This is a genomic window from Aeromonas eucrenophila, from assembly GCF_000819865.1.
Classification (GTDB): Bacteria; Pseudomonadota; Gammaproteobacteria; order Enterobacterales; family Aeromonadaceae; genus Aeromonas; species Aeromonas eucrenophila.
The window spans coordinates 247,691-357,886 of sequence record NZ_CDDF01000014.1; the positions used below are offsets into that span (position 1 = coordinate 247,691).

The 110,196-nt window shown below is 60.8% G+C and carries 116 protein-coding genes, 7 tRNA genes and 3 pseudogenes (2 of these 126 only partly in view); 61 read left to right on the forward strand and 65 right to left on the reverse strand.

All coding sequences use genetic code 11. The features are described 5' to 3' along the window. Positions 1 to 112, reverse strand: the start of a protein-coding gene (locus tag BN1124_RS14610) for a LapD/MoxY N-terminal periplasmic domain-containing protein (protein ID WP_042643114.1). The gene continues 1,187 nt to the left of window position 1, outside the view; 112 of the gene's 1,299 nt are visible here — the first part of the coding sequence; its start codon is at positions 110 to 112; its stop codon lies beyond the left edge, outside the window. Between the two features lie 270 nt (positions 113 to 382). Here BN1124_RS14610 and mepM point away from each other — a divergent pair, with 270 nt between their 5' ends. Beyond that, on the forward strand, positions 383 to 1,720 hold the full coding sequence (mepM, locus tag BN1124_RS14615; protein WP_042643116.1) for a murein DD-endopeptidase MepM: 1,338 nt from the start codon (positions 383 to 385) through the stop codon (positions 1,718 to 1,720). Positions 1,721 to 1,784: 64 nt separating this feature from the next. Here mepM and BN1124_RS14620 read toward each other — a convergent pair whose 3' ends face one another. Next, positions 1,785 to 2,729 (reverse strand): D-2-hydroxyacid dehydrogenase, encoded by a 945-nt coding sequence (locus tag BN1124_RS14620; RefSeq protein WP_042643118.1) that lies wholly within the window; start codon positions 2,727 to 2,729, stop codon positions 1,785 to 1,787. A 160-nt stretch (positions 2,730 to 2,889) separates the two neighbouring features. On the opposite strand from BN1124_RS14620, the gene BN1124_RS14625 reads away from it, so the two are divergent. Continuing rightward, the gene (locus BN1124_RS14625) at positions 2,890 to 3,471 is read left to right on the forward strand and encodes a YjaG family protein (protein ID WP_042643119.1); all 582 of its coding nucleotides are present in this window, start codon (positions 2,890 to 2,892) and stop codon (positions 3,469 to 3,471) included. Positions 3,472 to 3,536: 65 nt separating this feature from the next. Here BN1124_RS14625 and BN1124_RS14630 read toward each other — a convergent pair whose 3' ends face one another. Continuing rightward, positions 3,537 to 4,016 (reverse strand): MarR family winged helix-turn-helix transcriptional regulator, encoded by a 480-nt coding sequence (locus tag BN1124_RS14630; protein ID WP_033131713.1) that lies wholly within the window; start codon positions 4,014 to 4,016, stop codon positions 3,537 to 3,539. Between the two features lie 162 nt (positions 4,017 to 4,178). Here BN1124_RS14630 and BN1124_RS14635 point away from each other — a divergent pair, with 162 nt between their 5' ends. Continuing rightward, positions 4,179 to 4,706 (forward strand): hypothetical protein, encoded by a 528-nt coding sequence (locus BN1124_RS14635; protein ID WP_042643122.1) that lies wholly within the window; start codon positions 4,179 to 4,181, stop codon positions 4,704 to 4,706. Positions 4,707 to 4,715: 9 nt separating this feature from the next. Continuing rightward, the gene (locus BN1124_RS14640) at positions 4,716 to 6,314 is read left to right on the forward strand and encodes a BCCT family transporter (protein ID WP_042643124.1); all 1,599 of its coding nucleotides are present in this window, start codon (positions 4,716 to 4,718) and stop codon (positions 6,312 to 6,314) included. Between the two features lie 74 nt (positions 6,315 to 6,388). On the opposite strand, the gene mutS is transcribed toward BN1124_RS14640, so the two are convergent. Further along, complete coding sequence (mutS, locus tag BN1124_RS14645; RefSeq protein WP_042643126.1) at positions 6,389 to 8,962, reverse strand: DNA mismatch repair protein MutS; 2,574 nt, start codon at positions 8,960 to 8,962, stop codon at positions 6,389 to 6,391. 300 nt (positions 8,963 to 9,262) lie between these two features. Beyond that, entirely contained in the window at positions 9,263 to 9,670 is a 408-nt protein-coding gene (locus BN1124_RS14650; RefSeq protein WP_042643128.1) for a Spy/CpxP family protein refolding chaperone, read from the reverse strand. Positions 9,671 to 9,921: 251 nt separating this feature from the next. Here BN1124_RS14650 and pncC point away from each other — a divergent pair, with 251 nt between their 5' ends. The 12 genes from pncC (at position 9,922) to BN1124_RS14710 (ending at position 17,490) form a co-directional block, all read left to right on the forward strand. Next, a complete protein-coding gene (pncC, locus tag BN1124_RS14655) occupies positions 9,922 to 10,413 on the forward strand; it encodes a nicotinamide-nucleotide amidase (protein ID WP_042643130.1) in 492 nt (163 codons plus the stop codon). Between the two features lie 80 nt (positions 10,414 to 10,493). Beyond that, positions 10,494 to 11,555, forward strand: a complete 1,062-nt coding sequence (recA, locus tag BN1124_RS14660) for a recombinase RecA (RefSeq protein ID WP_042643132.1) — start codon at positions 10,494 to 10,496, stop codon at positions 11,553 to 11,555. A 36-nt stretch (positions 11,556 to 11,591) separates the two neighbouring features. Next, positions 11,592 to 12,113 carry a regulatory protein RecX gene (locus BN1124_RS14665; protein ID WP_042643134.1) on the forward strand — a complete coding sequence of 174 codons (522 nt, stop codon included), beginning with the start codon at positions 11,592 to 11,594 and terminating at the stop codon, positions 12,111 to 12,113. A 328-nt stretch (positions 12,114 to 12,441) separates the two neighbouring features. Further along, positions 12,442 to 15,066: an alanine--tRNA ligase gene (gene alaS / locus BN1124_RS14670; RefSeq protein WP_042643137.1), complete on the forward strand. Its 2,625-nt coding sequence runs from the start codon at positions 12,442 to 12,444 to the stop codon at positions 15,064 to 15,066. 16 nt (positions 15,067 to 15,082) lie between these two features. Continuing rightward, complete coding sequence (locus BN1124_RS14675) at positions 15,083 to 16,330, forward strand: aspartate kinase (protein ID WP_042643139.1); 1,248 nt, start codon at positions 15,083 to 15,085, stop codon at positions 16,328 to 16,330. Between the two features lie 93 nt (positions 16,331 to 16,423). Then, positions 16,424 to 16,612, forward strand: a complete 189-nt coding sequence (gene csrA, locus BN1124_RS14680) for a carbon storage regulator CsrA (protein ID WP_042643141.1) — start codon at positions 16,424 to 16,426, stop codon at positions 16,610 to 16,612. Between the two features lie 213 nt (positions 16,613 to 16,825). After that, positions 16,826 to 16,918 (forward strand) — tRNA-Ser (locus tag BN1124_RS14685). 3 nt (positions 16,919 to 16,921) lie between these two features. After that, a tRNA-Arg gene (locus tag BN1124_RS14690) sits at positions 16,922 to 16,998 on the forward strand. A gap of 100 nt (positions 16,999 to 17,098) precedes the next feature. Continuing rightward, positions 17,099 to 17,175, forward strand: a tRNA-Arg gene (locus BN1124_RS14695). 26 nt (positions 17,176 to 17,201) lie between these two features. Beyond that, positions 17,202 to 17,278: transfer RNA gene (locus BN1124_RS14700), tRNA-Arg, on the forward strand. A gap of 29 nt (positions 17,279 to 17,307) precedes the next feature. After that, positions 17,308 to 17,384 (forward strand) — tRNA-Arg (locus tag BN1124_RS14705). A gap of 29 nt (positions 17,385 to 17,413) precedes the next feature. Further along, positions 17,414 to 17,490 (forward strand) — tRNA-Arg (locus BN1124_RS14710). Between the two features lie 560 nt (positions 17,491 to 18,050). Here BN1124_RS14710 and pbpG read toward each other — a convergent pair. The 6 genes from pbpG to pepA form a co-directional block, all read right to left on the reverse strand. Further along, a complete protein-coding gene (gene pbpG / locus BN1124_RS14715; protein WP_042643143.1) occupies positions 18,051 to 18,878 on the reverse strand; it encodes a D-alanyl-D-alanine endopeptidase in 828 nt (275 codons plus the stop codon). Between the two features lie 137 nt (positions 18,879 to 19,015). Next, positions 19,016 to 19,681, reverse strand: a complete 666-nt coding sequence (locus BN1124_RS14720) for a DedA family protein (protein ID WP_042643145.1) — start codon at positions 19,679 to 19,681, stop codon at positions 19,016 to 19,018. 18 nt (positions 19,682 to 19,699) lie between these two features. Continuing rightward, on the reverse strand, positions 19,700 to 20,992 hold the full coding sequence (locus BN1124_RS14725) for a hemolysin family protein (protein WP_042643147.1): 1,293 nt from the start codon (positions 20,990 to 20,992) through the stop codon (positions 19,700 to 19,702). Between the two features lie 251 nt (positions 20,993 to 21,243). Then, positions 21,244 to 24,096, reverse strand: coding sequence for a valine--tRNA ligase (locus BN1124_RS14730; protein ID WP_042643149.1), 2,853 nt, complete (start codon positions 24,094 to 24,096; stop codon positions 21,244 to 21,246). Positions 24,097 to 24,157: 61 nt separating this feature from the next. Continuing rightward, the gene (locus tag BN1124_RS14735) at positions 24,158 to 24,613 is read right to left on the reverse strand and encodes a DNA polymerase III subunit chi (RefSeq protein WP_042643151.1); all 456 of its coding nucleotides are present in this window, start codon (positions 24,611 to 24,613) and stop codon (positions 24,158 to 24,160) included. A 153-nt stretch (positions 24,614 to 24,766) separates the two neighbouring features. Next, positions 24,767 to 26,278: a leucyl aminopeptidase gene (pepA, locus tag BN1124_RS14740; RefSeq protein ID WP_033131697.1), complete on the reverse strand. Its 1,512-nt coding sequence runs from the start codon at positions 26,276 to 26,278 to the stop codon at positions 24,767 to 24,769. Positions 26,279 to 26,450: 172 nt separating this feature from the next. On the opposite strand from pepA, the gene lptF reads away from it, so the two are divergent. After that, positions 26,451 to 27,566, forward strand: coding sequence for an LPS export ABC transporter permease LptF (gene lptF / locus BN1124_RS14745; protein WP_042643153.1), 1,116 nt, complete (start codon positions 26,451 to 26,453; stop codon positions 27,564 to 27,566). Positions 27,567 to 27,781: 215 nt separating this feature from the next. Beyond that, on the forward strand, positions 27,782 to 28,852 hold the full coding sequence (gene lptG, locus BN1124_RS14750; RefSeq protein ID WP_042643371.1) for an LPS export ABC transporter permease LptG: 1,071 nt from the start codon (positions 27,782 to 27,784) through the stop codon (positions 28,850 to 28,852). A gap of 61 nt (positions 28,853 to 28,913) precedes the next feature. Here lptG and BN1124_RS14755 read toward each other — a convergent pair whose 3' ends face one another. Then, positions 28,914 to 29,435 carry an RDD family protein gene (locus BN1124_RS14755; protein ID WP_042643155.1) on the reverse strand — a complete coding sequence of 174 codons (522 nt, stop codon included), beginning with the start codon at positions 29,433 to 29,435 and terminating at the stop codon, positions 28,914 to 28,916. 143 nt (positions 29,436 to 29,578) lie between these two features. Here BN1124_RS14755 and BN1124_RS14760 point away from each other — a divergent pair. Further along, positions 29,579 to 29,663: transfer RNA gene (locus tag BN1124_RS14760), tRNA-Leu, on the forward strand. Positions 29,664 to 30,032: 369 nt separating this feature from the next. After that, positions 30,033 to 30,578 (forward strand): stationary phase growth adaptation protein, encoded by a 546-nt coding sequence (locus tag BN1124_RS14765; RefSeq protein ID WP_042643156.1) that lies wholly within the window; start codon positions 30,033 to 30,035, stop codon positions 30,576 to 30,578. An 838-nt stretch (positions 30,579 to 31,416) separates the two neighbouring features. Here the strand turns inward: BN1124_RS14765 and BN1124_RS14770 are convergent. The 24 genes from BN1124_RS14770 to BN1124_RS14880 all read right to left on the reverse strand — a co-directional run bounded on the left by BN1124_RS14770 (position 31,417) and on the right by BN1124_RS14880 (position 48,870). Beyond that, positions 31,417 to 33,030 (reverse strand): phage protein, encoded by a 1,614-nt coding sequence (locus BN1124_RS14770; protein WP_042643157.1) that lies wholly within the window; start codon positions 33,028 to 33,030, stop codon positions 31,417 to 31,419. Further along, positions 33,027 to 33,575, reverse strand: a complete 549-nt coding sequence (locus tag BN1124_RS14775) for a baseplate complex protein (protein WP_042643158.1) — start codon at positions 33,573 to 33,575, stop codon at positions 33,027 to 33,029. The genes BN1124_RS14770 and BN1124_RS14775 overlap by 4 nt, the downstream gene beginning before the upstream one ends. Next, positions 33,572 to 34,453 carry a hypothetical protein gene (locus BN1124_RS14780; protein WP_042643159.1) on the reverse strand — a complete coding sequence of 294 codons (882 nt, stop codon included), beginning with the start codon at positions 34,451 to 34,453 and terminating at the stop codon, positions 33,572 to 33,574. The genes BN1124_RS14775 and BN1124_RS14780 overlap by 4 nt, the downstream gene beginning before the upstream one ends. Next, the gene (locus BN1124_RS14785) at positions 34,450 to 34,872 is read right to left on the reverse strand and encodes a tail fiber assembly protein (protein WP_042643160.1); all 423 of its coding nucleotides are present in this window, start codon (positions 34,870 to 34,872) and stop codon (positions 34,450 to 34,452) included. Before BN1124_RS14785 ends, BN1124_RS14780 begins: the two co-directional genes overlap by 4 nt. A gap of 9 nt (positions 34,873 to 34,881) precedes the next feature. Next, entirely contained in the window at positions 34,882 to 36,711 is a 1,830-nt protein-coding gene (locus BN1124_RS14790; protein ID WP_042643161.1) for a phage tail-collar fiber domain-containing protein, read from the reverse strand. After that, on the reverse strand, positions 36,708 to 37,295 hold the full coding sequence (locus BN1124_RS14795) for a phage tail protein (RefSeq protein WP_042643162.1): 588 nt from the start codon (positions 37,293 to 37,295) through the stop codon (positions 36,708 to 36,710). Before BN1124_RS14795 ends, BN1124_RS14790 begins: the two co-directional genes overlap by 4 nt. Then, entirely contained in the window at positions 37,288 to 38,475 is a 1,188-nt protein-coding gene (locus BN1124_RS14800) for a baseplate J/gp47 family protein (protein ID WP_042643164.1), read from the reverse strand. Before BN1124_RS14800 ends, BN1124_RS14795 begins: the two co-directional genes overlap by 8 nt. Continuing rightward, entirely contained in the window at positions 38,472 to 38,795 is a 324-nt protein-coding gene (locus BN1124_RS14805) for a DUF2590 family protein (protein WP_042643166.1), read from the reverse strand. The genes BN1124_RS14800 and BN1124_RS14805 overlap by 4 nt, the downstream gene beginning before the upstream one ends. Continuing rightward, entirely contained in the window at positions 38,795 to 40,846 is a 2,052-nt protein-coding gene (locus BN1124_RS14810) for a phage tail tape measure protein (RefSeq protein WP_042643168.1), read from the reverse strand. The genes BN1124_RS14805 and BN1124_RS14810 overlap by 1 nt, the downstream gene beginning before the upstream one ends. A gap of 9 nt (positions 40,847 to 40,855) precedes the next feature. Next, positions 40,856 to 40,999, reverse strand: a complete 144-nt coding sequence (locus tag BN1124_RS21840) for a DUF6890 family protein (protein ID WP_242377649.1) — start codon at positions 40,997 to 40,999, stop codon at positions 40,856 to 40,858. A gap of 41 nt (positions 41,000 to 41,040) precedes the next feature. Then, positions 41,041 to 41,304, reverse strand: a complete 264-nt coding sequence (locus tag BN1124_RS14815) for a putative phage tail assembly chaperone (RefSeq protein ID WP_042643170.1) — start codon at positions 41,302 to 41,304, stop codon at positions 41,041 to 41,043. Continuing rightward, positions 41,301 to 41,495, reverse strand: a complete 195-nt coding sequence (gene lysC / locus BN1124_RS21845) for an Rz1-like lysis system protein LysC (RefSeq protein WP_456236306.1) — start codon at positions 41,493 to 41,495, stop codon at positions 41,301 to 41,303. Before lysC ends, BN1124_RS14815 begins: the two co-directional genes overlap by 4 nt. Continuing rightward, positions 41,428 to 41,862, reverse strand: a complete 435-nt coding sequence (locus BN1124_RS14825; protein WP_042643173.1) for a DUF2570 domain-containing protein — start codon at positions 41,860 to 41,862, stop codon at positions 41,428 to 41,430. Before BN1124_RS14825 ends, lysC begins: the two co-directional genes overlap by 68 nt. After that, positions 41,859 to 42,320 carry a glycoside hydrolase family 24 protein gene (locus tag BN1124_RS14830; RefSeq protein WP_042643174.1) on the reverse strand — a complete coding sequence of 154 codons (462 nt, stop codon included), beginning with the start codon at positions 42,318 to 42,320 and terminating at the stop codon, positions 41,859 to 41,861. The genes BN1124_RS14825 and BN1124_RS14830 overlap by 4 nt, the downstream gene beginning before the upstream one ends. Next, positions 42,310 to 42,633, reverse strand: coding sequence for a phage holin, lambda family (locus BN1124_RS14835; protein WP_042643372.1), 324 nt, complete (start codon positions 42,631 to 42,633; stop codon positions 42,310 to 42,312). Before BN1124_RS14835 ends, BN1124_RS14830 begins: the two co-directional genes overlap by 11 nt. A 23-nt stretch (positions 42,634 to 42,656) precedes the next feature. Beyond that, positions 42,657 to 42,866, reverse strand: coding sequence for a TraR/DksA family transcriptional regulator (locus tag BN1124_RS14840; protein ID WP_042643175.1), 210 nt, complete (start codon positions 42,864 to 42,866; stop codon positions 42,657 to 42,659). Between the two features lie 9 nt (positions 42,867 to 42,875). After that, positions 42,876 to 43,331, reverse strand: coding sequence for a phage protein (locus BN1124_RS14845; protein WP_042643176.1), 456 nt, complete (start codon positions 43,329 to 43,331; stop codon positions 42,876 to 42,878). A gap of 3 nt (positions 43,332 to 43,334) precedes the next feature. Continuing rightward, a complete protein-coding gene (locus BN1124_RS14850; RefSeq protein ID WP_042643178.1) occupies positions 43,335 to 44,459 on the reverse strand; it encodes a DUF2586 domain-containing protein in 1,125 nt (374 codons plus the stop codon). A 3-nt stretch (positions 44,460 to 44,462) separates the two neighbouring features. Then, complete coding sequence (locus BN1124_RS14855) at positions 44,463 to 45,149, reverse strand: phage virion morphogenesis protein (RefSeq protein ID WP_042643180.1); 687 nt, start codon at positions 45,147 to 45,149, stop codon at positions 44,463 to 44,465. Positions 45,150 to 45,151: 2 nt separating this feature from the next. Continuing rightward, positions 45,152 to 45,658, reverse strand: a complete 507-nt coding sequence (locus BN1124_RS14860) for a phage tail protein (protein WP_042643182.1) — start codon at positions 45,656 to 45,658, stop codon at positions 45,152 to 45,154. Further along, the gene (locus tag BN1124_RS14865; RefSeq protein WP_042643183.1) at positions 45,655 to 46,116 is read right to left on the reverse strand and encodes a head completion/stabilization protein; all 462 of its coding nucleotides are present in this window, start codon (positions 46,114 to 46,116) and stop codon (positions 45,655 to 45,657) included. Before BN1124_RS14865 ends, BN1124_RS14860 begins: the two co-directional genes overlap by 4 nt. Positions 46,117 to 46,230: 114 nt before the next feature. Beyond that, the gene (locus tag BN1124_RS14870; RefSeq protein WP_042643184.1) at positions 46,231 to 46,959 is read right to left on the reverse strand and encodes a phage terminase small subunit; all 729 of its coding nucleotides are present in this window, start codon (positions 46,957 to 46,959) and stop codon (positions 46,231 to 46,233) included. A gap of 3 nt (positions 46,960 to 46,962) precedes the next feature. Continuing rightward, positions 46,963 to 48,012, reverse strand: coding sequence for a phage major capsid protein, P2 family (locus BN1124_RS14875; protein ID WP_042643185.1), 1,050 nt, complete (start codon positions 48,010 to 48,012; stop codon positions 46,963 to 46,965). Positions 48,013 to 48,021: 9 nt separating this feature from the next. After that, positions 48,022 to 48,870 carry a GPO family capsid scaffolding protein gene (locus BN1124_RS14880; RefSeq protein ID WP_042643186.1) on the reverse strand — a complete coding sequence of 283 codons (849 nt, stop codon included), beginning with the start codon at positions 48,868 to 48,870 and terminating at the stop codon, positions 48,022 to 48,024. Positions 48,871 to 49,045: 175 nt separating this feature from the next. Here BN1124_RS14880 and BN1124_RS14885 point away from each other — a divergent pair, with 175 nt between their 5' ends. From BN1124_RS14885 to BN1124_RS20980, 3 genes are all read left to right on the forward strand, one after another. After that, entirely contained in the window at positions 49,046 to 50,860 is a 1,815-nt protein-coding gene (locus BN1124_RS14885) for a terminase large subunit domain-containing protein (RefSeq protein ID WP_042643188.1), read from the forward strand. Continuing rightward, entirely contained in the window at positions 50,857 to 51,873 is a 1,017-nt protein-coding gene (locus tag BN1124_RS14890; protein WP_042643190.1) for a phage portal protein, read from the forward strand. The genes BN1124_RS14885 and BN1124_RS14890 overlap by 4 nt, the downstream gene beginning before the upstream one ends. A gap of 65 nt (positions 51,874 to 51,938) precedes the next feature. Beyond that, positions 51,939 to 52,190, forward strand: a complete 252-nt coding sequence (locus BN1124_RS20980) for an Ogr/Delta-like zinc finger protein (protein WP_082041647.1) — start codon at positions 51,939 to 51,941, stop codon at positions 52,188 to 52,190. A gap of 52 nt (positions 52,191 to 52,242) precedes the next feature. Here the strand turns inward: BN1124_RS20980 and BN1124_RS20985 are convergent, their stop codons facing one another. Beyond that, entirely contained in the window at positions 52,243 to 53,064 is an 822-nt protein-coding gene (locus tag BN1124_RS20985) for a metal-binding protein (RefSeq protein WP_082041648.1), read from the reverse strand. 173 nt (positions 53,065 to 53,237) lie between these two features. Between BN1124_RS20985 and umuD the strand changes: the two genes are divergently transcribed. The 4 genes and pseudogenes from umuD (at position 53,238) to BN1124_RS14910 (ending at position 56,488) form a co-directional block, all read left to right on the forward strand. Further along, the gene (umuD, locus tag BN1124_RS14895; RefSeq protein ID WP_042643373.1) at positions 53,238 to 53,660 is read left to right on the forward strand and encodes a translesion error-prone DNA polymerase V autoproteolytic subunit; all 423 of its coding nucleotides are present in this window, start codon (positions 53,238 to 53,240) and stop codon (positions 53,658 to 53,660) included. Next, a pseudogene (umuC, locus tag BN1124_RS14900) lies at positions 53,657 to 54,938 on the forward strand (translesion error-prone DNA polymerase V subunit UmuC). Before umuD ends, umuC begins: the two are co-directional and overlap by 4 nt. A gap of 100 nt (positions 54,939 to 55,038) precedes the next feature. Continuing rightward, on the forward strand, positions 55,039 to 55,632 hold the full coding sequence (locus tag BN1124_RS14905) for a YiiX/YebB-like N1pC/P60 family cysteine hydrolase (RefSeq protein ID WP_042643192.1): 594 nt from the start codon (positions 55,039 to 55,041) through the stop codon (positions 55,630 to 55,632). 448 nt (positions 55,633 to 56,080) lie between these two features. Further along, positions 56,081 to 56,488, forward strand: a complete 408-nt coding sequence (locus BN1124_RS14910; RefSeq protein WP_082041649.1) for a GNAT family N-acetyltransferase — start codon at positions 56,081 to 56,083, stop codon at positions 56,486 to 56,488. A gap of 125 nt (positions 56,489 to 56,613) precedes the next feature. On the opposite strand, the pseudogene BN1124_RS14915 reads toward BN1124_RS14910, so the two are convergent. The 10 genes and pseudogenes from BN1124_RS14915 to BN1124_RS14955 form a co-directional block, all read right to left on the reverse strand. After that, positions 56,614 to 57,077: pseudogene (locus tag BN1124_RS14915) on the reverse strand (hypothetical protein). Positions 57,078 to 57,079: 2 nt separating this feature from the next. Then, positions 57,080 to 59,410: a replication endonuclease gene (locus BN1124_RS14920; protein WP_197066220.1), complete on the reverse strand. Its 2,331-nt coding sequence runs from the start codon at positions 59,408 to 59,410 to the stop codon at positions 57,080 to 57,082. Next, a complete protein-coding gene (locus tag BN1124_RS14925; protein WP_042643195.1) occupies positions 59,407 to 59,664 on the reverse strand; it encodes a hypothetical protein in 258 nt (85 codons plus the stop codon). The genes BN1124_RS14920 and BN1124_RS14925 overlap by 4 nt, the downstream gene beginning before the upstream one ends. Beyond that, positions 59,661 to 59,945, reverse strand: coding sequence for a hypothetical protein (locus BN1124_RS14930; RefSeq protein ID WP_042643197.1), 285 nt, complete (start codon positions 59,943 to 59,945; stop codon positions 59,661 to 59,663). The genes BN1124_RS14925 and BN1124_RS14930 overlap by 4 nt, the downstream gene beginning before the upstream one ends. After that, entirely contained in the window at positions 59,942 to 60,151 is a 210-nt protein-coding gene (locus BN1124_RS14935; RefSeq protein ID WP_042643199.1) for a hypothetical protein, read from the reverse strand. Before BN1124_RS14935 ends, BN1124_RS14930 begins: the two co-directional genes overlap by 4 nt. Further along, positions 60,148 to 60,321, reverse strand: coding sequence for a hypothetical protein (locus BN1124_RS14940; protein ID WP_231553651.1), 174 nt, complete (start codon positions 60,319 to 60,321; stop codon positions 60,148 to 60,150). The genes BN1124_RS14935 and BN1124_RS14940 overlap by 4 nt, the downstream gene beginning before the upstream one ends. A gap of 2 nt (positions 60,322 to 60,323) precedes the next feature. After that, the gene (locus tag BN1124_RS21590; RefSeq protein ID WP_197066225.1) at positions 60,324 to 60,491 is read right to left on the reverse strand and encodes a hypothetical protein; all 168 of its coding nucleotides are present in this window, start codon (positions 60,489 to 60,491) and stop codon (positions 60,324 to 60,326) included. A gap of 69 nt (positions 60,492 to 60,560) precedes the next feature. Beyond that, complete coding sequence (locus BN1124_RS14945; protein ID WP_042643203.1) at positions 60,561 to 61,019, reverse strand: hypothetical protein; 459 nt, start codon at positions 61,017 to 61,019, stop codon at positions 60,561 to 60,563. A gap of 10 nt (positions 61,020 to 61,029) precedes the next feature. Further along, positions 61,030 to 61,539, reverse strand: coding sequence for a phage regulatory CII family protein (locus BN1124_RS14950; RefSeq protein WP_042643205.1), 510 nt, complete (start codon positions 61,537 to 61,539; stop codon positions 61,030 to 61,032). A gap of 29 nt (positions 61,540 to 61,568) precedes the next feature. Continuing rightward, positions 61,569 to 61,784 carry a hypothetical protein gene (locus tag BN1124_RS14955; protein ID WP_042643207.1) on the reverse strand — a complete coding sequence of 72 codons (216 nt, stop codon included), beginning with the start codon at positions 61,782 to 61,784 and terminating at the stop codon, positions 61,569 to 61,571. Positions 61,785 to 61,931: 147 nt separating this feature from the next. Here BN1124_RS14955 and BN1124_RS14960 point away from each other — a divergent pair, with 147 nt between their 5' ends. Together BN1124_RS14960 and BN1124_RS14965 are read left to right on the forward strand one after the other, a co-directional pair. Next, the gene (locus BN1124_RS14960; protein ID WP_042643209.1) at positions 61,932 to 62,648 is read left to right on the forward strand and encodes a LexA family transcriptional regulator; all 717 of its coding nucleotides are present in this window, start codon (positions 61,932 to 61,934) and stop codon (positions 62,646 to 62,648) included. 14 nt (positions 62,649 to 62,662) lie between these two features. After that, entirely contained in the window at positions 62,663 to 63,724 is a 1,062-nt protein-coding gene (locus tag BN1124_RS14965; RefSeq protein ID WP_042643211.1) for a phage integrase, read from the forward strand. 205 nt (positions 63,725 to 63,929) lie between these two features. Here the strand turns inward: BN1124_RS14965 and BN1124_RS14970 are convergent, their stop codons facing one another. Beyond that, positions 63,930 to 64,298, reverse strand: coding sequence for a VOC family protein (locus BN1124_RS14970; protein WP_042643213.1), 369 nt, complete (start codon positions 64,296 to 64,298; stop codon positions 63,930 to 63,932). Positions 64,299 to 64,633: 335 nt separating this feature from the next. Between BN1124_RS14970 and BN1124_RS14975 the strand changes: the two genes are divergently transcribed. The 5 genes and pseudogenes from BN1124_RS14975 to BN1124_RS21595 all read left to right on the forward strand — a co-directional run bounded on the left by BN1124_RS14975 (position 64,634) and on the right by BN1124_RS21595 (position 69,781). Then, complete coding sequence (locus BN1124_RS14975) at positions 64,634 to 65,395, forward strand: COG4705 family protein (RefSeq protein WP_042643215.1); 762 nt, start codon at positions 64,634 to 64,636, stop codon at positions 65,393 to 65,395. 503 nt (positions 65,396 to 65,898) lie between these two features. Next, the gene (gene amt / locus BN1124_RS14980) at positions 65,899 to 67,326 is read left to right on the forward strand and encodes an ammonium transporter (protein ID WP_042643217.1); all 1,428 of its coding nucleotides are present in this window, start codon (positions 65,899 to 65,901) and stop codon (positions 67,324 to 67,326) included. 254 nt (positions 67,327 to 67,580) lie between these two features. Further along, positions 67,581 to 68,930 (forward strand): 23S rRNA (uracil(1939)-C(5))-methyltransferase RlmD, encoded by a 1,350-nt coding sequence (gene rlmD, locus BN1124_RS14985; RefSeq protein WP_042643219.1) that lies wholly within the window; start codon positions 67,581 to 67,583, stop codon positions 68,928 to 68,930. A 93-nt stretch (positions 68,931 to 69,023) separates the two neighbouring features. Next, positions 69,024 to 69,535: pseudogene (locus BN1124_RS14990) on the forward strand (N-acetyltransferase family protein). A gap of 72 nt (positions 69,536 to 69,607) precedes the next feature. Beyond that, complete coding sequence (locus BN1124_RS21595) at positions 69,608 to 69,781, forward strand: hypothetical protein (RefSeq protein ID WP_197066221.1); 174 nt, start codon at positions 69,608 to 69,610, stop codon at positions 69,779 to 69,781. Here the strand turns inward: BN1124_RS21595 and tppF are convergent. Continuing rightward, positions 69,750 to 70,364: a type IVa pilus pseudopilin TppF gene (tppF, locus tag BN1124_RS14995; RefSeq protein WP_042643221.1), complete on the reverse strand. Its 615-nt coding sequence runs from the start codon at positions 70,362 to 70,364 to the stop codon at positions 69,750 to 69,752. The genes BN1124_RS21595 and tppF overlap by 32 nt on opposite strands. 40 nt (positions 70,365 to 70,404) lie before the next feature. Between tppF and BN1124_RS15000 the strand changes: the two genes are divergently transcribed. From BN1124_RS15000 to deoD, 7 genes are all read left to right on the forward strand, one after another. After that, complete coding sequence (locus BN1124_RS15000; protein WP_042643223.1) at positions 70,405 to 71,193, forward strand: TatD family hydrolase; 789 nt, start codon at positions 70,405 to 70,407, stop codon at positions 71,191 to 71,193. 213 nt (positions 71,194 to 71,406) lie between these two features. After that, a complete protein-coding gene (locus BN1124_RS15005) occupies positions 71,407 to 72,681 on the forward strand; it encodes a NupC/NupG family nucleoside CNT transporter (RefSeq protein WP_042643225.1) in 1,275 nt (424 codons plus the stop codon). A gap of 123 nt (positions 72,682 to 72,804) precedes the next feature. Then, positions 72,805 to 72,975, forward strand: coding sequence for a XapX domain-containing protein (locus BN1124_RS15010; RefSeq protein ID WP_033129527.1), 171 nt, complete (start codon positions 72,805 to 72,807; stop codon positions 72,973 to 72,975). 392 nt (positions 72,976 to 73,367) lie between these two features. Beyond that, the gene (gene deoC / locus BN1124_RS15015; protein ID WP_042643228.1) at positions 73,368 to 74,141 is read left to right on the forward strand and encodes a deoxyribose-phosphate aldolase; all 774 of its coding nucleotides are present in this window, start codon (positions 73,368 to 73,370) and stop codon (positions 74,139 to 74,141) included. Positions 74,142 to 74,214: 73 nt separating this feature from the next. Then, positions 74,215 to 75,546, forward strand: coding sequence for a thymidine phosphorylase (gene deoA / locus BN1124_RS15020; protein ID WP_042643230.1), 1,332 nt, complete (start codon positions 74,215 to 74,217; stop codon positions 75,544 to 75,546). Between the two features lie 14 nt (positions 75,547 to 75,560). Further along, positions 75,561 to 76,769 carry a phosphopentomutase gene (locus BN1124_RS15025; protein ID WP_042643232.1) on the forward strand — a complete coding sequence of 403 codons (1,209 nt, stop codon included), beginning with the start codon at positions 75,561 to 75,563 and terminating at the stop codon, positions 76,767 to 76,769. 145 nt (positions 76,770 to 76,914) lie between these two features. Next, positions 76,915 to 77,628, forward strand: coding sequence for a purine-nucleoside phosphorylase (gene deoD / locus BN1124_RS15030; RefSeq protein ID WP_033129531.1), 714 nt, complete (start codon positions 76,915 to 76,917; stop codon positions 77,626 to 77,628). A 245-nt stretch (positions 77,629 to 77,873) separates the two neighbouring features. Here deoD and BN1124_RS15035 read toward each other — a convergent pair whose 3' ends face one another. From BN1124_RS15035 to BN1124_RS15045, 3 genes are all read right to left on the reverse strand, one after another. Next, positions 77,874 to 78,815, reverse strand: a complete 942-nt coding sequence (locus BN1124_RS15035; RefSeq protein WP_048822963.1) for a DUF2950 domain-containing protein — start codon at positions 78,813 to 78,815, stop codon at positions 77,874 to 77,876. Beyond that, a complete protein-coding gene (locus BN1124_RS20510) occupies positions 78,815 to 80,506 on the reverse strand; it encodes a DUF3300 domain-containing protein (protein WP_048822964.1) in 1,692 nt (563 codons plus the stop codon). Before BN1124_RS20510 ends, BN1124_RS15035 begins: the two co-directional genes overlap by 1 nt. Before the next feature lie 505 nt (positions 80,507 to 81,011). Next, entirely contained in the window at positions 81,012 to 81,650 is a 639-nt protein-coding gene (locus tag BN1124_RS15045; protein ID WP_042643234.1) for an AhpA/YtjB family protein, read from the reverse strand. A 202-nt stretch (positions 81,651 to 81,852) separates the two neighbouring features. On the opposite strand from BN1124_RS15045, the gene serB reads away from it, so the two are divergent. Together serB and BN1124_RS15055 are read left to right on the forward strand one after the other, a co-directional pair. Next, positions 81,853 to 82,863, forward strand: a complete 1,011-nt coding sequence (gene serB, locus BN1124_RS15050) for a phosphoserine phosphatase SerB (protein WP_042643236.1) — start codon at positions 81,853 to 81,855, stop codon at positions 82,861 to 82,863. Positions 82,864 to 82,891: 28 nt separating this feature from the next. Then, positions 82,892 to 83,797, forward strand: coding sequence for an alpha/beta fold hydrolase (locus BN1124_RS15055; protein ID WP_042643238.1), 906 nt, complete (start codon positions 82,892 to 82,894; stop codon positions 83,795 to 83,797). Between the two features lie 120 nt (positions 83,798 to 83,917). On the opposite strand, the gene BN1124_RS15060 is transcribed toward BN1124_RS15055, so the two are convergent. Next, a complete protein-coding gene (locus tag BN1124_RS15060; RefSeq protein ID WP_042643240.1) occupies positions 83,918 to 86,287 on the reverse strand; it encodes a PilZ domain-containing protein in 2,370 nt (789 codons plus the stop codon). Between the two features lie 100 nt (positions 86,288 to 86,387). Between BN1124_RS15060 and radA the strand changes: the two genes are divergently transcribed. Further along, positions 86,388 to 87,752: a DNA repair protein RadA gene (radA, locus tag BN1124_RS15065; RefSeq protein WP_042643241.1), complete on the forward strand. Its 1,365-nt coding sequence runs from the start codon at positions 86,388 to 86,390 to the stop codon at positions 87,750 to 87,752. A 62-nt stretch (positions 87,753 to 87,814) separates the two neighbouring features. Here radA and BN1124_RS15070 read toward each other — a convergent pair whose 3' ends face one another. Continuing rightward, positions 87,815 to 88,201, reverse strand: coding sequence for a PilZ domain-containing protein (locus BN1124_RS15070; protein WP_033129536.1), 387 nt, complete (start codon positions 88,199 to 88,201; stop codon positions 87,815 to 87,817). A 102-nt stretch (positions 88,202 to 88,303) separates the two neighbouring features. Beyond that, entirely contained in the window at positions 88,304 to 88,786 is a 483-nt protein-coding gene (locus tag BN1124_RS15075) for an Rsd/AlgQ family anti-sigma factor (RefSeq protein ID WP_042643242.1), read from the reverse strand. Between the two features lie 341 nt (positions 88,787 to 89,127). On the opposite strand from BN1124_RS15075, the gene hupA reads away from it, so the two are divergent. Together hupA and BN1124_RS15085 are read left to right on the forward strand one after the other, a co-directional pair. Beyond that, on the forward strand, positions 89,128 to 89,400 hold the full coding sequence (hupA, locus tag BN1124_RS15080; protein ID WP_005305063.1) for a nucleoid-associated protein HU-alpha: 273 nt from the start codon (positions 89,128 to 89,130) through the stop codon (positions 89,398 to 89,400). A gap of 113 nt (positions 89,401 to 89,513) precedes the next feature. Beyond that, positions 89,514 to 89,939, forward strand: coding sequence for a hypothetical protein (locus tag BN1124_RS15085; RefSeq protein ID WP_033129542.1), 426 nt, complete (start codon positions 89,514 to 89,516; stop codon positions 89,937 to 89,939). Positions 89,940 to 90,020: 81 nt separating this feature from the next. Here the strand turns inward: BN1124_RS15085 and BN1124_RS21375 are convergent, their stop codons facing one another. Both BN1124_RS21375 and dusA read right to left on the reverse strand, forming a co-directional pair. Beyond that, positions 90,021 to 90,170, reverse strand: a complete 150-nt coding sequence (locus BN1124_RS21375) for a hypothetical protein (RefSeq protein WP_156128390.1) — start codon at positions 90,168 to 90,170, stop codon at positions 90,021 to 90,023. A 2-nt stretch (positions 90,171 to 90,172) separates the two neighbouring features. Then, positions 90,173 to 91,159 carry a tRNA dihydrouridine(20/20a) synthase DusA gene (gene dusA / locus BN1124_RS15090; protein ID WP_042643246.1) on the reverse strand — a complete coding sequence of 329 codons (987 nt, stop codon included), beginning with the start codon at positions 91,157 to 91,159 and terminating at the stop codon, positions 90,173 to 90,175. Between the two features lie 136 nt (positions 91,160 to 91,295). Here dusA and zur point away from each other — a divergent pair, with 136 nt between their 5' ends. Genes zur through BN1124_RS15105 form a run of 3 tightly spaced genes read left to right on the forward strand, consistent with a single transcriptional unit; the run spans position 91,296 to position 92,438 of the window. Beyond that, entirely contained in the window at positions 91,296 to 91,754 is a 459-nt protein-coding gene (zur, locus tag BN1124_RS15095) for a zinc uptake transcriptional repressor Zur (RefSeq protein WP_042643377.1), read from the forward strand. Next, positions 91,744 to 92,205, forward strand: coding sequence for a chemotaxis protein CheX (locus tag BN1124_RS15100; RefSeq protein WP_033129238.1), 462 nt, complete (start codon positions 91,744 to 91,746; stop codon positions 92,203 to 92,205). The genes zur and BN1124_RS15100 overlap by 11 nt, the downstream gene beginning before the upstream one ends. 5 nt (positions 92,206 to 92,210) lie before the next feature. Next, positions 92,211 to 92,438, forward strand: coding sequence for a hypothetical protein (locus tag BN1124_RS15105; protein ID WP_042643248.1), 228 nt, complete (start codon positions 92,211 to 92,213; stop codon positions 92,436 to 92,438). A gap of 75 nt (positions 92,439 to 92,513) precedes the next feature. On the opposite strand, the gene brnQ is transcribed toward BN1124_RS15105, so the two are convergent. Both brnQ and BN1124_RS15115 read right to left on the reverse strand, forming a co-directional pair. Beyond that, on the reverse strand, positions 92,514 to 93,776 hold the full coding sequence (gene brnQ / locus BN1124_RS15110) for a branched-chain amino acid transport system II carrier protein (RefSeq protein WP_042643378.1): 1,263 nt from the start codon (positions 93,774 to 93,776) through the stop codon (positions 92,514 to 92,516). 235 nt (positions 93,777 to 94,011) lie between these two features. Continuing rightward, positions 94,012 to 94,722 (reverse strand): tRNA1(Val) (adenine(37)-N6)-methyltransferase, encoded by a 711-nt coding sequence (locus tag BN1124_RS15115; protein WP_042643250.1) that lies wholly within the window; start codon positions 94,720 to 94,722, stop codon positions 94,012 to 94,014. A 129-nt stretch (positions 94,723 to 94,851) separates the two neighbouring features. On the opposite strand from BN1124_RS15115, the gene srmB reads away from it, so the two are divergent. Next, a complete protein-coding gene (srmB, locus tag BN1124_RS15120; RefSeq protein WP_042643252.1) occupies positions 94,852 to 96,075 on the forward strand; it encodes an ATP-dependent RNA helicase SrmB in 1,224 nt (407 codons plus the stop codon). A gap of 183 nt (positions 96,076 to 96,258) precedes the next feature. On the opposite strand, the gene yaaA is transcribed toward srmB, so the two are convergent. The 3 genes from yaaA to tapT are packed head-to-tail and all read right to left on the reverse strand — an operon-like array spanning position 96,259 to position 99,235. Then, entirely contained in the window at positions 96,259 to 97,032 is a 774-nt protein-coding gene (gene yaaA, locus BN1124_RS15125; protein WP_042643254.1) for a peroxide stress protein YaaA, read from the reverse strand. A gap of 31 nt (positions 97,033 to 97,063) precedes the next feature. Beyond that, positions 97,064 to 98,173 carry a PilT/PilU family type 4a pilus ATPase gene (locus BN1124_RS15130; protein ID WP_042643256.1) on the reverse strand — a complete coding sequence of 370 codons (1,110 nt, stop codon included), beginning with the start codon at positions 98,171 to 98,173 and terminating at the stop codon, positions 97,064 to 97,066. A gap of 27 nt (positions 98,174 to 98,200) precedes the next feature. After that, complete coding sequence (gene tapT / locus BN1124_RS15135; protein WP_033129232.1) at positions 98,201 to 99,235, reverse strand: type IVa pilus ATPase TapT; 1,035 nt, start codon at positions 99,233 to 99,235, stop codon at positions 98,201 to 98,203. Between the two features lie 39 nt (positions 99,236 to 99,274). Here tapT and BN1124_RS15140 point away from each other — a divergent pair, with 39 nt between their 5' ends. From BN1124_RS15140 to BN1124_RS15160, 5 genes are all read left to right on the forward strand, one after another. After that, positions 99,275 to 99,976 (forward strand): YggS family pyridoxal phosphate-dependent enzyme, encoded by a 702-nt coding sequence (locus tag BN1124_RS15140; protein ID WP_042643258.1) that lies wholly within the window; start codon positions 99,275 to 99,277, stop codon positions 99,974 to 99,976. Positions 99,977 to 100,132: 156 nt separating this feature from the next. Then, complete coding sequence (gene proC, locus BN1124_RS15145; RefSeq protein WP_042643260.1) at positions 100,133 to 100,957, forward strand: pyrroline-5-carboxylate reductase; 825 nt, start codon at positions 100,133 to 100,135, stop codon at positions 100,955 to 100,957. 24 nt (positions 100,958 to 100,981) lie between these two features. Next, positions 100,982 to 101,533, forward strand: a complete 552-nt coding sequence (locus BN1124_RS15150; RefSeq protein WP_042643262.1) for a YggT family protein — start codon at positions 100,982 to 100,984, stop codon at positions 101,531 to 101,533. After that, a complete protein-coding gene (gene yggU, locus BN1124_RS15155) occupies positions 101,533 to 101,841 on the forward strand; it encodes a DUF167 family protein YggU (RefSeq protein WP_042643264.1) in 309 nt (102 codons plus the stop codon). The genes BN1124_RS15150 and yggU overlap by 1 nt, the downstream gene beginning before the upstream one ends. 4 nt (positions 101,842 to 101,845) lie before the next feature. Then, on the forward strand, positions 101,846 to 102,265 hold the full coding sequence (locus BN1124_RS15160; protein WP_042643266.1) for a DUF4426 domain-containing protein: 420 nt from the start codon (positions 101,846 to 101,848) through the stop codon (positions 102,263 to 102,265). A gap of 85 nt (positions 102,266 to 102,350) precedes the next feature. On the opposite strand, the gene BN1124_RS15165 is transcribed toward BN1124_RS15160, so the two are convergent. The 3 genes from BN1124_RS15165 to BN1124_RS15175 form a co-directional block, all read right to left on the reverse strand. After that, entirely contained in the window at positions 102,351 to 103,181 is an 831-nt protein-coding gene (locus BN1124_RS15165) for a CPBP family intramembrane glutamic endopeptidase (protein WP_042643268.1), read from the reverse strand. A 227-nt stretch (positions 103,182 to 103,408) separates the two neighbouring features. Then, positions 103,409 to 103,702, reverse strand: coding sequence for a hypothetical protein (locus BN1124_RS15170; RefSeq protein WP_042643270.1), 294 nt, complete (start codon positions 103,700 to 103,702; stop codon positions 103,409 to 103,411). Positions 103,703 to 103,756: 54 nt separating this feature from the next. Then, positions 103,757 to 104,131: a YacL family protein gene (locus tag BN1124_RS15175; protein WP_033129224.1), complete on the reverse strand. Its 375-nt coding sequence runs from the start codon at positions 104,129 to 104,131 to the stop codon at positions 103,757 to 103,759. A 177-nt stretch (positions 104,132 to 104,308) separates the two neighbouring features. Between BN1124_RS15175 and BN1124_RS15180 the strand changes: the two genes are divergently transcribed. The 6 genes from BN1124_RS15180 to BN1124_RS15205 form a co-directional block, all read left to right on the forward strand. Beyond that, positions 104,309 to 105,424 (forward strand): sugar diacid recognition domain-containing protein, encoded by a 1,116-nt coding sequence (locus BN1124_RS15180; RefSeq protein ID WP_042643272.1) that lies wholly within the window; start codon positions 104,309 to 104,311, stop codon positions 105,422 to 105,424. Positions 105,425 to 105,543: 119 nt separating this feature from the next. Continuing rightward, positions 105,544 to 106,806 (forward strand): GntP family permease, encoded by a 1,263-nt coding sequence (locus BN1124_RS15185; protein WP_042643274.1) that lies wholly within the window; start codon positions 105,544 to 105,546, stop codon positions 106,804 to 106,806. 9 nt (positions 106,807 to 106,815) lie between these two features. Further along, positions 106,816 to 107,949 (forward strand): glycerate kinase, encoded by a 1,134-nt coding sequence (locus BN1124_RS15190; protein WP_042643276.1) that lies wholly within the window; start codon positions 106,816 to 106,818, stop codon positions 107,947 to 107,949. A gap of 201 nt (positions 107,950 to 108,150) precedes the next feature. Next, positions 108,151 to 108,714, forward strand: a complete 564-nt coding sequence (locus tag BN1124_RS15195) for an NnrU family protein (protein ID WP_042643278.1) — start codon at positions 108,151 to 108,153, stop codon at positions 108,712 to 108,714. Between the two features lie 59 nt (positions 108,715 to 108,773). Beyond that, the gene (locus BN1124_RS15200; RefSeq protein ID WP_042643280.1) at positions 108,774 to 109,310 is read left to right on the forward strand and encodes a glutathione peroxidase; all 537 of its coding nucleotides are present in this window, start codon (positions 108,774 to 108,776) and stop codon (positions 109,308 to 109,310) included. Positions 109,311 to 109,386: 76 nt separating this feature from the next. Further along, positions 109,387 to 110,196, forward strand: the 5' portion of a protein-coding gene (locus BN1124_RS15205) for a LysR family transcriptional regulator (protein WP_042643282.1). The gene runs 126 nt beyond the window's last position; only the first 810 of its 936 coding nucleotides appear in the window; its start codon is at positions 109,387 to 109,389; the stop codon falls past the right edge of the window.

Genomic DNA, 110,196 nt, shown 5'->3' on the forward strand with positions numbered 1-110,196 from the left:
TCTGATCGAGGATGGATTGCCGTACCGTGGTGATCTCGAGCATGAACAGCAGGATGGCACCGATGGCGAACAGGATCAGGATGATTACATTTAACAATCTGGCCAATGACATACCTACTCCATGGCAATGTTATTGCAACATTTGAGGGTTAGGCCGCGAAAACAACCGGACCCGGTTCTTAAAAATAGAAAAAAATGGCTGAAAGAGACGATCATTTCTGCCCATGGAGGGAGGTTATGCATAAAATGTGAGGTTCGTGCATATAGCTATGAACTTTTTGTAAGTATTTAGGTCTAAAAACCAGATATTCGGTTTTCATAAGAAAAACTCATAAAAACAGACCCACAACTACCACCCTTAGATCTAACGACAGGATAGCGGATGAAACGTCTCCGTCCCTTGGTAGCGCAGGCTGCCAACTGGGAACCCCCGGTTCCCCGCAAGCATTTTTACGCCATGCTATTGCTCACGGCCATGACGCTGTCAGCGGTAGCCGTATTGCCAGCCCCAGGTGACATCCTGGAGCGGCCATTGCGTCTGGAGTTGCCGATCGCCACCACTGGCACCGCAACCAACGAAGACAACACCGACTTCAACGACATTCCGGATCACGAACTGGTGGAGGCTGCGGCCCCGGAAGATGACATCCCGGCTGATGCTACCCCTCAGTGGCAGGATTACCGGGTGCGCAACGGTGAGAACCTGACCACCATCTTCAACAACCTTGGCCTCTCCACCACCACCCTCTACAAGGTGCTGGACGCGGACAGCAAGAACAACCTGGCGCGTCTCAAGCCCGGCCAGACCATAGAGTTGCTGATCGATCAGGACAACATACTGCAGCAGCTGAAGATCCGCCTGAACATCAAGCAGACCCTGGTGCTGGAGCGTACTGACGACACTTACAGCGCCAACATGCTCAATGAAGAGGTGCAGTGGCAGCAGAAGAGTTATGACGGCGTCATCAACGGCAGCTTCTATGTCAGCGCCCGCAATGCGGGGATCCCGGCGAACCACATCCAGAAGATTGCCAACCTGTTCCAGTGGCGGATGAACTTCGCCAAGGACTTGCAAAAGGGTGACAAGTTCAAGGTGCTGGTGAGACAGGAGACGGTCGAGGGCAAGAGCACAGGCAACACCCAGCTGCTGGGCGTCGAAGTGTTCAGCCAGGGCAAGGCGGTGTCTGCCTGGCTGTCGGAAGATGGCAACTATTATGACGGCCAGGCAAACAGCCTGGAGCGTGGCTTCCGCCGTTATCCGACCCACAGTCGCTATCGGGTCAGCTCCAACTTCAACCCGGCCCGGCGCCATCCCATCACGGGGCAGGTTCGCCCCCACGAGGGCACCGACTTCGCCCTGCCGGTGGGCACGGCGGTCATGGCTACCGGTGACGGGGTTGTGCTCAAGGCGACCCGCCACCCGCTGGCCGGTACCTATGTGGTGATCAAGCATGGCCGCACCCTGATGACCCGCTATCTGCACCTGAGCAAGCTGCTGGTGAAACCCGGCCAGAAGGTGAAGATGGGGGACAAGATTGCGCTCTCCGGCAACACAGGCCGCTCCACCGGTGCCCACCTGCACTACGAGGTGCGGATCAACAACCGTCCGGTGGATCCCATGAAGGTCAAGCTGCCGATGGCGGAACCCTTGAGCGGCAAGGACAAGCGCCAGTTCCTCGCCAAGGTGAAGAGCTATCGCAAGGAGATGGAGGCGGGTTAATTCCTCGTCCCGGATATGAAAAGGCCCCGCCAGACTGGCGGGGCCTTTTTGTTGCAGCCAGGGCTCAGTAGCCCTTGTCGAAGTCGATCCGGCCATCGAGCTGCTGACCGTCGATGAAGCGGATGTAGTTGCGGATGAAGATCTGGGCCACATCTTCCGGGAAGCTGTAGGCGCTGTTGTGGGGGGTGATGATGAGATTGGGCTGGTGCCAGAGCGGGCTGGTGGCGGGCAGGGGCTCCTGCTCGAACACATCCAGCACGGCCATCGCGATCTGCTCGGTACGCAGCGCCTCCAGCAGATCTCCCTCGTGTACGGCATTGCCCCGGCCGACGTTGAACAGGATGGCGCTCGGCTTGCAGTGCTTGAAGCGCTCGGCGGTGAACAGGTGGCGGGTCTCGCGGGTGGCTGGCAACACGCTGACGATGACATCGGCCTGGGCCAGTATCTTGTTCAGCGCAGGCAGCTGATACACCTGATCGAAGCCCGCCCGCTCACGGCCGCTGTGGCTGATGCCGAGCACCCTCATGCCGAAGTGCTTGCCGGTCTGGGCGATGTGCTGGCCTATGCTGCCGGTGCCGAGCAGCAGCAGGGTCTTGCCTTTCAGGCCTTGATAGGGATGGCTCTGCCACAGCTTCTGGTGCTGCTGTTCACTGTAGAGTGGCAACTGGCGCGACAGGCTGAGCAGGTGACCAAACACGTACTCGCTCATCAGCGGGCCGAAGATACCGCGCACATTGGTCAGCAGATAATCGCGGCGACTGCTGGCATCCAGCAGCACGTCGACACCCGCATAGGTGGATTGCAGCCAGGCGAGCTTGCCGGCCTTGGGCAACAGTGGCTTGGCACGGGCCGGCTCGGCCATCAGGATATGAGCCTCCCCGATCAGTCGTTCGGCCTCGGTCTGGTTGTCGGCCCGCAGAATGCGCAGATGGGGGAGGTGGGCCGCCTTGAGCAGACGTTCATAGTGGGCGTTGTCCTGGCTGAGCAGAAGCAGGGTACGTTGGCTCATACTCTTGTTCCTTATCATGTTTATGGCACGGCGGAGGCTGTACTGTTTCCATCTTACCCCAGTTGATCGGGCAAGATAGCCGAGCCTGGCGCTTTTTCGTTTTCGCCACGGCCCTCGTGGGCTACAATCCGTCCCACATTTTGCAAAGGATCCGACTCCAGTGTTTGGTGACAAGTTTTATAAGCGACTGGCCGAGCTACAGCCTTGGCAACAGACCGTCTACACCCTGGCGCTGGCGGAGCGCATGTACCCCAACTATGTGCTGTTTACCCAGGCAGCTGGTTTCGGTGATGCGAAGGCATTTCGTCATGCGCTGGATCAGATGTGGAACTACCTCACAGTGAAGGGCTCCCGGGTCAATCTCGGGGCCATTCTGGAGGCATTCGAGGTCTACATTCCCGAGCCGGGCAAGTTTGAATCTTACGGTGCCTATCCGGCGCTGGATGCCTGTGTGGCACTGGGCTGTGCCTACAACTCGGTGATCTGCCGGGTGGGGGAAGAAGCCGAAGATGCCAGTCATGCTTCGGTGGGAACCGTGGCCGGGTTTATCGACATGCTGGAAGGCCGTGAGCTGACCGACGAAGAGCTGTACGAGCACGAGTACATCGAGGCCGAGCTGGAGTTTCAGGTCGAGCTGCTCAAGCGGGTGGCCCATGAGCGCGACAGCGACCGGATTCTGGCGATCCGTACCTTTGCGGCGCAAGACGGTGTCTCCAACATCGGTATCAGCCTGGAAGAGTGATCCCGCTGAGGATCCCAAAGAAAAAAAGCTCCCGTTCGGGAGCTTTTTTTATGTCCGTTATCGCCTCAGGCCCGCTCTTCGGTGAGCGGTCTGACGCTCAGCACGGGGGCGGCATCGATGCCATCGGCATTCATCATGGCCGAGATGCGTTGCAGGGAGGAGAGCAGCAAGCCCTGCTCCCAGGTTTCCAGCGCCTGAAAGCGCTGGATGAAGCTCTCTTGCAACGGGGTCGGCGCCTGTGCCAGCAGGGCACGGCCTGCGTCAGTCAGGGTCGCATGTACCTTGCGCTTGTCGGTGCTGCTGCGAATGCGCTGCACCAGCTGACGGCTCTCCAGGCGGTCCATGATGGTGGTCGCGGTGGCCTGACTCATGTTGGTGTGATCCGCCAGCTGGCGCATGGAGATCTGCCCCAGCTCGTTGATCCCCTTGAGCAGCAGGAGCTGCGGCGAGGTCAGTCCGGCTTCCTTGATCAAGCGTTTGGAGTGCATGTCGATGGCACGGATGATCTGGCGCAGGGCAACCAGCACTTCATCATGTTTTTCCATGGGATCTGGGTCGTGGCAGGGCAGTTGAGAGGCGCAAAATTGTCCGCCTAATTCGTCGCAAGGTCAATATGGTTTTTGGTGTAATCATTTCTGCTCTAATGAATAATGTGTTAGGTTGTCGGACAATTTCCGAATTTTAACCCGATATTCGAGGAGTGATACATGAATGATGCACTGGATATCAAGTCGCTGGTGGCCGGACTAAAGGTCGTCAGGGTGCGCTATGAGCTGCCTGATACCTCGGCCTTCGTGCGCTATCAACCCGCCTATGACGAGGACCCCAACAACCTCAAGGTGCACCACTACGATGGCGAATTGCCCCTCTCCTGCAGCGAGACAGGTGCTTTCAGCCTAAAGGAGTTGGTGAATGAATTGCGCTATGCCTATGTGCTGGTTCACCTCTTCCCCGACGAGAGCGCCATGAACTTCTACCTGACCGGCCTCGATACCGGCCTGGCCCAGCTCGAGTTCATCGGTGGCTCCTACGACTTCAACCGGCTCTGGATCACCAGCGGCATCTCCAATCTGGGCATGCCCATGGCCATCTTCCTCGGCAAGCGCCACGCGGTGAACGGCCAGCCTTCGGTCAGCCTGGTGGATCACCGTGAGCAGGTGGCAGGCCGCCTGGTCTATCGCGCCATCGGCGGGGCGGGAGATCACGTGGGTGAAGACTTTTTCAACAACGACTAAGGAGGCCAGATGCGAGCAACCAAAGGGCCGTTGAAAGGCCTCAATCCCACCATGGCCATGACGGCTCTGACCGTCATCACCCTGTTCCTGCTGTTCGGGGTCTTCGTGCCGGAGACGGCCGCGGCCTGGTTCGTCGGCGCCAAGGACAACATCATCGCAGGCTTCAAGTGGTACTACATTCTGGTGGTCGCCCTGTTCCTGTTCTTCGCCGTCTATCTGATGTTCAGCCGCTTTGGCAGCATCCGGCTGGGCGACGACGACCAGGTACCGGAGTTTGGCTACTTTGCCTGGTTCTCCATGCTGTTCAGCGCCGGCATGGGCATAGGCCTGGTGTTCTGGAGCATCGCCGAGCCCATGAACCACCTGCAGGGCAACCCCTTTATCACCGAAGGGATGACGCCGGAGGCGGCCCAGATCGCCATGCGCCTCACCTTCTTCCACTGGGGCCTGCACCCCTGGGCCATCTATGTGATCGTCGGCCTCTCCCTGGCCTTCTTCAGTTATCGCCGCAAGTTGCCGCTGGCGATCCGCTCCGTGCTCTACCCCATTCTCGGCGAGCGTATCTACGGCTTCTGGGGCCATGCCGCCGACGTGCTGGCGGTGTTTGGTACCGTGTTCGGGGTGGCGACCTCCCTCGGCCTCGGCGTCTCCCAGATGAACACCGGCCTCAACCAGATGTTCGGCATGACGGTGTCCCAGGGCAACCAGCTGTGGCTCATCGGCGGCATCAGCCTGATCGCGACCCTGTCGGCGGTGTCCGGCGTGGGGCGTGGGGTCAAGCTGCTGTCCGAACTCAACATCTGGCTCAGCGTCTTCGTGCTCGGCCTTTTCCTGGTGCTGGGCCCGACCACCTACATCCTCAACGCCTATGTGCAGAACATCGGCGACTACCTGCAGAACATCATCAAGCTGAGCTTCTGGACCAACACCGAGGCCAACGGCACCTCGGCCTGGCAGTCGAGCTGGACCGCCTTCTACTGGGGCTGGTGGATCGCCTGGGCGCCCTTCGTCGGCATGTTCATCGCCCGCATCTCCAAGGGGCGCACCATCCGTGAGTTCGTGCTCGGGGTGCTGCTGGTGCCCTCCCTGCTCGGCATGTTCTGGCTCACGGTATTCGGTGGCACCGCCATGAACCTGGAGCTGTTCGGAGGCGGTGGTGTGGTGGCGGCGGTCAATCAGGACGTGACCCTGGCGCTCTACAAGACGGTGGAGCTGCTGCACTGGGAGACCTTCGGCTGGATCGCCAAGGGGGTGCTGACCCTGCTGATCTGCACCTACTTCATCACCTCCAGCGATTCGGGCACCTTGGTCATCACGACCCTGCTCTCCATCGGCGATCAGGATCCCCCCGTGCTGCACCGCGCCATCTGGGGACTGGGGCAGGGGCTGGTGGCGGGTATCCTGCTGGTGTCCGGCGGGCTGGCGGCCCTGCAGGCGGCCAGCATCATAGCCGCGCTGCCGTTCTCGCTGATCATGTTGGCCATGTGCTATTCGCTGATGCTGGGGCTCAAGCAGGAGAGTCAGCACCAGTTCGAGTACCGGCAGAAGCTCAAGCGCCACGACGGCTCCTCCCATATGAGCCTGATGGACAGGATTGGTCCGGCCTAGGCCGCTGGCACGGCGTGAAATGAAAAGGGGAACCGCGAGGTTCCCCTTTTTGCATCCTGTGCTGGCAGAGCCGGTTACAGCAACTGCTTGAGGCGGTAGAGCAGATCCAGCGCTTGGCGCGGGCTCAGCTCGTCCGGGCGCACCGCGGCGAGCTCCTCCACCACGGGGTGGGGCTGGGCTATCGGCACCGGCGGGGCCTTGCGTGTCTTCCCGCTGGTGGGTGCCGGCGTGGCACTCTCCAGCTCCGCCAGCTTGTGGCGGGCCTGGCTTATCACCGCTTTCGGCACTCCCGCCAGCGCCGCGACCTGCAGGCCGTAGGAGCGGCTCGCCGCCCCCTCCTGCACCGCGTGCATGAAGGCGATGGTGTCCCCATGCTCGACCGCGTCCAGATGAACGTTGGCCAGCCCCTCCATCAGCTCCGGCAGCCGGGTCAGCTCGAAGTAGTGGGTGGCGAACAGGGTGTAGGCACCTATCTTGCTCGCCAGCTGCTCGGCGCAGGCCCAGGCCAGCGACAGCCCGTCGTAGGTGCTGGTGCCACGGCCGATCTCGTCCATCAGCACCAGGCTGCGGGCGGTGGCGTTGTTGAGGATGTTGGCGGTCTCTGTCATCTCCACCATGAAGGTGGAACGGCCGGAGGCAAGATCGTCCGAGGCTCCGATGCGGGTGAAGATGCGATCGATGGGGCCGATGCGGGCGCTGTCGGCGGGGACGAAGGCGCCGATGTGGGCCAGCAGCACTATGAGCGCGGTCTGGCGCATGTAGGTGGACTTACCGCCCATGTTGGGACCGGTGATGATCAGCATCCGGCGCTCCCGGGCCAGCCGGATCGGGTTGGCAATGAAGGGATCGCTCATCACCTGTTCCACCACCGGGTGGCGGCCCCCTTCAATCAGGATCTGCTCCTCGTCGATGAGCTGCGGGCAACGGTAATCCAGGGTCTCGGCCCGCTCGGCGAGGTTCGCCAGCACGTCCAGCTCGGCAAGGGCCGCAGCGGATTCCTGCAGATCCCCGAGGTGGGGCAACAGGGCGTCGAGCAGCTCCTCGTAGAGGCGCTTCTCCAATGCCAGCGCCTGGGCCTGGGCGGTGAGTACCTTGTCCTCGTACTTTTTCAGCTCATCGATGATGTAGCGTTCGTTGTTCTTTAGCGTCTGGCGGCGGATGTAGTGGGCCGGCACCAGATGGCTGTTGGCGCGGCTCACCTCGATGTAGAAACCGTGCACCCTGTTGTAGCCCACCTTGAGGGTGTTGATGCCGGTCAGGGTCTTCTCCCGCTCCTCGATGCGGGCCAGGCTGGCGGTGGCACCGTTCGCCAGATCCCGCAGCTCGTCCAGCTCCTGATTGAAGCCGTCACGGATGACGCCCCCATCGCGGATCAGCACGGGCGGCACCTCCATCATGGCGCGCTCCAGCAAGTCCAGCAGCTCGGGGAAGGTGCTGGCCCGCTCGCCGAGTTGCTGCACCGCCTCGTGCTCGCTGTCGGCCAACAGCCTTTGCAGCTCGGGCAGTTGGGCAAACGCCTGTCGCAGGCGAGTCAGGTCGCGCGGGCGGGCACTGCGCAGGGCGAGGCGAGCCAGCACCCGCTCCACGTCGCCAACCTGGCGCAGCAGGGCGCCGAGATCGTCGTACAGGTTCTGCTCGATGAGCTCCTTGATGGTGCTCTGACGCCCCTTGAGGATCACCCGATCCCGGATCGGCTGGTGGATCCAGCGCTTGAGTAACCGGCTGCCCATGGGGGTGGCGGTCCTGTCCAGTACCTCGGCCAGGGTGTTTTCATAGCCTCCCGCCAGATTCTGGGTCAGCTCCAGGTTGCGGCGGGTGGCGGCATCCATGATGACGGCGTGATCCGGCTGCTCGAGGCGCACGCCGCGAATGTGGGGCAGGGCGGTGCGCTGGGTGTCTTTCACGTACTGCATCAGGCAGCCGGCGGCGCACAGGGCGGTCTCGCTCTGCTCGACCCCAAAGCCCACCAGATCCTGGGTGCCGAACTGCTGGCACAGCAGCTTGCGGGCGGTGCCCAGCTCAAACTCCCACTCGGGACGGCGGCGCAGACCGCGGCGGCCCTCGACGTGGTGCAGGAACTCGAAGGATTCCGGGTAGAGCAGTTCGGCCGGGTTTGTGCGTTGCAGCTCGGCCAGCAGCGTCTCTTCCTTATCGAACTGGTTGATGAAGAAGCGGCCGGAGCTGACGTCCATGGTGCTGTAGCCGAAGCGGCGGCCATCGTGATAGACGGCGGCGATCAGGTTGTCCTGGCGCTCGGAGAGCAGCGCCTCGTCGGAGACGGTGCCCGGGGTGATGATGCGGATGACCTTGCGCTCCACCGGCCCCTTGCTGGTGGCGGGATCCCCCACCTGTTCGCAGATGGCGGCGGATTCGCCGAGCTGCACCAGCTTGGCGAGATAGCCCTCGATGGCGTGATAGGGCACCCCCGCCATGGGAATGGGGCTGCCCGCCGACTGACCGCGCTTGGTCAGGGAGATGTCGAGCAGTTGGGAGGCCTTGCGGGCATCGTCATAGAAGAGTTCGTAGAAGTCGCCCATCCGGTAGAACAGCAGGATCTCCGGATTCTCGGCCTTGAGACCAAGATACTGCTGCATCATGGGAGTGTGGGCGCCGAGGGCGGCGCTGGGGGCTTGGTATTGTGCTGTCATGTGCTGTTCCAGAGGGTGCTCTTGCGGGCAAGCGTCTGCCTTGATGGGTCTGAATCTGGCCGCTATTCTACATGCTCGGGGCGAGATGGTGAGGGGGAATCTCTACCTCGGAGAGAAACTCGGTGAGGCTTCTGGATTTAGCAACTGCCCGCGAAACCTTGTATGGGGCGAGTGATAAAGCATCGGGTCTGGTGGGGCTGTGGGAATGAGCGCTGGTCTGGGGTGCGCTGTAGGAAGGCGCGGAAAAACAAATCCCCGCACCGGTGCGGGGATTGCGGTCAGAGGAGGATAAACCGCCTCTTAGTACATGGCTTCGTCGCCACTCATCATCTGGTGCAGCTTGGCTTTCTGCTCGGCGGTCAGCACCTTGCTGACTTCGAACAGGTAGAAGGCGCGGTAGTAACGGGCCTGGGCCTGGATGTCGCTGATGGTCTGCAGCTGTTTCTTGGCGGCCGCCTCATCCCACTTGCCAGACTTGATCATGTTGACGATCACGTCCTGGCCGATGGCGTCGAGCTTGAGTGAGCTCAGGCTGTTCATGGTCTGCTCACGTAACCCTTTGATCTGCTCAGTCTGGGCGCTGGACAGGTTCAGCTCCTGGGCCAGGGTGGTCTCGCTTTGCAGGTCAGTGGCAGTCTCGGTGGCAAAGGTATTGCTGGCAAAGCACATCGCCAGGGCGGCAACGGCGACTTTGAACTGATGCTTCATCTGTCTTTCTCCATGTTTCACAGGATTGAAACCGCATAGGCGGTGCTTGCTGAGTATAGGGAGCCCCCATGTACTGGAGCTTAAGCGGAGGTAACTAGCTGATATGGCGGGGCTTGCCCGCAAAGCCTGCGACAGTTGCTGTCCTGGGCCAGGACGAGACGCAGCGGGTGCCCGGCTGGTTGCCCGGGATCCGGGGCAATTGCATAATGGGCCCCATCGTTCGCCTGAAAATGGCCAAAGAGGGTACGACCATGGGGCTTGAAGCTGAGATTGCCCGCTTATCCCAGGAACTGGGGGAGGCGCTGACGGGGCGGGGCTGGATGGCAGCCACGGCGGAATCCTGTACCGGCGGCGGCGTCGCCACGGCCATCACCGAGGTGGCGGGCAGCTCCGGCTGGTTCGACAGAGGCTTCGTCACCTATACCAATGAGGCCAAGCAGCAGATGCTGGGAGTCAGCATCGACAGCCTGCTGCGCCATGGCGCCGTCAGCGAGGCCGTGGTGCTGGAGATGGCCAGGGGCGCCCTGGCCCGCTCCGATGCGGGCATCAGCGTGGCCATCAGCGGCATCGCGGGGCCGGGGGGCGGCAGCGACGACAAGCCGGTAGGCACCGTCTGGTTTGCCTGGGTGGACAAGAGCGGTCGTCATCACTCCCTGCTGGCCCGCTTCGACGGCGACCGACAGCAGGTGCGGCGGCAGGCTGTCAGGCAGGCCTTGTCCGGCTTGTTGGCCCTGCTCAGATAAATTGGGCTTGATACTGTATGCATAAACAGTATACTTAGCCCAACTTCACTTCTTCACCACGATTCCCAGCGGAGATTGGCATGGATCAGAACAAACAGAAGGCACTGGCGGCTGCGCTGGGCCAGATTGAAAAGCAGTTCGGCAAGGGTTCCATCATGCGTCTTGGCGACAGTAAGACCATGGACATCGAAGCCATCTCCACCGGTTCTCTCTCCCTGGACGTGGCGCTGGGTATCGGCGGCCTGCCTTGTGGTCGTATCGTCGAGATCTACGGTCCGGAATCCTCGGGCAAGACCACCCTGACCCTGCAGGTGATCGCGGAAGCCCAGAAGAAAGGCAAGACCTGTGCCTTCGTCGATGCGGAACACGCACTCGACCCCATCTATGCCGCCAAGCTGGGGGTCAACGTCGATGAGCTGCTGATCTCCCAGCCGGATACCGGTGAGCAGGCGCTGGAAATTTGCGACATGCTGGTGCGCTCCAACGCCGTCGACGTCATCATCGTCGACTCCGTGGCCGCCCTGACGCCGAAGGCAGAAATCGAAGGCGAGATGGGGGATTCCCACGTCGGCCTGCAGGCCCGTCTGATGTCCCAGGCCCTGCGCAAGCTGACCGCCAACATCAAGAACGCGAACTGCCTGTGTATCTTTATCAACCAGATCCGGATGAAGATCGGCGTCATGTTCGGCAGCCCGGAAACCACCACGGGTGGTAACGCGCTCAAGTTCTACGCCTCAGTGCGCCTGGACATCCGCCGCATCGGCGCCATCAAGGATGGCGACGAAGTGGTCGGTAACGAGACCCGCGTCAAGGTGGTCAAGAACAAGGTGGCTCCGCCCTTCAAGCAGGCCGAGTTCCAGATCTTCTACGGTGCCGGCATCTCCAAAGAGGGTGAGCTGGTGGACTTGGGCGTCAAGCACAAGCTGATCGACAAGGCCGGTGCCTGGTACAGCTACAATGGCGAGAAGATTGGTCAGGGCAAGGCCAACGTGATGAAGCTGTTCAGTGAGAACAAGGCTATGGCGGCCGAAGTGGAAGCCAGACTGCGTGAGCTGCTGCTCTCGGGCGCCGCTCCGGTGGACGACAAGCCTGCCGCCATCGAGGCCGACGAGTTCGAGCCCGAAGGCGAAGAACTCGAGTAAACAGAAAGGCCGGGCTAATCCCCGGCCTTGTCATTTATGGTCGATGAATCCATGTCAGAACCCGCCGATACCCCAGTCCCCCCAGAAGAACCCTCATTCGAAGAGATGTTTGCCGCGGCCCGCGCCTTTGCCATGCGCAGCCTGGCGCGCCGGGAGAGTGCCGAGTCCGAACTGGCGAATCGCTTGCGCAAACAGGGCTTCAACGACGAGGTGATCGGCGCCGTGCTCGACTATTGCCGCGGTTATCACTGGGTCGATGACGAGCGCTATGGCGCCATGGCCGTGCGGGCCGGTGCCGCCAAGGGGCATGGGCCCATCAAGATCCGCTTCGAGCTGCGCCGCAAAGGGCTGAGTGATGCCCAGATAGAGCGTGCGTTTGAGCAACCCGAGCTGGACTGGTTCGAGCTGGCGTCCGAGCTGCTACAGCGGCGGGCCAGGTCGAGTGAGCTGGAGGAGTTCAAGCTGCGAATGAAGTGGCTCAAGTATCTGCTTGGCCGCGGCTTCAATCAGGATCAGGCCCGTTACGCCCTCTCGGCCATGCAGGAGCGGGGTGAGTAAGGGTCCGCCATAGCTATGCCCTCTCGGTCACGCCGGCGCGGGAGGAGTCGCTGCCCCGCCATCGTCATGACCTGGCTGGCGGATGGCCGTTTCCTCTGGCTGTTTCACACAGAGATCCTGCACCTGGGCCCCGTTCTGGTCAGACCTTCAGTTGCAAGTACCCACTTCCCATGGCCGCCGCTGCTGGCGGCATGGCCATGCCTTCCTCCCGCTCTGCGGACCATGCGTGCTTTTTCACCCGCTACGAGCCGGTACGTTTTACTTTACCCCGCAGAAAACTTACATTATTGCGATTAAAAGTCCGTATCCGAATCAAGCAGGATTTTCCATGTATATGTCCACGTCAGAGTTACGTTCCGCGTTCCTCGAGTATTTCCGCTCCCAGGGGCACCAGGTTGTCTCCTCCAGCTCGCTGGTGCCGCACAACGATCCGACCTTGCTGTTCACCAACGCAGGGATGAACCAGTTCAAGGACGTGTTCCTTGGCGCAGACAAGCGTGCCTACAACAGAGCCACCACTTCCCAGCGTTGTGTACGGGCTGGCGGCAAGCACAATGACCTGGAAAACGTCGGCTATACCGCTCGTCACCACACCTTCTTCGAGATGTTGGGTAACTTCAGCTTCGGTGACTACTTCAAGCAGGACGCCATCCGTTTTGCCTGGGAATTCCTGACCGGTACCCTCAAGCTGCCCAAAGAGCGCCTGCTGGTAACCGTCTATGAAACGGACGACGAAGCTTTCAACATCTGGGCCAATGAAATCGGCGTGCCCACCGATCGCATCGTGCGCATCGGCGACAACAAGGGCGCCGCCTTTGCCTCCGATAACTTCTGGCAGATGGGTGATACCGGCCCCTGCGGCCCCTGCACCGAGATCTTCTACGATCACGGCGACCACCTCTGGGGTGGCCCTCCCGGCTCACCGGAAGAAGACGGCGACCGCTTCATCGAGATCTGGAACGTGGTCTTCATGCAGTTCAACCGCCAGTCTGACGGCACCATGGAACCGCTGCCCCGTCCCTCAGTGGACACCGGCATGGGTCTGGAGCGTATCTCCGCCATCATGCAGGGCGTGCACTCCAACTACGAGATCGACATCTTCCAGGCGTTGATCAAGAAGGCGGCCGAGATCGTCGGCACCGAGGATCTGAGCAACCAGTCCCTGCGCGTCATCGCCGACCACATCCGCTCCTGCGCCTTCCTGGTGGCAGACGGCGTGATGCCGTCCAACGAAGGCCGTGGCTATGTGCTGCGCCGCATCATCCGTCGCGCCGTGCGTCATGGCCGCAAGCTGGGTGCCACCGAGGTGTTCTTCTACAAGCTGGCTGCCGAACTGGCGGTGCAGATGAAGGACGTGGCCGGCGAGCTGATCGCCCAGCTGCCGCTGGTCGAGCGCGTGTTGCGCATCGAAGAGGAACAGTTCGTCCGCACGCTGGATCGTGGTCTGCTGCTGCTGGAAGACGTGCTGGCCAACCTGGGGGACGCCAAGGTGATCCCGGGTGAGGTGGTGTTCAAGCTGTATGACACCTACGGCTTCCCGGCAGATCTCACCGCCGACGTGGTGCGCGAGCGCGAGATCGGCATCGACGAGGAAGGCTTCAAGGTCGAGATGGAGAAGCAGCGCGCCCGTGCCAAAGAAGCCTCCAGCTTCGGGGTGAACTACAACGAGGTGTTGAAACTCGATTTCGAAACCCCATTTACCGGTTACAAGCAGCTGAGCCAGAAGAGCACAGTCGTCGGCATCTACAAGGATGGGGTCGAAGTGAATGGCCTCATCTCCGGCGAAGAAGCCGTGGTCGTGCTGGCCGAAACCCCCTTCTATGCCGAGTCCGGCGGTCAGGTGGGTGACAGCGGCGTGCTCAAGGTGGATGACGGCATCTTCGCCGTGACCGACACCCAGAAGGCAGGCAAGGCCATCATCCACAAGGGCTACCTGGAGCTGGGTACCCTGGAGAAGGGCGCCGAGGTCGAAGCCGTGGTCGATGGCGAGCGTCGTCAGGCCATCGCCCTGAACCACTCGGTGACTCACCTGCTGCACGCCGCCCTGCGCCAGGCGCTGGGTGATCACGTGACCCAGAAAGGATCCCTGGTGGGGGCCGAGCGCATGCGCTTCGACTTCTCCCACTTCGAGGGGCTGACCATGGCGACCATTCGCCGGGTCGAGGAGCTGGTCAATGCCCAGATCCGTGCCAACCACGACATCGCGACTCAGGTCATGGATCTGGAAGCGGCCAAGTCCGCCGGTGCCATGGCGCTGTTTGGCGAGAAATACGAAGACGACGTGCGGGTTGTGCGCATGGGCGACTACTCCACCGAGCTGTGCGGCGGTACTCACGCCAAGCGCACCGGTGACATCGGCTTCTTCAAAATCATCGCCGAGAGCGGCATCGCGGCGGGTGTCCGTCGTATCGAGGCGGTGACCGGCAAGGGCGCCATCGACTTCATGCATCAGCTGGCCGAGCAGATCGAAGAGGCGGCCGCCCTGGTGAAGGGGGATCAGTTCTCCATCGCCGACAAGGTCCGTCAGATGATGGACAAGTCCAAATTCATGGAGCGCGAGCTGGAACAGCTCAAGGCCAAGCTGGCGGCGCAGGCCGGTAGCGACCTGCTGAGCCAGGTCATTCAAATCAATGGCCAGAAGGTGCTGATTGCTGCGCTGGAAGGGGCGGATCCCAAGTCCCTGCGCGGCATGCTCGATGAGCTGAAGAACCAGATGAAGTCCGGTGTCGTATTGCTGGCAACCAGCAGCGATGACAAGGTCAACCTGATCGCCGGTGTCACCAACGACCTGACCTCCAAGGTGAAAGCCGGTGAGCTGGTCAATCTGGTGGCCCAGCAGGTGGGTGGCAAGGGCGGTGGTCGTCCCGACATGGCCCAGGCGGGTGGTACTCAGCCTGAGGCCGTACCGGCGGCGCTGCAATCCGTTCACTCCTGGCTGGAAGAGCGCCTGTAATCGGGCGAGGTGATCTGTGGCACTCTATGTACAGAAGTACGGCGGCACCTCGGTCGGCACGCTGGAGCGGATCGCGGCGGTCGCCGAGCGGGTTCAACAGACCCGCGCTCAAGGACACGATGTGGTGGTGGTCGTCTCCGCCATGTCGGGCGAGACCAACCGGCTGCTGGGCATGGCCCAGCAGCTGGACCCCGATGCCAACCGGCGCGAGATGGATGTGCTGGTCTCCACCGGTGAGCAGGTCACCATAGCGCTGCTGGCGATCGCGTTGAACAAACGGGGTTGTCCGGCGGTCTCAATGACCGGTGACCAGGTCCGTATTCATACCGATGCCGCCTATGGCAAGGCGCGTATCACCCACATCGACACCGAGCAGGTTCAGGCTGAACTGGGCGCGGGCAAGGTGGTGGTGATTGCCGGCTTCCAGGGGCGGGATGAGCACAATGCCATCACCACCCTGGGCCGCGGTGGATCGGACACCACGGCGGTGGCGGTCGCGGCGGCTCTCAAGGCCGATGAATGCCAGATCTTTACCGATGTGGATGGGGTCTATACCACGGATCCGCGCATCGAACCCAAGGCCCGCCGCCTTGCCACCATCACCTTCGAGGAGATGTTGGAGATGGCGAGCTTGGGGGCCAAGGTGCTGCAGATCCGTTCGGTGGAATTCGCGGGCAAGTACCGCGTGCCACTGCGGGTGCTGTCGAGCTTTATCGACGGAGAGGGAACCTTAATCACATACGGAGGTGAGAGGATGGAAGCACCCCTGGTATCCGGCATTGCGTTCAATCGCAACGAGGCCAGCCTGACCATTCTGGGTGTGCCGGACAGGCCGACGGTGGCGGCGCAGATCCTGAATCCGATCAGTGATGCCAACATCGATGTCGACATGATAGTGCAGAACACTCTGGGAGATGGCACCGCCGATTTCACCTTTACGGTGAATCGCGATGACTACCGCCGGGCTCGCGCCCTGCTGGAGCAGACAGCCACCGAGTTGGGGGCCGCCTGTGTGCAGGGCAACGGGGAGATCGCCAAGGTCTCCATCGTCGGGGTCGGCATGTGGAATCATCCCGGTGTCGCGCGCACCATGTTCAAGGTATTGGGCGAGGAGGGGATCAACATGCAGCTGATTTCCACCTCTGAAATCAAGATATCCGTGGTGATTGACGAGAAGTACCTGGAGCTGGCGGTGCGTTCGTTGCACTCAGCGTTCGGGCTGGACAATGAGCCTCATGAGCAGCCCTTGGGGAACAATCCCTGATTGATTTAGTTTCAACCATTTACCATATCGGTATCTTTGTAAGATAATGGTGCATATCGATATAATTACAAAACAGGATACAGGAGCAAGCGAATGCTTATTTTGACTCGTCGTGTAGGGGAAACCCTGATGATTGGTGACGAAGTGACTGTCACCGTGCTGGGCGTGAAAGGCAACCAGGTTCGTATCGGTGTCAACGCACCGAAAGAGGTCTCCGTGCATCGCGAAGAGATCTACATGCGGATACAAGCTGAGAAAGTACCGGGTCAACCGGCCTTCTAAGCCGCATCAATAGCAGCTATCAGGCGACACTTGCGGTGTCGCCTTTTGTTTTTCTGGGTCCTGCAAAGGGCGTCGCAGGGTGCGAAATGACGGGGTAAGTGTCGATATTGCTTGAATATTCCACTCTTTGGCCAAATGCTGAGCGAACGCTCTGTTTTCTCCAAAAAAGTGTTTGACTAAAAATCCCTGTGAAGTATTATCAGCCCCGCAAACGGAGAGGTGGCCGAGAGGCTGAAGGCGCTCCCCTGCTAAGGGAGTATGCGGCTTATACCCGCATCGGGGGTTCGAATCCCCCCTTCTCCGCCATTTGCGCCCGTAGCTCAGCTGGATAGAGTACCTGGCTACGAACCAGGTGGTCGGAGGTTCGAATCCTCCCGGGCGCACCATATTACGACTCAAGCAAGAGTCATGTGTTGACCATCAGCAAGTCGACACTTTGAAAAAGGCTTACTGATAAGTAGGCTTTTTTTATCGTTTTAAATCAGGGCGCCCGTAGCTCAGCTGGATAGAGTACCTGGCTACGAACCAGGTGGTCGGAGGTTCGAATCCTCCCGGGCGCACCATTTAAAATGAAATCAATGATTTATGAGCGCCCGTAGCTCAGCTGGATAGAGTACCTGGCTACGAACCAGGTGGTCGGAGGTTCGAATCCTCCCGGGCGCACCATGTTTGAAAGCAATGTCAAAAATTGATGAGCGCCCGTAGCTCAGCTGGATAGAGTACCTGGCTACGAACCAGGTGGTCAGAGGTTCGAATCCTCTCGGGCGCACCATTTTTGAAGGCAATGCTAAAAGTTGATGAGCGCCCGTAGCTCAGCTGGATAGAGTACCTGGCTACGAACCAGGTGGTCGGAGGTTCGAATCCTCCCGGGCGCACCATATAGACAGCCTCGACTCAGGTCGAGGCTGTTTTTTTATGTGCCCATTTCCTCTTTCAGCATGAAAATATGCTGCTATCTGCACATTCCCCCCTATCTTTCTCTATCCTCTGGGTCGCTTTGTCACTCGGCCGACGAGTCCCGGCGGATCCCCTGTGCCGCGTCAGGCGCTCGCCCAGGCCGCTCTGAGCGCTTTCTACTTCAGTAGCACTAAGGTCCGCCCACTATCCCCTGGATATCTACTCAGGCAGGCGTGACGGGCCTGTGGGGGCATGCTACCTCCCCATAATCACAGGTCGCCCACCATCCCTTGGATATCGATTCAGATAGCCACGGCTGGCCTGTGAGCGCGTGTTATTCCCGTATCATCATCCATCCCTTGGGGAGCGGCTCAGACAGCCACGGTTGGCCTGTGAGCGCGTGCCATTCCCATACCATCAGGGTTCGCCTACCATCCCCTGAGGATTGGCTTAGACAGATACTGCGAGCGGTGGGCATGGGCGAGCGCTGGACAATAAAAAAGGATGCCTAGGCATCCTTTTTTGCGTTTCAGCTATCCGCTCAGCTCTTGAGCCACTTGCGAATGCGGTTGGCATCGCCGATGGGGGTGCGTTTGCCCACAGAGTTGAGCAGCACTATGGCCAGCTCCTGGCGATCCGGCTTGGCGCGCATCAGCAGGCAGCGGCCCGCCTCGTCGGTATAGCCGGTCTTGGAGAGGCGCACGTCCCAGTCCGGGTTCTTCACCAGCGGGTTAGTGTTGTTGAACATCAGGCTATAGGAGGGGTTGGAGAAGCGCATCTCCATGCTGTCGTTCTGGGTGAACTGGCGGATCAGCGGTTGGCGATAGGCCGCCGAGATGAGCCTGGCCAGATCTTGGGCGGTGGAGACGTTGCGGGTCGACAGGCCGGTGGAGTCATAGTAGCGGGTATTGCGCATGCCGAGCTGCTTGGCCTTATTGTTCATGGCGCGGATAAAAGCGGCGCGGCCACCGGGATAGTGGCGGGCCAGGGCGGAGGCCATACGGTTCTCGGAGGACATCAGCGCCAGGTGCAGGGCATCGCGGCGGGTCACCTTGGTGCCGAAGCGCACCCGGGAGTAGGTGTGCTTGATGTTGTCCCTGTCGTTCTGATCGACGGTCAGGGTCTGGCTCAGGTTCTGCTTGGCATCCAGCACCACCAGGGCGGTCATCAGCTTGGTGAGGGAGGCGATGGGGCGCACCTGGGTGGGGTTCTTCTGATAGAGCGTCTTGCCCGTGTTGACGTCCATCACCAGGGCGCTGCCTGACTGTAACTTCAGATTGGCCGGGTTGGGTGCCGCCAGGGCCGCAGGCAATCCAAGCAGTCCCATCAACCCACACAGCAGCGCGATTGCGCGAATCCGACACCCCATACAACCGACTCCATCTACAGCGAAAAAAGGCGCTAGATTCACTCATTTTTGCCCTCGCTTTACAAGAGCACCAGCGGGGATTTCGTCATTATTTCCATAAAAAAAGGGCCGCCTGCCGGCGACCCCTGTTACGCGTCTCAATCCTTGGAGACGGTGGCCTTGCGTTTGCTCAGCCAGCGCCAGACCAGCGCGATCAACCCGCCGACCAGCAGTACCAGCGGCAGGCAGAGGATGATGCTGAGGAACTGGGACTCATACTGTGCGGCCAGCTTGGTGTGGCTCAGGTAGTAGCCCAGGCCGACCAGCGGGCAGATCCACATGATGGAGCTGACCAGGTTGACGATGAGAAAGCGCCCCTGGGGGATCTCGCTGGCACCGACGATATAGGGATAGGCGGTGCGTACGAAGGCGATGTAGCGAGCCGTGATCAGGGTGACTATGCCGTACTTGTTGAGCAGGTAGTACACCTTCTCCTTGTGCTTGTCATCCAGGTGGGACATCAGCCTGTGGTACATCTGGGTGTGGCCGAGGAAGCGCCCCTGCATGTAGCCAAGCCAGGTGCCGACGAAGGTGGCCACGATCAGCAGCGGGACTATCGCCAGCGGCAGTACCCCCTGATAGATGAGCACGCCGGTCAGGATCAGCAGGGTGTCCCCTGGCAGGAAGGCGGTCGGGATGAAGCCATTCTCCAGCACCAGGAAGGTCAGCAGGACGACATAGACCATGAAGACCATCTTGGGATCGGACAGGGCCGCCAGATCCTGATTCATGAAGGCGTGAGCCAGGTGGTAAAACTGCTCCATACGTGCAAACTCCGCAGGTTAGCTGGGTTGGTCGGTCAAAGGCATGGCAAGCACCTTGTCGATGCGCAGGCCGTCCATATCCACTATTTCCAGTTGCCACTGTTCCAGGGTGACGATGTCTCCGGTCTGGGGCAGGCGGCCAAGGAGCAGCATGATAAGCCCTCCAAGGGTGTGATAGTGATGTTTTTCTTCTTCCGGCAGCCGTACCAGCTCCAGACAGTCCTTCAATTCGGGTAGCGGGATCAGGCCATCGAGCAGCCAGCTGCCGTCGGCGCGCTGGAAGGCCCAGTTGTCTTCGCCACCTTCCTGCTGGAAGTCACCGGCCAGGGTCTCCAGCAGATCCTGCTGGGTGACCAGCCCCTGCAGCTCACCGTATTCATCCACCACCAGCACCATGTGCTCCGAGTGGGTGCGGAAGTGGTTGAGCAGCTCGAGGCCGTTGAGGGTCTCCGGCAGCAGGCTGCCGTCCTGGGTCAGGGCCGCCAGATCGATGGGGTCGCCCTTGATGTAGGCGTGCAGTACCCGGCTGACGTTGAGGATGCCCACCAGATCCGACAGGCTGCCGTCACAGACCGGGAAGTAGCCGTGGCGATACTCCACCAGTCGCTGCAGGTTGATCTCCAGCGGCAGGGAGAGATCCAGATAGCGGATGTCGCTGCGGGGCACCATCAGGGAGGAGAGGCTGCGCTCGTCGAGACGGAACACATTGCGCAGCATAGTGTGTTCGTGGTCCTCGATGATCCCGGCTTCGGAGCCCTCCACCAGGATGGCGTGGATCTCCTCCTGGGTGACGTTGTTGCTGCTGCTTTGATCGACCCGCAGCAGGCGCAGGCTGGCATTGGTCGAGGTCGACAGCAGCCAGACGAAGGGGCGGGTCAGGGTGGCCAGCCAGAGCATGGGGCGGGCCACCAGACAGGCGATGCGTTCGGCGTTGAGCTGGCCGAGGCGCTTGGGCACCAGCTCCCCCACCACGATGGAGAGGTAGGTCACCAGTACCACGACGATGATGGTGGCGAGCAGGCTGCTGCTGTTGGCGGACAGACCCCACTCCTGCAACCAGAGGGCGAAGGGCTGGGCCAGCAGGGACTCACCATAGATACCGTTGAGCAGGCCGATGCTGGTGATGCCGATCTGCACGGCGGAGAGGAAATGGGTCGGATCCTCCCCCAGCTTGAGCGCGATGGCGGCGGAGCGATTGCCCTCGCTTGCCAGTTTGGCGAGGCGAGCCTTGCGCGCGGTGACGATGGCAATTTCCGACATGGCGAACATGCCATTGAGCAAAATCAATCCAAGCAGGATCAATACTTCCATACTGGGGCAGCACTCCGAATAGAAAAGATCGCTGGCAGTGTAATGAATTTGCGCGCGATGCGCTTGTGAAAGCAGGTGATTTGGTTCGTGAATTTTTCAATTACTCGGGGAAAAAAGCGCAGAAAAACGGCGCCGACCGCTGGCGGGTCCCGATCCCGGCTGAGGGTGTCACGCCCCCTTATCCCAATCCCTTCGCGCCAGAAAATAAAAAAGCCCCCGATCAACGGGGGCTTTTTGCCATCAGGGCTCGCTTAGAGGGCGGCGATCTCGACCTGCTGGGCTTCCAGCTTGGCCAGCTGGAGGCGGTACTCTTCCAGCTTCTCACGCTCCTTGGCGATGACCGCATCCGGCGCCTTGGCCACGAAGGCCTCGTTGCCGAGCTTGCCTTCGATGCGGGCGCACTCACCGGCCAGCTTCGCCACTTCCTTGGCCAGACGGGCCAGCTCGGCTTCCTTGTCGATGAGGCCCGCCATGGGGATCATCAGCTCGGTGGCGCCGATCAGCTTCTTCACCGACAGGGGGGCGACTTCGCCGTCCGCCAGCACGCGGATGGACTCCAGACGTGCCAGTGACTTGAGGAAGGCCTCGTTGTCCTGGGCGCGCATGGCATCCTTGGCGTCGCATTTGAGCAGCACGTTCAGGCCCACGCTCGGGGAGACGTTCATCTCGGCGCGGATGTTGCGGATGCCGACGATGAACTCCTTCACCCACTCCTGATCCGCCATGGCAGTCTCATCCAGCCTGGCGTCATCGAACTCGGGGAAGGCTTGCAGCATGATGGTGTCGGCATGGACCCCGGTCAGCGGCGCCACCGATTTCCAGATGGTCTCGGTGATGAACGGAATGATGGGGTGCGCCAGGCGCAGCAGGGTTTCCAGCACAGTCACCAGGGTGTGACGGGTGGCACGCTGCTCGGCCTCGGAGCCCTTGCCCAGCACCGGCTTGGTCAGCTCCAGATACCAGTCGCAGAACTGGTTCCAGATAAATTCGTACAGCACGCCGGCGGCAATGTCGAAGCGGTAGGTGTCGAGCGCGGTGCGGAAGTCGCGGATGGCGACCTGCAGCTGGGACTGGATCCAGCGATCCGCCAGGCTGAACTGCATCTCACCGCCGCTCAGGCCACAATCCTGCTGTTCGGTGTTCATCAGCACGTAGCGGGAGGCGTTCCACAGCTTGTTGCAGAAGTTGTTGTAGCCGTCCAGGCGCTTCATGTCCCAGTTGATGTCACGACCGGTCGAGGCCAGCGCCGCCAGGGTGAAGCGCAGGGCGTCGGTGCCGTGAGCCTCGATCCCTTCCGGGAACTGCTTGGCGGTACGCTTGCCGATCTTCTCGGCCATCTGCGGCTGCATCATGTTGCCGGTGCGCTTCTCCAGCAGATCGGCTAAGGAGATGCCGTCGATCATGTCGAGGGGATCCAGCACGTTGCCCTTGGACTTGGACATCTTCTGGCCCTCTTCATCCCGGATGAGGCCGGTGATGTAGACGGTCTTGAAGGGAACCTGCGGGGTGCCATCCTCGTTCTTGATGAAGTGCATGGTCATCATGATCATCCGGGCGATCCAGAAGAAGATGATGTCGAAGCCGCTCATCAGCACGTCGGTGGGGTGGAAGGTCTTGAGCGCCTCTGTGTTGTTCGGCCAGCCCAGGGTGGAGAAGGTCCAGAGGGCAGAGCTGAACCAGGTGTCCAGCACGTCTTCGTCCTGACGCAGCACGGTCACGGACGGGATATTGTGCTTGGCGCGCACCTCGGCCTCGTCGCGACCGACGTAGACCTTGCCGGCCTCGTCATACCAGGCCGGGATGCGGTGACCCCACCACAGCTGACGGGAGACGCACCAGTCCTGAATGTCGCGCATCCAGGAGAAGTACATGTTCTCGTACTGCTTGGGCACGAACTGGATGCGGCCATCTTCCACCGCTTCGATGGCGGTCTTGGCCATGGGGGCCACGCGCACGTACCACTGGTCGGTCAGCATGGGCTCGATGGGCACGCCGCCGCGATCGCCGTAGGGCTGTTGCAGCACGTGATCCTTGGTCTCGGCCAGCAGACCCAGCTCGTCCAGCTTGGCCAGGATGGCCTTGCGGGCGGCGAAGCGCTCAAGCCCGGCGAACTCGCTCGGCAGGGCCGCGTCGTAGGCGGTGCTCGGGTTGCCGTTGGTGTCGACCACTTCGGCCTCGGCGCGCACATGGGCGTCCAGGGTGAAGATGTTGATCATCGGCAGGTTGTGGCGCTTGCCCACTTCGTTATCGTTGAAGTCGTGAGCCGGAGTGATCTTCACGCAGCCGGTGCCCTTCTCCATGTCGGCGTGTTCATCGGCGACGATGGGGATCAGACGGTTCACCAGCGGCAGCAAGATGTGCTGGCCGATCAGCGCTTTGTAGCGTGGATCTTCCGGGTTCACGGCGACGGCGGTGTCACCCAGCATGGTTTCGGGGCGAGTGGTGGCGACGATCAGATGATCCTGGCCTTCGGCGGTCTTGGCGCCGTTCGCCAGCGGGTAGCGCAGGTGCCACATGTGGCCCTTGATCTCGCGGTTCTCCACTTCCAGATCGGAGATGGCGGTGTTGAGCTTGGGATCCCAGTTCACCAGACGCTTGCCACGGTACATCAGGCCATCTTCGTACAGACGCACGAACACTTCCTGCACGGCTTCGGACAGACCCTCATCCATGGTGAAGCGCTCGCGCTCCCAATCCACGGAATCGCCGAGGCGGCGCATCTGGCGGGTGATGGTGCCGCCGGACTCTTCCTTCCACTGCCAGATCTTGTCGATGAAGGCATCACGGCCGTAGTCGTGACGGGTCTTGCCCTCTTCGGCGGCGATCTTGCGCTCCACCACCATCTGGGTGGCGATGCCGGCGTGGTCACAGCCTGCCTGCCACAGGGTGTTCTTGCCCTGCATGCGGTTGTAGCGGATCAGGGTGTCCATCAGGGTCTGCTGGAAGGCGTGACCCATGTGCAGGCTGCCGGTGACGTTCGGCGGCGGGATCATGATGCAGAAGGAGTCTTTGCTGGTGTCGCCGTGGGGCTTGAAGTAACCCTGGGATTCCCAGTGCTGATAGAGCGCCTGTTCGATGGCGTTGTGATTAAAGGTCTTTTCCATGGTCTCGCCGTATTCTGGATGGATTCTGGTGTGAATGGGTACTGGATCGCGCGAGACGCAGTCAGGGCTGCGCCGGATCCGGTGCGGCAAGGACGGGCTGATCCCTCATGTCGAGGGTGTGGCCTGCCTGGCGATAGTGCTTGTAGCGCTCGCGGGCTTGCTGCTTTTGCGTTTCGTCAGTGGGGACAAAATCTACCACTTGAGCGAAGTGTCCTGCAAACAAAGGTGTCTGTTCGGCCAGATTGATGAGGCGGGCGTAGCGCCGCTTCGGTGGCTGATGGCCTATCTCTACCGGCGCCTGACCGCTTTCCCCCTGCAACTGGTGCGGCACGAAACGATCGGTTGGCAGTTGCCACAGCAACTCGTCGAGGCGCAGCGCCTGAGCCTCGTCGGCGCAGTACAGGTAAATATGGCCCGCGCTCCAGCTGTCGGCTGCCAACTGGCAGGCGAGCCGCTCGACCGCAGAAGCCTGCGGATCGTCCTGCTCGCTCATCAGGTAAAAGGTCACTTGGCTCATCAGGTTGGTCCCGTTTGGCTGTGACGGACAGCGATTGGCCGTCTTCTGGGGCGCCGTGCGGTGCGCGGTTTCCCCATGTTCTCAATGAAACAAGGAAGAGGCGAGCCTCTTCCTTGTGATACCACTCTCCTGATGGGCATCCGAAGAGAAGGCTTATTCCTTGTCTTCGACGTCCGCCACACCGGCGCGGTTGAGCAGGAACTGGGTCAGCAGCGGCACCGGACGCCCGGTGGAGCCCTTATCCTTGCCACTCTTCCAGGCGGTGCCGGCGATGTCCAGGTGCGCCCAGTTGTACTTCTTGGTGAAGCGCGACAGGAAGGCGGCGGCGGTGATGGTACCGGCCGGACGACCACCGATGTTGGCCATGTCGGCGAACGGGCTCTCCAGCTGTTCCTGATACTCGTCGAACAGCGGCAGGCGCCAGGCGCGATCACCGGCCTGCTCGGAGGCGTTCAGCAGCTCGTGGGCCAGCGGGTTGTGGTTCGCCAGCAGGCCCGAGGTGTGGTGACCCAGGGCGATGATGCAGGCGCCGGTCAGGGTGGCCACGTCGATGACGGTCTCGGGATCGTAACGGTCCACGTAGGTGAGGGCATCGCACAGCACCAGACGGCCTTCCGCGTCGGTGTTGAGCACCTCGACGGTCTGGCCGGACATGGTGGTGAGGATGTCACCGGGGCGGTAGGCGTTGCCACCGGGCATGTTCTCGCAACCCGCCAGCACACCTATGACGTTGATGGGCAGTTGCAACTGGGCCAGGGCGTGCATGGTACCGAGCACGGAGGCGGCGCCGCCCATGTCGTACTTCATCTCGTCCATGCCCTCGGCCGGCTTGATGGAGATGCCGCCGGAGTCGAAGGTCAGCCCCTTGCCCACCAGTACGATGGGCTTGGCATCGCCGTTGCCCTTGTACTCGATGATGGCCATCATGGCTTCGTTGTCGGAGCCGCGGGCCACCGCCAGGTAGGAGTTCATGCCGAGCTCGGCCATCTCCTGCTCGCCGATCACCTTGGTGGTGATGTTGTCATAGGCATCCGCCAGACGGCGGGCCTGGGAGGCGAGATAGGCCGGGTTGCAGACGTTGGGCGGCATGTTCGCCACGTCGCGGCAGATACGCACCCCTTTCGCCACGGCCAGGCCGTGGGTGATGGCGCGCTCGCCAATGGCCAGTTCCCGACGGGTCGGCACGTTGAAGACCAGCTTGCGCAGCGGACGGCGTGGCTCGGCCTTGTTGGTCTTGAACTGATCGAAGCTGTAGAGGCCCGCCTTGGTGGTTTCCACCGCCTGACGCACCTTCCAGTAGGTATCCCGTCCCTTGACGTGCAGCTCGGTCAGGAAGCAGACGGCTTCCATGGACCCGGTCTCGTTCAGGGTGGTGATAGTCTTGTTGATGATCTGCTTGTACTGGCGTTCGTCGAGTTCCCGCTCCTTGCCGCAACCGACCAGCAGTACGCGCTCGCTGAGCACGCCCGGTACTTGATGCAGCAACAGCATCTGGCCTGGTTTGCCTTCCAGATCGCCGCGGCGCAGCAGCGAGCTGAGGTAGCCGTCGCTGATCTTGTCCAGCTGTTCGGCAACCGGAGAGAGGCGACGGGGCTCAAATACGCCGACGACGACGCAGGCACTGCGTTGCTTCTCAGGACTGCCACTCTTTACACTGAACTCCATGGAATCTCCTACATCCTAAAGACAAAAGGCACCTTTTATTGAATAATGCGGTGCTTGTTGGGGTATCAGAGGCGGAGCGAACAGCCACAGGCTCCGCAGTTCAAACTGGTAAAAATCCAATATAGGGCCCTATTTTTCAGGCATTCGACTAAAAACACAAGTTTACTTGGGAATGACTGTGATCGTTTTCCGATATTTGTTCAGGGAGACCCTGAAAACCCAGCTGGCGGTGCTATTCGTGCTGCTGCTCATCTTCGTCAGCCAGCAATTTATCCAGATCATCGGCGACGCCGCCGATGGCGAGGTGCCGACGCGCCTGGTTTCCACCCTGCTGTTGCTCAACCTGCCCAATATGGCGCTGTTGATGCTGCCTATCAGTCTATTTTTAGCCATTCTGTTTGCTCATGGTCGTTTGTACGCCGAAAGCGAGATGACGGTGATGCACGCGGTGGGTTTCAGCCACCGCTTCGTGATGCGCAGCGCCATGCTGCTGGCCTTGTTGACCGCGGCTGTGGCCGCTTTCAACACCGGCTGGGTCGCCCCCCAGGCCAAGGAACGCGAGTATCAGGTCATCGACGAGTTCAAGGCCGATCCGGGTATCTCCTTCCTGCAGGCCGGCCGCTTCATGGATCTCGACAAGGGCCGGCTGGTCGCCTACATCCAGGATCTGAATGACAAGGGCTCGGAGCTGCAGAAGATCTTCGTGCTGCAGCGGGCCGAAGGTACGTCCCCTCCCTCGGTGGTGGTCGCCAACGAGGGGCGAGTGACCTCTGACAGCAATGGCCTGCAGTGGCTGACATTGATCGACGGCTCCCGCTACGAGGGGCAGTTCACCGGCAAGCAGTTCCAAGTCTCGGAGTTTAGCGAGTACAGCCTGGTGATCCGCCAGCAGGAGATGGAGCGATCCAACCGCAAGGCCGCGGCCAAGCCGACTATGGCGTTGTTGGGCACTCAGGATAACCAGCTGATGGCCGAGTTGCAGTGGCGTCTGTCGCTGCCGCTCTCCATCCTAGTGCTCACCTTCCTGGTGGTACCGCTGGCCCGGGTCAACCCGCGCCAGGGGCGTTATGCCAAGCTGCTGCCAGCCATCTTGCTCTATCTCTCCTACTTCCTGTTGCTCAGCGCCTCCCGTTCGGCCATCGACAGCGGGCGCCTGCCCCACTGGCCCGGCATGTTCCTGGTGCCGTTCACCTATCTGCTGCTGATCGGCCTGCCGCTCAACCTGCAGGGCACCAGTTGGTGGAACGGGGTGAAGGGCTACTTCTTCCAGAGAAAATCAGCATCATGATGTTGCAACATAGGAGCCTCTGCTGATGCTTGGCATGTTCGATAGATATCTCAACCGGGTCATCTCAATGCCAGTTCAAGGGAAGATCAGCAGGATGCTGCAACCTGGGGGACTTTGCTGATGTTTGGCATGTTCGATAGATATTTCAACCGGGTCATCTTCATGCCGGTTCAAGGGAAGATCAGCACGATGCTGCAACCTGGGGGACTTTGCTGATGTTTGGCATTCTCGATAGATATATAGGCCGGGTCATCTTCATGTCGATCCTGCTGTGTGAACTGACCCTGGTCGGGCTGGCGGCGCTCATCAAGTATGTGGAGCAGCTCAAGGCGGTGGGGGAAGGCAACTACGACATGCTCAACGCCCTCTATTTCGTGTTGCTCTCCATGCCCAAAGAGGCGGTGTTGTTCTTCCCGCTGGCGGCCTTGCTCGGCGGGCTCATCGGCCTCGGCCAGCTGGCGACCAGCTCCGAACTGGTGGTGATGCAGGCGGCGGGCCGCTCCAAGATCAGCATCGTCATGGCGGCGCTCAAGACGGCGATCCCGCTGATGCTGCTGGTCGGGCTGATGGGGGAGTACGTGGCGCCCATTGCCAAGCGGATGGCCGATGACATCAAGGCGGGCGCCATGTCGGAAGGGCGGCTGACCGTGTCGGCCTACGGCGTCTGGGCGCGGGATGGCAACAACTTCGTCAACATCAACGGGGTGCGCAACGACGGTGCCCTGACCGGGATCACCCTCTACCGGTTCACACCGTCCCGAGCCTTGATCGATGTGGTCCAGGCACAGGAAGGGGTGTTTGAGCAGCATCACTGGCTGCTCAAGCAGGTGCACATCACCCGTTTCGACGATCCCAAGCAGATCCTGGACGAGCAGCATGCCCAGCTGGAGTGGCAATCTGAGCTGACGCCCAAGCAGTTGGGGGTGGTCAGCATCGATCCCGAGAACCTGCCCATCTCGGGCCTGCGGGACTACATCGGCTATCTGGATGCCAACAAGCAGGATGCCGGCCGCTACAAGCTGGAGATGTGGCGCAAGCTGCTGTCGCCGCTCTCGGTGGTGGCCATGATACTGCTGGCTTCCTCCTTCATCTTCGGTCCGCTGCGCTCGGTGAGCATGGGGGCCCGGATGCTGATGGGGATCATGACCGGCTTTGCGGTCTATGTGAGCGATCGGGTGTTCGGCCCGGTCAGCCTGGTCTATTCGGTACCGCCCATCCTGGCGGCCATCGCGCCCAGCCTGCTGTTTGGCGGCATCTCCTTCTATATTCTGAGCCGAAAACAGTAGCCGGATACAGAAACGAAAAGGGCACCCCAAGGTGCCCTTTTTGTTTTTCCGGCAGTTTGGATTACTTGCTCAGCTGCTCCAGATTTTCCTGCTTGCCAAGCACCACGACCTCGCATTCGGCCCAGATATCCTGGAAGGCGCGGGGCCGCTCGCGGTTGAACACGCACAGCAGGTTGCCGAGGCCGAAGGCGGCGGTGGCGAGCCGGATCAGGGCCTGGGTGATGCGGATATTGCTGCCGTCCACATTTTGAATGCGCAGACGCCAGGCGCGCATGCCGATGGTCTGGCCGGCGCGGGTCCAGAACCAGGTGTAGAAACCGCATATGATGAAGGCGAGCCAGGCGCTGTAGAGCGGGCTGGTCAGCAACCAGGACGCGTCCTTGCCCTCCGGCACGGTCGCCATGCCGGTGGCCAGCAGCAGGTGAGCGACCCCCATGCCGATGAAGCCCGCGATGATCAGCAAAGAGGTGACCACCAGGTAGTCATAGAGCAGGGCGCCCAGGCGGCGCAGCAAACCGGCTGAGGGGTACTGGTGCTGCGGGGGAGGGGTCTGGGGGGAGGAGACAGTCTTGCGCTTGGCCATGGTACTTATTCCATTAATATGATGCGGGCATTCTATGTAACTGGCTTAATATCGGCAAGGCGTTGAATAAATGAGCAAACGGGAGCCGGCGCAAGAAAAACACCTTGCATGCCCAAACGCCATTTGTATAATCCCTCGCAGTTGCCCGGGTGGCGAAATCGGTAGACGCAGCGGATTCAAAATCCGCCGTTGCAAGACGTGTCGGTTCGAGTCCGACCCCGGGCACCATCAACTAATTCAATGACTTAAGGCCACCCAAGCGGGTGGCCTTAATTTTTTCTGGTTTCTGATATAGGCCATGTGTCCACATCGTGTCCACCTAGGTTTAGGTGATCGGTGCAATGCATGTCCTTCTTCCTTGTGAAAGTTACCCTGTTATCGGACATATCTCACAAAATTTCTATCTTCCGATGAGAGTCATTTAGTTGCGGGTACCACTGATACCAGTGGTGCAACCACGGCCATAGTAATTATCTTACCCTCCCCCCCCCACCTTTCCTGGTTCTTACGGTCTCTGGTGTCGCATTGTTTTAACGCAACATGTTCAAAAGTATGGGTATAATCCCCATCTTATGACCTCATCACATGGAGCTTTGAGTGAACGTTGACGAAGTAACCCATTGGAAACCTTTCAAACCACAGCAAGGGCCTTCTGTTGACCTTTCGTTCCTGGATGGGCACTACGTGTCTTATACGTACCAGCCTGAAGGTGAGAAGGGCATCACCTATCAGTTTTACGTGACGTACTCGTTCCACTGTTTTGCCAAAGCGTACGACTGGCAAACTGAAGCTGATCAACGCAAGCTCCTCTACAAAGCTCCAAACGATGCTCGCCCTTTTTGTTCTCAGAGATATGAACTGGCTAAGAAATACATGAGCCAAGTGATTGAAAACTTGCCAGAGTCCATTGTTGTTCATGCCGGGTATGGAAGTTATGCATCAACCAAGGTTGTTGATGATGCAGGAAAAGAGGCTTGGTACTTTGTCCCGTTCAAGGTCTTCAGAGAAAAGAAGAAATTTAGGATCCATGTGACAAGCGCATACCTTTCAACAACACCTCCTGGAGGCGGGAAAGTTAAATTTTTCACTATCGCGAGGAATCTAAAGCTGGGGAAGGCACTACCGAAACCAAGAGGGGCGTAGATGTAACAAAGCCCGCTTAAGCGGGCTTCGCCAGAATTGAATCATTGGTGATTCTTATTCTGGTATTCAGAACACCTTTACCGGCTATGCCAGACCACAAAGTGGTAGTGGGATGTCTGGTTGACACCAGTCTGCTGCATCCTATGAGAGGTAACTGTTTCAATTACCTCGTCTCAATAGTGCTCTATTACTCCGTTATGCGCAACATTTTTATACTTCTAAATGGTTGTCACTCAGCGTTACTCGTTCTGTCTAAAGTGGTTGTCACTTCGATGCATAATCTGACTTCATTGTGTTAGCTCTACTGTTCAAAATTTCAGTTTCCATAATCTAGCCAGTCGCACCTAACCAACTGAAACAAAATGGATTTGACCAAGGCGGCAGCACAGAGCGAGATCCCCTGAGATCATCCAAATCCCCACGGAAAGTACAACCATCCCAATACATTCAACGAGTTACGTTTTCATCTTCGTTATCCAGTGCCCCACTGAACTGTAAAACCCTGCAATTTCTTTCGATCCTTTCAGATCCTCACCAAGCCACAGATCCTTTATCTGGCGCGGCCTGGGCCTATGGTCTTGCGGTAATCCACTTTTGCAAAAAATTTTATTGATGCGGCGCGCAGGCGGGAGCGGATGAGCGCGGATTCCGTGGCGCAGACGCGTCCGTGGGCGTCGCCGCCGGGCGCTGGGAGGCTGTGAGCGTCTGTAGGCTTCACGTATGATGCTGGACTGCCCGATGGCGCCCCTTCATGCGGCGCCCTTCCCTGGCCATGCTCAGGCGCTGTCAGGCAGATAGAAGAAGGCCCCACTCTGTGGGGCCTTCTTCGCTTGGTGGGTTACTCGAGGATGGGGGAGAGCTGGCCGGCGAGCTGCTTGGCCTGCTGGCCTTGTCCCGCCATGGCCTGGCTGTTGCCGGGGGCTGGCCCGCTGCCGTGGGTATGGCTGGCGGTGGCGCCGGCCAACTGCTCCACCACGTTCATCAGCTGCAGCAGTAGCCGGAAGATGTTCACGCTGTCCGTTCCCACCCATGAGCGGGGGGCCTCCAGGTGCTGCAACTCACCGGCAACGGCCCGGCGCAGTTGTCCCACCACCTCGACCAGATCCCCCGCGGTGGTCTGGCTCATGTTGCCGAGACTCCCCAGGGTCAGGTCATCGCCGGCCAGCAGCTCAATGGCGCCCAGCACCTCGATGAGCTTGAACCCGCCCACCTCCTCGATGCTGTGCTGTGCTACCTGCAGCTGATGCTGGCCATGTTCCCCCAGGTAGTCGTCACTCTGATGGTGCATCTGCAGGGCCTGGTCGTGCAGGCGCCGGTCGGTGTGGCGGCTCAGGTTGCCCACGGTATCGGTGCGGCTGAACACTTCGGCCCGTTGTTGCTGCAACTGCTCGCCCGGGGCGATGTCCGGTAGCGACCAGCCGCTGCCGAGCACGGTGCGGATAAAGGGCCGGTCGGCCCGACCGAAGGCAAACCCCAACTCGACGATGGTCCCCTCGATGGGAAACTGCAGCAGCCCTTGCTCCTGCCCGCCGAACAGCACCGGCAACGGGACCGCCCGATAAAGCGGGGCGGCCTTGTCCGGCTGGCCATCCTCACCCAGCAGTTGCACATCCACCGCATAGCGGGGGCGAAACGGATCATTGAGCTGGCCAGCGCTGGCCTGGTCGCTGATGGCTTCGACCCGCCCGAACTTGGGCAGGTGCATGCTGTCGGCCAACTCGGGGAACTCCCCCTCTATCTTGCGCCGCTCTGGCGACTTGGTGGCCTTGCCCGGGGTGGCCGTGGTCAGGGTCATCTCGTCGCCCTTGAGCCGCACCCGCATCACCCGCTTGCCGTTGATGATGGCCCCGGGGCGGATGGCTGGCACCGGCGACAGGGTGAGGGTGCCGCCCGCCTGGCGGCCTGACCAGGCGGGATCGAGCGTCACCTCTTTGCCTGCCCAGCGGCTGTGGGCGTGGCTGCCCACGTAGATAGCGCCATCAGGTTGCTGGTACCAGATAAAGTCCGGCACCTCAAAGGCGCGGCCGGCGTTGTTGATCAGCTGATAGCCGGTGCCAGCGCTGGTGAAGTTGGGGATAGGTCGGTCGGTGTAATCGGTGCCCTGGGGCAGCAGGAAGGTGAGCCCGCATCGATCGGTTAGCCAGGCCAGCAGGCCACGCAGGGTGGCATGCTGCTGGCTGACCGGCAGACGAGAGCCCAAGGCCCCGGCCAGCTCGCGGCACAGCAGCTTGCTGGCACCATTGGCGGCGGGTTGCACGTCGTATACGTAGCCGGTGAACCAGCGGCGCAGGTCGCCGTTGTAGCCGGTATCCAGGGTGAAGGTCTGCCCTTTGCTGGCCGTCCCCTCGATGGTAAGGGCAGCGCGGCCGCCGGCGTTGAGATCCAGCACCAGGTCGTGGTCTACCAGGTGCAGCGATTGGCCCGCGAGGGTCAGTGACGTAGAGAGCTTCATGCCAGCATGTCATCCATCGGTTTGAGTACATAGCGTTCGAAGCCGCTCAGGTCCTGCTCGCCGCTGCCATCAGTCTTTGAACCTGGCTTGGCGGCGCTGGTGTTGGCGGTGCCATGGCCCACGGTCGGGGCCTTCTTCGGCAAGCGCTGCTCGCGCTTCTCCGGTACCGAGTTGAACTCCTTCAAGGTGAACTGCACCTGCCAAGCCAGCAGCCCCTCCTGTTCGTTCGCGGTGATGCGGCCGGCAAACTTCGCCTGGCGCACCTTCACCGACTTGGCCAACAGCGACCCAACCCGGTAGATGTGGCGCTTGCCGCCGTTGCCCTTGGCGTCAGCCAGTTCAAACAGTCGGCTCAACATGCGCTCCTCCTTGAACGGGATGAGGCCGGAGATGTCGAGCTCCTTGCCCTTGGCACCCTGTTCGGCGCTGCTAGTCGAGCTGGTCTGGCCGCTCTGGTCCTTGTCCTGAAACTGCATCGAGGCGGATACCCGCATCGACTTCATGATGATGGGCTCGCCATCGAGGGTCAGCATGGCTTGGCTCATGGGGTTAACTCCTGCCAGAAGGTGAGCGGGGAAGGGGAAAGCAGCAGGGCGCCGACCGTCATGCTCATGCTGTGATCCGGGGGCGCGCTCTGCCCGAGCTGGGTGGCGAGGCTGGCCGCATCCCCCTGGCCCTGCCAGTGCCAGAGCGTGCCGGATAGGGCCGACAGCTGGGCCAGCGCCTTGGCCAGCGCATCGAGGCGAGCGGTGCGGCGTGTCGCCAACCCCTGCAGCTTGGCGATCGGGGTCTGGCTATCCCGGGCCAGGCTTTCTAGTTGTGCCAGCTCTGCCCCCAGCGCCATGCGGGCCGGGCGCAGCGGAGCCCAGATCAGCGGCTCATCGGCGCGCCAGCGCGGTACCTTGGCCGCGGTGGGTTGGTTCATGGCGTCATTGTTGGCACTCAGGCGGCGCAGGGCCCCGCACCACTCAGGCAGTGGCAGCAAAGTGCAGAGGGCTGCCAACTGCTGGGCCAGATCATCGGCGCTGTTGCCGGTCACCAGCCAGGCGATGGCATGCAGCTGGCCAGAGGGCAGTAAGGGGTCGGCGCCGTCCTGCAGCTTGGCGACCAGGGTGGCCACCGCATTGGGGGCGGACAGATGGTGCTGCTTGCCCTGCAGTTGACCCACCCCATGCTGATAGGGGGTGACCGTGAGACAGCGGCCGGTCACCAGCAGCCGGTCGAGCTCGGTCCGCAGGCTGGCCAATCCGGCGGCGGCCTCGCTTAACGGGTGGCGGCGGTACTGGGCGCGAGTCGCCAGCCTCTGCAGGCGACCCATGGCGCTGCTTTGACTGGCCGGGAGCTGGCCCAGCACGCCCTGGGCGCGGGTGTGCAGGGTGGCGGTGCTGGCTGGCCAGTGCAGGGCCCCTTGTGACCAGCTCACTGCGGCGCCTCCGGCCAGCTGACCTCGGCGGGCCAGCCCTCGGATTGTGGCAGACGGTAGATCGCGACCCGGTACTGCTGCCAGGCGGTGAGCTGTTCGCGCTCGGTGTCACTGATGATGCCCAGCTTGTCGGCATCTTCCAGCGGGGCCATGGCCAGGGTGGCTTGTTGCTGTTTCGCTGCCAGGCGTTCCCGCTGCGTCGCCTCACTGGGAGGCTGTGCAGCTATCTCGGTGATGGGGCCAAACTCGCCGTACATGGCCCGCACATAGAGTTCGCGACCATATTCCGCAGAGTCCCCTTTGTTGGCGGTAAAGGGCACAAAGTCAGCTAAGTGGGAGAACTGTACCTCCATGTTCAAGGAGTCGGTTTGCCCAGTTGTCGCCATCACATTCCTAACGGCCAGTGCGGTGATATCCATGTTTATTCCTTATGCAATGCGGATCCAGAGGGTTTTGGCAGCCTTCCACTCACCCTCGCCAAGGGCGCCATAAAGTGAGCGACCAAGGCACTTCCAAGTCCCGCCCAGTCCGGGGTTTGTTTCATCATCAGGGTCGTCATCCACGGAGCATGGGCGTAAACGACTCCCCGCGACGGTGCCACCGATGGTGGTGTTGCTTGTTCCATCACAGCGAGCAAATACATAGGTTCCTACCTGCCCAAAACCACTGGCTACGATGTCAGCATTACCCGCAGCAGCAGAGTGAGTGTGCGCCGTCGGCGGCATGGTGGCGGGCTTGCCGGTGACCTCGCCCCAGGCAGGCCAGCGGGTGGCTTGAGCCGGTGCACCTGTGATCTGGGCCCACGGGTGGTTGTGGGCAGACGGGGGCATGCTGGCCGGTTTGCCAGTGACCTCTGCCCAACTGGGCCAGCGAGTGGCATAGGCCGGGATCCCGCTTATCTGCCCCCAGGAGTGAGAGTGGGACGCTGCCGCCGCGCCGATTTCGGCAGGTGTGGGCTTGTCGTACGTGTGATAGATGCGGGCATTGGTGGAAGGGGAGGTCGTATCACTGGTATTCGCTTTGAACCCGTACCACAGCTGCTGGATTGCACTGGTTGGGCTGAATAAGGTGTGCCGATACTTGCTCCCGCCATTATGTCCCCAGCTGATCCAGCTTAAAAATTCGGAGCTGCCAGAGCCCTTGGGCGCTTGCGCCGAGCCCGTCATGAAGGCATCGGTTTGCGTGTTCCAGTCCAGGTTACGCGGGGTGAGATAGTTGTGGGCATGCTCTTGGGCGGCCAGATCCGGTTTGCTGGTCACCTCTGCCCAGCTCGGCCAGCGGCTGGCAGAGGCTGGCACCCCATCGAGCTCCGACCAGGGATGGCGATGGCTGCCAGCCTTGATCTCGACCGCGATGTTGACGCCCTGGGCGTCCTCCAGGATGCCTTTGCCGGCGACGTCGCCGGAGAGCTCGATGGTGCGCTTGCGGCGCAAGTCGGTGACGCTGCCATTGGCGTTGATGATGGCTACCTTGGCCACATGGTGCTGATGGCCGTTGGCGTCCAGGTAGTCGGTGAGCTCCGGCACGCTGAGGGTCAGGGTGAAGTAGTTCACCCAGGCATCGAGCAGGGAGCCCGCCCGGTGGATATCGAGCCACAGCCCCACCGGTTTGGCGCTCGGGGTGACCTTCTTCACCTCATCGAGCTGGGCGCGCAGGCCACCCACATAGGCCACCCCGGGCTGCACCTTGTAGATCCCCGCCTCATTGACCAGGTTAAAGGCGTTGCCGTAGAAGGTGGCCGGGCCGAAGAACTGCAGCGCCTGCAGGCGCAGGTCGTCGTCCATCCCGCGCAGGCGCGCGGCATAGTCAATCTGCCAGGTGCCGGCGTCCACATGAGTGGCGGTGGCATCGGGTGCCCGGTCGTACTCCATCAGCATGGATTTAACCAGGCTGTTGCCGGTCTGACCGGTGGTGTCATTGGTCTTGAGCTTGGTCTCCAACCCCTTGTGCACAATCATCCCCACCACGCCGGTGGCCTTGTTGATGAGGTACATGGCGTTAAAGCTGAAATCCCCGACCGTGGTGTCCATCACGATGGTGTAGGCCACCGCGTCGTTGTTGATGCGGCCACGCTGATCCACCGGGCGGCGATGCACAATCTGGTTAGCCGGCGGCAAGCCGAGATCCGGGCTGATCGGTTTGTTCGGGTCCAGGTTCGGGATGTTGGCCAGCACGAACTCATCGAGCACCACCGGCGTCTGGTTGGTCAGGCACTCCTGCCAGTAGCGGGAGAAAGCGTTGGTAATGATCTGGCTCATGCTGTCCTCTTGAGTGATGCGCCGAACACCTGCTGGCTCATCTCGATACGGCCGGTGCGCAGGGTGCCGGTGACCGGGTAAACCACCTGGAAGCGATAGCGGCGGCAGGTGCGGCCATAGTGTTGAATAAGGGTTTCCATCAGTTGCTGGTTGCCGGCGATCGCGCCATCGGTCACCTCGATGGTGATGACGTCCCAGGGCGCCCCGGCCTGGCGTTCGTGGATGTCACACCAGCCAATGTCGAGGCGCTCAAAGATGCGTTTGAAGCCGGCCACCTCGCCGGCGTCCCGGGCGTTGATGAAGGCGAACTTGACCCGCTTGCGAAAAAGCGCCAGCGGTTCGCCGTTGAATCGCGCGATGTCCCGCTCCCAGGCGAGCAGGGAGAGCAGGGACTCCGAGCAGGTCAGCGGGTCTTGCTGGGCCAGCGGCAGCAGCAGCCACCCTTTGAGGCGTTGCCAGAAAGCGTTGATACCCTTGGCCAGAAACCCCGGCTCGGCGTGGGCCGTGCTGATGGTGTAACCGTCCTCCCACCAGGGGGCGCTGGCATCGGGCAGGGTGGGGGCCTGCAGGTCGTGTTTAGTCATGCAGGGTCACTGCCAGCTTGCTCAGGCGCGGGATGGCCAACCCCGACAGGATGTCACTCTCGCTAAAGTGCAGGCTCTGCAGCTGCGGGAACTGGCTGTGCAGCTCACGGCCCAACTGCGAGAGCGAGAAGCGCGAGCGCGGCCAGGTGCGGGTGACGCTCGGGAAGTCTGCCGATTGGCGAAACGCCGCCTTGACCAGGTTCTCGGCGCCAGTTTTGAGCGCGGCTTTCTGCTCGTCGGTAAGGTTGGCTTGAGGCCACAGCTCCAGGGTGAGGTTGTGCTGGGTCTCGGGGATGCTCATCACGAACAGGTCATCCCCATGGCCATGGTTGCCCTGGCGGCCCACGTAGTCGTTAAGCTGGGCGATAAGGCTGGCCGGCGTCGCGCCCACTTCCAGCAGGATGTAAGCGTTGGCGGTACCCGGACCCCGGGGTGCCTCGTGCTCGAAGAAGATGTGATCGGCACGAATGCCCGCCACGCTGGCCAACATGGAGCGGTAAATTGCGTCGATGTGGTAGCGACCCACTGCCGAGAACTGGTTCTGGATGCGCAGGCCCAGGGCGTCGTTGTGCTCGGCATCGGCGCCCTGGGTGGTGATCCACTCCTTGTCATCGTTGCGGGCCGACAGGATGCCGGTCACCGGTTCGCTGAGCAGGTTGTAGTAACCCGGGGCCAGATTCCAGGCCGCGCCGGCGTGCTCGGCCTCGCACACCACCCGGGCGACCGCTTCGCCGGCAGGGCTTACCACCGCCTGCAGGGGTTTCAGCCGGTAGATGGTGCCGTTGATGCGCTCGGTGGTGACCCAGATATCGGCCGGGATGGTGACGGCCTCGCTCGGGTTGGCCTTGACGAAGTTGACCAGGCCCCGGGTCCTCTGGGCGCTCTTGCGGGTCAAGTCCACATCCCAGGCCTTGAGATCGAGATAGGCATCGGTGGCGGTGGCCGCAAAGGTGTTGGGCAGCACATGGCCGGCCAAGAGGGTGCGGGTCAGCCACAGCGCCGGGGTGATCACCACGCTGCGTACCAGGCGCCAGAACGGGCTCACGTCCGAGTCATTGGTGATGAGCGAGCCGGCGGCCACCACCTCCTTCTTGAGCTCGGCCTCCATGGCCGCCTCGGTGGTCGGGACACCGCTCTCGGCCAGCAGGGCCATAAAATCCACGGTCGGGCGCAGGTTCACAGGGTTACCTCCAGTTCGCCGAATTCATAGGTGCGAGCGGTGACCAGCACTCGGTCGGGTGCCTCTTCACTGATGAGGATGGTGCCGGGCACCAGCCGCTCGTCGTCTTCCACCAGGAGTTCAATCTCGGTCATTACGTCGCTGCGCAGGGTGGGGCTGCGCTCGCCGATGAGCTTGCGGGCCAGCCCCGACTCCATGATGCGGTGCTTGATGTCCTGGCCGATGCTGTGCCGGTCCTGGGTGGTGCGGGGCTGGCCGCCGGCATCGAGCTGCCAGGCGCCGTTGACGACCAGGAGATCGATGTACTTGGGCTCACTCATTACTTGGTCTCCAGCCAGGCGTTCTCGGCCAGCTCCTCCGGGGTCATTGGGTTCTTGTTGGTGATATGTACCTCGCCGATGTGCAGGGACTTGGCAGGCTTCTGGTTGGCAGTGGTCGCGGCCGCGTTAGCCTGGATCAACTGCTGACCCAGGCCGCCGGCTGGCACCTTGCTCTGGTCTTGCTGGCGGTAGCGGGCGAGGGGGCCATTCAGGCGCTCGAGCGGTGGTTGGGCCTGCAGCTGGGCACTCAAGGGCTGACTCAAGTCCGGCATCACCAGCTTGCTGGTGTCGATGTTAATGCCCGGGATCATCCCCATCAGATCGAGGGCGTAGCGGATTGCCTTGATGATCCACTGCCAGGGGGTGAGCAGGGCCTCGAACACACTACCGAGGATGCTGCCCATGCGCCGGCCGGCATCGGTCACGCTATCGATCCCGAGGCTGGCCTGCTCGGTGGCACCGAAAAAGGAGCCGAGCCAATCCCAGGCCTGACCGAGCAAGGTGACGATGATCCCCAGGGTGTCGGCAATCGGTACCAGCGCCTGCGAGGCGAGGGGGCCAAAGGTCTCGGCCAGTCCATGAAAGAAGGCGGCCAGCAGCTCAAAGCTGGTCAGGACCGAGAATGCGGCATAGAGCTCGTCCCAGTAGACGATGGCCAGCGCCACGGCGGCGACCAGGGCGAGGATCCCGCCCACGATGAGCAGCACCGGGTTGGCATACATGGCGAGGTTGACCAGCAACATAGAGGTGCGCATCAGCGCCATGGCGCCCCGCAGCAACTTGAGTGGGGCAAGCAGCCCCATCATGACGATACCCCAGCCCAGGGTCACCAGCTTGGCCAGGCCAGCCAGCAGCAACCAGGTGCCGGTGACCATGCCAAGGCCCACAATGGCCAGCGTGGCGTAACTGATCACTTTGGTCAGGTTCGGGAATAGGTGGGTCCAGCGCAGCACGGTATCGGCCCCATCGGCAAAGCTGCCCACCACCTTGTTGATGGCCGGGAGCACCATGCCAAAGGCGGCTGCCCGGATGGCGAACCAGGCCTGGGTCACCCGCTCCCACTGATCGGTCATGGCGGCGGCCATCTGCTCGGCCTTGCCCATGCCATGGGTATTAGCCAGGGCGTTGATATTGGTGGCCAGCCCCTTGGTATTGGTCATCAGCAGTTTGACCATGGCCACCGCCTCGTCCGAGCCGAAAGCCTTCTTGAGCTCGTCCCCTTCGGCCACGCTCATGGTTTCCCCGTAGCGCACCTTGAGCTTGTCCAGGATGGTGAGCACCGGCAGCATGTTGCCCGCCGCATCGGTGAACTGCAGGCCGAGCGCCTTCTGGGCACTGCCGATCCCGGCTAAGAACGACTTGAACTTGGTACCGGCCTCGCCGCCGCTCATGGTGGCTTGCAGTTGGCCGAGCACGGCGAACTGCTCATCCATCGACACGCCGGCCGAGGTGGCGCTGGCGCCGATGGCGCCAAAGGCATCGGCCATGCCCTGGCCGGTGGTCTTGAACAGCTGCACCGCGAGTGCGGTCTTGCCGGCCACATCCTCTACCCAGTTGGCCTTGCCCATCTGCTTGGCCTGCTGCTCGAAGATGCCGTACATGGTGCCCATGTAGTTGGTGATGGTGGCGGTGTCGGCCTTGGTGGCCTTGGCCAGGGTGGTGGAGGCGCGGGTAAAGGCGGGCAGCTCGTTGCCCTCCAGTCCGGCGATCGCGGACTGGATGTCATAGGACGAGCGCACAATCTCGGTGGCCGATGCGCCGTATTGCACCGACAGCTTGAGCGCCTCTTGGCCCAGCGCCCCGAGTACATCTTTCTGCACATCGAGGGAGGCCACCTCCGCCAGCGCCCTGTCCATCTCGATGGCGGGGCCGAGCGCGGCCTGGATCGCCAACCCGCCGGCGGCCAGGGTAGTGGCCCCCATGGCCATGTTGCCCCAGCCTTGCCGACCGGCTTTGCTGACCTGATCGATCTGGGTGTTGATGCCCTGCAGGGGCTTGGTGACCTGATCCACCAAGGCCACCTGCATCATCAGTTTTTCCATCCAGGCCATAGGGGTCTCTTATCCGTTGAAGGCGTTGGCTATCCCCTGCGCGACGGCATGGGCGAGTGTTTCTCGGTAGTGCTTATCAAACCAGAGGGCGCGGGCCAGGCTATCGAGGTCATCTTCTTCATGGGGCAGGTAGTGGCGCCGCAGCGCCAGCACCTGCTCCAGCTGATTGCGCTCGATGGCCTCGGCGCGCCCGGTCAGTTTTTTACGGTGATATCCAGCGCCGGGGCGAACTCGTCGTTGACCTTGGCGGTCAGCTGCAGGGCGGCGCCCGGCAGTTTGAGCAGCTCGGCCAGGGCCTCCTTGTGCTCGGCACTGACAATCTTGCGCAGGTAGTTGTGCGCCGGCGCCACCTTGTCGTTGAGGTTCAGATCGTTGATGTAGCCGTTGTAGGCCACCAGGGTGGGGGCAAAGGCGATGTCGGTACCGGCGATGGTCAGGGTGATGGTTTGCTTGTTCATGGGGTCATTTCCTCTTGGTGTATCCAGTGATTCAGGGTGTTGAGTTGGGTCTGGCAGCGGCGCAGCGCCGTCTGCAGGGTGGGGATAAACCGCACGGCGTCGCCGTAGGTGCTCCCCGTGAAATCAGGCTCCGGGCAGTGGGGCACCAGCCCCGGCGGCGGCAGCCGCTTGACCACCTTGGTTTGCACCACGGTCGTGGGCTGGCTGGAGCAGGCGCAGAGCGCCGCCAGGTAGAGGCTCGCGAGCGCAATCCGGGCGGCCCGCAGGCGGCGTGGCCAGGGCGTCTTGCAGTTCATCGGCGGTTTTCCTGTTCTGGTTGTCGAGCTCGGTCAGGGCGGTGTTCTGGTGGGCGAGCAGTTGGCGCAGGGCGTCGTCTTCTCGCCGCAGCGTCTTGAGCGCACTGTCCATCTGGTCGTTGGCTTCTCGCAGGGTGGCAATGGTCTCGTTGGCGGTGGCCAGCTCCCGGGTGCGCTGGGTGAGTCGCTCCCCCTGGGCAAACAGCAAGGTGCCAATCACCAGCCCGATGATGGTCGGCAGCAGCCGGATGAGGGTGCTCATGCCAGCACCCCGCCGAACTCGGTGAACTTGGCCAGCAGGTCGGCCAGCTTGTGTTCGTGCTGGCCGTAGCCAGCGCCGGGCAGGCTGGCCCAGATGTTGGCGCACTTAGGCACGGCCTGTGCGATGCGGCCATCGACCACATCGGCCAGTGCCTGGCGCTCGCGGATAAGCTGGATCGCCCAGGAGTCTTGCGACTCAGGGCCGAAATCCGGCAGACCAAGCTGGTCACGGTAGTGAGGCCAGTGCTTTGACAGGTGCTGATAACGTCCCGCAGCCGTGCTCACCAGGTCCTTTCTCACCTGCACCTTGACGTTCGGGTGGGTGCGGTAGTCGGTGAAGAAGCCCGCCGGATTGACCAGCTTGTTGTAACCGTCATCCCCCAGACCGATGGTGCCCTCAGAAAAGGACAGCATGTCCAGGAAGGCGGCCACGTTCGGGTGGCAGTGACTACGCGCCATGGGTGTCCTCCTTCTTGCCAAACATCACCTTTGCCCTGTCTCGCAGGATGTCGATCCCGATGAGACCCACCACGCCGCCCAGGAACGGGGTGGCCTCCTGGGGGATCCCAAGTAACTGGGTACCGGTGGCAGCGGCCAGGGTGATGAGGCCGCACAGCAGGGATTCGATCAGCCGGCGGCGGCCCCGCCCTCCGGCATAGGTGATGCGCAAAAACGCGATGGCCAGCGCCAGCAGGGCCCCATAGATGGCGGGCCAGTTGTCCATCAGCCAGGCCAGCAAGGCGGTGGCAAGGGTCGGGTCTTTATGAGGCATGTGGTTCATATCCGTTGCTCGGGTTAACGGCCCAACCGTTCGAGGCGGGTCTGGCAGGGGACGCACAGGCGCACTCCCGGCACATGGTGGCGGCGTGCCTCTGGGATGGCGTCGTCGCACTCTTCGCATTGGTGCAGGCTCATCCCCTGGTAACGGCCTTTGCCTACCTGGTTGGCCAGCTGGGCCGCCAGGATGCTGGCGGCGTGGTGGTTGGCGCGGTCGATATCGTCCAAGTGTTCCCCTTAACCCAGCAGGTGGCGGGTGTCGTCCTTGGAGAGGTACGGCACGCCATTGAGGTGAACAAAGTCAGGGGAGGTCACAAAGCCTTTCACCTTGTGCACGCTCTTGCTGCCGCCCTTGGGATCGATGTCGAGCAGGTCGGAGACCAAGAGCTTCACGCCGAAGGCCTCCACCTTCATCTGATCGCTGCCGGTGTCGGCGTAGAACAGCACATCGTCCGGCTCCATCCCGCGCCAGCTGCCGGCCCGTTTGGCGGCATCGGCCAGCAGCTTTAAGTTCTTGGTATCGAGCTCAAACTCACACTCGGCGGCGACGTCGCCATCCACGTAGCCGTCCGGGATACCCCGGGTCTGAGCCACGGCGCTGTTGTCGGTGATGGTGAGGCTGGCCTTTTCGACGTGGACCATGGCGCCCATCAGGGTGGTGTCAAAACTGGCACCGGAAATACGGCGGGTCATGGGTTAGCCCTCCCCGTTGTTGAGGCTCAAATCGAGCATGATGTTGACGGTGATCCCCTTGGGGCAGTCCACGGTGCGCACCACCACGTAGACCGAGACCAGGTTCTTGGAGACCCACTGAATGCGGATGTCGCCATCCTGGGGGGAGGCGATGTCACCCGGGAACGGCTGGCCACCGATGGTGGTGGCCTTGGCCATGGCACGCAGGTCTTTGCCGAAATAGGTGATGGCGGCCGCGGTGCTGCCCGGGGTCGAGTTGAACGAGCGATCCCCGATGCGGGCGATGGCGCGGATGCGCACCCGGCGCGCGACCTTGTAGGCTACCCGCAGGTTTTCGATCACCTGGTAGTCGCCACCCTCGGCATCGAGCTGGCGGCCATCGGCCCAGTAGATCCCGTCATAGTCCGGGTACCACATCGGCACCGAGTAGCGGTTCTTCTCCAGGGTCTGCAGGGTGGCCAGCGGCAGCGGGATCCCGTCCTTGTCCACCGGCGTGTTGCCAAGCCCCACCAGGGCACCGGTCTTCACTCGACAGGGGCTGTCGGCGATGCTCACCGCTCGGTTGCACAAGCGGCCGGCATAGGCGCCGATGAGGTTGGGCCAGAGCATCGGCACCAGGCCCACCGAGTCGGCTTTGATGCCATCCTGCAGGGCGGTCAGGGCGCCTTCGTATTCGCTCCAGTCTTGGGCGTCGTCGTCGGTCGATACGATGCCCGGCACCGCCAGCAGTAGAAACTGCCAGCGTCCCCACTTGGCGATCATCTCCTGATTGAAGGCGTGGGCGGCGTTGATCTTGGCCTGGTCCCACTTCTGCCCCAGCACCACGACCCCTTCGAAGGATTGGGTCAGCTGCGCGGCGCGGGCGGCCTCCAGCCAATCCTGATCGGTGGGCAGCACGTAGGCGGCTGTGGTCCAGTTCTGGCCGGCGTTGTCACGGGCGGCCAGCAGGTTGGCCTTGAGCTCGCTGTCGCCGGCGCCGAGCAACTGATCGAAGTCGGATTGGGTGTTGAGGGAGAGCAGCTTGCCGGTGTTGCTGGCGGCGCTGCCGATGAACAGCAGGTGGCGCTCGACCTCGGTCACCGGCCCCTGCATCTGGTTCAAGTTGTTGATCTGTACTTCTGGCCACATGGCTTATTTCCTCTTGAGGTCTTGCTTGCTGACGTCCCAGCCGTAGTCGATGCTCTGCAGGGCACGAGCAAAGGCCTGTTCCCGCTGCCGGGTACTGGCGCCCAGGAACGGGCGCGCTGGTAGCTGGATCTCCCAGCTCTCCTTCACCGGCTCATCCTTGAGCTTCTTGATGAGCAGGCCGGCCTGGGCATAGTTGAGGTTGCCGGTGATCCAGCCGAGCGAGGCCGAGCGGTATGACCGCTTGCGCTTGCCCGGGCGCTTGAATCCCAACTCGCGTAGCTTGCGGGCCTGCGCCTTGCTGGCCGGTTTGTGCTTGCCGCCATCGCTCGGGGCGATTCGACGCCGGCTGGCCGCTGTCACCTGGTAGGTGTGCCCCTTCTGGTGGGTGTTGGCGATGATCCCGGCGTGGGCGCTCATGGTGCCTTTGGTAAACCCCAGCTCGGCCACGTCCTGGCGAGGGGTGCGGATCTCCAGCAGCTTGGGCAGGCCGCGCAGCATCTTGCGTTTACCGCGCTTGCGGGGGGCCCAGGCATTGCCTTCAGGGTCTTGCTGCTGACGCACGTTGCGGGCGGCCAGCTTCTTCAACTCCGTGGCTGCCCGCCACACCAGCCGCTTGCGCTTCTTGGGTGGCAGGGCCAGCAGGTTGAGCTGCTCTTTACTGCGGCGGGTGTCGAGCGTGATGGTGATCATGCTCAGGCCCCGACCCGGTGCTGGGCGGTACCCGCCACGTTCACGTCAATCTGTTCGGCCACCCAGATGTCATAAGGGGCCACGTTCCAGCGTTGGCCACCCCACTGGATAAGGCCCTGTTCGTGTGGGATGAGGCGCAGCGGCTCGGCAAAGGGGAGCTGGATCTCGAGATCCGCGGTCTGCTCGTCATTCGGGGTAACCGCGTACTCGGGATCGGGCAACTCGTACTGCTCGCGGTAGTCGTCGTGCTCTTGCACCCAGGCGGCGACGGTGGCCAACAGAATGGCCGGGTCGAGCTCGCGAAACGGCAACTGCTCGATGGTGAACACCGCCTGGTAGGTGAGCCAGGCCACGTTCACCCCGGTGGGGCCCATGTTCTTGGGTTCGAGCTTGATGGTGCCGTTCTCCATCCAGCTATCCAGGCGCTTGTGACACTTGGCCGGCAGCACCCGCAGCAGCTCGGCATGGAGCCCTTGCAGGAAGTAGCCCTGGGCCTGCTGTTCGTTCATATCAGCGAGACTCCCGTGCGGTGTTTGCCCTTGATGCTGCGCACCAGTTGCTGACTCTCGGCCAGCAGCAGCGCGCGCTGGTCTGGCGATCGCTCCACCTGATTGTTGGCAGTGGCCCGCTCGGTGACGCTGGCGAACTCCGGCAGCAGGGCGGCCTTGGCGCGGGCAAAGACGGCGGCCAGATACTGCTCGGTCAGGGCGTTGGTGCCGCCCTCCAGGCTGGGCCCGGGTACCTCGGCGGCCGTGGTGTACCCCTTAGCCTGCAGCGCCACCTGATGGCGGCCGAGCTGCAGGTTGATTTCAGAGACGGCGGCCAGCAGGGCGGCGCCGGTGGTCTGGGCATCCAGATCGGCGGGCAAGGCGCGGCGGCGCTCGAAGTCAGCGACGGCCACATCAGGCCAGAACCCGTCATTGCGGATGGTGGCGGTGCTGTAGTCGATGTCCTTGCCTGCAAACATGGCTTGCCTCGCTGGTTGGTTGAAATGGGGCACCCCTGAAGCCACGCAATTGCCGCAAGGCTCGCCAAAGGCTGCCCATGGCATTCGCGCCGGGGTGCGGTGGCGCGGAGAGTCTTATTGCTCCGGGTTAAGCGCCCGCAGGCGCATGGCAATCTTTTGGCGCAAGGTGCCGACGCCCACCTTGCCGTGCAGCTTGTCGGCCTGGGCCAGCCAGTGATCGGCTTGCTCCAGGGTGGCGCTGTCGCCCACGGCGCTGGGGCGGGGCTGGCCGTCGTGGTCACGCAGTAGCAGGCAACCGGCGGCCTTGAACCACTTGGCAGTCAGCTTCTCGTTGAGACGCCAGTCATTGCGTACCTTGTCGAACACCCGGGAGAACCAGGGCTCGACGGCATGGCCCTCGGCCGCTTGTTTCTCGGCCCACTCCAGCACGGTGTCGGCCACGAAGTGGGCCCAGTCACGCTTGATGTTGTTCGGGGTGCGCTGACCCTGGGCGATGGCGAGCTCCGCCCAGGCAATGCCGGCGTCGAAATCCCCGACGTCAAAGGCCCAGATGATGAGGCGTTGAAAAAGCTCGTTCTGATAGGGCTGGCCGGACTCTGCGACGGTGGTCAGATAGCGTTCCACATAGGGGCGGTACTTGGGCATCAGCTCATCGCGTTTCATGTTCACCCGGTCACCGATGCGCGCCAGCGTGCGCAGCCGGCTGATGTCCTGCTCCAGGGCAATCAACTGCAGGTGCAGGCTGTCGGCCACCGCACCGGTGGCCATGCCGGAGCAGGCGGCCTGTTCGGCCCCCTGCATGGCTTGCACGCGTTGCTTGTGACGCTGACCGGGTGAGCTCATGGCTTAGGCCTCGGGCGCTGCCGGCGCGGAGCCGATCTCAATGTCAGCCTCTTCAAAGCCGCCATAGGCCAGGTGCTCGCCCAGGGCGTAGCCTTCCATGCGCCAGTACTGGTTATCGAAACACTTGTTGTCCTGGTTATCGTCCGCCTTGCGTTTGCGGGTGGCGCGCTGGGTGTAGAGGTGCAGGTTGTCCAGGGTGGTGACCACCATCCGCTTGCCCGGGAAGAAGGGCGGGATATAGGCGCGGCGTCCGGCGATGGACTCGGCCAGCTTTTGGGCGGCGATCTGCTCGCTCGGCTTGGTGGCTTCGCTGTAGAGCTTGGCCTGGGCGGCGGCAATCAGGTCGGTACCGACCAGCACCACCAGGCGCGGGTCCTGGCGGAACAGCGGATCGATGGTGGTGTTGATAAGATCCGAGGCCATCTCGTCCAGGGTCTTGTAATCGCCCTTGCCGTCCGGGTCGAAGTAGATCTTCTCGCCGGCCTTGGCCTTGATGATCTGGCTGCCGTCGTTCCACTCACGGGCGATCTGATGCCAGCCTTTGTTGACGTCCTCCCCCAGCGGGTATTTATCGGGGTCGGTATCATCGGCGGCTTTCACGCCGTTCCAGCCAACCCGCAGCATGTCCAGGGCAAACGCCTGGTTGATGAACTCGCCCACCAGGCGGATGAACTCGCCCTCGTTGCCGGCGTTGGCCCAGACGCACAGGGTCGCCCAGTCGAGTGAGGCGCACGAATCGGTTTCGGTCAGCTCGTAGGTGTTGCCATCCACGCCGACCTTGCCCTGGAAGCGCTTGCCTTTCTTGCGGCCGGTGAACAGCTTGCCAATGCCGACTTGCACCACCTGGCCCTTGATCTGATCCACGTCCATACAGGTGATGAGGCCAAGGAACTCAACGGAGGCGAGCAGGGCCGCGCGCAGGCCGGTTTCCACCGGACCGGTGACGCTGAACTGCTTGGCCAGCGCGTTGACGGGGATGCCGTAGGACTTGGCCAGGGCATTGCTGTATTGATCCAGGCGCTGCATGGCCTGGACGGTGAGGGTCTGACTCATGGAGCGTCCTTAAAATACGGTGGGGGTATCGTCACCACCGAGTGCGCCCGGGCGCTGGCCCGGCACTTCGACGGAGAACTGGTCGATCTTGGCGGTCAGTGCGCTGAGCTGGGTTTGCAGCTGGCTGAACTGTTCGGTGGTGATGCCGGGCTTGTCTTCTTTGGCCGGGTCGATGACCGGGGCCGGGGTCGGTTCGGTCTCCGGCTTGGCTTCCAGCTTGGCGCTGAAGCTCTCGATCTTTTCGCCAAGGCCGGTCAGGGTCCCCTGCAGCAGATCGAATTGCTCTTTGTTCATGTCCTCATCCTCGGGTTGGCTGGGCTTGGGTTGGGGGGCAGGTTCGCCATGGCTGGCCATGAAGCTGAACAGCTTGGTCATGAGGCCATCGGCCTTTTCGTGCTTGGGTAGTTTGAACATCGAGAGATCCAGCGGTTCGCTGGTGCCGATGGTTTGGCCCTTGTTGCTCTTGCTGAACTTGAGGTAGGTGGTACCGGTGCTGGCGGGCTGGTCGGTGACCCCCAAGCCAATCAGGTAGGTTCGGCCCAGATCGGCGAATTGCTCGAATGGCTCGATGGAGCAGAACTGATACTGGCCGCTCTGGTTCCAGTAGATGAGATCCCGGTTAGGGCAAAGGATGGCGAACAGCTTGAGCTTGCCGTCTACCTCTTCGGTCTTGAGCGCCTGCACGGTGCCATAGCTGGACCAGCGATCGTGCTCTGGCCAGATGACGGCGGTGTAATAGGTCGGGTCATAGGTCTCGGCCATGTCGGTGAGCCAGTCGCGGGTAATATCCCGCCCGTCCACCGCTTTGCCTTCGGTGGCGATAGAGACCCAGCCAGTTCTCAAGGTTGATTCGTTCATGCCTGCTCCCAATAGATGCGGGCTCAGGCTATCGGGTCGGCAAGGGGGTTTCATCCGGTTGTGTTCCAGGCAATTCGGATCCAGCAGGAAATCCGAATTGCTCAGAACATCAGTGGGATAAGTCGGGGGAGGGGGCTGGCTATGATGGCGCCATCATTCACCTGATGGAGGCGCTGTGGCGTATCCCGAAGAGATCCGCAATGCCGCGCGGGGACTCTACCTTAAACGATGGACACCCCAGGAGATCAAGGACGAACTGGGGCTCAACTCCTGTCGCATCATCTACTACTGGGCCGAGAAGCTCGGCTGGCGTGACCTGCTGACCGATGAGGCGGTGGAGGATGCCATCGCCCGCCGTGTGCAATCCTTGCTGGGGCGGGAGAAGAAGACCGGCGCCGAGCTGGAGGAGCTCGATCGGCTGATTGGCCACCATGTCAGTCTGAAAGAGAAGGCGCTCAAGTGGGCCGAGCGGGAGCAGACCCTCAAGGCCCAGCGGGAAGAGGGCAGCGAGCCTTCACCCGAGCGTGGCAGGCGGGGCCGAGGTGGCCAGGACGGAGGCAGCCGCAAGGGCGGCAAGAAGGGGAAGAACGAAGTCGGTCACCTGACCGAGGCCGATTTCGCCGAGTGGTTGGGTACCCTGTTTGGCTACCAGCTGCGCTGCCGCGAGGCCAAGAACGACCCGGCCTTGCCGCGAACCCGCAACATCTTGAAGTCGCGCCAGATCGGCATGACCTACTACTTCGCCGGCGAGGCGCTGGAAGATGCGGTGCTGACCGGTGGCAATCAGATATTCCTGTCGGCCACCCGGGCCCAGGCGGAGGTGTTCCGATCCTACATCTGCAAGATCGCCCAGACATTCCTTGGGCTAACCCTGACCGGTAATCCCATCGTCTTGTCGAACGGGGCCGAGCTGCACTTCTGCTCGACCAACTCCAACAGCGCCCAGTCCCGCTCTGGCAACGTCTATATCGACGAGTATTTCTGGATCCCCAACTTCGAGAAGCTCTCTGACGTGGCCAGCGCCATGGCGACCCAAACCCGCTGGCGCAAGACCTACTTCTCGACACCTTCAAGCAAGGTGCACGAGGCGTACCGGTTCTGGACCGGGGATCGCTGGAAGGGGCAGCGCCCGAGCCGGGTGGCGATCGATTTCCCTGGTGAAGATGAGATGCGTGATGGCGGCCGGGTCTGTCCCGATCGGCAGTGGCGCTATGTCATCACCATCGAGGATGCCATTCGTCTTGGCTGCAACCTCATCGACATCGAGGAGCTCAAAGACGAATACCCGGAGGAGGTGTTCGATCGCCTCTACCTGTGCCGCTTTATCGACGATGCGTTGTCGGTGTTCAAGTTCCAAGACATGGAGCGGGCAGGGGTGGACCCGACCCGGTGGGAGGACTACAAGCCAGGGCGGCCCGATCCGTTCGGGCGGCGGGAGGTGTGGATGGGTTACGACCCGAGCCGCACTCGTGATAACGCCACCCTGGTGGTGGTCGCCCCGCCTACCGTTGCCGGTGAGCGGTTCCGGGTGCTGGAAAAGCACTACTGGCGCGGGCTCAACTTCCAGTACCAGGCGCAGGAGATCGAGCGCATCGCCAAGAAGTTCCGGGTCACTTATCTGGGGGTCGACGTCTCTGGCATCGGCTCCGGGGTCTATGACCTGCTCAAGCCCGTGTTCAAAGGGGTGTGCCACCCCATCAACTACAGCATCGAGAGCAAGTCGCGGCTGGTACTCAAGATGATCGACGTGGTGGAGGCCAACCGCATCGAGTGGGACAGCTCGGATCGGGATATCCCGCTGGCGTTCCTGGCCATCAAGCGCAGCACCACCGGTGGCGGCCAGATGACGTTTAGGGCCGCCCGCGACAACGTGACCGGACACGCCGATGTGTTCTTTGCCATCGCCCACGCCGTGGCCAACGAGCCGCTCGATACCAACCGCAAACGCAAATCCACCTGGGCAACCAGCCAGGAGAAGAAGGCAGCATGACCAAACAACGAAAACAGCCATCGGCCCAGGTGGCCACCTCATCCAGCCGCGGCGCCGTGGCGTTCAGTATGCCGGAGGCCGTAGATTCCACCGCCTGGATGACCGACTACACCGGGGTCTTCTACAACCCCTACGGCGAGTATTACCAGCCCCCCATCGAGCGCAAGGGGCTGGCCAAGGTGGCGCGGGCCAACGCCCACCACGGGGCCATCCTGATGGCGCGTCGCAACATGGTCGCCGGCCGCTTTACCAATCAGCGCGCCACCATCACGGCGTTCGTGCACAACTACCTGCAGTTCGGGGATGCGGGACTGCTTAAAATTCGCAATGGCTTTGGCCAGGTGGTGGGGCTGCACCCGCTCTCGAGCGTCTACCTGCGCCGGCGCGAAGATGGCTGCTTTGTTTACCTGCAGCAGGGCAAGCCGAGTCTGATATATCGGACTGAGGATGTCATCTGGCTGGCCCAGTACGACCCCGAGCAGCAGGTCTATGGCATGCCTGATTATCTGGGCGGCCTGCAGTCGGCCCTGCTCAATCAGGACGCCACCCTGTTTCGGCGCAAATACTTCCTCAACGGCGCCCACATGGGGTTCATCTTCTACGCCACCGACCCGAACATGGACGATGACACCGAAGCCGAGATGAAGGAGATGATCGCCAACAGCAAGGGGGTGGGTAACTTCCGCTCGATGTTCGTGAACATCCCCGACGGCAAGCCCGATGGCATCAAGTTGATCCCGGTGGGGGATATCGCGACCAAGGACGAGTTCGCGGCCATCAAGGGGATCACCGCCCAGGATGTATTGACTTCTCACCGCTTCCCAGCGGCGCTGGCCGGCATCATTCCGACCAATGGTGGGGGCGGGTTGGGCGATCCTGAGAAGTACGACGCCACCTATGCTAGGAATGAGGTGCTGCCGCTGTGCGAGCTCGTCCAGGATGCCATCAATAGTACCGACCTGCCCCGGACCTTGTGGGTCGATTTTCGGGAAACGATAGGTTCAACTGTATAAAAAAACAGTCACATTGGTGTAAGATGCAATCTATTGATTGTATTTTATATTTATTGGGAGGGGTGATGCGGGTTTATTGCAAAGTATGTGGCCAGAGGGGTCGCATTACCAAGACCAACCAGTTGAGCCCGGATGTATCCGATCTTTACTGCCAATGTACCGATGCAGAGTGTGGCCATTCCTGGGTGGCCTGTCTGTCGTTTGCTCACACCCTGAGCCCATCAGCCAAGACGGCGAACCAGCTGGTATTGAGTCTGGTTGGGTCGCTGACGCCAGAGGGGCGGCAGATGGTACTGAATGGACTGGGGGCGCAATAGCCCCCTAACAATATTGGCTCTCCTTTTCCCAATGCTGTTGCTAACTATAAATTCATTTTATCGGATAACTTGTTGTGCATGTGTAATCTGGCATTAAATAGAACTGCCAATCCTCTAATTTTGTGAATGGAAAGTCCACATAATTCACATTTCTTAATGACAGGTCCAGCAACAGTGATTCGCTTTTTGAATCTAATTTTGTGGCCTGCACAGGATAAATTCCCTTCCCTTTTTCCGTGATCAGAAATGCTACTGGGAAAAATGATAGAAGACTTATCGCGCTACTGTTTCCCTTGTTATGAAATGCTAATATTTTTGCACTCAAATGGCGTCCTTTTGGATAAAACCAATAATAAATATCATGACTATCGTCGATAGAGTCTGACTTACCTAAGACAAAGTTTTTGATTGGAGTGAAGTAAGGGCTATCAGATTGTTTTTGCTGGCATTCATCTTCACTTGTGGCGGCCAGGATATGTCCAGCCATAGCCCGAATGTATTTTATTGGATTAATTTTCACTGACACGAATGAATTGACTCTATTAGCACTTGCAAAATAGTTATTAATTTTTTTAGTTAGCTCTTTGTATGCAATACCTATCTCTGTATCGCCATCAGCAAGAGAGCTGTTGCATTGCTTACATATAGTTTTGAATTTATTTCCGTTCCGTGAACGAACGCCTTTTAGATTTGTTGGAGCGCTTTTAAAAGCTTCTGTTATCAACTTTTGTTCTGTTCTAGTTATCGTTACTGCGCTTTTGGGTGGAACGTGATCCTCAGTTAGTGGTTTATGATTATCGCATATTAAGCAATAGCCCTCTTTCTTTCTTTCGCAAGTTATTCGCTTTGACAGTTCTTTTGCATACTCTCCCATTGTAGTCTCCACTAATAAATTGAATTACTAATTTAAGTGATCGGTTTCTGTTTTGATAGTCATACGTAGAGAAGTTATCTATACACTGACACGGTTTCGTTTGAGATGTTTATCAATGTGTGTTGGTAATCTATCATACTGTACTTATATACAGCGTGTTCGAGGCGTTTATGATGTTTGCTCAACCCACTCCTGATGCCCCCTTGTTGGAGCTCCCCCTGTTCCTCTCCCCGGTGGCCTGCGGCTTTCCGTCACCGGCGCAGGACTACACCGAGCAAACCATCGACCTTAACCAGCTGTGTATTGCCCACCCGGCGGCCACCTACTTTGTGCGGGCAGCCGGTGACAGTATGGTCGACTACGGGATCCGCGATGGCGACCTGCTGGTCGTGGACCGTAGCCGTAAGGCGCTGGATGGCTGCGTGGTGGTCGCCGCGGTCGATGGTAAATTCACGGTGAAGAAGTTGCAGCTTGAGCCATCGGTGGCGCTGCTCCCGGGTAACCCTGTCTATCGGCCTATTCATTTCTGCGAGGGGCAGGAGCTGGAGATTTTCGGGGTGGTAGCCTTCGTCGTGCACAAGATGGCGACCCCATGAACAAGCACTGCGCCGTCGCCCTGGTCGACGTGAACAACTTCTTACGCCAGTTGCGAGCGGCTGTTTCGCCCTGACCTCAAAGGCCGGCCCATCGTGGTGCTCTCCAACAACGATGGCTGCGTTGTCGCCCGTTCGGCGGAGGCCAAGGCGCTGGACATCAAGATGGGGGTGCCCTACTTCCAGATCAGCCAGTTCTTCGAGGCCATGGGCGGGGTCTGGTTTTCCAGCAACTACGCACTCTATGGAGACATGTCGAACCGGGTGATGACCATTCTGGAGGGGATGGCCCCGGCGGTGGAGGTCTACAGCATCGACGAGGCCTTTATCGAGCTGAGCGAGTCTTGGGCTGGCGACCTGGTGACTTATGGCCGCCAAGTCCGCGAGCGGGTGCAGCAGTGGACCGGGCTTGTGGTTGGGGTCGGCATCGGCCCCACCAAGACGCTGGCCAAGCTGGCCAACTATGCCGCCAAGAAGTGGCCGGCCACTGGCGGCGTGGTTGATCTGCGGGATGAAGGGCGCCGCGCCAAGCTGATGGCGATCACCCCGGTGGACGAGATATGGGGTATTGGCCGGCGGCTGACAGCCAAGCTGGAAACTCAGGACATAAAAACGGTGGCCGATCTGGTCGCTGCTGACCCCAAGAGCCTGCGGCGCCGTTATGGCGTGGTCGTGGAACGCACTGTGCAGGAGCTGCGCGGGATCCCTTGCGCCGAGCTGGAGCAAAAGGCCCAGGCCAAGCAGCAGATCATCTGCTCGCGTTCCTTCGGCGAGCGCATCACCCAGATAGGCCCCATGCACCAGGCACTGGCCGGTTACATGGAGCGCGCCGCCGAGAAGCTGCGAGGCGAGGGGATGTGCTGCCGGCATGTGACGCTCTTCATTCGCACCAGCCCGTTCAGCGATCGGGAACCCTATTACGGCAACCAGGTGAGCACCAGGCTGGCCATGCCCACCCATGACACCCGTGCTCTGCTGGCCCTGATCCCCGAATTGCTCCCCCGCATCTGGCGCGACGAGCAACGCTATCAGAAAGGAGGGGTCATGCTGACTGACTTCATCCCCTCCAACATGCAGCAGGGCGACCTGTTCGCAGGTGAGCAGCAATCCCCGCATCGCGAGGCGCTGATGCAGGTCATCGACAAGATCAACCAGGGGCAACTGGGGAAGGTCTACTTCGCCGTTCGTGGCCGAGACACCAAAGAGTGGATGATGAAGCGGGATCAGTTAAGCCCCCGCTACACCACCGCGCTCGGCGAGCTGCCGGTGGTGAAGGCATAAACAACCTTAAGCACTTCATATGAAGGACTGTTGCTAAAATACTGAGATGGCTCCAGCCGAGAGTTAGGGAGCAAGATGGCAATAAAAAAGGAGAATCAGCATGTTTGAGAGTGGTGATCTGATTTTTACGCAAATAGGGCCACCGGACAATGCAATATCGGCGGTAACCAAAGGCTATGGTGGAGCTCGTGTCAATCACATGGGGGTTGTTGTACTCAACAATTATGGCACCTATGTGCTGGAGGCATTTCCGCCAGAAGTTCGAGTGACGAATTTGGCCGTACACCTGCGTCGTTCTGAGTTTGAGCCGGGTAAACCTCGCTACATTCACGCACGACTTCGTGATGAGCACAAAGCACTAATTCCCAGTGCCATTTCTTATGGACTTGAAAAGAGAGGTATGCCTTACGATGTCATTTATTTAACTGATGAACTAGCACTGTATTGCAGTGAGTTAGTAGTGGATATGTTTAAGCATGCAAACGGTGGTGTTGCGTTCTTTCCTGAAAAGCCGATGAGTTTTCGTGATCTGAAGACTGGTGAAATATCACCTTCTTGGGTGGATTACTATGAGACGTTTGGGATGAAGGTGCCCGAGGGGGAGCCAGGATCAAACCCTGGGGACATCAGTCGAGATATACAGCTTAACATTTTGAGCGTTGTCGGTGTCATAACTGGCTATAAAGAACCCTAGCATGTCGTTTGATGAAATGCGTAGAAGGAAAAATCACTACGTCTTGATACATTAGTTTATGCATTCAATTTTTCATCAAAATTCACCATCACCACCCTATTATAAAAAACAGGTTCAGTGGTAATCTGAAAGATTGTTTCTGGAACCATGCCGTGGATGATGGATCCATTATTAAATACGGATTTAGGGGGAAGATTTTGCAGTGCTTAGTTATAAATATCAAGGGCAAATAGGTAAGCTCCACCATTCAGCTATAGACCTGCCATGAGAACAAGGAGGTACTCATCGCTCTACTATGTCGTGAAGTTAATTTATCTCACGAAGAAGCAATTCGGATTTGCAAATCATGGTAATTTATTGTTAGTGTGTTAGTTATGAGTTTTTGGTGGTATACACACTGCAGTGTGCAGTGTATTGCCAAATATTTATCTGTCATATAGGTGAGTATATGAGTGACATGTCGGTTATAGACGTAGATTATCAAGACGTGAATGAAGCTCTTTGTGAAACAAAAGAATTGAACCCTGGTTTCGATATATTCGAAAGAGATTATTTTTTAATAGCAAAAGGTAATTATAAAGCGTACGCAGTACTATATGACTTTTATGATGAAGATGATGACCTTCCTGAGCTTGCGAGGTTTTTTGTCCCAAAGGAGTTTCGCAAGAATGGTTTTGGCAAACTTGCCGCTAAAGCACTTATAGACCATATCTTAAAAAGTAAATGCAAGTTTGTAATTGAACCAGTAAATGACTCCGTCAACTTTTGGGAAAAAGTGTTTTTACAATTCGATGGTGGTTTGAATTTTCAGAATATTGGCGGAACGAAAAATATAGTGAGTAAAATAAACTCTTAGAGAGTGATTTACAATTTTTACTATGCGCTATATACATTTGTTGACTGAGGTTAGATAAGAAACTCTACACTCCGATGCGAGTTATATTTTTGCTATAGAACGGGCGTTTCATCTCTTGTACAGATTTATCTGTTATCAGCCACTACTTGGTGCAGAGATGGCTTGTACTCAGGGTTGAGCTGCTCTGCTGCGCCCGGATTGGCACAGTCGGTGGTGCTGCCCGGTGCGATAAAGAGGGTGCGGCCGGTGACGGCACACCTGATGGTGCCGCTCTGGTCGATGGCCACGGGGGCGAGCCCGTCCACGATATGGCGGCGGCCAACAGATCGGCCATCTGCGGTCAGCACCGGCACGGTGGGGCGGTTGGCTCTGGCCTGAAACGGGGTCGGCACCTCGGGGGCGATGGCCGGCAGGGCCAGCGATGTTGGGCGAGGGTGCCGGCGGCGCAGGCCACTGCCTGCTGTTTGCCCTGTAGCATTCCTACCCACTGGCTGATTTCCTTGGCTGGCCAGCGCTGCTGCAGGATGCAGGTCACCTGATTTTCCAGGCGGCGGTATTCTTCCCGGCTGACGGTCTGTTTGCTGTTCATGTTTATGCCCACTCCTCGCTGTAGTCGTTCTGTTCTTGCATCCACTCCGGCACGTCTAGCCCCTCCAGTACCCGCCACATCTCTGACTGATAGGGCTCCGGCAGCATCTCTATCCAACTGCGGGTACCGGTATGGCCCTGTGCCTGGTAGACCTTGCCGCAGAGCTCAACCAGCATCGGCCAGTCCTGATCGCCTTCCGGTACCGCGTACTCATCCGGCTGGTTCGGCTCGGCTGGCGACTGGCCCTCTGGCACCCAGTCCGGTTCGCTTGGTACCGCTCGGCTCGATTGCACCTGGCCGTTCTCAAGCCAGAGGGTGAAACCGTCAGTTGTGACGCTTGCTCCAGCCCGCAAACGTCCGATCGAGAAGGGTGATAAACCCCATTGCTCTGCCATCAACTGATCCGCGAACGCCTCAGGATCCGGCTGCGTACAGTTATTGTCAGAGCTCCAAGGAGCCGGGCTGCCGCCCGACTTAACCCCAACACCCCCAACCGAACCCCCGGCGGCCTTGGCGGCCTCAAAGGTGCCTGCTGGTACAACTTCCCAACCTTGCAGGCGGGTCTTGATACCCAGGCGAGCGGTGTGCAGCCCCATCAGGCGTTTGATGTCTTCGCCGTAGCTGTTGGCCTGTTCTTCGATGAGGTGGGCTAGTTTGATGGGGTGCTCGGATCTGGTAGCCAGCGCCCCGCCCATGGCTTCGAGGTAGCAGCGAAAGATGGCGTTATCGGCGGCATAGCGGGCGGCCTCAAAGCGCGGGTCTTGCAATACCGGCTTGGGTGGCCCCACCAGATCGCCGTGCTTCTTGGCGTTGCTGATGCGGCGTAGCTCGCGCCATACCCCGACTGGTGCACCGCCGATCTGCTGGAAGGTGCGGATCCCCCACCAACTGGCCCAGGCGCAGGCATGCTGGGCGCCCTGGTCAGCCTTTGTACCTGCCTCGTCATCACCATCAACGTGTTCGCCATCGATGTTCTTGGCGATATAGGCAGCGATGTAGCCGGTGGCATCGCCCTTGGACGGGTCGATCTCCTTCCAGTCGAAGCGTGGGGTAAAGTCGGTGAAGGGAATGCCCAGGTTGTTGCGCTCCAGCTCCAACAGGTCATCGGTCAGGGCGTAACGTTGAAGGGTGCTGATCACCTTATTCCGGTCGCTGGGGCGCATAAACAAAAGCATGTGCCAGTGCGGCGTACCGTCGTGATGAGGTTCGCAGACGCGGAAGCCATAGACAGGCACGCCCCATCGTTTCAGATATGAGCGGGCCCGGCTCCAGAGCTGACCCAGATAGGCGCAGGTGTCGCGCGGGGTTGCTCCCTGGTACTTGTCGTTTTCGATGGTCTTGCCGTTGCGGCCGGTCTTCCAAGCGTGAAAGCGGCTCGGGGCTGTCCAGGTGAAGAACACCCCGACATGGCCCTGCTCCTCGGCGTAGTCTTCAAAGCCGCGCATGCGGGTCATCATCTCGGCTCGGCGGTTGACCGGGTTGGCATTGCTCGCTTCCCAGCAGTCCTTCATAGAGACAACCAAGTCGTGCTGCTCGTTCATCACCTCCGACTCGGCTAGCCAGCGCATCATGGCCCGCTTGCGCTCGCGCACCACCTTCATGGTGGCGTTCGAGATGTAGGCAGAGACGCCCTTGCGCACCTTGCCCAGCAGAATGGCGATGTGCTCTTGCAGCCTGTCCCAGCAGCGGTTGATGCGCCTTTCCCACCACTTGGCAGATAGCAGGCGCACTATCACGCTCAGGATCCAGTTATCCCTTGCCTCTTTGGTTTTGAATTTCGGCATCTTGCCGATGAATGCCCATTGGTCGGCTGGCTGCTTGATGGATTCCCATGTCTCCATCAGGTCCAGTTCACCGGCTGTGGTGTTCTGCTCGATATTTTTCCAGATGGCGGCGGTCTGGTTGGCGAACTGGTGGGCGACCCGCTTGCGGCCTTCTTCGTCGCGCAGGTGCTGGGCATCGACCGGCAGCGCCATCACCAGGGAGCGGACCCATTTCACACGTTCCCGCAGCCAGATGTTTGCGCTGCGGCAGTTGCGGGTGGTGCCATCTTTGCGGCGGCGCACGTACTGCTTGAACAGCACCAGGGTGAACTGCATGGAGAGGCCATCGAGCAGTTGCACCGCCCAGACCAGATCGGATTCACCAGGGGCGCCCACAAAGGCGGCCTCCAGCTTGGTACCCGGCATGGCGTTGGCGAGGGCGTCGATGCGGGCCTTGAGTGTTCTTTTTGACAGCGGAAGCTGGTTCGGTTTTGGCGTCGGCAGACGGCTGATGGAAAAACCAAATTGGCCAGCCTCGGCGGCTGGCCCTGTGTTGTTCTGGTGATTCATTGGTGATGGTTTCCCGACAGCTCTTTGATGTTGTTCCGGCAGGAGGCCAGCGCAAGGAGGGCATGCCGCGCCATCTTTCTGGCAGCGATACACTGGCGCAGGGTGAGGGAGACCGTGCAGCGTGGGCGAGGGGATAGCTGGCGCATTTCCAGCAGGCGGCGCTGATACGAGCGCAAACGGGCCTCATCGCCCATCAGGGTGTCGAACCACCTATCCACACGGGTTTGCAGTTCAGAGATCAGGAGGTTGCTCATTTGATGGTTTCTCCCAGTCCATGGAGTTGTTCGTGCGTAGCCCACCATTCGGCGATCTCTTTGGCCAGCGCCACTTCTCCAGTTCCCAGCACCAGCCAGTACAAGGTGCGGATACCACCCAGCTCAAGCAGACCGCTGGGCTGTTGAAGATATTCACGTCTCGCTGCTTCCCAATGTTTGGCCAGCTGGCTGACCGGTGCCGGTGGCTGCATATGGGCATGGCCCGCCTCGGTAGTGCCCTGGTCATCCTGCTGGGCTTCCAGTTCAAACAGGTCTGTCATTCCTCATCCCCCATCACTGAGTCGTCATCGAGCAGATCAGCGGGGCGGCTGGTCACGACCAGCTGCACCTGGATGTACTCATCCCCTGAATAGAGCTCGCCCAGAGCGATGCGGTTTGTCTGCTCAGTGCTGGCCAGCAGCTCGGTCAGCAGCGGCAGTACGGCCTGTTCGGCGCGCCTAGCGATATGAATGGCGTCGATGCTCATGCAACCCCCTCGATGATGCGGATAAAGCCAGAGGTCAGACGCTCCATGCGGGCGTACCCGTTCTGGCCGCGCAGCCAGGTGGTACCGCAGTTGGTGTAACCCTGTTGCACCAGGTAGGTACTGGCGGCCTTGATGCTTGGTTCGGTGTGACGAGTGATAACGGCGGCCATGATCAGATCCCTCCACGGCTGTTGACGCATGACCAGACCGCTCGCCATGCCATGCCGGCGGGGCGCTCCAATGAACGGATCAGGTCTGGATTAGCAATGTGACGGCTGGCAAGCTTGCGGTTTTGCAGGCGCAGGTTGCGCACTGTGTCGAGAATGGCTAAAGTTGGCATGTCGATTTTCCTAGTCGATAAGTAACTGATGAAAGCCCGCTGGTGTTGGCGCACCGATAGCGGGTTTTTTTATTGTCCGATTGCTCTCGGGCCTTGCTGTGTCATCTGGCTTGCCGCTATAACGGCTTGTTTCAGTTCCAGCCTCTTTGTCCTCTCTCTCTTCAATCTCTCGATATCCCCAATGGCTCTTGTGGTCGGCGCCGGGTGCCACACCTTGGTGTCACAGCCACCGCGAAACTCCCCCTGGAACTCCAGCGCAATCACCGCCAGCCTTATCGACTCGCGCTGTGCATGAGGTTGGGCTGACAAGGTTGCGGTTATTAACTCACCCCGTGGTTGGCGGGCGATGGCACAGATGGCCGCTTTTTTGGCCTGGCTCATGGCCAGCCAGTCGGTGTCCAGGCTGGAGCGTGTTTTGCCGAATAGTTCGCGCAGCAGCAGGCAGCCTGCCGTGTTCATGGCCACTTGCTCAGTGGGTGTTAGGCCGGCCAAATTGCGCTGTTCATGGTCGATGCGTTGCGTTTGCATGGGTTCCCCCTTACATGGTCGCGGCCTGCATCAGGATGTCTGACGCACAGGCCAAGGTCGGTACCGCTTGGAAGCGGGCCTCAATGTCGTGGATAAGCAGCGCCAGTGACCCCATAGCGGAGGTAGCCACGCTGACGATGGTGTTTCGTTCGGTGCGGGTGACCCTACCCCGGTCGGCCAGTTCCACTGCTCGCATGCCGATGTTGGCCACATCAGCGTTGAGACGGATCGCCTGATGGGGCAGGGATGACGCCCGGTCGGCGCGGGGAATGGCAATGGCCGTTAGGCCACATTCCAGCAGCATGCCGTCGAACAGGGTTTCGTCCCCGTCGGTGGCGTGGTAGAGCGCGATAAGATCGGCCACTGTCAGCTGGTGCGGCTGGTCAGGGCTGAGCTTGTTCCTCAATACCTGAGCATCAATGCCAGCTGACGGGGCTATTTGGCTGATCACATGGTTGGATTTAAATCTGCTGCATGCAGATTCGAAGTGCGGATGTTTGCAGTCGTCACCGATAAACATGGTTCTCGCTCCATTGAGTGCCATAGTTATCAGGAGATTGCAGGCAGGTATGCGGCTGTGGCGGCTTTGTGGTACAGCGCGACCATGTTGATCAGGACGCGGTGCTTGGGGCCTGGTTTCGGCATGATCTGCAGCTCACCGCTGGAAATCATCTTCTTTACTGTGCCAACAGGAATGCCGGTGTCTGCGCTATAGCGCTCGATGGTTTTGACCGGTGTGTCGATCTTGAGTGCAATCTCTGACATGATAGATCCCCTTAAACGTTGCTCAATACGGCTCGATATAGCTCTAAAGCTTCAATTCAATCTCACAAAGCGAATTGTTGATCTAAAAAGCTACATGGTCAAGCCGAAGGAGCATTAATCGTTCAATAAAGTTCTATAAGGTGCTTTATGACTACGGAGAAAGCTTTAAAGGTTGATTTTGATCAATCATCCTTCTCAGAACGACTCAATAAGGTGATAGGCAATGAGCCACTGCGCGCTTTTGCTCGACGAGCTGACATGAGCGATAGCGGCCTCAAGCGCTATTTGTACGAAGGAACCATTCCCCCTATTGATCGAGCTTTAAACTTGGCGCGAGCAGGAGGAGTCACCTTTGATTGGCTGGTGTTTGGTATCGGTGAAGCGGCTAGCAGCCCGCGAACAAATCTGCCTATTGCGTCCGCCTCTGATGTTCAAGGCTTTCACTTGACCGACGAGTTCACCACGATCCCCGCTTATCAGGTGTTTGCCAGTGCAGGCCATGGCAGCAATATCAATGATGAGCCGCTGGCCGAGCCAATGGCATTCCGTTCTGACTGGCTGCGCCGTGAGGGGTTTGACCCGGCCAAGATGGCGGTCATCCGCGCCAAGGGCGACAGCATGGAGCCGACCATTAACGATGGTGATGTGATCCTGGTTCGCCTGAAGAATGGGGAAGCGCCCCGCGATGGCCTCTATGTGCTGCGCCTCGATGGCGGCCTGTTCGTAAAGCGCCTGCAATTCGACCTGGGTGGAGTGCGCATCATCTCCGACAACCCCTTGTACAAATCCCGTGACCTGAGCAAAGCCGAACTGGCCGAGCTGGATCTGGTTGGTCGTGTAGTCTGGGCCGGCAAGAAGTTTTAAGTTGAGGGTGGGCGGTGACTGTCAAAAAGATAGAGGGGCAAGCCAAGCCTTGGCGGGCAGACGTCCGCCCTGATGGGGTGAACGGTCCCCGTCTGCGCAAATCCTTTATGACCAAGGGGGAGGCGCTGGCGTGGGAACGGCATCAGCTGATGAACAAGCCGTGGCTGAAAGAGGCTGAACCCGATCCTGAGCAAGGGCATAGTGGCCAGCGATTGCTGGACCTGGTTCATCTCTGGTTTGGGAGGCATGGGCAGACGTTGGCCGATGGCGAACGGCGGCGGGACAAGTTGGTGTGGTTGTGTGAGGCGTTGGAAAACCCGGTTGCCAGCGAGTTCACCTCCGAGATGTTTTCGGCATACCGCGAGCGGCGTCTGGCCGGTGACCTCTTTGTTCCAGGGCAGCGCCGGCAGGTAACGCCGACCACCATCAACCGCGAGCAGCTCTATCTGCAGGCGGTATTCAACGAGCTGGCCCGCCTCGGGGTCTGGCACGGTGGCAACCCGCTTGCCGATCTGCGGCAGTACAAGGTTCAGGAGAGTGAGCTGGCCTACCTTTCCCAGGATGAAATCGAGCAGATGCTGGACGTCTGCAAGGAGCAGCGGGATCTGTGGCTGATTGTGATGCTGTGCCTGTCCACCGGGGCGCGCTGGTCTGAAATTGAGAAGGTCAGTCGTTCCCAGATCGGTATGGGCCGGATCACCTTCACAAAGACAAAGGGCAAACGAAACCGGACGGTGCCAGTAGCGCCCTGGTTGCTGGCCATGTTGCCCAAGCACACCGGCCGCCTGTTCAGAGATTGCTATGCCGAGTTCGAGAAAGCCATCAGGCGAGCACACATCAAACTACCAGCAGGGCAGAGCACCCACGTTCTGCGCCACACCTTCGCGAGTCACTTCATGATGAACGGCGGAAACATCCTAGTGCTGCAGCGAATCCTCGGCCACACCGACATCAAGATGACGATGCGCTATGCCCACTTTGCCCCCGATCACCTGGAAGATGCGGTGCGGCTAAATCCCATCACTGCCCTGAAAGATGTCCATAAACAGTCCATCGAGCCGCTCTATATTGAGTGATAAAGCGCGATATTGAACTTTTCCATTCTTTATAAATCAGTAACTTATTTATTTATAATGGTATCCATCGGTTTCAAAATCCGCCGTTGAAAGACGTGTCGGTTCGAGTCCGACCCCGGCACCATTCAGATTCAGTGACAAAAGGCCATCCTCGCGGATGGCCTTTTGTTTTGCAGCGCGTCGCACTTTTTTTCGCGTCGCAGGCCTAGTCGATGTTCTGCGCGATGCGCCACAGCACACCGGACGGGTCATAGAGACAGAAGTCCTTCATGCGCCACGGCTGGCTGACTATCTCGGTCACCCTGACGCCGTAGCGGGCGGCGACGCCGCTCCCATTCACGTGGGCCCACCAGGCTGCCACGTCCTCCACCAGTATGTGCATCATGAAGTGCTCGGCCAGGGCGTCATGGCAGTAGTCCTGCAGCAAGAAGCTCACCTCGCCGAAGTGGAAGTAGGCCACGCCGCCGCCATCGGAAGCCAGGGTGAACCCCAGATCCTGATAGAACTGCCTGGAGAGCGCGAAGTCGCGGGCGGGCACGAAGGCCTTGATTTCAGTTACCTTGAGATTGGTCATGGGATCCTCGTGGTGGGTACAGGTACAGGTACAGGTACAGGTACAGGTACAGGTACAGGTACAGGTACAGGTACAGGTACAGGGTTAAGGGGCATAGCCGCGCCAGTATTACCCGGACGGCGGGACGTCAGCCAGATCCGGCGTGATGACGCCCCTCATGTGGCGGTGCAGGGGGGATGGGCCCGATTGTGCCGGACGCTTGTCACCGGCACGGGGCGGCTCGCAGACCGTCACGCCTGCGGGCTCGGCACAGGTTTCCCGCGCACGCCCTTAACACGCGGTTAAGTTTCCCTGCCCATAGTCTGCCCATACCAGAGGGTATCTCGGGAGGCAGCATGCAACATCGATCCGATTTTTTGACCACCATGGCCAACAAGGTGCCGGAAGTGACTTTGATCTTCTGGATCATCAAGATGATGTCCACCACTGTCGGTGAAACCGCGGCGGATTATCTGATCTTCAACCAGCATCTGGGGCTGACCCTGACGTCGGCCTTGATGGGGGTTCTGCTGGTCATTGTGCTCGCCCAGCAGATCAAGGCGGTGCGCTATGAGCCCTGGCGCTACTGGCTGGCGGTGGTACTGGTCAGCATCTTCGGCACCTTGCTGACCGACAACCTGACCGATCAGGTCGGGATCCCGCTCTGGCTCTCGACCAGCGTTTTTACCCTGCTGCTGCTGGTCACCTTTGCCATTTGGTTTCGTCATGAAGGCACCCTTTCCATTAATTCTATAAATACCCTCAAGCGGGAGAAGTTCTACTGGCTCGCCATCCTGGTCACCTTTGCCCTCGGCACGGCGGCCGGTGACTGGGTGTCGGAGGGGATGGATATCGGCTATCTCAATGCGACCCTGCTGTTTGGCGGCCTGATCGCGCTGACGGCCGTGGCCCATAGGGTCTTCAGGATGAATACGGTGCTCAGCTTCTGGATCGCCTATGTGCTGACCCGGCCGCTGGGGGCTTCGGTGGGGGATCTGCTGTCGCAGTCCGTCAAGCACGGCGGGCTGGGGTATGGGGTGACGACCGTCAGCGAGGTCTTCTTCGTGCTGATCCTCCTCTTGGTAGGCTACCTGACCCTGAGGCGACAGGCCGCGTAGACAGGACCAATGAGGCCGGGCCGAACGGCCCGGTATCCCGGTGGGGAAGCGCAGATCCGGCTTCCCCTTCTTTCTGCCCTCCGCATCCCTTTATCCTGCTTTTCTGCCGCGAGGCCGGAGCCACAGGCTTGCCCTGTTCACTGGCTTCTGCCCATCGCTATCACCGCCATCCCTTCCTCGATTGCCCTCTCTTGTCTCATCTTGGTGCGCCCCATCCTCGCTGCACAGCCGAAGTGCGATCCTGATCCTGTTTGTGGCCAGACTGCGCCATCATGGTGCGTAGCCACATAGCGACCACATCAAGATACTGAAAAATAAGGATTATATTTTTTGGCCTGCTTTATGCTTTAAACCAGTCATGTCGCCATGATGATCCCTGCGGGGTCATACCGAGGGTTAGGGTGGGGCAATATTGATTTGATGATCCGGGTAAATAGCCAAGTTTGACATTCATATCAGGAAATGGACCCGGCCGGGTGCCGGGACGACAAGGAGAGGGCTGTATGTTCAAGAGACTCGTAATGACTGGCCTGCTGGCGCTGACTGCCACCATGGCCGCCCCCGGTTGGGCTGAAGAAGTGGCCGCACAGGCTGATGTGGTGCAGGCGGCCGCGGCCGTGACCATCAACAAGGGCGACAACACCTGGTTGATGGTGGCGGCCACCCTGGTGATCCTGATGTCCATCCCGGGACTGGCCCTGTTCTACGGCGGCCTGGTGCGCGCCAAGAACATGTTGAGCGTATTGATGCAGGTGTTCACCCTGTTCTGCCTCATCACAGTGCTCTGGGTGGTCTATGGCTACTCGCTGGCCTTCACCGAGGGAGGCGCCTTCTACGGATCCTTCGACAAGGTGCTGCTGATGGGCGTCACGCCTGAGTCTATTGGTGCCACCTTCAGCAAGGGTGTGGGGATCAGCGAGTTCATCTTCGTGGTGTTCCAGGGCGCCTTCGCGGCCATCACCTGCGGCCTCATCGTCGGCGGCTTCGCCGAGCGGATGAAGTTTTCCGCCGTGCTGCTGTTCGCGGTGATCTGGTTCACCTTCGCCTACATCCCGATGGCGCACATGGTGTGGTACTGGGCAGGTCCGGATGCCTATACAGACGCTGCTGCGGCCGAAGCTGCCGGTGCCACCGCCGGTTACCTGTTCCAGCACGGCGCCCTCGACTTTGCCGGCGGCACTGTGGTGCACATCAACGCGGCGGTCGCCGGTCTGGTGGGTGCCTTCATGGCGGGCAAACGGGTGGGTTACGGTCGTGATCCCATGACCCCCCATAGCCTGACCATGACCATGATAGGCGCAGCCCTGCTCTGGTTCGGCTGGTTCGGCTTCAACGCCGGCTCCGCACTGGAAGCAAACGGCACCGCCGCCCTGGCGTTGATCAACACCTGGGTAGCCCCGGCCGCCGCCGCGCTGGCCTGGACCTTCGCCGAGTGGCTGATGAAGGGTCGTCCCTCCCTGCTGGGCGCCGTCTCCGGTGCGGTAGCGGGTCTGGTGGCCATCACGCCGGCCGCCGGTTTCGTCGGTGTCGGTGGTGCCCTCATCATCGGCCTGCTGAGCGGTGTGGCCGGTCTGTGGGGAGTGCACGGTCTCAAGCGCCTGCTGGGGGCCGATGACAGCCTGGACGTGTTCGGTCTGCACGGGGTGTGCGGGATCCTGGGCGCCGTACTGACCGGGGTCTTCGCCAGCCCGGATCTGGGCGGTACCGGGGTCTGGGACTATGTGACCAACCAGGTGGCCGAGGGTTACTCCATCCTGACCCAGGTGAAGATCCAGATCATCGGCGTGCTGGTGACGGTGGCCTGGACCGCCCTGGTCTCCGCAGTGGCCTACAAGCTGGTGGATCTGCTGATCGGCCTGCGGGTGAAGGAAGATGCCGAGCGGGAAGGGTTGGATGTCACCAGCCACGGCGAGAAAGCCTACAGCCTGTGATCCCATCGGCTTCCCGTTAACGAATCTGCCGCCGGCCCTGCCCGGCGGCTTTTTTATGGCGGCCCGTATGAAGGGCCCGCTGAAAAGGGTCCTTCACGCCAATCCCCTGTCCACAGGGCCGCCCCCGCTATTTCGTTCTGGCGGCGTTTTATGCCTGCATTTTGGGCGGATCTCCGCTAAACTCTGCCACCCTTTATTCGGGGTAGCCGGGTTAGCCCTGTTTCCATCCTTTATCTATGCCTTCGGAGCCGCTCATGCCGTTAGTGGGACACCAACATCAGATCGATATTCTGGAACTGACCGACAAAGGGGATGGCAAGGGACGCCTGTTCGATCGCCCCCTGTTTGTCGAGGGGCTGCTGCCCGGTGAGCAGGCCCTGGTGGAGCTGACCGAAGTCAAGCCGAACTACCTGCATGGCAAGCTGGTGGAGCTGACCCAGCCCTCCGCCGATCGGGTTCCCGATTTCTGCCCCAACACCGAGTGCGGTGGCTGCCAGGTACGGCCGCTGGCCTATCCGGCCCAGCTCAAGCTCAAGCAGGCACTGGTGCAGAGCGCGCTGGAGCAGGTCGGGCTGACGACTCAGGTCAATCCCATCTTCGGCATGGACAGCCCCTTCGCCTATCGCAACAAGGCGCAATACGCGGTGCGCGGCACCGAGGCTGGCGCCGAGATCGGCTTCTATCGCAAGCATTCCCATGATCTCATCACCGCCGATGACTGCGCGGTGCAGGACTCCCTGCACGTTGAGCTCAACGCCCGGGTGCGCAACTGGATGCGTACGCACGAGATCGCGGCCTATGACGAGGTGAACCACAGCGGTTGCGTGCGCAACCTGATGACTCGCAAGGGCTTCAAGAGCGGCGAGCTGATGGTGGTGCTGGTGACCCTGGGCGAGACCCTGCCGTTTGAGGCCGAACTGCTGGCTGCCCTGAGCGATCTGCCCATCACCACTCTGGTGCAGAATATCAACGACGAGCGCACCAACCGGATCCTGGGTGCGAGCAACCGGGTGCTGCTGGGTGAAGGGGTGATCCGCGACAAGATCCACGAGCTCGAGTTCGAGATCTCCCCGCTCTCCTTCTTCCAGAACAACCCGAGCCAGACCGACGTACTCTACTCCAAGGCCCTCGACTACGCCGAATTGACCGGCAGCGAGACGGTATTCGACATCTACTGCGGTATCGGCACCATTTCCCTGTTCCTGGCGAACAAGGCGGCCAAGGTGGTCGGCATCGAATCGGTGGAGAGCGCCATCGCCGACGCCCGCCGCAATGCGGCGTTGAACGGCATAGAGCACACCGAATTCCACGTGGGCAAGGCCGAGCAACTGATGCCCGAGCTGTATGCCCAGGGCGTGAGCGCCGATGTGGTGGTGATGGATCCGCCCCGCAAGGGCTGTGACAAGGCGGTGCTGCAGACCCTGGTGGCCATGGCGCCGCGCCGGCTGGTCTATGTCTCCTGCAACCCCCAGACCCTGGCACGGGATCTGGCCTGGCTGGTCAAGCAAGGCTTCGTGCTGGACGAGGTGCAGCCGGTAGACATGTTCCCGCACTCCATGCACGTGGAAGCCGTTGTCCGCCTGAGCCTGCCTGCCAAGGGCTGATTTGAGATAGCCGCAGGGTTCTGATAAAAACGACTCCAAATGGAGTCGTTTTTTTATGGCCGCGACAAGGTGGCGGGGAAGGAGCAAGCAGGGATGAGCATTCGTTTGGCAGGGGGGGAAGATGCCGCCGCACTGGATCACTTTTTTCAGCAACTGGATCGGGAGACCCGCTTCATGTTGTTCGAGGCGGGGGAGCGGCCATCGGATATCGAGGGCCAGCGTCAACGCTTGGACGCCATGCAGAGCAGTCAGAACCAGCGGATCTGGCTGCTGGAGCTGGGCCAGGAGCTGCAGGGTTTCGCTGTGATGATGGGGGGGGCCTGCAGCGCAACCGGCACTGTGCCTTGGTGGTGATGGGACTGCGTCAGAGTGCACGGGGTCAGGGTTGGGGTGAGCGCTTGCTGAAAACCCTGATTGCGGCCGCGCCGGGGTATGGCATCAGTCGACTGGAGCTGGGCGTAATGGCGCACAACGAGGTGGCCCACGGTCTCTATCGCAAATGCGGCTTCGTTGATGAGGGACTGCGCCGGCGAGCCTATCGGCTGGGTGATGATGAGGTGAACGAGATCAGCATGAGCCTGTTGTTGCCGTCGGGTCACGCATAACCTGCTCGCTACGACGTGACGACGGGTAGTCTGGGCAGGCAGGTTGCCTGCATTGGCAATAAGGAGCAGAAGATGAAAAGCGTGTTGCTGAATTGGCTGGCCCGCTACGATGCCTGGTGCCAGGAGTGGGGGCTTGTTCCCGAGAACCGGCGCTGCTGCGCGCCGGTGCGTTATGACGAGGATGAGCAAGAGGCGAAGGCGGAAGAGCCGCCTCTTAGCGGAAGTTGCGAGTCACGGCCCCGCTGACGCTGTTGTAGTCAAAGCCCAGCCCGTTCGGGTAAGCGGGCAAGCGGCCGATGGAGTCGCGCAAGATATAGCGGCAGTTGTCGTGACGCAGCTTGCCGTCGGCCTGCCCATCGACGGGGATCAGGCGGGAGATATAGTCGCTGTCCGAGTCGGTATGGAGCTCATCGGAAGCGGTCTGATCGGTGTCGAGCAGGCCGCCGAACAGGCTCTCGCAGTCATCCCGGCTGCTGACGGAGATCTGATCGCTGTCGCCCCCCGGGAAGACGGTATCCGGCCCCTGACCGCCCTGATCCTCCTTGGTACCCACCGGCCAGCCGTGGCTGTTGATATCGAGATCCTGCTTGCCCATGCCGCTAAAGTTGTAGAGTGCCAGCGGCTCTCCCCTCACCTTGACGGCCCAGCCCGCATGGGCCAGCTGGACGGCGCTGGAAAAACTGCCCGCGGTCGCCGACACGCTGCTCTTGAGGGCATCGTCCTTGATGTTGATGAAACGGGGCAGGGCGGTGACCGCCAGGATCCCCAGCACTATGATGACCAGCACCAGCTCTATCAGGGTAAAGCCGTGAGAAATGCGTTTTGACATGGAATGAACCCATTAAGTACGACAAACAGGTAAGCGTGATATGCAACTGATCGATACCCACTGCCACCTCGATTTTCCGGTCTTCGAGCCCGATAGGGAGGCGCTGCTGGCCCAGTGGCGTCAATTGGGAGTGGGCAAGTATATCATCCCCGCCGTGGGAGAGGAAAACTGGACTCGCCTGATCTCATTGGCCGAGCGCCATGCCGGCATCGCCTACGGTCTGGGCATCCATCCCTGGTATGTGGGGGCACAGGCGCCCGACGTGCTGGCACGGCTGCACGCCTTGCTGGCGAGCAGGCCGCGCGGCCTGGTGGCCATCGGCGAGTGCGGACTGGATCTGCGCAGTCAGGTGCCGCAGGAGGGGCAGGTCGAGATGTTTGAGGCGCAGATAAGGCTGGCGATGGAACACGAGTTGCCGCTTATCGTCCACTCGGTGCGAGCCAACGACACCGTCGCCAAGATCCTGCGGCGCTTCAAACCGGCCGCTGGCGGGGTGATCCACGCCTTCAGCGGTTCCCTGCATCAGGCCGAAGTGTTCTGGCAACTTGGCTTCAGGCTGGGTATAGGTGGCGTCATCAGCTACGAGCGGGCCAACAAGACCCGGGAGGCGATCCGCGACATGCCGCTGGAGGCGCTGCTGCTGGAAACCGATGCCCCCGACATGCCGCTGCAAGGGCGGCAAGGGGAGCCCAATACTCCCGCCAGCCTGCCCGTGATCGCGCAACTCTTGGCCGAATTGCGGCAGCAGCCGCTGGAAGATGTTATTTCGGTGTTGCATGAATCCACTTTGCGGGCCTTCCCGCGCATGGAGCGTGAAATTAACAGTTGATTAACTGTTGATATCGCAGTGATAAAAAACAGGACCCATAAAAATCGTTTGCGGTCTAATTAAACGACGGCCGGCCCTTTTCAGCCTTATAAAATGTGACCAGCATTCTACTTTGTCGCACCGTAATTAGTATAATGCGCACCCTTGATTAACGGCTTTAAGATACAAAACGTTAACAAGCTGGAAGGTGCTACATAAGAGGAAATATTAATAATGAATCTGATAATGGGTCTGGTAGGGATGGTAACGCTCATCCTTATCGCGGTGCTGTTCTCCAGTAATCGCAAAGCAATTAAAATTCGCACCGTTGGCGGTGCCTTTGCCATTCAAGCCGGTCTGGGCGCCTTCGTGCTCTACGTCCCTGTCGGCCGGGATATTCTGGTCGGCGTATCTGATGCTGTTTCCAGCGTCATCGGTTATGGCCACAACGGTATCGAATTCCTGTTCGGTGGACTGGTCAGCAACAAGATGTTTGAACTCTTCGGTGGCGGTGGCTTCATCTTCGCCTTCCGCGTGCTGCCCGTCATCATCTTCTTCTCCTCCCTGATCGCGGTTCTCTATTATCTGGGCATCATGCAGTGGGTGATCAAGCTGCTGGGTGGTGGCCTGCAAAAGATGCTGGGTACCTCCCGTACCGAATCCCTGTCTGCGACCGCCAACATCTTCGTCGGCCAGACTGAAGCGCCGCTGGTGGTGCGTCCCTTCATCGGCAAGATGACCGATTCCGAGCTGTTTGCCGTCATGTGTGGTGGCCTGGCCTCCGTCGCCGGCTCCGTGCTGGCCGGTTACGCCTCCATGGGCGTCAAGATGGAATACCTGATCGCCGCCTCCTTCATGGCCGCGCCGGGTGGTCTGTTGTTCGCCAAGTTGCTGGTACCGGAAACCGAGACCCCCAACTATGACGAGAGCGCTGCCGATGGCGAGCTGGACGACAAGCCGGCCAACGTGATCGATGCCGCCGCCGCCGGTGCCTCTGCCGGTCTGCAACTGGCCCTGAACGTGGGCGCCATGCTGCTGGCCTTCATCGGTCTGATCGCCATGATCAACGGCATCTTCGCCGGTGTGGGTGGCTGGTTCGGTTATCCGCAGCTCTCCCTGGAACTGCTGCTGGGCTGGTTGTTCTCCCCGCTGGCCTTCCTCATCGGTGTGCCCTGGAGCGAAGCCGTGGTGGCGGGTTCCTTCATCGGTCAGAAGCTGGTGGTGAACGAGTTCGTGGCTTACCTGAACTTCGCCCCCTATCTGAAGGATGAGGTGCTGATCAACGGCGTGGCCATGTCCGACCACACCAAGGCCATCATCTCCTTCGCCCTGTGCGGTTTCGCCAACCTGTCCTCCGTTGCCATCCTGCTGGGTGGTCTGGGGTCCATGGCGCCAAACCGTCGCGGCACCATCGCCAGGTTCGGTCTGAAGGCCGTGCTGGCAGGCTCGCTGTCCAATCTGATGTCTGCCACCATCGCAGGCTTCTTCCTGGCATTGACAGCCATGTAGTATTTGCCTGACAGTCAGGTAAAGACGAACGCCACAGCATAAAGCTGTGGCGTTCGCGTTTGAGGCGGTGACAACCGTTTGCGTTTCTAGACTAATAATAAAATGAGTCAAATCGGAGGTTATATGAATGAAGTGCTACTGGCGATGGCAGCCGGCTTTATCGTTGGCTTGTTGTTTTCTTTCCTCAAATTACCTATTCCGGCGCCTCCCGTGCTGTCAGGGGTAATGGGGATTGTAGGGGTGTATCTGGGGGGGATTGCCTACTCCTGGATCCTGACCCGCTTCTTCTCTTAAGCACTTTCCAGTACCGGATTTGCCAGATGTGAGGTACCTCTGAAAATGGCAAATCCGGCTTGCAAACACGGGGTATCTCGGCTGAAATAGGCGATGCCAGCAGGGTGCTGGCATTGACTAATACCCACATGAAGTGGGTGTTGGCGGTCAAATGGAATTGATTGGGAAGTCGGGTCCGCGGTTGTCGGCCTTTCTCAAGTCTTCATGGAACCAAGTCCGCACTTTTGTAAGAAAGTGACAGGGCTCTTGCCTTATTTGCAGCCGTATTGCCTGTGCATTTGCGCTGTAATTCCATATCCCCTTTACCCGGGATCTTCTCTTGCCGATCCTGCGTGGTTCGGCGAAGGCTGATCACTGGTATGCGGGACTTATCGAGACTTTGGAGACATAGCATGACCGATCTGAAACTGGCCGCCCAACGCGCCCTGAACCTGATGGACCTGACCACCCTGAACGATGACGACACCGATCAGAAGGTCATCGATCTGTGCCGCAAGGCCAAGTCCCCGGCCGGCCTCACCGCCGCCGTCTGCATCTATCCCCGTTTCATCCCCATCGCACGCAAGACCCTGCGTGAGATCGGCGCCGCCGACGTGCGCATCGCCACCGTGACCAACTTCCCCCACGGCAATGACGACATCGAGATCGCCGTGGCCGAGACCCGCGCCGCCGTGGCTTACGGTGCCGACGAGGTGGACGTGGTATTCCCTTACCGTGCCTTCATGGCGGGCAATGAACAGGTCGGCTTCGATTTGGTCAAAGCTTGTAAGGAAGCCTGCGGTACTCAAGCCCTGCTGAAGGTGATCATCGAGACCGGTGAGCTGAAAGAAGAGGCCCTGATCCGTCGCGCCTCCGAGATCAGCATCGACGCCGGTGCCGACTTCATCAAGACCTCCACCGGCAAGGTGCCGGTGAACGCGACCCCGGAAGCGGCCCGCATCATGATGGAAGTGATCAAGGCCAAGAACCCGAAAGTGGGCTTCAAGCCTGCCGGTGGTGTGAAGGACGCGGCCGTGGCCGGTCAGTACCTCGCCATGGCCGAAGAGATCCTGGGCAAGGACTGGGTTTCCCCCCGTACCTTCCGCTTCGGCGCTTCCAGCCTGCTGGCCAGCCTGCTGGCGACCCTGGGCCACGGCGACAAGCCGGCCAATACCAGCGGTTACTAAGCGGTGGCAGGGGACGGCATGCCGTCCCCTATTTCGGTCTGTGTTCGTGCGTGATGCACGGAGGGAATGAAAGATGTTTTTGCCTCAAGAAATTATTCGCAAGAAGCGCAACGGTGAAGCGCTCAGTACCCAAGAGATTCAATTCTTCGTCCAGGGCATTACCAACAACAGCATCGGCGAAGGCCAGATCGCGGCCCTCGCCATGGCGGTCTACTTCAAGGACATGACCATGGACGAGCGGGTCGCCCTGACCTGTGCCATGCGCGACTCCGGCATGGTGCTGACCTGGGATCACCTGAACCTCGGCGGTCCTATCGTCGACAAGCACTCCACCGGCGGTGTGGGTGATGTGGTCTCCCTGATGCTCGGCCCCATGGTCGCCGCCTGCGGTGGCTTCGTGCCGATGATCTCCGGTCGTGGTCTCGGCCACACCGGCGGTACCCTGGACAAGCTCGACGCCATCCCTGGCTACCAGACCTCGGTCGACAACGATCGTTTCCTGAAGGTGGTGAAAGAAGCGGGCGTGGCCATCATCGGCCAGACCGGCGATCTGGCACCCGCCGACAAGCGCATCTACGCGGTGCGTGACATCACGGCCACCGTCGAATCCATCGCCATGATCACCGGCTCCATCCTCTCCAAGAAGCTCGCCTCCGGGCTCGAAGCGCTGGTGATGGATGTGAAAGTCGGTTCGGGCGCCTTTATGCCGACCTTCGAAGCCTCGGAAGAGCTGGCCAAGAGCATCGTCGCCGTGGCCAACGGTGCCGGTTGCCGCACCTCTGCGCTGCTCACCGACATGAACCAGGTGCTGGCCTCCAGCGCCGGCAACGCGGTGGAAGTGCGTGAAGCGGTGCGCTACCTGACCGGTGCCTATCGCAATCCGCGCATCCACGAAGTCACCATGGCCCTGTGCGCAGAGATGCTGATCTCCGCCCATCTGGCCAGCAATGACGCCGATGCCCGTCGCAAGCTGCAGGCGGTGCTGGACAACGGTAAGGCGGCCGAGATCTTCGGTCGTATGGTGACTGGGCTGGGTGGCCCCGCCGACTTCATCGAACGTCACGACAACTACCTGCCCAAGGCCGCCATAGTGCGCCCGGTATTCGCCGCCAAGAGCGGTTTCGTGACCGCCATGGATACCCGTGAACTGGGTCTGGCCGTGGTTGCCATGGGCGGCGGTCGCCGCGCCGCCAGTGACAAGCTCGATTACGCGGTCGGGTTGACCGACTTTATTCGCCTGGGTCAGAGCGTCGACGCTGACAAGCCGCTCGCGCTGATCCACGCTCAAACTGAAGAGCAATTCACTCAGGCTGCCAGCATGGTGCAGGCGGCTGTCAGGATCGGTGACACTCAACCCCAGGCGCTGCCTGAGGTCTATCGTCGCATCGGTCTGGCTGATTTGTAACAAGGGGAAGTCCCATGAAACGTACCTTTATTCTGATGATGGACTCTTTCGGTATTGGCGCTGCCGCCGATGCCGAAAAGTTCGGAGATGTGGGCGCAAATACCCTTGGCCATATCGCCAAGGCCTGTGCTGCCGGTGAGTTCGAGGGCCGCGGTGCCCTCAATCTGCCGAACCTGAACAAGCTGGGTCTGGGCCATGCAGGCGAACTCGCCTCCGGTCACTTCCCGGAAGGCCTGAAGAAGGACATCGAGGTGATCGGTGCCTACGGTTTCGCTCAGGAGCTCTCCTCCGGCAAGGACACCCCGTCCGGCCACTGGGAGATCGCCGGCGTGCCCGTGCTGTTCGAGTGGGGATACTTCAAGGATCATCACAACAGCTTCCCGCAGGAGCTGCTGGACGCCATCGTCGAGAAGGCGGGTCTGTCCGGCTATCTGGGCAACTGCCACGCCTCCGGCACCCAGGTGCTTGACGATCTGGGCGAAGAGCACATGCGCACCGGCAAGCCGATCCTCTACACCTCTGCCGATTCCGTGTTCCAGATCGCCTGCCACGAAGAGACCTACGGCCTCGAGAAGCTCTATGAGCTGTGCCACATAGTGCGCGAGCTGCTGGAGCCCTACAACATTGGCCGCGTCATCGCCCGTCCGTTCGTGGGCAGCGGCAAGGGCAACTTCAAGCGCACCGGCAACCGTCACGACTACTCAGTGCTGCCGCCGGCACCGACAGTGCTGGATTACATGAAGGATGCGGGTGGCCAGGTGGTTTCCATCGGCAAGATCGCCGACATCTACGCCAACCAGGGCATCACCAAGCAGGTGAAGGGCACCGGCCTGACCGAGCTGTGGGATCGCACCCTGGAAGAGGTAAAAGCCGCCGGTGACAACACCATCGTCTTCACCAACTTCGTCGACTTCGACTCCTCCTACGGCCACCGCCGTGACGTGAAGGGCTATGCCGACGCGCTGGAGTACTTCGATTCCCGTCTGCCCGAGCTGTTCGACATACTGCAGGATGGCGACGTGGTGGTGCTGACCGCCGACCACGGCTGTGATCCGACCTGGAACGGCACCGATCACACCCGTGAATACATCCCTGTGCTGTTCTACGGCAAGCCGGTCAAGGCGGGGTCCGTCGGTCGTCGCGAGACCTTTGCCGACATCGGCCAGAGCATAGCCGCGTACCACGGTCTGCCCAAGCTGCAATACGGCACCAGCTTCCTGTGATCGCGATCCCGGGCAGGATGTTGCATGACCTGCCCGGGTTGCAGCACGGTACCGGCTTCCGGTAAGTTACCCGCCCGCCGCCGCGAGGCAGCGGGCAAACCAATAAAGACAATAAAACTCAACCTAGTGTGAAGGAATTAAGAGAATGGCAACTCCTCATATCAATGCGAAAGATGGCGCCTTTGCTGACACAGTACTGATGCCAGGGGACCCCCTGCGCGCCAAGTATATCGCCGAGACCTTCCTGGAGAACGTCGAGCAGGTGTGTGACGTGCGCAGCATGCTCGGCTTCACCGGCACCTACAAGGGCCGTCGCATCTCCGTCATGGGCCACGGCATGGGCATCCCGTCCTGCTCCATCTACACCAAAGAGCTGATCACCGACTACGGCGTCAAGACCATCATTCGCGTGGGCTCCTGCGGCGCCGTGCGTGAAGACGTGAAGCTGCGTGACGTGGTGATCGGCATGGGTGCCTGCACCGACTCCAAGGTCAACCGTCTGCGCTTCAAGGATCACGACTTCGCCGCCATCGCTGACTTCGATCTGGTCGCCAATGCCGTGCAAGCCGCCAAGAACAAGGGCGTTGCCGTGCGCGTGGGCAACCTCTTCTCCGCCGATCTGTTCTACACCCCGGATCCTTCCATGTTCGACGTCATGGAAAAATACGGCATCCTGGGTGTCGAGATGGAAGCCGCCGGTATCTACGGCGTGGCTGCCGAGTACGGCGCCAAGGCACTGACCATCTGCACCGTTTCCGACCATATCCGTACCGGTGAGCAGACCACCGCCGAAGAGCGTCAGCTGACCTTCAACGACATGATCGAAATCGCACTGGACTCCGTGCTGCTGGGTGACTAAACCCGCGGCTTCGGCTCCATGCAAGAACGGCGACCCTGGGTCGCCGTTTTTTATGGTCTCGATCCACTGAACGACAACCCCCCCTTGCTGTTGGCTGACAACGGGACCGGCTGGCCTAAACGCCAGAGCGCAATACGGGGCCGACTGGCCGCGCATCACCACCCGTGATCGCAATAACGCCGCTCTCGACCCAGGCTATTTGCCAAGATCCGATGGTAGATAAAGCGCCCTAATCACCTTCTTTGCTAATCACTCTCGTTGCTAACTACTAGCGACCAGCTCTTATCGGGATTGAACAGCTGGATTGCCTCAGCGACAGTGGCCGTGTCGGACCCTAGATCCTTTTGATAAACCCGTCCCTCGTGATTCACCATGAAGGTCATCACCCCACTGGCGGCATAATCGGCCGGCCAGGCGATCAGGGCGACACCGTCTCTTAATTGCCCGTCGACAAAGTACTCTTTCTTCCCCCCATCGGCAGCGGCTCCCTGGGCATACAAGATACGGTAGTAGTAGCCATGATAGGGGGTGCGTTGACCGACCACGGCCTTGTAGCCCTCTGCTGCGGCACTGACGACCTCCTCACCGGCCGGGCTTGCTGGTTCACCCTTGCCCACAGGCCAATAGAGTCCATTTTGTTGCCCTACATCACTGCGTAGTTTTGCCGCAAAGATCCCCGCCGTTTGGCCATCATGCCCCGCGGCGGCGTATTCTATCTGTGCGTCGATAAAGCCACGGCACACCGCAATCGCCCCCAACTCATTTCGACCGATGCGGCGATAGACGATCTCTTTGGCACCTGCGGCGCCATCGAGATACCACTTGCCATTTGCGGCCACGAGGGGGATTGGCAGTGGCCAATCTGACTCCCCTACGACCAGTATCATTTTATCCTTCCCCTCGGCTACTAGCTGGTGCTTGCTCTTGAAGCTCGCGACGAAGGCGGCGCGATCATTGGCATCGGCCACCTCATCCCCCGAGCTGATGGCCTCTTCACTCTTTTCGCCGAGCAACAGCGTCAGTGCGCTGACATCGTTCCGCTCCAAGGCCGTTATCAGGGCCTGCACAGCCTCATCCGGGGTGGCGAAGGTGCGCGGTGCCATGGCGCTTGCATCGCTGGCGCAGACCAGGGCCAGCAGGGCCAAACCCCATGAGGGGGCCCAACTCCATTTCAACAAACGCTTCATTATCGCGTACTCCGTCTGGGTTGAGTGTTGCGCCCGGCATGCGCGCTACTAGCCATACTTTCGCGCCCGCGTTGGCTGACGGCGCGCTCGGTTCTGCCCGTACTATGTACCCCTTGGAAGGCACTCCTTGAGGTTGAGGCCGCAGGTGCTCTGCGTGTTGCAGTCTGTGCCGTGCTCTTGTTGTGAGTGGCACGTGGTTGGACATAGCCGCGATCACGGGCCCCAGCGGTCTGTGGCGTGATTTGCTGCCGCTTGACCCTGTCGCCTGCGTAGTTGCCCTGGCGCGGCGTGCGTTGGGCCACATTCGCCTCTCTGCCCACCTGTCTAGCGTCGCGCGTCGCCTTGGCATTTTCGCTTTTGGGTTGGCGGTTGGCTCCCGCATAAGTCCCCTTCGGCGCGGTTGCGCGAGCCTCCCTGTTCGCCTCATTGACAGCGCGTGGTGCGCCAGCGTATTCGCTTTTAGGCTGGCGATTGACTCCCGCATAGCTCCCTTTCGGTATGGCATCTCGTTGGGCCCCTCCTGCCGCGTTATTTCGCGAGCGTTGTTCCAGGTTAGCCAGCTCAGCACGCTGGGGGCGCGCCGCCGTGATGGGGCTGTTGGCTTGGCGCATGTAGTTATTGGGGCCGCGCTCAAACTTGTTGAAGTAATCGTTCCCCTTGGCGTTGATATAAATATTGTTGTTAGAGCCCCGCTGATAGTTGACCGGACGGTTGTACCCGTTGGTGGGGCGGAAACCATTGCCATAGTTGGGGTTATAACGATAAGGAGCGTAACCGCTGGGATAACCTGATCCCCACCGAGGGTAGTAATAATCGCCCTCATCATCATCGTTGAAGACCTCGTTGACCAACATGCCCGCACCAAAGGCCAGCAAGCCCGTCACGACCATATCACCGCGGTCGTATTCATCATCGCTGTCGTGATCGTCATGTTCCACCACTGTCGTGGTCGTTGTCGCAGGGGCGGTCGTTGTCGTGGTTTCTGTGGTCACCGGCGCGGGAGCTGGCCCGGCAGCTGGCGGGCTATAGGCGGCGCTTGGGTCGTATTGCGGGACATAAACGACGTCAGGATTGGCAGGCGCAATGGTGACGATCTGCTGATTGTTCTGTTCATCCTTGGCCACTTTCATCTGCTCTGAGTCTTTCAGGTTGCCCACCTCCATCGCTTGTTGGCGCAGGCGCTGAACGGCTGCCAGTACGCCCGGCTCATCGGCCAGGAAGGCACTGCCGAGCTCAGTCGTCCACTCCATCTTCAAGCACATCATGTCCATGACGGTCGGGAAGTGCATCAGCGACATGGTTGGCGGCGTAAAGCCCAGCGGCGCAATGGCGGCGGTCAGCTCTTTCCCCTTGAGGTTGGGGTGGGCGACCAGCCAGTTGCCGGCATCGAGCACCTCTTGCGGATTGGTGGCGCTGGGCAACACCTGAGCCAATACCGCATCCGGGTAAAGCGCTACGGGTGCAAGCAGGGTTTCGAGAGCCTCCGGGGTATATTTCGAGGCTGGTGCGTTAACGGGCTGCGCTTGCGGTGCGACCGCAGGGCTGGCAGCGCTGGTTGTGCTGGCAGCAGAGGCCACGCTGGGCTGAACATTTTGCGTGACGGCAGGCGGCTCCTCTCTGCAGGCAGCCAATACCGTGCTGAGGGCGATCACGGCCGCCAACACGCTACGGCGAAATATGGGTTGCTTCATGATCTTGCTTCCTTCTGCTGGAGTGGCTGATGCACCTCTTGCCCGATGATTTCCACACATGTTGTATCTCATCGCATTCAATGCGGGCGTTTCATACCGAAAACATAAACCACGAATCGAGATCACACCCAAAACCGGCTGGAAAGGCGTAAAAAATGTGTTTGCTTCTGCCTCAAGCTACGTCTGAGCACAGTAACCTGACCAAATCAGATGGTAGATCCGAGAAGTGAAGGGCGATGGGATATGACCGTTGGGGGTGAGCGAGATGCAATCAACTCACTTGGCGATGGAGAAGATCGACGGGCAGCACAGTTGGACGCCGATGCAGCGCAAATGACTGGATAGACTGGTCAAGTCACTGCCGTATGAGGCGATCGTGGATCGTCACTTCGTTCACAAGCGCTTCGGCGGCGACGGCGGTGCCAAGCGTCTCGATACTCTGCTCGATAGTCATTTCGAGCCGTGGGGGGTAATAACAAGACCGGCGGGTTGCGCGAACGGCGCCTTATTCGATGCCGGGGGGAGGGGCGTTGTCGTCGACCGCTGGTGTCTGAGGCGCCCGCTTCTTGTGCTTGCGCACCCGCATGTAGTTGCGGCGCACGCCGTAGGAGATGAGCAAGCCGGCCAGCAGCATCACCAGCAGCATCAATCGCTGCTTCTCCTGAGTCACCTTGAGATGGATGTCCTGCTTTGCCAGCAGTTGTTGCTCTTCCAGGGTGATGCGCAGGTAGCCGAGTGTCAGGTTGCCATCCAGCACCTCTTGCACGAACTGGATGCGGCCCTTGCCCTGTTCCGGTGGGGACTTGTTGTCGGCCCCGATGGGCAACAGGCTCTCCAGCGGCACGGCCTGATCCGACTGGGCGAGGGGGATGCCACGGGCGTCGTAGAGGGTGACATCGAGGATCTCGGGCTCGGCGGCCAGATCCTGAGCCAGCCGCTCCAGCTCGCTCTCCTTGTCCTCCTTGATCCAGCGCTTCATGTCGCGGGCAGCGTAGGCGACCAGCGCCTGGGCCCTATCGCGCGCCTCGTTGTGCAGCGCCGCCTGGCTCGCCCCCTGCATATGCACAAGCACCCCCAGCACCCAGAGACCGAGCAGGATCCCGGCAGCCAGGCTGACAACACGTTTGATGGGGAGGTGACGCACAGCACTGAACCTCTTGCGGTGAAGGTATGACGATGGCGGGATCCTGATGCCTGCCCGACCAATGAGCGGTACTTGGCTCAGGGCTCCCTGCGTTGGGCGACGAGTCGCAGGCGGGATCTTGGCGCTTGCCTGTACAAAAAGCAATACGCTACTCTGGGCCGGCACGATGAACCCCATGATCTCCAAGGAAGGCGTCCCCCTTATGTTGTTGTCCCAACTTTCCCCCTCCCTGCCCGACTGGCCCAAGGCCCTGTGTGGCGCACCCTGCTGGCAGCTCACCGCGCAGGCCTTGCTACCCACCGCCGAGTCTCATGATGAGGCCTGGCTGGTCCTGTTTGGCAAGATGCTCGGCGCCCGGCATCTGAGCCGGCTGGCGGCCCTGCTGGAGAGCGAGGGAGTCGAGGCTAGCCTCTATCCCGTGGGAGCGCAGGCCGGCATCCCTCTGCTGCTGCTCGGTACGAACCGCTTCTCCCCTGAGCTGGTGCAGGCGCTCAAGGGGCAGGAGTGGGACATCGACGTCTGTCATCTGCCCGCCTTGCCCGGCCTGAGCGAACCCGGCCTGCTGGTGATGGACATGGACTCCACCGCCATCCGGATCGAATGCATCGATGAGATAGCCCGTCTGGCCGGGGTGGGTGAGCAGGTCGCAGCCGTGACGGCGGCGGCCATGCAGGGCAAGCTGGAGTTTGCCGACAGCCTGCGCAGCCGGGTCGCCCTGCTGGAAGGGGCGCCGGTCACCATCCTTGACGAGGTGGCGGCCAACATGCCCTGGATGCCGGGTCTGCAACTGATGGTCGATACCCTCAAGCGAGCGGGCTGGAAGGTGGCGATCGCCTCCGGTGGCTTCACCCGCTTCGCCGGCGAGTTGCAGCAGGCGCTGGGGCTGGATGCCATCTTCGCCAACGAGCTGGCAACCGACGGAACCCTGCTCACCGGGCAGGTGAGTGGCCCCATAGTGGATGCCACCGTCAAGGCCGAAGTGCTGCAACGGCTGGCGACTGAGTACGGTATAGCGCCGGCCCAGACCGTCGCCGTTGGCGATGGGGCCAACGATCTCAAGATGATGGCGGTGGCCGGCCTTGGCATCGCCATTCACGCCAAGCCGCTGGTGCGAGCCCAGGCGGCCGCCACTCTCAATCATCACGATCTGGAAGGGGTGCTCTGCCTGTTGTCGGCCCGCTCTTGTCGCGATCGCCTTTGGAATAACGGCTGAAGAGGGTCAAGGAGGACCTGAAAACGAGATGGAACTGTTGCAACAATCCCTGTTTATCCCCTGCGGCGAGCATCGGCTGCATGTTCGCCACATCCAGCCCAAGGTCGCTGTGCATGCCGACCCCATCCTGATGGTGCACGGTGCCATCGAGAACGGCCGCATCTTCTACACCGAATCCGGCAAGGGGCTGGCCTGTTATCTGGCCCGCCACGGTTATCAGGTCTATGTGGCCGACTTGCGCGGCCGGGGCCTCAGCACCCCGGCCATCGCAGAGCAGGCCGGGCACGGTCAGCACGAGTTGATCACCGAGGATCTGCCCGCGCTGCAACACTGGGTCGCGGCCCGCCATGCGGGTGCTAGGGTGCACTGGATGGCTCACTCCTGGGGCGGGGTCCTCATGGCCTCGACCCTGGCCCGCTTCCCCGAACTGGCCGGCGAGATCGCGAGTCTGGTGTTCTTCGGCACCAAGCGGGGAGTTTCGGTGCAAAATCCCGAGCGCTGGCTGAAGGTGGACTTGATCTGGAATCGGCTGGCGCCCTGGTTGGCGCGCAACAGCGGCTTCCTGGCGGCGCGCAAGCTGAAGATGGGGGCGGATGATGAGCCGCTGCGCTACCTGCAGGAGACCATTCCCTGGGTGAAATGCGGGCCTTGGCAGGATCCCCACGACGGCTTCGCCTATGGCGAGGCGGCGGATCGGGTGGCCTGGCCACCGCTCTGGATGATCTCGGCCAAGGCGGACAAGGTGTTGGGTCACCCCATAGACGTGCGCCGTTTCAGCACCGAGATGGGCTCGGCTACCCGCCACACCCGCCTCGGGCTCGATAACGGTAACCGGCTCGACTACGACCACATCAACATGCTGACTGCCCCCCAGGCCCAGGAGGATCACTTCCCCCAGATCCTGACCTGGTTGCAGGATCCACAACCGGTCTGATATCGGCTCTGGAGCCTCGCCAAGGCCGCTCGCTGAGCCATTCCCGGGCGGTCTGGGGCCAGATACGACAAGGGCGACCCACTGGGTCGCCCTTGTCGTTGGCCATGCCTTCCTGCCCGCTCAAGCCGGGGGCGAGGTGATGCCGAGCCGGAACAGGGTGGCCTGACTGGTGTCGGTCAGCTCACCGACCCCCACCACGCTCCACAGCTCCTCCTCCAGCTTCTTGGCCTTATGAATGGCAAACTTGGCGATGTAGTCCAGCTCGTTGGCGATGAAGCTGGTATCGGGGCGGCCGGTGCGGGAGATGCCGACCAGCACCGAGTAAAACTCCCCCTGCTGCAGGGCCAGCTCGACGAAGCGGCGCTTGTCCTCCAGCGATACGAAGCTGCTGGCCAAGCGGCTGAGAAACAGAGGGGCGCCCCCCTGTGAGTGCAGGCTGGCGATATAGACCTCCTCCTCTTTGGGTTTGTCTTCCCGCTCGATGGCACGCAAGGGGTTGAGCAGCAGGGTCTTGAGCAGCCCGCCCTGGAACAGGGGATAGAGGTTCGCCTGATCCTCTTGCTCGGCGCAGGCCTGTAACAGCCGGGAGAGGCTGCGTGGCCGGGGGGCGATCCCCACCGCGGCCGGCGTCGGGGCGGCCTTGAATTTGTTGAGATACACAGGTGTGTTGAAGGTGTGATGGGTGAAGATGTTGCGCAGCGCCCTTGCCATGCCGCGGTAACGCCTGTGCTCCCGGGTGGTCTTGAGCTTGTTCTGGTTGCTCTCGATCAGCAGGCTGAAAAACTGATGACCGATGTGGCGCGCCGCGTCCCCTTCGATGCACAGGTGCAGCACGGTGCGGCTCAGGTTGAGGCTGACCAGCCGATAGGGCAGGCGCTGCAGATCCATGCTCTTGGCGAGATCCTGCAGCCGGGGCAGGGCGACTGTGATGATCTCCCCCTTCTCTCCCACAAACGCCTCCTCCAGCTCGATCTGCATGCCATGGGCCGAGATGTCACGGGTCCAGCCGAGCCAGGCTCTCTCCTTGTGGCGGATCACGATCGCCGTCTTGTGGATGTAGCGCGCCTCCTTGCGCAGTTGCACGTAGTGCAGCGTCTCGATGTCGAAGGGGGCGGCGCTGGTGTCGTGGCCGAAACGCTGCAACTCGTTGGCATTGTGTGGCTGATTGGCATCGTAGCGAAACTCGTCGCGCTGATTGTCCAGCCCGATCTCCTGCAGCAGGCCGACATGGCCTATCTGCTGGAGCCGCTCGCGCATCAGCATGTCCTGCAACTGATGGGACTCCGACTGGCTGTCGAGATCCGCCTCGTGCAGAGAACAGGCCTCTAGGCTGAACTTGTAGATCCGCCAGCTGGGACGGCGCGCGCCGACCTGGAAGAACAGCGAAGTCAGGCCGCTCTGCTGCAACTCCTCCCGGGTGGCGGAGAAGAAGTAGAGGTGGCTGCGCACCGAGTGGGTGAAGCTGTAGATCAGGGTCTCGCGCAGTGCTCCTCTGGCTGGGATAAGTGCCCGCATCCGTGCCGCCGGGAAGAGGCTGGCGAGCATGTCGCGGTTCTTGGCATCCCGCCAGTACTCGAGCACGTGCTGGTTGTTCTCGGTGCGCAGAGCCATCTCCAGAGCGGGGCTGTCGCCCTTGCCAAAGAACAGCGGCATGCCGGTCATGCGGGGCAGGTAGAACTGCTCGTAACCCTTGACGATGGCCGCCGACAGCAGGTAATCGACGCTGACCCGGTAACGGTTGCGGTTGTGCTCGATGAACTCGCGCAGGAAGTGGTCGAAGGCGGGGTGCTCGCCGCTCTTCACCAGCCGCAGCCAGAACTTACCCTCCTTCTGCTCTTCCCCCAGGATCTGGTAGCTGATGGGGGAGCGCAGTATGGGGTTGGCATGTTCCCGCTCCAGGCCGGTGAAGAGCACGTCGACCTGCTCGCCGGTCTGGTAGTCGGGCAGATAGGGGACAGAGACCCGGATCCCGCCGAGGGAGATGTCCGAGCTCTTGGCAAACAGCTTCTCGCCATTTAGCAGCTTGAGCACCATGGCGGAGCTGAAGTGCATCCGCTCCTCTTGTCGGCCGTAGTGGCTGGCGAAGGGAATGGCCTGAACGTCGAAGAGGCGAAAGGGGCTGGCTGGCAGGGAGAGGCTCTCCCCCCGGCCCTGATTGAGTTTGTACCAGGCCTGCAGCGCCTCGTAGACCCCTAGCGTGTAGCTGTCCCGGTAGAGGTAGCACTGGGATTGAAACTGCTCGACCGCCTCGGCGGGCATGAAATGGGTGACGCCTTCAAACTCGTGCACCAGACAGAGATCGCTCAGCTCGTTGCGCATGTCGATCACCCGCCGGCAGGGGGCGCATTTGCGCTTGATCTCCATCTTGAGCAGGAAGCGGCTGTTGGCATTCTCGTTCTGGGTCAGGCGGTTGAAGATCTCGTCGAAATCCTTTTCTCTGAGCAGGGGGACAAGCTGTTCTATCAGATGTAGCGGTTGTTCTGAATCCATGTATTCCTGCCGCGGAAAGTCACTTTTCCGATTCTGGGTTTGATCTGTCGGTCGCAAACCAGTATATCAAGCAGGAAATCATCCTGTCCCCGAGTTATCCATGGCCAAAAACAAAACCGCCTATGTTTGTACCGAATGTGGAGCCGACTTCACCCGCTGGCAAGGTCAGTGCGGCGAGTGCAAGGAGTGGAACACCATCACCGAGGTCCGGCTCGGAGTCACCACCCCAGGCAAGAGCGCCCGTTACACCGGCTATGCCGGTGCCATCGGCAGCCAGGTCCAGACCCTGGCGGAGGTCGCCACCACCGAGATCCCCCGTTTCGGCTCGGGCTTCAAGGAGCTGGATCGGGTGCTCGGCGGCGGTGTGGTGCCGGGCTCGGCCATCCTGATTGGCGGCAACCCAGGGGCGGGCAAATCGACCCTGCTGCTGCAGACCATGTGCGGCCTGGCACAGCGGATGAAGACCCTCTATGTGACCGGGGAAGAGTCCCTGCAGCAGGTGGCGATGCGGGCCAACCGGCTCGGATTGCCCACCGACAAGCTGCGAATGTTGTCCGAGACCAGCGTCGAGCAGATCTGCATCATCGCCCAGCAGGAGCAGCCGCAGATCATGGTCATCGACTCCATCCAGGTGATGCACGTGGCGGATGTGCAGTCATCCCCCGGCTCCGTCTCCCAGGTGCGGGAATCGGCGGCCCTGCTCACGCGCTACGCCAAGCAGAACCACGTCGCCATCTTCATGGTGGGCCACGTCACCAAGGACGGCACCCTGGCCGGCCCCAAGGTTCTGGAGCACTGTGTCGACTGCTCCGTGCTGCTGGACGGCGCCCATGATTCGCGTTTTCGCACCCTGCGCTCCCACAAGAACCGTTTCGGTGCGGTCAATGAACTCGGCGTCTTCGCCATGACCGGGCAGGGCATGAAGGAGGTGAGCAATCCCTCCGCCATCTTCCTGAGCCGGGGCGAGGAGCAGGCGCCGGGCTCCATCGTCATGGTGATCTGGGAAGGGACAAGACCGCTGCTGGTGGAGTTGCAGGCGCTGGTGGACTACTCCCAGGTCTCCAACCCGCGACGGGTGGCGGTGGGGATGGATCACAACCGTCTCGCCATGCTGCTGGCGGTGCTGCACCGTCACGGTGGCCTGCAGATGGCGGATCAGGACGTCTTCATCAACGTGGTGGGCGGGGTCAAGGTCGAGGAGACCAGCGCGGATCTCGCGCTGCTGCTGGCCATGGTCTCCAGCTTCCGGGATCAGGCCCTGCCCAAGGATCTGGTGGTGTTCGGCGAGGTGGGGCTGTCCGGGGAGATCCGGCCCGTGCCCTCCGGCCAGGAGCGCTTGCAGGAGGCGGCCAAGCACGGCTTCCGCCGCGCCATCGTCCCTTATGCCAACGCCCCCAAGCATCCCATCGAAGGGATGGAGGTGGTGCCGGTGAAGAAGCTGGCCGATGCCCTCGAGGCCTTGTAGCGAAGAGCAGGTCACGGGCAATAAAAAGGAGCGCATGGGCGCTCCTTTTTCGTTGCTGTCATTCAGGCAGAGGGCGGACTGTGCTCCTTGTGCTCTTGCAGCAGCTGCTCCAGTTCACGATACAACAGCTGCTCTTCCCCGACGTTCAGCTCGATCATCCGCTTGAGGTGGCTGGCGCTGTCGATGTCGATGTGGTGACAGTAGAATCCCAGCTTCTTGCTGGCCTCATGGGTCAGCGTCACCTGCATCTTGATCTCGATGTCACTGCCGCCGAGCACGAAGCAGATCTCGTACTCCTTGTCGTCGCTGCCTGACCAATCCTCGGGTCTGAGCAACAGGGCACCCTGCAGGGAGACATCGACCAGCTGGGTCCGCCACTGACGTGTCCCCTGGATCAGCTTGGCGGCAGTCAGATAGAAGATCCTGGTAAAGTGGCGTCGCTCGGCCATGTTCATCTCCGGTCTGCGTTCGAACGCAGTGCTAACAATTCAGGTTCCAGAGTGTAATGTAGCTTGCTCATCAGGATCTTGAACTGGCTCAGATATTGGGCATCAGACCTGCTGGTGGCTGAGGGATTCGACCACCTGCAGCGCCTTGACCAGCCGATCCTCCTGCTTGAACCTGTCCTCCAGCACGGGCCCCAGATGATTCAGATCCTCGTCGAGCAACAGCAGCTGCGCCTCGTCGGCGTTGCTGTATTTATCGTTGAACTCCAGGGCAAACTCGGTGCAGGCCCGGATATGGGGATAGATGCGTTTGGCCAGCTCCAGCTTGTCGCCGCTGGCCTGCTCGAAGGCGGTGACCACGTGGTTGTAGATTTCGAAGTGACCGGCGCTGACGTAGTCGACCAATTGCTCGCAGAAGCGCTGCAACTCGACATGACCGGGGAGGGATCGTTGTTTGGATCTGGCAGGCATGAGCCCGGCCAGCCGCATGTACTCGACCAGTAACGCCTGCCTGGCATCCAGCCAGTCGTCAATCGCTCTGTGCTTGCCCGCCAGTGCGCGCTTGGTTTTTTCCAGTTCAGTTAACATAGTCCCTCCGTGGGCATGGCATGGAGCGCGATGGCTGCAAGCCTGCGGTCATTCCCATCGACTGACAACACTCCCTATTAACTAGGGAAAATACTGTTGACCGTCAATAGGAGTGTGGGGATATTGTTACATCAGATGGGGGTTTGCGTACAAGTCCTCATCGGTTGTTCGCCACCGTATCGTCAATCAGGACGACGAAGGGGCGAGATATGTGACTATTTCCGCAGATCTTGATGAAAACCCCAGCATTCAAGCCAACCCGGCTGATAAAGCCTTTGCCTGAGTGTTTTTTTTTGAATAGAGTGGCCCGGTGCTAAATGCCCGATCATAAAGGAAATGTTATGAACAAAGCTCAACTTGTCGATGCAATTGCCGCCAAAGCAGACCTGAGCAAAGCTCAGGCTAAAGTCGCTCTGGAAGAGATCATCAATGGTATTACCCAGAGCCTGAAAGAGGGCGATGCCGTTCAGTTGGTGGGTTTTGGTACCTTCAAGGTCAACCATCGTGCGGGCCGTACCGGTCGTAACCCGCAAACTGGTAAAGAGATCCAGATTGCAGCCGCCAATGTGCCGTCCTTTGTGGCAGGCAAGGCGCTGAAAGACGCCGTAAAGTAATAGCGTAAAGTAATCGAACGAAACCCGGCATCAGCCGGGTTTTTTCTTGCCATCGTCAGCCAAATTTGTTTCAGATACACTCAGGATATGGCATGCGCTGTAGCGAGGTGGATATGGAACAGAAGAATGCCATTCGGCAGGTTGCCGTGCCATGGGCACCCTCCCGCCAACTCCCCCCGGGCCTGGTCGTGGCCGAACTGCATCAGGATATCTGGGGCGACAACCTGACGGTCGTGCTGGGTCGCGCCCGCAGCATCGACCTGCCGCCGCAACCGCTCTGCCGGGTCAATTTCCGCCATATCTTTGCCGTGCGGGTGATGGAAGACTGCGATCTGGCAGAAGGCCGTGACAGTCATGCCATCGAGGAGCAGATCCAGCTGATCATCCCGTCCCGTTTCGCCAGCTGGTTCCATCAGGAGTCCGATGGCCTGCATCTGGACGAGGATCTGCAGCACTACCGCATCTCGACCTGGGATTACTGCGCCGACGTGTTGACCTCAACCCCCCCCGAGCTGCAGTTTGTGGAGTCGGGCGAATAATCGGGGCGCCGCGGCAGACATAAAAAAAGCCGGAGCATCAGTGCTCCGGCTTTTTTGCATCCTGTGGCAGGACGGCGGGCGCTAGCCCAGCAGTTGATCCCTGTGCAACCCGATCACGATCAGCAGACCCAGCAGGTAGAAGGCGCTGAGCTTGATGCCGAGGATGGCGAGCAGGCCGGCGCACAGACGCACCAGCGCCTTGTGCAGCCAGGATCCGGTGAAGCGATACATGATTACTCCACCGCCTCGGGCTGGGCGAATTCCGGCACCTTGGCCATGGCATCCAGCACCACCTGAATGCCGGCGCCCGGCTTGCAGGCATTCTCGCTCAGGTGACGGCGCCAGGCGCGGGCCCCCTGCATGTTCTGGAACAGGCCCAGCATGTGACGGGTCATGTGGGAGAGATAGTTGCCCTTGGCCAGCTCCTGCTCCATGTAGGGCAGCATCATCCGTATCACCTCGTGGCGACTCGGTATCTCGTTGTTCAACCCGAACACCTGATTGTCTACCTGGGACAGGATGTAAGGATTCTGATAGGCCTCGCGGCCCATCATGACCCCATCCAGGTGCTGCAGGTGTGCCAGGGTCTGCTCCAGGCTGGTCACGCCGCCGTTGAGGGCGATGGTGAGGTTGGCATAATCCTGTTTGACCTTGTAGACGCGGGGATAGTCCAGCGGCGGTATCTCCCGGTTCTCGCGGGGGCTCAGGCCGCTCAGCCAGGCCTTGCGGGCGTGGACGATGAAGGTGTCGCAGCCGGCGTCCCGCACCTGCTCGATGAAGGCTTGCAAGAATTCGTAGGAGTCCTGATCGTCGATGCCGATGCGGGTCTTGACCGTCACCGGGATCCCCACCACGTCGCGCATCGCCTTGACGCAGTCGGCCACCAGGGCGGGTTCTCCCATCAGGCAGGCGCCGAAGCGGCCGTTCTGAACCCGGTCAGACGGGCAGCCCACGTTGAGGTTGATCTCGTCGTAACCGCGCTCCTCGGCCAGCTTGGCACAACGGGCCAGATCCACCGGATTGCTGCCCCCCAGCTGCAGGGAGATGGGGTGCTCCTGCTCGCTGTAGCCCAGATAATCGCCCTTGCCGTGGATGATGGCGCCTGTGGTCACCATCTCGGTATAAAGTAGCGTCTGGCTGGTCATCAACCGATGGAAATAACGGCAGTGCCGATCTGTCCAGTCCAGCATGGGGGCGATAGAAAAACGCTGCGCCTGCATAAAAATCATCCGGGTTCGCAAAACAAGGGGGCGGATTCTACCACAACGTGAGGGAGCCCCAGAAAATGAATTTTGTCGCCGCGGCGATGGGGCCCTGTGATAGTATCCGGCTAATTGACAGGGTATCTGCGTGATCATGAATCAAGACCAACTCTTACTGCGGGCGGAACGCCTCTGCGAACAACGGGGGATCCGTTTCACCCCGACCCGACGCCAGGTGTTCCGGCTGCTCGCCGCCCACGGCAACGCCATCAGTGCCTATGATCTGCTGGCCCAGTTGCAGCAGACCGAGGCGCACGCCAAGCCGCCCACCGTCTACCGGGCGCTGGATTTTCTGCTGGAGCAGGGCTTCGCCCACAAGGTGGAGTCCCTCAACGCCTTCATCTTCTGCTGCCACTTCGACCATGCCCATCCGATGCAGCTGCTGATCTGCGATCGCTGCAAAGACGTGGTCGAGCTGCACGATCCGGCCATCGATGGCGCCTTTTCCGAGCAGGCTCACCTGCATGGCTTTACTATTACCAACAAGACCATAGAGGCCCATGGTCAATGTGCCCGCTGTTCCGACACCCTAGGACGTCAAGATGAAGGCTGATTTTGTAAACCCCTTCCTGCTCTCCCTGCTCAATGTGCTCTCCACCATGGCACAGCTGGAGCTCAAGCCGGGCGCCCCCAAGCGCAAGACGGACGAGCTGGCGCGCGGGGATGTGTCCGGTCTCATCGGCATGGTGGGCCCGCAGACCCGGGGATCGCTCTCCATCAGCTTCGAGAAGGGGCTGGCGCTGGAGATCATGCGCCGCATGCTGGGGGAGGCGCCGACCTCCATCAACGAAGAGGTCACCGACATGGTGGGCGAGATCACCAACATGGTGACCGGCGGGGCCAAGCGCATGCTGGGGGAGAAGGGCTACGAGTTCGACATGGCGACGCCCATCATCGTCTCCGGCCCCAATCACACCATCACCCACAGAGCCGATGGGGCCAAGATCATGATGCCGTTTGATTCGGATTATGGTCGCGCCACCATCGAAATCTGCTTCGAGTAATCATCATGTGGACTGTGCTGAAATGGAGTGTCATCGGTAGTGTGCTGCTGCTTATCCTGTCCGATATCCAGCTCAGCACCTCCATCTACAAGTACGAAGACAACCGCGTGCAGATAAACTTCCCGCGCTGGCAGCCCAAGCAACCCTGGGCCACTCTCGGCTGGCATGCGGGCCAGACCGAGTTCCACTGGTATGGTCTTGCCGGCAAACCCAAGCCGGTCTCCGTGCTCTAAACAACGTCGGTTCAGTTTCCCAACGAAAGAGGCCAGCAGATGCTGGCCTCTTTTTTATTCTGGAAAACGCGACACTCAGGCGGCTTCGGCGGCCAGCTTGTCGCTGCTGCGTCCCACCATGCCGAGGCCACAGGCCAGCAGGGTCGGCAGCAACCAGGCCAGGCCCTTGTCGAACAGCGGCAGGAAGGCGAAGGCATCCATCTTCATGCCGGCGGCGCCCAGACCGTCAAGGCAGCCGAACACGAAGGCCACCACCAGCACGGAGCGGAACACCAGGCGCGGACGACCGAAGTAGCCCTTCAGGAAGGTGACCAGCACCAGCGCCACGGCGACCGGATAGATGGCAACCAGCACCGGGATGGAGAGGCTGATGAGCTGGCTCAGACCGACGTTGGCAACCACGGCGCAGATGGCTCCCAGCAGCACGACCAGCTTCTTGTAAGCCACGCCGGTGAGGTTGTGGAAGAAGTCGGAGCAGGCGGAGATCAGGCCCACGGCGGTGGTGAAGCAGGCCAGGGTGATGATGGCCGCCAGGATGAACTGACCCGGTTGACCGAACAGGCTCAGCACATAGGCGTTGACGATGGCGCCGCCATTGCTGACATCGCTCGCCACACCGGCGGCGGTGTTACCCAGCTGGAACAGGGAGACATAGACCACGGACAGGCCGATGGCGGAGATGATGCCGGCGATGGCCAGATACTTGAACTGGCTCTGGTAGTCGTTGATGCCTTTCTTGCGCAGCAGATCGACGATCAAGGCACCAAACATCAGGGACGCCAGGGTATCCATGGTGTTGTAGCCTTCCAGGATCCCTTTCACGAAGGGGCTGTTCTGATAGTCACCGGAGGCGGCAGGCATGGTGCCCTGGGGCGCGACGAAGACGCCGATGGCCAGGGTCAGCAGCAACAGCATCAGCACCGGGGTCAGGTACTTGCCGATGGCATCCATCAGCTTGCCCTGGTTCATTGAGACCAGGATGGCGATGCCAAAGAAGATTACTGTGTAGGCTGCGAGCCCGGCCTGACCCATGTCGCCGATGAAGGGTTTGAGGCCCATCTCGTAGGCCACCAGACCGGTACGGGGGGCGGCGAAGGCCGGGCCTATGATGATGTAGATGGCCACGGCCAGGGCGGTGGCGATGCCGGTGGGCAGCAACTTGGTCATGCCGGCCCAACCGTTGCCCGCCTTGGCGACGGCGAGGATGGTGATGAGCGGCAGGCCCACGGCGGTGACCAGGAAGCCGAGCATGGCGACGGAGAGGTGCTCACCGGCCATGTAGCCAGCCAACGGCGGGAAGATGATGTTACCGGCGCCCAAATAGAAGGCAAAGGTCATGAAGCCCAATCCGAGCACATCGGACGTAGTGAGTGATTTCGTCAAGTTCAACCTCGTCTGTCTTGTAAACAATTGCTTGTTATCGTTTTTATTGATCGCTGAGTAATATCCCTCAGGGGTAAAAAAAAGGAGCCCCGCTGCTTTTTTCATCGCGACCAGTGGTTTGAGCTGGTCTTGAGCGGGTGCTCATTTAAGGTTCAGCATAATGATGTGAAAAAATAGTTCAAGACAAAATTTACATCTTCAAATAGAAGGGGTGGGCTAGTTGGATATATCTGTCGGAATAGGCTCCATCAGCAGAATGGATCAGGATTTCACCCTGTTCACACCTGTTTGATCCTCTAGCAAGTCGCAATAAAACGCGATTTGCCGCTTTACCCTCTCTGGTGATAACAGCTACGTAACAAGCGCCATACAGATCATAATCCGCTGACATGTCTAAAATCTCGGCGGCCATGGCGGTGGGCAGCACCAGCGCCAGCTGTCCATCCTGGCTCAGCAGGCGGTCGCAGGCCGCCAGCAGGGCTCGGGGATCCAGGCCGCCGGTGTGGCGGGCCAGGGCTCTGGCCGGGTCGCTGAATGATTGGCCTGCCCCGAAGTAGGGGGGGTTGGAGACGATGAGATCGTAAGGAGGCGCCTGATACTCCTGGATTGCGCTTTCCACGATGTTGACCCTTGGGGCCCAGGGGGAGGCGGCGACGTTCTCGCGAGCCTGGGCGGCGGCGGCAGGATCCAGCTCCACCCCGTCGATCTGGCAGTCGGCGGCGCTGCGCTGGGCCAGCATCAGGGCAATGAGGCCGCTGCCGGTGCCGATGTCCAGCACCCGGCGCGCCTTCGCCACCGGTGCCCAGGCCCCCAGCAGTATGCCGTCGGTGCCCACCTTCATGGCGCAGCGATCGTGCTCGATGTGAAACTGTTTGAAGGTAAAACCGCTGCTTCGTCCCATCTGACCCCCGTCTTCTGCCCGCTACATCCAAAAATGGTCGGCGATTATAGCGACTAAGCCATAGTCGCCATAGGAGCTGGCGGCATAATCGCCTATAATCTGCGGTTTCCTAAATGACCGAGTATTGACATGAGCCAGTCCTTTGATGATTTCGACCTGAATCCAGCCCTCAACCGGGCCCTGGCCGAGATGGGTTTCACCCGCCCCACTACCATTCAGCAGATGGTGCTGGAGCCAGCCCTGGACGGCCGCGATATTCTGGCATCCGCCCCGACCGGTACCGGCAAGACCGCCGCCTTCCTGCTGCCCGCCATGCAGCACCTGCTGGACTTCCCGCGCCGCAAGCCGGGCCCGTGCCGCATGCTGATCCTGACCCCGACCCGCGAGCTGGCGCTGCAGGTCAGTGCCCACGCCAAGGCGCTGGCGGTACACACCCACCTCAGCATCGAGACCATCATCGGCGGCGTCAGCCACGAAGAGCAGCTGCCGGCGCTGACCAAGACCACCGACATCGTGGTGGCGACCCCGGGCCGCCTGCTCGAATACATCGAGAAGGAAGAGTTCGAGAGCCACGACATCGAAGTGCTGGTGTTGGATGAAGCTGACCGCATGCTGGACATGGGTTTCATCAAGGACGTGAACCGGATCGTGGCCGAGGCGCGCTACCGCAAGCACACCATGCTGTTCTCCGCCACCCTGGAGGGCGCCGGTCTCGAGAAGTTCGCCAACGAGATCCTCAAGGATCCGGTCGAGCTGCACGCCGAGCCGCCTCGCAGCGAACGCCGCCCCATCACCCAGTGGGTGCATCTGGCGGATGACGCCGCCCACAAGCTGGCGCTGCTGATCCACATTCTGAAGGATCCGGAAACCCAGAAGGCCATCGTCTTCGTCAAGACCCGCGAGCGGCTGGCGGAGCTCTCCGGCCAGCTGCAGGCGGCCGGCGTGCCCTGCGCCTGGATCCGGGGCGAGATGGAGCAGAGCAAGCGCATCGAGTCGATCCGCAAGTTCCACGCCGGTGAAGTGCCCTTCCTCATCGCCACCGACGTCGCCGCCCGCGGCATCGACCTGCCCAACGTCAGCCATGTCATCAACTACGACATGCCCTACGGGACCGACGTCTATGTGCACCGCATCGGCCGTACCGGCCGGGCCGGCAACCGGGGCTGTGCCATCAGCCTGGTGGAAGCCCACGACATGGCCATGGTCTCCAAGATCGAGCGTTACACCGAGGAGCGCCTCAAGCGCCGGGTGATCGAGGAATTGCGCCCAAGGCATAAAGAGGCGCGGGTGCCGGTGAAGAAGAAGAAACCGAAGGACGGCAAGAAGAAGTCCGCCAAGAAGAAAAAGAAATAATCGCAGCAACAACGGCCATCCTCGGATGGCCGTTGTGTTTTATGGGCTAGGCAAAAGCACGGCTGGCTGAATTGCGGACAGAAAAAAGCCGATGCATAGACATCGGCTAATAAAAAGTGCTTACAACAGAGGATTCACAGATTAAGACCCGAGGATCCTGCGGTTGGTTCCCTCTTTTTGTAATTAATTTTCGGCGCGCTTGAACATCAGGGTGCGATCATCCGACTCTTGGGGCACGAAATAGTAGCCACCCTCGTTGAAGCCGGTCAGCTGCTCCACCTCGGTCAGCCGGTGTTTGATGATGTGGCGGGCCATCATGCCCCGGGCCTTCTTGGCGTAGAAGCTGATGATCTTGAACTGACCGTTCTTCTCGTCCTTGAACACAGGGGTGATGATCCGGCCCTTCAGCGCCTTCGGGCGAACGGACTTGAAGTATTCGTCAGATGCCAGGTTGATCAGCACCTCATCCCCCTGGGCGGCCAGCGCCTTGTTGAGATGCTCGGTGATGATGTCCCCCCAGAACTGATAGAGATCCTTGCCGCGCTCGTTGTCCAGGCGAATGCCCATCTCCAGCCGGTAGGGCATCATCAGATCCAGCGGGCGCAGCACCCCGTAGAGGCCGGACAACATGCGCAAGTGCTGCTGGGCGAAGTCGAGATCCGCCTCGCTGAAGTCTTCCACCGCCAGCCCCGTGTAGACATCGCCCTTGAACGCCAGCAGCGCCTGACGGGCGTTGGCCGGGGTGAAGTCCGGTTGCCACTGGGCGAAGCGGGCCGCATTCAACCCCGCCAGCTTGTCGCTTATCTTCATCAGGCTGGCGATCTGATCCGGGGTCAGCTGGCGGGCCCGGCCGATCAGCCGGGCGGAGTGATCCAGTAACTCGGGCAGGGTATGGCGGGACGTCACCAGCGGCGACTCGTAATCCAGCGTCTTGGCCGGGGAAACCACAATCAGCATAACGATCCTTTATAGCGGTGACACACGCCCCTCATTCATCCAGGGTGACGTTGTCGAGAGTACCTGCGCCCAACTGCTCGCGGCCGGACAGCTTGATCAGCAGTCGCAGGTCGTTGGCCGAGTCGGCATGGGCAAGGGCCTCACTGTAGCCAATTTGGCCGGCACAGAACAGGGTGAACAGCGCCTGATCGAAGGTCTGCATGCCGAGTTCGGTGGATTTGGTCATCACCTCCTTGAGCCGATGCACTTCCCCCTTGCGGACGATGTCGGTGATGAGGGGGGTGTTGAGCAGGATCTCGAAGGCGGCGACCCGGCGCTGACCCCTGGCGTTCGGCAGCAGCTGTTGCGCGACGATGGCGCGCAGATTGAAGGAGAGATCGAACAGGAACTGGCGGTGCTTCTCCTGGGGCACCAGGTGAAGGATGCGATCCAGCGCCTGGTTGGCGTTGTTGGCGTGCAGGGTGGCGAGGCAGAGGTGGCCGGTTTCGGCAAACTGGATGGCGAGCTCCATGGTCTCCTGGGTGCGGATCTCGCCGATGAGGATCACATCCGGCGCCTGGCGCATGGAGTTCTTGAGCGCCACATCGAAGGATTCGGTGTCGATCCCCACCTCCCGCTGGGTCACTAGGCAGCGGCCGTGCTGGTGCACGAACTCCACCGGATCTTCCACCGTCAGGATGTGGCCGTCGCCGTGCTGATTGCGATGGCCAATCATGGCCGCCTGGGTGGTGGACTTGCCGGCGCCGGTGGCCCCGACGAAGAGCACCAGGCCGCGTTTGGCCATGGCGACATCCCGCAGTACGGGGGGCAACACCAGTTCCTCGAAGGTGGGAATGCGGGTCTCGATGCGGCGCAGCACCATGCCCGGCTGGTCCTGCTGCCAGAAGGCGCTGACCCTGAACCGCCCAAGCCCCTCGCGATGGATGGCGTAGTTGGCCTCCCGGGTGCGCAGGTAGCGCTCGAAGTGCTCCGTATCCAGGCTCTCCCTGACCAGGGCGATGGCCGCCTGCTTGTCGAGGGGGGCCGCCGCCAGTGGCACCAGACGGCCATTGACCTTGAGGGTGGGGGGGGCGTCGACCGTGATAAACAGATCCGAGCCCTTTTGTTCAACCAGTGCAGCGAGCAGAACATCCATGTTCATAGCGTCTCCTTGGGGGGTGAAAGCCTATCAAATGCTGTTGGGATCGGCGGCCTTGGCCTTGGCATCGAGGGCGGCGACTATGCCCCGGTTGACGAGCTGCTTGAGGCTCTGATCCATGGTCTGCATGCCGTGGGTCATCCCGGTCTGGATCACCGAGTAGAGCTGGGCGATCTTGTCTTCCCGGATGAGGTTTCGGACCGCCGGGATCCCCATCATGATCTCGTGGGCCGCCACCCGGCCACCGCCGATCCGCTTGAGCAGGGTCTGGGAGATGACCGCCCGCAGGGATTCGGAGAGCATGGAGCGCACCATGTCTTTCTCGGATCCTGGGAAGACGTCGATGATACGGTCTATGGTCTTGGCGGCCGAGGAGGTGTGCAGGGTGCCAAACACCAGATGGCCGGTTTCGGCGGCGGTCATGGCCAAGCGTATGGTTTCCAGATCGCGCATCTCACCCACCAGTATGATGTCCGGATCTTCCCGCAGCGCCGAGCGCAGGGCGTTGGAGAAGCTCTTGGTGTCGCGATGGACCTCGCGCTGGTTGACCAGGCAACGCTTGTTTTCATGCACGAATTCGATGGGATCCTCGATGGTGAGGATGTGGTGGTGGAAGTTGTCGTTGATGTAGTCGACCATGGCCGCCAGGGTAGTGGACTTGCCGGAGCCGGTCGGGCCCGTGACCAGCACCAGACCGCGGGGGAATTCGGCTATCTTGCGAAACATCTCCGGCGCCCCCAGATCGTCCAGGCTCAGCACTGTGCTGGGGATGGTACGGAACACGGCACCGGATCCGCGCGCCTGCTGGAAGGCATTGACCCGGAAACGGGCCATGCCGGGTACCTCGAAGGAGAAGTCCACCTCGAAATTCTCCTCCAGCTCCTTGCGCTGGTGGTCGTTCATGATGTCGTAGATGAGGGCGTGAACTTCCCTGTGATCCAGGGCGGGCAAATTGATCTTGCGAACCTCCCCATCAACCCTGATCATCGGGGGAACCCCGGCCGAGAGGTGTAGATCCGAGGCCTTATGCTTTACACTGAAAGCCAATAACTCTGTGATATCCATAGATTTGTTATTCTCCCATCACAAGATCACGAACGAAATATGAGCCAGATTGCCCAGCACCTGCTTCAGGTAAAGGAACGTATTGTACAGGCCGCCCGGCGGGTTGGCCGTGGTGCCGATCATATCCAGTTGTTGGCTGTCAGCAAGACCAAGCCACTGGAGGACATCCAGGCCGCCTATGCCGCGGGTCAGCGCCGCTTCGGCGAATCCTATGCCCAGGAGGCGGCGGCCAAGATCGACAGCCTGCGCGCCCAACCAGGCTACGCAGACATAGAGTGGCACTTTATCGGCCCGCTGCAATCCAACAAATCCAGGCTGGTGGCGATGCGATTCGATTGGGTGCAAAGTGTCGATCGCGACAAGCTGATCGAGCGCCTCAACAACCAGCGTCCAGCCGGGTTGCCTGCGCTAAATGTCTGTCTGCAAATCAATATTAGCGGAGAGAGCAGTAAATCCGGTACGTCGGAGCAAGAGATTTTCCGACTGGCGGAGCTGGTCTCCCACTGTGAGCGGCTGCGACTGCGCGGTCTGATGGCCATCCCCGAGCAAACCAGCGACGAAGTGGTATTGGCCGCGCAGATGCGGCGTATGCAGACTCTGTTCACCGAACTTGCGCGACAATACCCGAGCGTCGACACCCTCTCGATGGGCATGACCGAGGATCTCGAGCCGGCGATCGCCCATGGCAGCACCATGGTGCGGGTCGGTACCGCCATCTTCGGTGCCCGTGATTACTCATAAGCAGGAACAGTGAAGGAAGCGTGCCAGCACGGCAAGCGCGCCGGCAGCCCGCGTTCACGTCATCAATTCAGGAGCCTTTGATGCAGCATAAAACTCTCGCCTTTATCGGGGCGGGCACGCAGGGCTCCGCAGTCATTTCATCAGCAGGAGTGCAAGATGCAGCATAAAATCCTCGCCTTCATCGGGGCGGGCAACATGAGCCGCAGTATCATTGCCGGCTTGGTGCAGGCGGGCTATCCGGCGGATCGGATCCTGGCCGCCAACCCGAGCCGTCCCAAGCTGGACGCGCTGGCCAGCGAGTTCGGTATCCGCATCACCCAGGACAACACCGAGGCGGCCCGGGCGGCCGACGTCATCGTGCTGGCGGTCAAGCCACAGCTGATGGCGGGCATGCTGAGCGCCCTGGTCGTCGAGCTGGGCTCCCTGGAGGGCAAGCTGCTCATCTCCATCGCCGCCGGTATCAAGGTCGCGCGGTTGCAGGAGATGGCGGGGGGTCATGGCCGCATCATCCGTACCATGCCGAATACCCCCTCCCTGCTGGGGCTGGGGATGACCGGTCTCTATGCGCCGGCTGGCATCAGCCAGGAGGATCGCGATTTTGCCGAGCAGATGATGCAGTCCGTGGGCAAGACCCTGTGGACTCCAGAGGAGTCGGGCATCAACGGCGTCATCGCGGCGGCGGGCAGCGCGCCGGCCTACTTCTTCCTGTTCATGCAGGCGATCGCCGAGGAGGCCGAGGCCATGGGCTTCTCACCGGAGCAGGCCCGTCTGCTGGTGCAGCAGACCGCGCTCGGGGCTGCCGCCATGGTGGAGCAGAACCCGCAGCTCTCCCTGCAGACCCTGCGCGAGCAGGTGACCAGCAAGGGCGGCACCACGGCCGAGGCCGTCAAGACATTCCAGGAGCAGGGGCTGATGCCGCTGACCGCTCGTGCCATGCAGGCGGCCGTCACCCGAGCCGCCGAAATGGAAACTCTTTTCTGAACCCTTTTTTGAACAGGAGCCCGGATGAACACCGCTTACTTTCTGATTAACACGATTTTCGATCTCTACCTCATGGTGGTGTTGCTGCGCGTCTGGCTGCAGTGGGCCCGCGCCGACTTCTACAACCCCATGAGCCAGATGGTGGTCAAGCTGACCAATCCGCTGGTGATCCCGCTGCGCCGTGTCATTCCCGGCTTCGGTGGGCTGGACATGGCCTCGGTGCTGCTGGCCATCATCATCGCCTTCGCCAAGCTGGCGCTGCTCAAGAGCATGAACGTGCTGTTGACCGACTGGCTCACCCTCAGCCTGTTCGCCTTCCTCACCGTGCTGAAGAAAGCGGGCTCCATGATCTTCTGGGTGCTGTTGATCCGCGCCATCCTGAGCTGGGTCAGCCAGGGCCGCAACCCCATCGAATACGTGATGCACCAGCTGACCGAGCCATTCCTGGCGCCGATCCGTCGCATCCTGCCGGCCCTGGGTGGGCTGGATCTTTCGGTGCTGGTCGCCTTTATTGCGCTGCAGGCCATAAACTATCTGTTAGGAGATCTGTTCGGCCAGCTGTGGTGGATGATCTGATGCCAGCCGTCCTGCAAGAGGGGGACGGGCTGACGCTGCATCTGATGATCCAGCCCAAGGCGAGTCGGGATCAGATCGTCGGATTGCATGGCGACGAGTTGAAAGTAGCCATCACGGCACCGCCGGTGGATGGTCAGGCCAATGGCCATTTGATCAAGTACCTGGCTAAGCAATTCAAGGTGGCCAAGGGGCAGGTTCGTATCGTGCGGGGGGAGCTGGGGCGACACAAGACGGTCACCATAGCGGCGCCAAGACAGATCCCCGCCGAGATTGAAGCCCTGCTGGAGAATGGAACACGAGAAGGATGACATCATGAAAACAGCCTGGATTAGCTGCCTGCTGGCACTGTTGATGACGCTGCCATTGCGGGCCGAACAGATGAAGGAGCTGGGCCCCTGGCAGGTGCATTACAACGCCTTCAACTCCAGCTTCCTCACCCCCGAGGTGGCCAAGGCTTACGGTCTGGAGCGCAGTCGTTACAACGGCATCATCAATATCGCGGTGCAGAACAAGCAAGGGGTAGCCCAGGCGGTGGGCATCAGCGGTGAGGCCAAAAATCTGACCGGTACCATCCGCACCCTGAGTTTTCAGGAGGTGAAGGAGGGGGAGTCCATCTACTATCTGGCGGTACTGCCCTATCGTAATGAGGACACCTACCAGTTCACCCTGAAGATCATGGGGGAGGGGCAGCAGCAGACGTTGACCTTCCAGCAGACCTTCTACGTCGACTAGGTCACTCGCCCTTCGACAAAAAGCCCCGAGCCATCTGGTTCGGGGCTTTTTTTATCCGCAATGCGCAGGTTCTGCAACCCGGTGCTCAGCGGCTGGCCAGCGGGTAGGTGAAGAAGGCCAGGTGAGCGAAGTTGAACAGGAAATGCAGCAGTATGGCGACGCTCAGCCGTCCGCTCCACTGGAATGCCAGCCCGTAGCAGGCTCCCGCCAGGGCGGCAAACAGCATCAGCAGCGGGCCACCGGCCAGGTGTGCGGCCCCGAACAGCAGGCTGGCGATCAGGATGCCCACCCAGACCTGACTGCGCTTGGCGATGGCTTGCTGGATAAAGCCCCGAAACAGCGCCTCTTCCGCCACGCAGGTGAACAGCAGGTTGTTGAGGGCAAACAGCCACCACCAGTCGGGCAGGCCCGGCTCCGGCTTGAGGGCGCCGAGCTGCCAGGCGAGCAGCAGCAGGGCCGAAAGCGGCAGCACCAACAGGGCCAGCGGTCGCCAGCGAATAGCGCCACCCGGGCCGAGCAGGGCGGGCCAGGCCAGCAGCAGGCCGAAGAAGATCAGCGGCTTGTCCAGGTTGAGATAGAGGCTGAAAGGCACGCTGGCGGGGCCGGCCAGCACCCGATCCAGTACCTTGGGGTTGTCAAAGCCCGGCACCAGATGCAGCGTCAGGGCGATGGCCCACAGCAGCACCAGGCCGAGTGCGACCCCGTACCAGGGCATGGGCAGCCTGGGGGTTCGCCAGGCCAGCAGCAGGCCGGCGAGGCTGACCAGCAGGGCGACGGGGGCGAGTCGTTCACACCAGAGCGCGGCCAGCAGGGCCATCCCCAGCAGGATCAGGCCGGGTTTCTGCTGACGAGCGAGGCAGAGCAGCACGGCGAGGGCCAGGGTTCCCCAGATCAGGGCATCAGATAGTGGCAGCATTGAGTCTCCTTTCATCTTCGAGGGGACGCACCTTAACGAGCCGCCATGCCGTGACACAAGGGTCAATAGACTGGTCGGATCCCTTTGCTGCCGATCAAAGCGGGCGTGTCGGGATACAAAAAAGCCGGAGCAGAGGCTCCGGCTTTTGCTGTCTCAGTAGCAACCTTGTGCCATTTATAGGCATTTTAGTGGCATATAAGACTGATTTTCTGACTCAACGCAGATGCTTATCGGCCAGATTCCGCGATCACGCGGGCGATGATATCGGCACGCTTGGTGGCTTCCAGCTCACCCAGGGCGATCAGGCCAGCCTTGAAGATCACGTTCTTCGGCAGGCTGACGTCGTCTAGGGTGGCGATGGCCTCAACATGCATGCCGTTCAAACGGCTGGCATCGCGCGGGCTCAGGTTGACCTGAGTGTTCATCACCTGCTTGCCCTTCTTCTTGGGGGGAGCGGCTTTCTTGGTGGATTCCTGTTCTTCGTCTTCCGGCAGTTCGTCATCAAAATCGTAAATAGACATAGTCAATCCTGTTGGGTTGCTGCGGGCCCTTGCCCGCCAAATTCATCAAGGGTACTAGCCCATATCCTCGTTGCGGATAAAGGCGCGCCAGGAGGCAAGCACTTGGGCAAAATCTTCCAGCCCGCACATGGCCAGCTGCTCATCATCGTAGTAGGCGAGATCGTCGAGATCCTCGTCCAGCGAGATATTGAGGACGTTGGCTTTCACCTCCGCCTCCTCATGGGTGAGCAACAGCGAATAGTCGCCGCCGGGCAGGCTGTATTCGACCAGGGCACGGCTGGAGAGCCGGTCGATGATGGTGAACAGCTCATCGAGTTTCTCCTCGTCCTTGCCCACCTCGTCGATCAGCCATTGGCCGATGGCTTCATGGCCCATGGAGAACCGGGCGCGATAGCCACCGAACGGGTCGCGGCGAAATTCATAGTCCATAGCGGGATCCATAGCGAAAGGGTGGGGCCATCACCAGGGCGTGGCGTCTGGCGCCGAATCCTGATCCATGGTGGGGCACACCTGAGGTAAAGTGGCCTATTCTAGCGATCCCCCCCGCGCTTGTCTTGATGATGTGGCATCTTTGCAGCGTTACCTCGTTTTTTGTTCGGAGATCCCATGCAGTTAAATGACACCCTCGCCAGGCAGATCGTCAGCCGGGCGATGAAGATACTGTCGTTTTCGGTCAACGTCATGGACGAGCACGGCCTCATCATCGCCTCCGGCAACCCGGAGCGGCTGCACCAGCGCCACGAAGGGGCCGTGCTGGCGCTGACCGAGAACCGGGTGGTGGAGATAAGCGATGCCACCGCCCAGCAGCTCAAGGGGGTGCGCCCCGGCATCAACCTGCCCATCGCCTATCAGGGGGAACTGCTCGGGGTCATCGGCATCTCGGGAGATCCGGACGAAGTGCGCGCTTACGCCGAGCTGGTGCGCATGACCGCCGAGCTGATCCTGGAGCAGGCGGCGCTGACCGAACAGTTGCAGTGGGACAAGCGCCACAAGGAGGAGCTGGTGCTGCAGCTCATCCGGGGCGAGGGGCGCGGCGATCAGCTGCAGCAGGCGGCCCGTTTCCTAGACTTGGATCTCGCCCAGCCACGGGTGGTGGCCGTGCTGGCGCTGGAAGAGGCGGATCCCGCTCGGCTGCGGGAGCTGGTGCACCTGCTGGAGAACCCGGAGCGGGACAACCTGGTGGCCATCAACGGCCTGGACGAGATAGTGGTACTCAAACCGGCTCAGCTCAGCGACGGTGTCTGGCAATCGGCCCAGGAGCGCAGCCGCATCAAGCAGTTGCTGGCCCGCATTCCCCACTTCAAGGTGCGTATCGGGGTGGGTGATTACTTCGCCGGGATCGATGGCCTGGCACGCTCCTATCAGACGGCGCGCGATACCCTGCGCCGTGGCATGCGTCAGGCCCCGCGCAAGCAGGTCTACTTCTTCGAGGATTATCGGCTGCCGGTGCTGCTCGGCAGTCTGGCGGACTCCTGGCAGGCGGATCAGCTGCGCGCCCCCCTGCTCAGGTTGGCGCAGGAGGACACAAAGGGAACGCTGCAAAAGACGCTGCGGCAATATTTCTTGCAGGACTGTGATCTGCATCCCTGTGCCGATGCGCTCTTCATTCATCCCAACACGCTGCGCTATCGGCTGACCCGAATAGAGCAGATAACCGGGTTAAGTTTCAACAAGTTAGATGATAAATTCCTGCTCTATCTCGGGCTCAATCTCGATGGCTGATTTGTTCATTTGAACAAATTTTAAGGTTACATAAAGCTAAGTTTTGGCTTTCATACCAAAGCATTCCGGGCGGGGATCACCATAATGGCGACCACTCATTCCCACTCCAGGTGTCCGCCATGATCCCAGTATCCGCGCTCGGCGCTCTCGCCGCGCTCTCCATCGCCATCTTCCTCATCCTGAAGAAGGTGCCGCCCGCTTACGGCATGATCGTCGGCGCCCTGGCCGGTGGCCTGATTGGCGGTGCCGATCTGACCCAGACCGTCGCCCTGATGATCGGTGGCGCCCAGGGGATCACCACCGCCGTGATGCGGATCCTGGCAGCCGGTGTGCTGGCGGGCGTGCTGATCGAATCGGGCGCGGCCACCACCATCGCCGAGACCATAGTCAAGAAACTCGGTGAGACCCGCGCCCTGCTGGCATTGGCGCTGGCGACCCTGATCCTGACCGCGGTCGGCGTCTTCGTGGACGTGGCCGTCATCACTGTCGCCCCCATAGCGCTGGCCATTGCGCGCCGCGCCGATCTCTCCAAGGCGGCCATACTGCTGGCGATGATCGGCGGCGGCAAGGCGGGCAACGTCATGTCCCCGAACCCGAACGCCATCGCCGCGTCCGACGCCTTCCACCTGCCGCTCACCTCGGTGATGGCGGCTGGCATCATCCCGGGTCTGTTCGGGCTGGTGATGGCCTACTGGCTGGCCAAGCGTCTGAACAACAAGGGCAGCAAGGTCGCGGCCGACGAGGTGGTGAGTTTTGACGGCGCCGCCTTGCCTGGTTTCCTGGCCGCCATCAGTGCCCCCCTGGTCGCCATACTGCTGCTGGCCCTGCGTCCCATCGCCGGCATAGTCGTGGATCCGCTCATCGCCCTGCCTCTCGGTGGCCTGGTCGGTGCCCTGATGATGGGCAAGTTCAGCAAGGTGAACCAGTTTGCAGTCTCGGGTCTGGCCCGCATGGCGCCGGTTGCCATCATGCTGCTGGGCACCGGTACCCTGGCGGGCATCATCGCCAACTCCGGCCTCAAGGACGTGCTGATCAGCGGCCTGACCGCCTCCGGCCTGCCTTCCTATCTGCTGGCTCCCATCTCTGGTGCGCTGATGTCCCTGGCGACCGCCTCGACCACGGCCGGTACCGTAGTGGCATCCAACGTGTTCAGCTCTACCCTGATCGAGCTCGGCATCACCAGCCTCGCAGGCGCCGCCATGATCCACGCCGGTGCCACCGTATTCGACCACATGCCCCATGGCTCCTTCTTCCATGCCACCGGCGGCAGCGTCCACATGGGCGTGAGCGAGCGTCTCAAGCTCATCCCTTACGAAACTGCCGTCGGTCTGACCATAGCTGCCGTCTCCACCCTGATGTTTGGCGTGTTCGGTCTCGCCTAAGGAACTGATATGAAAATTGTTATCGCACCGGATTCATTCAAGGAGAGCCTGAGTGCCATGGCGGTGGCCGATGCCATCGAGGCTGGTTTCAAGCAGGTGTTGCCCGACGCCACCTACGTCAAGCTGCCCATGGCCGATGGCGGCGAGGGCACGGTACAGTCCCTGATCGACGCCACCGGCGGGCGCATCCTGCCGGTGGCGGTGACAGCCCCGCTCGGCAACAAGGTGCAGGGCTTCGTCGGTCTGCTGGGGGATGGGGAGCGCGCCATCATCGAGATGGCGGCCGCCTCCGGCCTGCACCTGGTGGAGCCCGAGTTGCGCAACCCGCTGCTCACCTCTACTGTCGGTACCGGCGAGCTGATCCTGGCGGCGCTGGAGATGGGGGTGAAACACCTCATCCTCGGCATCGGCGGCAGTGCCACCAACGACGGCGGTGCCGGCATGATCCAGGCCCTCGGCGGCAAGCTGCTCAAGAGTGATGGCACCCCCATCGCACTGGGAGGCGGCGGCCTTGCGGATCTGGCCAGCATCGATCTGAGCGGGCTGGATCCCCGCCTGGCCGGGCTCCACATCGAGGTGGCCTGCGACGTGGACAACCCGCTGTGCGGCCCCAAGGGTGCCTCCGCCGTGTTCGGTCCGCAGAAGGGGGCGACCCCGGCGATGGTGGCCCAGCTGGATGCCAACCTGGCCCACTACGCTGGCTGCATCGAGCAGACCCTGGGCCGCCAGGTGAAGGACATTGCCGGTGCCGGCGCCGCCGGTGGCATGGGCGCGGCCCTGGTCGGCCTGCTCGGCGCCGAGCTCAAGCCCGGCATCCAGATCGTCATAGAAGCGCTGAAGCTGGCAGAGGCGGTGGCGGATGCGGATCTCGTCATCACCGGTGAGGGGCGCATCGACAGCCAGACCATCCACGGCAAGACTCCCATCGGGGTGGCCCGCTGTGCCAAGCAGTTTGGCAAGCCGGTGATTGGCATCTCGGGTTGCCTCACCGACGACTACGGTGTGGTGCACGAGCACGGTCTGGACGCCGTGTTTGCCGTGGTCAACCGCGCCATGTCCCTGCCGGAGGCGCTGGCGACGGCCACCACCAACCTGCAGCTCACGGCCCGCAACGTGGCCGCCCTCTATATGCTGCGCAAGTAATCCCTTCTGGCCGGTGCGAGGCGCCGGCCATCTCCCGTCCCGTGTAGCGGATGTGGTTGGCTGCCTGGCAGCAAACGCTCTGACGCACCTTGCCGATCCTCGATCGGCTTTTTTCATTATCCCGCTGTCTTTTATGTGGTTTTTGTATTCTGGCCGAGTGCTTTGCGGCATAGTGATCCCCCATAGTACGAGGAACAACCCATGATCTTGCTGACCCTGGGGGTAGTGCTATTTACCCTGATCCACCTCTATCCCTGTTTCGCCGCCCCTCACCGTGCCCGGGTGCGGGATCGCCTGGGGGAGCATCGTTACAAGGGACTCTTCTCGCTGCTGGTGTTCGTCGCCATCGCCTGCATCATCGCCGGCTGGCGCAGCGCCAGCCCCCTGCCGCTCTACTTCCTGCCCACCTGGGGCCACGCCCTGGTGATGGGGACCATGCCCGTCGCGCTGATCCTGCTCTGCGCAGGTCAGGGACCCAACCACTTTCGGCGTTGGCTGGTGCATCCCCAGCTCATCGGCACCCTGCTGTGGGCGGGCAGCCATCTGGCGGTGAACAGCGAGGCCCGCTCCCTGGTGCTGTTCGGCGGCTTGGGGCTTTGGGCACTGGTCAGCATCGTCTGGATTTCGGTGCGTGACTGGCGGCAGAAGCCGCGACCCGAGGCGAACTGGCAGGGCACCGGGATCTGCGTGGGCGCAGGTCTGGCGCTGACGGCGCTGATGATCTTCTGGGGCCACGGCTGGCTGACCGGGATCCCCTTGCACTGATCCCTGAACCAGATGGCGAGTTCTCGCGTATGATGCGAAAAAATTGAGGAGTCACGTCAATGAAATGGTTCAGCCTGTTGTTATTGCTCGGCGCGAGCGCGGTCTTTGCGGCCTGTCCCGATTACTTCAACCTGGAGCAGCGGGAGCTCAATAGCACCCAGCGCCACAACCTCTGTCAGCTGACCGAAGGCAAGGTGGTGCTGGTGGTCAACACCGCCTCCTATTGCGGTTATCGCGGCCAGTTCGCCGATCTGGAGCGGCTCTATCAGGGTTACAAGGAACGGGGGCTGATCGTGCTGGGCTTCCCCTCCAACGACTTCTGGCAGGAGTCCGGGGATGAGGGCAAGACCGCCTCTGTCTGTCGACGCGACTACGGCGTGACCTTCCCCATGTTCAACCGGATCGCCGTGCGTGGGGACGATGCCAGCCCGCTCTACAAGGGACTCGCGGCCGCCGCCGGTGGCGATGCGCCTGGCTGGAACTTCCACAAGTACCTGATCGGCCGTGATGGCAAGCTGATCGCGAGTTACGGTGCCAATCAGAGTCCGGATGCCGATCCGCTGCTGGCAGCGGTGAAACAGGCCCTCGATCGCTAGGCCTCGTCGGGCGGCTCTGGAATAATGGCGGCATCTCCCTCAATCTGGTAACCCCGTGCTGCAACGCCTTCCCCAAATGGTGATCTTCGATGCCCTGGTCCGTGAGCAGGGCATCTCCGCCGCCGCGCGCCGGCTCGGTGTCTCCAAGTCCCACATCAGCAAGCAGCTGGCCCAGCTCGAGACCGAGCTCGGTGCCCAGCTGGTGCAGCGCACCACCCGCCGCTTCGCCCTGACCGAGCTCGGCCAGGAGTATGCCCGCCACTGCCGCGCCCTGGTGGCGGTAGGGCTGGAGGCGGACTCCATGGTGGCGGAGCGCCGTGGCAAGGTGAGCGGTGTGCTGCATCTGGGGGTCGGTCAGTCCTTCGGTCGACTGCACGTGATCCCGCGCCTCAAGGCGTTTCAGGATCGCTACCCCGGGCTGGAGCTGGAAGTATCATTGTTCGATCACAGAACCAATCTGGTGGATGAGGGGCTGGATCTCTGGATCACCACCTATGAGGACAAGCCGGAGGCGCTGGTAGGGCAGCGGCTGGCGGACATCCACTTCGTGCTGGTGGCCTCGCCGGACTATCTGCTGAGCCACGGAACCCCGCTGCAGCCCAAGGATCTGGCCCAGCACAACTGCATCACCTACCAGAGCCGGGAGCGGCGCTACCACGAGTGGTCGTTCCGCCAGGGCAAGGAGCGCCAGACGGTGCAGGTGGCCGGCAACTACCGGGTGGATCTGGCGGAGGCGGTGCGAGACGCCGCTCTGGCCGGGCTCGGCATCGCCTATGTCGCCAACTACTTGCTGGACAAGGAGTTGCAATCAGGACAGCTCATTCCCCTGCTGCCACAGTGGCGGCCGAACCAGAAGATGGCGGTGCACGCCGTCTACGCCAGGCGA

Coding starts and splice junctions, on each gene's coding strand:
- mepM (WP_042643116.1), top strand. CDS start 383: ATGAAACGTCTCCGTCCCTTGGTAGCGCAGGCTGCCAACTGGGAACCC.
- BN1124_RS14620 (WP_042643118.1), bottom strand. CDS start 2,729: ATGAGCCAACGTACCCTGCTTCTGCTCAGCCAGGACAACGCCCACTAT.
- BN1124_RS14630 (WP_033131713.1), bottom strand. CDS start 4,016: ATGGAAAAACATGATGAAGTGCTGGTTGCCCTGCGCCAGATCATCCGT.
- BN1124_RS14635 (WP_042643122.1), top strand. CDS start 4,179: ATGAATGATGCACTGGATATCAAGTCGCTGGTGGCCGGACTAAAGGTC.
- BN1124_RS14640 (WP_042643124.1), top strand. CDS start 4,716: ATGCGAGCAACCAAAGGGCCGTTGAAAGGCCTCAATCCCACCATGGCC.
- mutS (WP_042643126.1), bottom strand. CDS start 8,962: ATGACAGCACAATACCAAGCCCCCAGCGCCGCCCTCGGCGCCCACACT.
- BN1124_RS14650 (WP_042643128.1), bottom strand. CDS start 9,670: ATGAAGCATCAGTTCAAAGTCGCCGTTGCCGCCCTGGCGATGTGCTTT.
- pncC (WP_042643130.1), top strand. CDS start 9,922: ATGGGGCTTGAAGCTGAGATTGCCCGCTTATCCCAGGAACTGGGGGAG.
- recA (WP_042643132.1), top strand. CDS start 10,494: ATGGATCAGAACAAACAGAAGGCACTGGCGGCTGCGCTGGGCCAGATT.
- BN1124_RS14665 (WP_042643134.1), top strand. CDS start 11,592: ATGGTCGATGAATCCATGTCAGAACCCGCCGATACCCCAGTCCCCCCA.
- alaS (WP_042643137.1), top strand. CDS start 12,442: ATGTATATGTCCACGTCAGAGTTACGTTCCGCGTTCCTCGAGTATTTC.
- csrA (WP_042643141.1), top strand. CDS start 16,424: ATGCTTATTTTGACTCGTCGTGTAGGGGAAACCCTGATGATTGGTGAC.
- pbpG (WP_042643143.1), bottom strand. CDS start 18,878: ATGGGGTGTCGGATTCGCGCAATCGCGCTGCTGTGTGGGTTGATGGGA.
- BN1124_RS14720 (WP_042643145.1), bottom strand. CDS start 19,681: ATGGAGCAGTTTTACCACCTGGCTCACGCCTTCATGAATCAGGATCTG.
- BN1124_RS14725 (WP_042643147.1), bottom strand. CDS start 20,992: ATGGAAGTATTGATCCTGCTTGGATTGATTTTGCTCAATGGCATGTTC.
- BN1124_RS14730 (WP_042643149.1), bottom strand. CDS start 24,096: ATGGAAAAGACCTTTAATCACAACGCCATCGAACAGGCGCTCTATCAG.
- BN1124_RS14735 (WP_042643151.1), bottom strand. CDS start 24,613: ATGAGCCAAGTGACCTTTTACCTGATGAGCGAGCAGGACGATCCGCAG.
- pepA (WP_033131697.1), bottom strand. CDS start 26,278: ATGGAGTTCAGTGTAAAGAGTGGCAGTCCTGAGAAGCAACGCAGTGCC.
- lptF (WP_042643153.1), top strand. CDS start 26,451: ATGACTGTGATCGTTTTCCGATATTTGTTCAGGGAGACCCTGAAAACC.
- lptG (WP_042643371.1), top strand. CDS start 27,782: ATGTTTGGCATTCTCGATAGATATATAGGCCGGGTCATCTTCATGTCG.
- BN1124_RS14755 (WP_042643155.1), bottom strand. CDS start 29,435: ATGGCCAAGCGCAAGACTGTCTCCTCCCCCCAGACCCCTCCCCCGCAG.
- BN1124_RS14770 (WP_042643157.1), bottom strand. CDS start 33,030: ATGAAGCTCTCTACGTCACTGACCCTCGCGGGCCAATCGCTGCACCTG.
- BN1124_RS14775 (WP_042643158.1), bottom strand. CDS start 33,575: ATGAGCCAAGCCATGCTGACCCTCGATGGCGAGCCCATCATCATGAAG.
- BN1124_RS14785 (WP_042643160.1), bottom strand. CDS start 34,872: ATGGATATCACCGCACTGGCCGTTAGGAATGTGATGGCGACAACTGGG.
- BN1124_RS14790 (WP_042643161.1), bottom strand. CDS start 36,711: ATGAGCCAGATCATTACCAACGCTTTCTCCCGCTACTGGCAGGAGTGC.
- BN1124_RS14795 (WP_042643162.1), bottom strand. CDS start 37,295: ATGACTAAACACGACCTGCAGGCCCCCACCCTGCCCGATGCCAGCGCC.
- BN1124_RS14805 (WP_042643166.1), bottom strand. CDS start 38,795: ATGAGTGAGCCCAAGTACATCGATCTCCTGGTCGTCAACGGCGCCTGG.
- BN1124_RS14810 (WP_042643168.1), bottom strand. CDS start 40,846: ATGGCCTGGATGGAAAAACTGATGATGCAGGTGGCCTTGGTGGATCAG.
- BN1124_RS14815 (WP_042643170.1), bottom strand. CDS start 41,304: ATGAACAAGCAAACCATCACCCTGACCATCGCCGGTACCGACATCGCC.
- BN1124_RS14825 (WP_042643173.1), bottom strand. CDS start 41,862: ATGAGCACCCTCATCCGGCTGCTGCCGACCATCATCGGGCTGGTGATT.
- BN1124_RS14830 (WP_042643174.1), bottom strand. CDS start 42,320: ATGGCGCGTAGTCACTGCCACCCGAACGTGGCCGCCTTCCTGGACATG.
- BN1124_RS14835 (WP_042643372.1), bottom strand. CDS start 42,633: ATGCCTCATAAAGACCCGACCCTTGCCACCGCCTTGCTGGCCTGGCTG.
- BN1124_RS14845 (WP_042643176.1), bottom strand. CDS start 43,331: ATGACCCGCCGTATTTCCGGTGCCAGTTTTGACACCACCCTGATGGGC.
- BN1124_RS14850 (WP_042643178.1), bottom strand. CDS start 44,459: ATGTGGCCAGAAGTACAGATCAACAACTTGAACCAGATGCAGGGGCCG.
- BN1124_RS14855 (WP_042643180.1), bottom strand. CDS start 45,149: ATGATCACCATCACGCTCGACACCCGCCGCAGTAAAGAGCAGCTCAAC.
- BN1124_RS14860 (WP_042643182.1), bottom strand. CDS start 45,658: ATGAACGAACAGCAGGCCCAGGGCTACTTCCTGCAAGGGCTCCATGCC.
- BN1124_RS14865 (WP_042643183.1), bottom strand. CDS start 46,116: ATGTTTGCAGGCAAGGACATCGACTACAGCACCGCCACCATCCGCAAT.
- BN1124_RS14870 (WP_042643184.1), bottom strand. CDS start 46,959: ATGAGCTCACCCGGTCAGCGTCACAAGCAACGCGTGCAAGCCATGCAG.
- BN1124_RS14875 (WP_042643185.1), bottom strand. CDS start 48,012: ATGAGTCAGACCCTCACCGTCCAGGCCATGCAGCGCCTGGATCAATAC.
- BN1124_RS14880 (WP_042643186.1), bottom strand. CDS start 48,870: ATGAACGAATCAACCTTGAGAACTGGCTGGGTCTCTATCGCCACCGAA.
- BN1124_RS14890 (WP_042643190.1), top strand. CDS start 50,857: ATGACCAAACAACGAAAACAGCCATCGGCCCAGGTGGCCACCTCATCC.
- BN1124_RS20980 (WP_082041647.1), top strand. CDS start 51,939: ATGCGGGTTTATTGCAAAGTATGTGGCCAGAGGGGTCGCATTACCAAG.
- BN1124_RS20985 (WP_082041648.1), bottom strand. CDS start 53,064: ATGGGAGAGTATGCAAAAGAACTGTCAAAGCGAATAACTTGCGAAAGA.
- umuD (WP_042643373.1), top strand. CDS start 53,238: ATGTTTGCTCAACCCACTCCTGATGCCCCCTTGTTGGAGCTCCCCCTG.
- BN1124_RS14905 (WP_042643192.1), top strand. CDS start 55,039: ATGTTTGAGAGTGGTGATCTGATTTTTACGCAAATAGGGCCACCGGAC.
- BN1124_RS14910 (WP_082041649.1), top strand. CDS start 56,081: ATGAGTGACATGTCGGTTATAGACGTAGATTATCAAGACGTGAATGAA.
- BN1124_RS14920 (WP_197066220.1), bottom strand. CDS start 59,410: ATGAATCACCAGAACAACACAGGGCCAGCCGCCGAGGCTGGCCAATTT.
- BN1124_RS14925 (WP_042643195.1), bottom strand. CDS start 59,664: ATGAGCAACCTCCTGATCTCTGAACTGCAAACCCGTGTGGATAGGTGG.
- BN1124_RS14930 (WP_042643197.1), bottom strand. CDS start 59,945: ATGACAGACCTGTTTGAACTGGAAGCCCAGCAGGATGACCAGGGCACT.
- BN1124_RS14935 (WP_042643199.1), bottom strand. CDS start 60,151: ATGAGCATCGACGCCATTCATATCGCTAGGCGCGCCGAACAGGCCGTA.
- BN1124_RS14940 (WP_231553651.1), bottom strand. CDS start 60,321: ATGGCCGCCGTTATCACTCGTCACACCGAACCAAGCATCAAGGCCGCC.
- BN1124_RS21590 (WP_197066225.1), bottom strand. CDS start 60,491: ATGCCAACTTTAGCCATTCTCGACACAGTGCGCAACCTGCGCCTGCAA.
- BN1124_RS14945 (WP_042643203.1), bottom strand. CDS start 61,019: ATGCAAACGCAACGCATCGACCATGAACAGCGCAATTTGGCCGGCCTA.
- BN1124_RS14950 (WP_042643205.1), bottom strand. CDS start 61,539: ATGTTTATCGGTGACGACTGCAAACATCCGCACTTCGAATCTGCATGC.
- BN1124_RS14955 (WP_042643207.1), bottom strand. CDS start 61,784: ATGTCAGAGATTGCACTCAAGATCGACACACCGGTCAAAACCATCGAG.
- BN1124_RS14960 (WP_042643209.1), top strand. CDS start 61,932: ATGACTACGGAGAAAGCTTTAAAGGTTGATTTTGATCAATCATCCTTC.
- BN1124_RS14970 (WP_042643213.1), bottom strand. CDS start 64,298: ATGACCAATCTCAAGGTAACTGAAATCAAGGCCTTCGTGCCCGCCCGC.
- BN1124_RS14975 (WP_042643215.1), top strand. CDS start 64,634: ATGCAACATCGATCCGATTTTTTGACCACCATGGCCAACAAGGTGCCG.
- amt (WP_042643217.1), top strand. CDS start 65,899: ATGTTCAAGAGACTCGTAATGACTGGCCTGCTGGCGCTGACTGCCACC.
- rlmD (WP_042643219.1), top strand. CDS start 67,581: ATGCCGTTAGTGGGACACCAACATCAGATCGATATTCTGGAACTGACC.
- BN1124_RS21595 (WP_197066221.1), top strand. CDS start 69,608: ATGAAAAGCGTGTTGCTGAATTGGCTGGCCCGCTACGATGCCTGGTGC.
- tppF (WP_042643221.1), bottom strand. CDS start 70,364: ATGTCAAAACGCATTTCTCACGGCTTTACCCTGATAGAGCTGGTGCTG.
- BN1124_RS15000 (WP_042643223.1), top strand. CDS start 70,405: ATGCAACTGATCGATACCCACTGCCACCTCGATTTTCCGGTCTTCGAG.
- BN1124_RS15005 (WP_042643225.1), top strand. CDS start 71,407: ATGAATCTGATAATGGGTCTGGTAGGGATGGTAACGCTCATCCTTATC.
- BN1124_RS15010 (WP_033129527.1), top strand. CDS start 72,805: ATGAATGAAGTGCTACTGGCGATGGCAGCCGGCTTTATCGTTGGCTTG.
- deoC (WP_042643228.1), top strand. CDS start 73,368: ATGACCGATCTGAAACTGGCCGCCCAACGCGCCCTGAACCTGATGGAC.
- deoA (WP_042643230.1), top strand. CDS start 74,215: ATGTTTTTGCCTCAAGAAATTATTCGCAAGAAGCGCAACGGTGAAGCG.
- BN1124_RS15025 (WP_042643232.1), top strand. CDS start 75,561: ATGAAACGTACCTTTATTCTGATGATGGACTCTTTCGGTATTGGCGCT.
- deoD (WP_033129531.1), top strand. CDS start 76,915: ATGGCAACTCCTCATATCAATGCGAAAGATGGCGCCTTTGCTGACACA.
- BN1124_RS15035 (WP_048822963.1), bottom strand. CDS start 78,815: ATGAAGCGTTTGTTGAAATGGAGTTGGGCCCCCTCATGGGGTTTGGCC.
- BN1124_RS20510 (WP_048822964.1), bottom strand. CDS start 80,506: ATGAAGCAACCCATATTTCGCCGTAGCGTGTTGGCGGCCGTGATCGCC.
- serB (WP_042643236.1), top strand. CDS start 81,853: ATGTTGTTGTCCCAACTTTCCCCCTCCCTGCCCGACTGGCCCAAGGCC.
- BN1124_RS15055 (WP_042643238.1), top strand. CDS start 82,892: ATGGAACTGTTGCAACAATCCCTGTTTATCCCCTGCGGCGAGCATCGG.
- BN1124_RS15060 (WP_042643240.1), bottom strand. CDS start 86,287: ATGGATTCAGAACAACCGCTACATCTGATAGAACAGCTTGTCCCCCTG.
- radA (WP_042643241.1), top strand. CDS start 86,388: ATGGCCAAAAACAAAACCGCCTATGTTTGTACCGAATGTGGAGCCGAC.
- BN1124_RS15070 (WP_033129536.1), bottom strand. CDS start 88,201: ATGGCCGAGCGACGCCACTTTACCAGGATCTTCTATCTGACTGCCGCC.
- BN1124_RS15075 (WP_042643242.1), bottom strand. CDS start 88,786: ATGTTAACTGAACTGGAAAAAACCAAGCGCGCACTGGCGGGCAAGCAC.
- hupA (WP_005305063.1), top strand. CDS start 89,128: ATGAACAAAGCTCAACTTGTCGATGCAATTGCCGCCAAAGCAGACCTG.
- BN1124_RS15085 (WP_033129542.1), top strand. CDS start 89,514: ATGGAACAGAAGAATGCCATTCGGCAGGTTGCCGTGCCATGGGCACCC.
- BN1124_RS21375 (WP_156128390.1), bottom strand. CDS start 90,170: ATGTATCGCTTCACCGGATCCTGGCTGCACAAGGCGCTGGTGCGTCTG.
- dusA (WP_042643246.1), bottom strand. CDS start 91,159: ATGCAGGCGCAGCGTTTTTCTATCGCCCCCATGCTGGACTGGACAGAT.
- zur (WP_042643377.1), top strand. CDS start 91,296: ATGAATCAAGACCAACTCTTACTGCGGGCGGAACGCCTCTGCGAACAA.
- BN1124_RS15100 (WP_033129238.1), top strand. CDS start 91,744: ATGAAGGCTGATTTTGTAAACCCCTTCCTGCTCTCCCTGCTCAATGTG.
- BN1124_RS15105 (WP_042643248.1), top strand. CDS start 92,211: ATGTGGACTGTGCTGAAATGGAGTGTCATCGGTAGTGTGCTGCTGCTT.
- brnQ (WP_042643378.1), bottom strand. CDS start 93,776: ATGACCTTTGCCTTCTATTTGGGCGCCGGTAACATCATCTTCCCGCCG.
- BN1124_RS15115 (WP_042643250.1), bottom strand. CDS start 94,722: ATGGGACGAAGCAGCGGTTTTACCTTCAAACAGTTTCACATCGAGCAC.
- srmB (WP_042643252.1), top strand. CDS start 94,852: ATGAGCCAGTCCTTTGATGATTTCGACCTGAATCCAGCCCTCAACCGG.
- yaaA (WP_042643254.1), bottom strand. CDS start 97,032: ATGCTGATTGTGGTTTCCCCGGCCAAGACGCTGGATTACGAGTCGCCG.
- BN1124_RS15130 (WP_042643256.1), bottom strand. CDS start 98,173: ATGAACATGGATGTTCTGCTCGCTGCACTGGTTGAACAAAAGGGCTCG.
- tapT (WP_033129232.1), bottom strand. CDS start 99,235: ATGGATATCACAGAGTTATTGGCTTTCAGTGTAAAGCATAAGGCCTCG.
- BN1124_RS15140 (WP_042643258.1), top strand. CDS start 99,275: ATGAGCCAGATTGCCCAGCACCTGCTTCAGGTAAAGGAACGTATTGTA.
- proC (WP_042643260.1), top strand. CDS start 100,133: ATGCAGCATAAAATCCTCGCCTTCATCGGGGCGGGCAACATGAGCCGC.
- BN1124_RS15150 (WP_042643262.1), top strand. CDS start 100,982: ATGAACACCGCTTACTTTCTGATTAACACGATTTTCGATCTCTACCTC.
- yggU (WP_042643264.1), top strand. CDS start 101,533: ATGCCAGCCGTCCTGCAAGAGGGGGACGGGCTGACGCTGCATCTGATG.
- BN1124_RS15160 (WP_042643266.1), top strand. CDS start 101,846: ATGAAAACAGCCTGGATTAGCTGCCTGCTGGCACTGTTGATGACGCTG.
- BN1124_RS15165 (WP_042643268.1), bottom strand. CDS start 103,181: ATGCTGCCACTATCTGATGCCCTGATCTGGGGAACCCTGGCCCTCGCC.
- BN1124_RS15170 (WP_042643270.1), bottom strand. CDS start 103,702: ATGTCTATTTACGATTTTGATGACGAACTGCCGGAAGACGAAGAACAG.
- BN1124_RS15175 (WP_033129224.1), bottom strand. CDS start 104,131: ATGGACTATGAATTTCGCCGCGACCCGTTCGGTGGCTATCGCGCCCGG.
- BN1124_RS15180 (WP_042643272.1), top strand. CDS start 104,309: ATGCAGTTAAATGACACCCTCGCCAGGCAGATCGTCAGCCGGGCGATG.
- BN1124_RS15185 (WP_042643274.1), top strand. CDS start 105,544: ATGATCCCAGTATCCGCGCTCGGCGCTCTCGCCGCGCTCTCCATCGCC.
- BN1124_RS15190 (WP_042643276.1), top strand. CDS start 106,816: ATGAAAATTGTTATCGCACCGGATTCATTCAAGGAGAGCCTGAGTGCC.
- BN1124_RS15195 (WP_042643278.1), top strand. CDS start 108,151: ATGATCTTGCTGACCCTGGGGGTAGTGCTATTTACCCTGATCCACCTC.
- BN1124_RS15200 (WP_042643280.1), top strand. CDS start 108,774: ATGAAATGGTTCAGCCTGTTGTTATTGCTCGGCGCGAGCGCGGTCTTT.